Origin of the sequence: Pseudomonas sp. PDM30, assembly GCF_019218985.1 — a bacterium.
Classification (GTDB): Bacteria; Pseudomonadota; Gammaproteobacteria; order Pseudomonadales; family Pseudomonadaceae; genus Aquipseudomonas; species Aquipseudomonas jessenii.
In genome coordinates this window covers 1-84,230 of sequence record NZ_JAHUWM010000016.1, presented here as the reverse complement: position 1 = coordinate 84,230, position 84,230 = coordinate 1, and the positions used below count along the sequence as shown (strand labels likewise).

General features: G+C 60.9%; 90 protein-coding genes and 2 pseudogenes. 57 read left to right on the top strand and 35 right to left on the bottom strand.

Translation table 11 applies throughout. From position 1 onward, the window contains the following. Positions 1–141: 141 nt before the first annotated feature. The 5 genes from KW840_RS27170 to KW840_RS27150 form a co-directional block, all read right to left on the bottom strand. A complete protein-coding gene (locus tag KW840_RS27170) occupies positions 142–894 on the bottom strand; it encodes a hypothetical protein (protein WP_371318498.1) in 753 nt (250 codons plus the stop codon). Between the two features lie 48 nt (positions 895–942). Continuing rightward, positions 943–1,371: a hypothetical protein gene (locus KW840_RS27165; RefSeq protein WP_218498358.1), complete on the bottom strand. Its 429-nt coding sequence runs from the start codon at positions 1,369–1,371 to the stop codon at positions 943–945. Positions 1,372–1,509: 138 nt separating this feature from the next. After that, positions 1,510–1,923, bottom strand: coding sequence for a VOC family protein (locus tag KW840_RS27160; RefSeq protein WP_218498357.1), 414 nt, complete (start codon positions 1,921–1,923; stop codon positions 1,510–1,512). 89 nt (positions 1,924–2,012) lie between these two features. After that, positions 2,013–2,672 (bottom strand): TetR/AcrR family transcriptional regulator, encoded by a 660-nt coding sequence (locus KW840_RS27155; RefSeq protein WP_218498356.1) that lies wholly within the window; start codon positions 2,670–2,672, stop codon positions 2,013–2,015. After that, a complete protein-coding gene (locus KW840_RS27150) occupies positions 2,659–3,510 on the bottom strand; it encodes a 3-hydroxybutyryl-CoA dehydrogenase (RefSeq protein WP_057715519.1) in 852 nt (283 codons plus the stop codon). Before KW840_RS27150 ends, KW840_RS27155 begins: the two co-directional genes overlap by 14 nt. Positions 3,511–3,673: 163 nt before the next feature. Here KW840_RS27150 and KW840_RS27145 point away from each other — a divergent pair, with 163 nt between their 5' ends. Further along, entirely contained in the window at positions 3,674–4,735 is a 1,062-nt protein-coding gene (locus tag KW840_RS27145; protein WP_218498355.1) for an AraC family transcriptional regulator, read from the top strand. A gap of 117 nt (positions 4,736–4,852) precedes the next feature. On the opposite strand, the gene KW840_RS27140 is transcribed toward KW840_RS27145, so the two are convergent. Beyond that, a complete protein-coding gene (locus KW840_RS27140; protein ID WP_218498354.1) occupies positions 4,853–5,575 on the bottom strand; it encodes a pirin family protein in 723 nt (240 codons plus the stop codon). A gap of 329 nt (positions 5,576–5,904) precedes the next feature. Between KW840_RS27140 and KW840_RS27135 the strand changes: the two genes are divergently transcribed. Continuing rightward, positions 5,905–6,855 carry a GlxA family transcriptional regulator gene (locus KW840_RS27135; protein WP_218498353.1) on the top strand — a complete coding sequence of 317 codons (951 nt, stop codon included), beginning with the start codon at positions 5,905–5,907 and terminating at the stop codon, positions 6,853–6,855. A 151-nt stretch (positions 6,856–7,006) separates the two neighbouring features. After that, positions 7,007–8,491, top strand: coding sequence for a winged helix-turn-helix domain-containing protein (locus KW840_RS27130; protein ID WP_218498352.1), 1,485 nt, complete (start codon positions 7,007–7,009; stop codon positions 8,489–8,491). On the opposite strand, the gene KW840_RS27125 is transcribed toward KW840_RS27130, so the two are convergent. Next, positions 8,456–11,260 carry a winged helix-turn-helix domain-containing protein gene (locus KW840_RS27125; protein ID WP_218498351.1) on the bottom strand — a complete coding sequence of 935 codons (2,805 nt, stop codon included), beginning with the start codon at positions 11,258–11,260 and terminating at the stop codon, positions 8,456–8,458. The genes KW840_RS27130 and KW840_RS27125 overlap by 36 nt on opposite strands. A gap of 366 nt (positions 11,261–11,626) precedes the next feature. On the opposite strand from KW840_RS27125, the gene KW840_RS27120 reads away from it, so the two are divergent. Further along, positions 11,627–12,193: a flavodoxin family protein gene (locus KW840_RS27120; protein WP_218498350.1), complete on the top strand. Its 567-nt coding sequence runs from the start codon at positions 11,627–11,629 to the stop codon at positions 12,191–12,193. Positions 12,194–12,236: 43 nt separating this feature from the next. Next, positions 12,237–13,061: an alpha/beta fold hydrolase gene (locus tag KW840_RS27115; RefSeq protein WP_218498349.1), complete on the top strand. Its 825-nt coding sequence runs from the start codon at positions 12,237–12,239 to the stop codon at positions 13,059–13,061. A 36-nt stretch (positions 13,062–13,097) separates the two neighbouring features. Here KW840_RS27115 and KW840_RS27110 read toward each other — a convergent pair whose 3' ends face one another. Continuing rightward, the gene (locus KW840_RS27110) at positions 13,098–13,547 is read right to left on the bottom strand and encodes a helix-turn-helix domain-containing protein (protein ID WP_218498348.1); all 450 of its coding nucleotides are present in this window, start codon (positions 13,545–13,547) and stop codon (positions 13,098–13,100) included. A 160-nt stretch (positions 13,548–13,707) separates the two neighbouring features. On the opposite strand from KW840_RS27110, the gene KW840_RS27105 reads away from it, so the two are divergent. From KW840_RS27105 to ycaC, 6 genes are all read left to right on the top strand, one after another. Further along, entirely contained in the window at positions 13,708–14,625 is a 918-nt protein-coding gene (locus KW840_RS27105; protein ID WP_057715510.1) for a LysR family transcriptional regulator, read from the top strand. Positions 14,626–16,055: 1,430 nt separating this feature from the next. After that, a complete protein-coding gene (locus KW840_RS27100; RefSeq protein WP_218498347.1) occupies positions 16,056–16,322 on the top strand; it encodes a DUF6124 family protein in 267 nt (88 codons plus the stop codon). Positions 16,323–16,590: 268 nt separating this feature from the next. Continuing rightward, positions 16,591–17,007, top strand: coding sequence for a DoxX family protein (locus tag KW840_RS27095; RefSeq protein WP_218498346.1), 417 nt, complete (start codon positions 16,591–16,593; stop codon positions 17,005–17,007). Further along, positions 17,000–17,608: an antibiotic biosynthesis monooxygenase gene (locus KW840_RS27090; RefSeq protein ID WP_154947830.1), complete on the top strand. Its 609-nt coding sequence runs from the start codon at positions 17,000–17,002 to the stop codon at positions 17,606–17,608. The genes KW840_RS27095 and KW840_RS27090 overlap by 8 nt, the downstream gene beginning before the upstream one ends. Next, on the top strand, positions 17,608–19,446 hold the full coding sequence (locus KW840_RS27085; RefSeq protein ID WP_218498345.1) for an amidohydrolase: 1,839 nt from the start codon (positions 17,608–17,610) through the stop codon (positions 19,444–19,446). Before KW840_RS27090 ends, KW840_RS27085 begins: the two co-directional genes overlap by 1 nt. Before the next feature lie 69 nt (positions 19,447–19,515). Beyond that, positions 19,516–20,142 carry an isochorismate family cysteine hydrolase YcaC gene (ycaC, locus tag KW840_RS27080; protein WP_008004800.1) on the top strand — a complete coding sequence of 209 codons (627 nt, stop codon included), beginning with the start codon at positions 19,516–19,518 and terminating at the stop codon, positions 20,140–20,142. Between the two features lie 122 nt (positions 20,143–20,264). Here the strand turns inward: ycaC and KW840_RS27075 are convergent, their stop codons facing one another. Continuing rightward, entirely contained in the window at positions 20,265–21,692 is a 1,428-nt protein-coding gene (locus KW840_RS27075) for a mechanosensitive ion channel family protein (protein WP_218498344.1), read from the bottom strand. A 145-nt stretch (positions 21,693–21,837) separates the two neighbouring features. On the opposite strand from KW840_RS27075, the gene KW840_RS27070 reads away from it, so the two are divergent. Continuing rightward, on the top strand, positions 21,838–22,734 hold the full coding sequence (locus KW840_RS27070) for a LysR family transcriptional regulator (RefSeq protein WP_218498343.1): 897 nt from the start codon (positions 21,838–21,840) through the stop codon (positions 22,732–22,734). A gap of 152 nt (positions 22,735–22,886) precedes the next feature. Here the strand turns inward: KW840_RS27070 and KW840_RS28840 are convergent, their stop codons facing one another. From KW840_RS28840 to gspG, 3 genes are all read right to left on the bottom strand, one after another. Beyond that, positions 22,887–23,423 (bottom strand): hypothetical protein, encoded by a 537-nt coding sequence (locus KW840_RS28840; RefSeq protein ID WP_218498342.1) that lies wholly within the window; start codon positions 23,421–23,423, stop codon positions 22,887–22,889. A 172-nt stretch (positions 23,424–23,595) separates the two neighbouring features. After that, positions 23,596–24,783 carry a type II secretion system F family protein gene (locus tag KW840_RS27060; RefSeq protein ID WP_218498341.1) on the bottom strand — a complete coding sequence of 396 codons (1,188 nt, stop codon included), beginning with the start codon at positions 24,781–24,783 and terminating at the stop codon, positions 23,596–23,598. 14 nt (positions 24,784–24,797) lie between these two features. Then, entirely contained in the window at positions 24,798–25,232 is a 435-nt protein-coding gene (gene gspG, locus KW840_RS27055; protein WP_057715501.1) for a type II secretion system major pseudopilin GspG, read from the bottom strand. A gap of 196 nt (positions 25,233–25,428) precedes the next feature. Between gspG and KW840_RS27050 the strand changes: the two genes are divergently transcribed. Continuing rightward, complete coding sequence (locus KW840_RS27050) at positions 25,429–26,037, top strand: transglycosylase SLT domain-containing protein (protein WP_159389663.1); 609 nt, start codon at positions 25,429–25,431, stop codon at positions 26,035–26,037. A 101-nt stretch (positions 26,038–26,138) separates the two neighbouring features. Here the strand turns inward: KW840_RS27050 and KW840_RS27045 are convergent, their stop codons facing one another. After that, entirely contained in the window at positions 26,139–26,510 is a 372-nt protein-coding gene (locus KW840_RS27045; RefSeq protein ID WP_218498340.1) for a hypothetical protein, read from the bottom strand. Between KW840_RS27045 and KW840_RS27040 the strand changes: the two genes are divergently transcribed. From KW840_RS27040 to KW840_RS26975, 14 genes and pseudogenes are all read left to right on the top strand, one after another. After that, on the top strand, positions 26,509–27,165 hold the full coding sequence (locus KW840_RS27040; RefSeq protein ID WP_218498339.1) for an SCO family protein: 657 nt from the start codon (positions 26,509–26,511) through the stop codon (positions 27,163–27,165). The genes KW840_RS27045 and KW840_RS27040 overlap by 2 nt on opposite strands. Then, positions 27,156–27,509 (top strand): annotated as a pseudogene (locus KW840_RS27035) (hypothetical protein); the annotation flags it as partial. The gene KW840_RS27040 and the pseudogene KW840_RS27035, both read left to right, overlap by 10 nt. Positions 27,510–27,518: 9 nt before the next feature. Next, the gene (locus KW840_RS27030) at positions 27,519–29,069 is read left to right on the top strand and encodes an ABC transporter substrate-binding protein (RefSeq protein ID WP_218498337.1); all 1,551 of its coding nucleotides are present in this window, start codon (positions 27,519–27,521) and stop codon (positions 29,067–29,069) included. Between the two features lie 364 nt (positions 29,070–29,433). Continuing rightward, a complete protein-coding gene (locus tag KW840_RS27025) occupies positions 29,434–29,967 on the top strand; it encodes a response regulator (protein ID WP_057715495.1) in 534 nt (177 codons plus the stop codon). 83 nt (positions 29,968–30,050) lie between these two features. Further along, positions 30,051–31,757, top strand: a complete 1,707-nt coding sequence (locus tag KW840_RS27020) for a GspE/PulE family protein (protein WP_150814697.1) — start codon at positions 30,051–30,053, stop codon at positions 31,755–31,757. After that, positions 31,738–32,541, top strand: coding sequence for a hypothetical protein (locus tag KW840_RS27015; protein WP_218498336.1), 804 nt, complete (start codon positions 31,738–31,740; stop codon positions 32,539–32,541). The genes KW840_RS27020 and KW840_RS27015 overlap by 20 nt, the downstream gene beginning before the upstream one ends. A 1-nt stretch (position 32,542) precedes the next feature. Next, entirely contained in the window at positions 32,543–33,088 is a 546-nt protein-coding gene (locus tag KW840_RS27010) for a PilN domain-containing protein (RefSeq protein ID WP_057715492.1), read from the top strand. Then, entirely contained in the window at positions 33,075–33,623 is a 549-nt protein-coding gene (locus KW840_RS27005) for a GspMb/PilO family protein (RefSeq protein WP_057715491.1), read from the top strand. Before KW840_RS27010 ends, KW840_RS27005 begins: the two co-directional genes overlap by 14 nt. Then, positions 33,623–34,141 carry a hypothetical protein gene (locus tag KW840_RS27000; RefSeq protein WP_218498335.1) on the top strand — a complete coding sequence of 173 codons (519 nt, stop codon included), beginning with the start codon at positions 33,623–33,625 and terminating at the stop codon, positions 34,139–34,141. Before KW840_RS27005 ends, KW840_RS27000 begins: the two co-directional genes overlap by 1 nt. Next, the gene (locus tag KW840_RS26995; protein ID WP_090454713.1) at positions 34,138–35,964 is read left to right on the top strand and encodes a secretin N-terminal domain-containing protein; all 1,827 of its coding nucleotides are present in this window, start codon (positions 34,138–34,140) and stop codon (positions 35,962–35,964) included. Before KW840_RS27000 ends, KW840_RS26995 begins: the two co-directional genes overlap by 4 nt. Positions 35,965–35,966: 2 nt before the next feature. Then, positions 35,967–36,440 carry a type II secretion system protein gene (locus tag KW840_RS26990; RefSeq protein ID WP_090454714.1) on the top strand — a complete coding sequence of 158 codons (474 nt, stop codon included), beginning with the start codon at positions 35,967–35,969 and terminating at the stop codon, positions 36,438–36,440. 4 nt (positions 36,441–36,444) lie between these two features. Beyond that, positions 36,445–36,819, top strand: a complete 375-nt coding sequence (locus KW840_RS26985; RefSeq protein ID WP_057715487.1) for a type II secretion system protein — start codon at positions 36,445–36,447, stop codon at positions 36,817–36,819. Next, positions 36,794–37,333 carry a type II secretion system protein gene (locus KW840_RS26980; protein WP_218498334.1) on the top strand — a complete coding sequence of 180 codons (540 nt, stop codon included), beginning with the start codon at positions 36,794–36,796 and terminating at the stop codon, positions 37,331–37,333. The genes KW840_RS26985 and KW840_RS26980 overlap by 26 nt, the downstream gene beginning before the upstream one ends. Before the next feature lie 906 nt (positions 37,334–38,239). Beyond that, positions 38,240–38,563, top strand: coding sequence for a DUF6124 family protein (locus tag KW840_RS26975; protein ID WP_057715485.1), 324 nt, complete (start codon positions 38,240–38,242; stop codon positions 38,561–38,563). A 168-nt stretch (positions 38,564–38,731) separates the two neighbouring features. Here KW840_RS26975 and KW840_RS26970 read toward each other — a convergent pair whose 3' ends face one another. After that, positions 38,732–39,172, bottom strand: coding sequence for an NUDIX hydrolase (locus tag KW840_RS26970; protein ID WP_154862400.1), 441 nt, complete (start codon positions 39,170–39,172; stop codon positions 38,732–38,734). Between the two features lie 89 nt (positions 39,173–39,261). Further along, a complete protein-coding gene (gene ppnN, locus KW840_RS26965; RefSeq protein ID WP_057715483.1) occupies positions 39,262–40,635 on the bottom strand; it encodes a nucleotide 5'-monophosphate nucleosidase PpnN in 1,374 nt (457 codons plus the stop codon). A gap of 233 nt (positions 40,636–40,868) precedes the next feature. On the opposite strand from ppnN, the gene KW840_RS26960 reads away from it, so the two are divergent. Together KW840_RS26960 and KW840_RS26955 are read left to right on the top strand one after the other, a co-directional pair. After that, positions 40,869–41,396, top strand: a complete 528-nt coding sequence (locus KW840_RS26960) for a DUF3087 family protein (RefSeq protein ID WP_218498333.1) — start codon at positions 40,869–40,871, stop codon at positions 41,394–41,396. An 84-nt stretch (positions 41,397–41,480) separates the two neighbouring features. Continuing rightward, positions 41,481–43,025 (top strand): sensor domain-containing diguanylate cyclase, encoded by a 1,545-nt coding sequence (locus KW840_RS26955; RefSeq protein ID WP_218498332.1) that lies wholly within the window; start codon positions 41,481–41,483, stop codon positions 43,023–43,025. A 19-nt stretch (positions 43,026–43,044) separates the two neighbouring features. On the opposite strand, the gene KW840_RS26950 is transcribed toward KW840_RS26955, so the two are convergent. The 3 genes from KW840_RS26950 to KW840_RS26940 form a co-directional block, all read right to left on the bottom strand. After that, on the bottom strand, positions 43,045–43,407 hold the full coding sequence (locus KW840_RS26950) for a DUF2784 domain-containing protein (protein ID WP_090454727.1): 363 nt from the start codon (positions 43,405–43,407) through the stop codon (positions 43,045–43,047). Between the two features lie 60 nt (positions 43,408–43,467). After that, positions 43,468–44,343 (bottom strand): 4-hydroxy-tetrahydrodipicolinate synthase, encoded by an 876-nt coding sequence (gene dapA, locus KW840_RS26945; protein ID WP_218498331.1) that lies wholly within the window; start codon positions 44,341–44,343, stop codon positions 43,468–43,470. 285 nt (positions 44,344–44,628) lie between these two features. Beyond that, complete coding sequence (locus tag KW840_RS26940) at positions 44,629–45,564, bottom strand: sensor domain-containing diguanylate cyclase (protein WP_090457832.1); 936 nt, start codon at positions 45,562–45,564, stop codon at positions 44,629–44,631. Between the two features lie 167 nt (positions 45,565–45,731). On the opposite strand from KW840_RS26940, the gene KW840_RS26935 reads away from it, so the two are divergent. From KW840_RS26935 to KW840_RS26925, 3 genes are all read left to right on the top strand, one after another. Next, entirely contained in the window at positions 45,732–46,430 is a 699-nt protein-coding gene (locus tag KW840_RS26935; protein WP_007978998.1) for an AzlC family ABC transporter permease, read from the top strand. Further along, positions 46,430–46,741, top strand: a complete 312-nt coding sequence (locus tag KW840_RS26930; RefSeq protein WP_167362889.1) for an AzlD domain-containing protein — start codon at positions 46,430–46,432, stop codon at positions 46,739–46,741. The genes KW840_RS26935 and KW840_RS26930 overlap by 1 nt, the downstream gene beginning before the upstream one ends. A gap of 64 nt (positions 46,742–46,805) precedes the next feature. Next, on the top strand, positions 46,806–46,952 hold the full coding sequence (locus KW840_RS26925; RefSeq protein ID WP_167362858.1) for a hypothetical protein: 147 nt from the start codon (positions 46,806–46,808) through the stop codon (positions 46,950–46,952). A 159-nt stretch (positions 46,953–47,111) separates the two neighbouring features. Here the strand turns inward: KW840_RS26925 and KW840_RS26920 are convergent, their stop codons facing one another. Continuing rightward, complete coding sequence (locus KW840_RS26920) at positions 47,112–47,792, bottom strand: SOS response-associated peptidase family protein (RefSeq protein ID WP_218498330.1); 681 nt, start codon at positions 47,790–47,792, stop codon at positions 47,112–47,114. Between the two features lie 207 nt (positions 47,793–47,999). On the opposite strand from KW840_RS26920, the gene KW840_RS26915 reads away from it, so the two are divergent. Beyond that, entirely contained in the window at positions 48,000–48,899 is a 900-nt protein-coding gene (locus KW840_RS26915) for a polysaccharide deacetylase family protein (RefSeq protein ID WP_218498329.1), read from the top strand. A 232-nt stretch (positions 48,900–49,131) separates the two neighbouring features. On the opposite strand, the gene KW840_RS26910 is transcribed toward KW840_RS26915, so the two are convergent. Then, positions 49,132–50,019 (bottom strand): LysR family transcriptional regulator, encoded by an 888-nt coding sequence (locus tag KW840_RS26910; protein WP_057715474.1) that lies wholly within the window; start codon positions 50,017–50,019, stop codon positions 49,132–49,134. A 124-nt stretch (positions 50,020–50,143) separates the two neighbouring features. On the opposite strand from KW840_RS26910, the gene KW840_RS26905 reads away from it, so the two are divergent. The 9 genes from KW840_RS26905 (at position 50,144) to KW840_RS26865 (ending at position 58,561) form a co-directional block, all read left to right on the top strand. Further along, on the top strand, positions 50,144–51,292 hold the full coding sequence (locus KW840_RS26905; RefSeq protein WP_167362859.1) for a muconate cycloisomerase family protein: 1,149 nt from the start codon (positions 50,144–50,146) through the stop codon (positions 51,290–51,292). Positions 51,293–51,302: 10 nt separating this feature from the next. Next, positions 51,303–51,593, top strand: a complete 291-nt coding sequence (catC, locus tag KW840_RS26900; RefSeq protein WP_218498328.1) for a muconolactone Delta-isomerase — start codon at positions 51,303–51,305, stop codon at positions 51,591–51,593. Positions 51,594–51,646: 53 nt separating this feature from the next. Continuing rightward, complete coding sequence (gene catA, locus KW840_RS26895; RefSeq protein WP_057715471.1) at positions 51,647–52,576, top strand: catechol 1,2-dioxygenase; 930 nt, start codon at positions 51,647–51,649, stop codon at positions 52,574–52,576. 211 nt (positions 52,577–52,787) lie between these two features. Next, positions 52,788–53,747 carry an AraC family transcriptional regulator gene (locus KW840_RS26890; RefSeq protein WP_057715470.1) on the top strand — a complete coding sequence of 320 codons (960 nt, stop codon included), beginning with the start codon at positions 52,788–52,790 and terminating at the stop codon, positions 53,745–53,747. A 268-nt stretch (positions 53,748–54,015) separates the two neighbouring features. Beyond that, positions 54,016–55,380, top strand: a complete 1,365-nt coding sequence (gene benA / locus KW840_RS26885) for a benzoate 1,2-dioxygenase large subunit (protein ID WP_218498327.1) — start codon at positions 54,016–54,018, stop codon at positions 55,378–55,380. Next, positions 55,377–55,865 (top strand): benzoate 1,2-dioxygenase small subunit, encoded by a 489-nt coding sequence (gene benB, locus KW840_RS26880; protein ID WP_090454737.1) that lies wholly within the window; start codon positions 55,377–55,379, stop codon positions 55,863–55,865. The genes benA and benB overlap by 4 nt, the downstream gene beginning before the upstream one ends. Positions 55,866–55,875: 10 nt before the next feature. Continuing rightward, on the top strand, positions 55,876–56,889 hold the full coding sequence (benC, locus tag KW840_RS26875; RefSeq protein ID WP_057715467.1) for a benzoate 1,2-dioxygenase electron transfer component BenC: 1,014 nt from the start codon (positions 55,876–55,878) through the stop codon (positions 56,887–56,889). A 157-nt stretch (positions 56,890–57,046) separates the two neighbouring features. Further along, positions 57,047–57,820: a 1,6-dihydroxycyclohexa-2,4-diene-1-carboxylate dehydrogenase gene (locus KW840_RS26870; RefSeq protein WP_090454739.1), complete on the top strand. Its 774-nt coding sequence runs from the start codon at positions 57,047–57,049 to the stop codon at positions 57,818–57,820. Between the two features lie 42 nt (positions 57,821–57,862). Next, on the top strand, positions 57,863–58,561 hold the full coding sequence (locus tag KW840_RS26865; RefSeq protein WP_218498326.1) for an alpha/beta hydrolase: 699 nt from the start codon (positions 57,863–57,865) through the stop codon (positions 58,559–58,561). A 3-nt stretch (positions 58,562–58,564) separates the two neighbouring features. On the opposite strand, the gene KW840_RS26860 is transcribed toward KW840_RS26865, so the two are convergent. Continuing rightward, complete coding sequence (locus KW840_RS26860) at positions 58,565–58,927, bottom strand: NUDIX hydrolase (RefSeq protein WP_057715464.1); 363 nt, start codon at positions 58,925–58,927, stop codon at positions 58,565–58,567. A gap of 217 nt (positions 58,928–59,144) precedes the next feature. Here KW840_RS26860 and KW840_RS26855 point away from each other — a divergent pair, with 217 nt between their 5' ends. Beyond that, entirely contained in the window at positions 59,145–59,333 is a 189-nt protein-coding gene (locus KW840_RS26855; RefSeq protein ID WP_057715463.1) for an SPOR domain-containing protein, read from the top strand. Between the two features lie 130 nt (positions 59,334–59,463). Here KW840_RS26855 and osmE read toward each other — a convergent pair whose 3' ends face one another. Next, complete coding sequence (osmE, locus tag KW840_RS26850; RefSeq protein ID WP_057715462.1) at positions 59,464–59,814, bottom strand: osmotically-inducible lipoprotein OsmE; 351 nt, start codon at positions 59,812–59,814, stop codon at positions 59,464–59,466. 13 nt (positions 59,815–59,827) lie between these two features. Further along, positions 59,828–60,067 (bottom strand): hypothetical protein, encoded by a 240-nt coding sequence (locus KW840_RS26845; RefSeq protein WP_057715461.1) that lies wholly within the window; start codon positions 60,065–60,067, stop codon positions 59,828–59,830. A gap of 165 nt (positions 60,068–60,232) precedes the next feature. Here KW840_RS26845 and KW840_RS26840 point away from each other — a divergent pair, with 165 nt between their 5' ends. Together KW840_RS26840 and KW840_RS26835 are read left to right on the top strand one after the other, a co-directional pair. Further along, a complete protein-coding gene (locus KW840_RS26840; RefSeq protein WP_057715460.1) occupies positions 60,233–60,418 on the top strand; it encodes a hypothetical protein in 186 nt (61 codons plus the stop codon). 99 nt (positions 60,419–60,517) lie between these two features. Continuing rightward, a complete protein-coding gene (locus KW840_RS26835; protein WP_057715459.1) occupies positions 60,518–60,853 on the top strand; it encodes a hypothetical protein in 336 nt (111 codons plus the stop codon). Positions 60,854–60,948: 95 nt separating this feature from the next. On the opposite strand, the gene KW840_RS26830 is transcribed toward KW840_RS26835, so the two are convergent. Continuing rightward, positions 60,949–61,509: an Rrf2 family transcriptional regulator gene (locus KW840_RS26830; protein ID WP_057715458.1), complete on the bottom strand. Its 561-nt coding sequence runs from the start codon at positions 61,507–61,509 to the stop codon at positions 60,949–60,951. Positions 61,510–61,823: 314 nt separating this feature from the next. On the opposite strand from KW840_RS26830, the gene KW840_RS26825 reads away from it, so the two are divergent. From KW840_RS26825 to KW840_RS26810, 4 genes are all read left to right on the top strand, one after another. Continuing rightward, positions 61,824–63,026, top strand: a complete 1,203-nt coding sequence (locus tag KW840_RS26825) for an NAD(P)/FAD-dependent oxidoreductase (RefSeq protein WP_218498325.1) — start codon at positions 61,824–61,826, stop codon at positions 63,024–63,026. 138 nt (positions 63,027–63,164) lie between these two features. Further along, positions 63,165–64,454, top strand: coding sequence for an FAD-binding oxidoreductase (locus KW840_RS26820; RefSeq protein WP_218498324.1), 1,290 nt, complete (start codon positions 63,165–63,167; stop codon positions 64,452–64,454). Positions 64,455–64,479: 25 nt separating this feature from the next. Then, complete coding sequence (locus KW840_RS26815) at positions 64,480–65,034, top strand: helix-turn-helix domain-containing protein (protein WP_008000492.1); 555 nt, start codon at positions 64,480–64,482, stop codon at positions 65,032–65,034. 20 nt (positions 65,035–65,054) lie between these two features. Beyond that, the gene (locus tag KW840_RS26810; protein ID WP_218498323.1) at positions 65,055–66,401 is read left to right on the top strand and encodes a glutamine synthetase family protein; all 1,347 of its coding nucleotides are present in this window, start codon (positions 65,055–65,057) and stop codon (positions 66,399–66,401) included. Positions 66,402–66,584: 183 nt separating this feature from the next. Here KW840_RS26810 and KW840_RS26805 read toward each other — a convergent pair whose 3' ends face one another. The 5 genes from KW840_RS26805 to KW840_RS26785 form a co-directional block, all read right to left on the bottom strand. After that, on the bottom strand, positions 66,585–67,949 hold the full coding sequence (locus tag KW840_RS26805; RefSeq protein WP_218498322.1) for a cytosine permease: 1,365 nt from the start codon (positions 67,947–67,949) through the stop codon (positions 66,585–66,587). Positions 67,950–67,954: 5 nt separating this feature from the next. Then, positions 67,955–68,632, bottom strand: coding sequence for an isochorismatase family cysteine hydrolase (locus KW840_RS26800; RefSeq protein WP_218498321.1), 678 nt, complete (start codon positions 68,630–68,632; stop codon positions 67,955–67,957). Positions 68,633–68,722: 90 nt separating this feature from the next. Next, positions 68,723–68,872, bottom strand: coding sequence for a hypothetical protein (locus KW840_RS26795; protein WP_218498360.1), 150 nt, complete (start codon positions 68,870–68,872; stop codon positions 68,723–68,725). A gap of 167 nt (positions 68,873–69,039) precedes the next feature. Then, on the bottom strand, positions 69,040–70,083 hold the full coding sequence (locus KW840_RS26790; protein ID WP_046043514.1) for an LLM class flavin-dependent oxidoreductase: 1,044 nt from the start codon (positions 70,081–70,083) through the stop codon (positions 69,040–69,042). Positions 70,084–70,293: 210 nt separating this feature from the next. Then, the gene (locus tag KW840_RS26785; protein ID WP_008000480.1) at positions 70,294–70,779 is read right to left on the bottom strand and encodes a flavin reductase family protein; all 486 of its coding nucleotides are present in this window, start codon (positions 70,777–70,779) and stop codon (positions 70,294–70,296) included. 323 nt (positions 70,780–71,102) lie between these two features. Here KW840_RS26785 and KW840_RS26780 point away from each other — a divergent pair, with 323 nt between their 5' ends. Beyond that, the gene (locus KW840_RS26780; RefSeq protein WP_218498320.1) at positions 71,103–72,509 is read left to right on the top strand and encodes a cytosine permease; all 1,407 of its coding nucleotides are present in this window, start codon (positions 71,103–71,105) and stop codon (positions 72,507–72,509) included. 69 nt (positions 72,510–72,578) lie between these two features. On the opposite strand, the gene KW840_RS26775 is transcribed toward KW840_RS26780, so the two are convergent. Further along, a complete protein-coding gene (locus KW840_RS26775) occupies positions 72,579–73,199 on the bottom strand; it encodes a glutathione S-transferase family protein (protein ID WP_218498319.1) in 621 nt (206 codons plus the stop codon). A 329-nt stretch (positions 73,200–73,528) separates the two neighbouring features. On the opposite strand from KW840_RS26775, the pseudogene KW840_RS26770 reads away from it, so the two are divergent. Then, positions 73,529–74,813 (top strand): annotated as a pseudogene (locus KW840_RS26770) (OprD family outer membrane porin). Positions 74,814–74,894: 81 nt separating this feature from the next. Here KW840_RS26770 and KW840_RS26765 read toward each other — a convergent pair. Together KW840_RS26765 and KW840_RS26760 are read right to left on the bottom strand one after the other, a co-directional pair. Further along, positions 74,895–76,226 carry an ATP-binding protein gene (locus tag KW840_RS26765; protein WP_150814953.1) on the bottom strand — a complete coding sequence of 444 codons (1,332 nt, stop codon included), beginning with the start codon at positions 76,224–76,226 and terminating at the stop codon, positions 74,895–74,897. After that, positions 76,223–76,963: a response regulator gene (locus tag KW840_RS26760; protein WP_008050458.1), complete on the bottom strand. Its 741-nt coding sequence runs from the start codon at positions 76,961–76,963 to the stop codon at positions 76,223–76,225. Before KW840_RS26760 ends, KW840_RS26765 begins: the two co-directional genes overlap by 4 nt. A gap of 306 nt (positions 76,964–77,269) precedes the next feature. Here KW840_RS26760 and KW840_RS26755 point away from each other — a divergent pair, with 306 nt between their 5' ends. From KW840_RS26755 to KW840_RS26745, 3 genes are all read left to right on the top strand, one after another. Continuing rightward, entirely contained in the window at positions 77,270–77,533 is a 264-nt protein-coding gene (locus tag KW840_RS26755) for a DUF2790 domain-containing protein (protein ID WP_057715446.1), read from the top strand. A 48-nt stretch (positions 77,534–77,581) separates the two neighbouring features. Further along, on the top strand, positions 77,582–77,794 hold the full coding sequence (locus tag KW840_RS26750; protein ID WP_150814952.1) for a hypothetical protein: 213 nt from the start codon (positions 77,582–77,584) through the stop codon (positions 77,792–77,794). Between the two features lie 145 nt (positions 77,795–77,939). Next, entirely contained in the window at positions 77,940–79,157 is a 1,218-nt protein-coding gene (locus tag KW840_RS26745) for a cytochrome c biogenesis protein DipZ (protein ID WP_218498318.1), read from the top strand. 9 nt (positions 79,158–79,166) lie between these two features. Here KW840_RS26745 and KW840_RS26740 read toward each other — a convergent pair whose 3' ends face one another. Beyond that, positions 79,167–80,159, bottom strand: coding sequence for an AraC family transcriptional regulator (locus KW840_RS26740; protein WP_218498317.1), 993 nt, complete (start codon positions 80,157–80,159; stop codon positions 79,167–79,169). A gap of 177 nt (positions 80,160–80,336) precedes the next feature. Between KW840_RS26740 and KW840_RS26735 the strand changes: the two genes are divergently transcribed. Further along, positions 80,337–80,606 (top strand): DUF4242 domain-containing protein, encoded by a 270-nt coding sequence (locus KW840_RS26735; protein WP_057715442.1) that lies wholly within the window; start codon positions 80,337–80,339, stop codon positions 80,604–80,606. 45 nt (positions 80,607–80,651) lie between these two features. Continuing rightward, positions 80,652–81,464, top strand: coding sequence for a class I SAM-dependent methyltransferase (locus KW840_RS26730; protein ID WP_057715441.1), 813 nt, complete (start codon positions 80,652–80,654; stop codon positions 81,462–81,464). 133 nt (positions 81,465–81,597) lie between these two features. Here the strand turns inward: KW840_RS26730 and KW840_RS26725 are convergent, their stop codons facing one another. Next, positions 81,598–81,984, bottom strand: coding sequence for a DUF488 domain-containing protein (locus KW840_RS26725; RefSeq protein WP_218498316.1), 387 nt, complete (start codon positions 81,982–81,984; stop codon positions 81,598–81,600). A 2-nt stretch (positions 81,985–81,986) separates the two neighbouring features. Next, positions 81,987–82,709, bottom strand: coding sequence for a phosphatidylcholine synthase (gene pcsA / locus KW840_RS26720; protein WP_057715439.1), 723 nt, complete (start codon positions 82,707–82,709; stop codon positions 81,987–81,989). Between the two features lie 256 nt (positions 82,710–82,965). Here pcsA and KW840_RS26715 point away from each other — a divergent pair, with 256 nt between their 5' ends. Continuing rightward, entirely contained in the window at positions 82,966–83,694 is a 729-nt protein-coding gene (locus tag KW840_RS26715) for a tellurite resistance TerB family protein (RefSeq protein ID WP_218498315.1), read from the top strand. Positions 83,695–84,230: the final 536 nt, after the last annotated feature.

The following is an 84,230-nucleotide window of genomic DNA, read 5'->3' as shown; positions in this document are numbered from 1 at the left end:
GAACTCAGCAGTGAAACGATGCATCGCCGATGGTAGTGTGGGGTTTCCCCATGTGAGAGTAGGTCATCGTCAAGATTAAATTCCGAAACCCCTATCTGCGTATGCAGGTAGGGGTTTTGTTTTTGTCCGCGGGAAATGAAATTACTGCCCCAACCGCTCCAGCGTGTGCTCCAGGGGATCCAGCGACACACAGATAAAACCATCAAGCGGTCGATTGAGTTCCTCTACCAGCAGGATGGTTGCCCCCGTCGACAGGGCACACATCAGCAATACGGCGACAATGGTGCCGTTGCAGGGTGCAAACAGGCCGAACGAACCGAAGATAATCCCCAGCCACGTCACCAGGATCACCAGCATCACCGGTGGAATCGATTGATTGGCCTGCAGCAGGGTCAGCCAGCGGGCGGCAAACACGGTGTCCATGTCTTGCAATGCCTTGGCTTTGAGCGCGCGCTGATCATCGTTGCCGGGCGTCAGTGACTCGACCTGGCGTTGCAGGCCTTCGGAGCGACGGATCACTTCTGGGCTATCGAGTTTTTCAATCTGACGGTGATCGCGGGTCGCGAGCACCTGGATGACTTCGGCGTAGTTGTGCTTGAGCTCGGTGCGGATGCCCTGGGTGTCGGGGCCGTAGCGGGCCAGCAAGCGGTCGAATTGAACCACTTTCGCCGCCGCGCCCTCCAGTTCGGCATTGGCCGTATCGAAGGTGCCTTTGGCAGAGGAAACGAGCAGGCCGAGGACCAGCGCCGACATCGTTGCGATGAGGCCGGTGGCCAGCTTCACTACTGCCACGGAGTCATCGCTCAGATGATGGCTCGGTAATCGCTCCCTCACGTACGTGCCCATCAGTGCGCTGGCGGACAGGCAGGCGAAAACGATGAGGGCGATCACCACGTCATTCAAATTCAACCTCCGTTGACGCTGTCCCCCAAGGGGAGATATCTACTGGTACTTGATCACGATACCTTTGAGCTTGCGTCCCTCGATGGTCCTCACATCGCGTGCCCACAGCGGCCCGCTGGCATAGGCACCCACCGCTTGAATGTGGTCATAGACGACCACCACGGCGTCGCCACCGAGTTTGGCGGACTCTTCCCGCAGCTTCTGTTCGACTTCGGTAATCGGCGGGGCAGGGTCGATGCTGGCGTCGATCAACACTTCACCCAGGCGCACATGTGGGCGCAGAGGCTCCGAGCGCAGCACGACAACCTGGTCCGGCGATGTCGGTGCCGGATGTTCTACACCGACATAGGCGGTGGTCTGTGCATCGACAGTGGTGCAACCATTGAGGGTCAGCAGGCTGGCGATCATTCCACCGGCCAGTAGCAAGAGCTTGCAACGAGTGGGCCAGGACGCGTCGTGGGTCGGCATAGTGGGTATCCTCCTCAGGTTTGCTGCTATCCGTATGGCTAGTTGACGGTAGCAGACAGGCGGGGAGTTGCCAGAAAGCCCAACCTTTTCAGGTCGGGCTTTTTTGTGCCTTCAATACTCTCGATCGACCAAGGCCTTTCACTGATCCTTTTCGCAATTGACCATCCACGACACACCAAAACGGTCGACCAGCATGCCGAAGCGCGCCGCCCAGAACGTGGTCTCCAGTGGCATTTGCACAGCGCCACCGTCCGCCAGCGCATTGAAGACCCGCTCGGCCTCGGCAATGCTGTCGACGTTGAGTGAAATCGAACAGGCGCTCATTTTATCCACGGGACGATCCGGAGTGGTGTCCGACCCCATGATCGCCTGGTCGCCCACGATCAGGCGGGTATGGATGATCAGGTTGTGTAGATCCGTGGGGACATGCTCACCGGCAGGCGTTTCGCCGAAGGTCATCATGGCTTCGATCTGGCCTTGCAGGCACTGCGCGTAGAACGTGAAGGCCGCTTTGCAGTCGCCGTTGAAGATAAGGTAGGGATTGATTTTCATGGTCGGCTCCAGGTGCTCGAGTACATACATCGGTTTGGACGCCGGTTTTTTCGGCGAATTCCGATTGTGTCGAGCCGACAAGCAAAGCGCTAAATCTTCGTCGAAGCTTGTGTTTCGTTAGATGTTTTTTCAATAGGACGCGCCAGGCTTATTGCCTCCGGCACACGCCGTGGCGCAAGCACGCGTTCGATGGCGCCGCTGACCATGCTCTCGAGCAGCTCATCACGTTCCTGCTCGTCCAGCACATGGGGTGTCAGCCAGCTGGGAGCGCTGTTGAGCAGGGCGCCAATGGCATGCCCGGCGGCCAGCAGGCCTTGCTCGCTGAAACGGGACTTGGCGCCCAGCATTCTCAGCAACGTGCGTTCGTATTGCTCGCGCAATTGCCGGACCCGATCCTGTTGCTCTTCGTTCAGGCAACCGCTGTCGCGCTCCACCAGGCGGAAATGCCAGGGCATCTCCCGATGCAGATTCAGATGGGCGCGGATCAGGCTGTTGAGTTTGTCGCGCTTGCCCGGGGCCTTTTGCTGGATACGTCCCAGGGTGGCCAGCAGCTCCTCGTAGAACTCCTCGATCAGGTCGAGCAGCAGATGCTGTTTGCTGGGGTAGTGGTGATACAGCGAGCCTGGGGAGAGCCCCAGGCACGTCGCGAGCTCACGCATGCCGACCTGGCCGAACCCCTTGCAGGCAAACAGCTCCAGGACCTTGTCCCGGTACTCGGCAAAGCGCGAGCAACGCTCAGGCATAGGCATGGAAGCCGCGCCCCGTTTTACGTCCCAGGTAACCGGCGGCGACCATTTCCTTGAGTAACGGCGCCGGGCGATATTTGCTGTCGTTGAAACCGTCATAGAAGGCTTCGAGGATCGACAACAGGGTGTCCAGGCCAATCAGGTCCGCCAGGGCCAACGGGCCGATAGGCTGGTTGCAGCCCAGGCGCATGCCGGCATCGATGTCTTCGGCGCTGGCCAGGCCTTCCTGGAACACCAGGATCGCTTCGTTGATCATCGGCACCAGGATCCGGTTGACCACGAATCCCGGGCGATTACCGGCAGTGATCGCGGTTTTGCCGAGGGTGGTCGCCATGTCCAGCGCCAGTTGGTGGGTCGCGTCACTGGTTTGCAGGCCACGGATGACTTCGATCAGACCCATCACCGGCACCGGGTTGAAGAAATGCAGGCCGATGAAGCGCTCAGGCTGGCTGACACTGGCGGCGAGTTGGGTGATCGACAGCGACGAGGTATTGGAGGCAATGACGCATTCGCTGCTGACTTGCGCGGCAATCTGTTGCAGCACACGCAGTTTCAGGTCGAGATTTTCCGTCGCAGCTTCAATGACCAGCTGCGCATTTTGCAGGCTGCTGTAGTCGGTGCTGGTGCGGATTTTGTCGAGAGCGGCCTGTTTCTGTTCCGGCGTCAGGGTTTCCTTGGCGATCTGCCGGTCCAGGTTTTTGCCGACCGTTGCGACGGCTTTTTGCAAAGCGCTTTCGGAAATGTCGAGCAAGGTCACGTTGAAACCGGCCATGGCGCAGACTTGTGCGATGCCGTTGCCCATGGTGCCCGCACCGATCACCCCGATGTTTTGCAGATTCATCTTCCCATCCTTCGATCAAACCCTGCGATACCTTGGCCGCGATTGCGGCCGAAGGCGTACTATTGCCGCGAGTCTAGAGCCGGCAGGGCGGTTGTCCTATGCCAAAACTGTTCAACGGCACTGATGTTTTTTGCCATTCGGGTGATGAGAGAGAAGCGAACCAATGCGGGAAAAGGACTCGGTTGCCGCCTATTTCGTGCAGGCAATGATCCATGGGCTGCGCGATGATCCGCAGCGCGTGACGGCCGTGCTCGAACAGGCGGGCATTGATCCGGCGGTCATGCACCAACCCACGGCGCGGGTGCCGGCCAATGCGTTTGCGGCGTTGTGGCTGATCCAGATCCGCGAGCTCGACGATGAGTTTTTCGGGCTCGATTCCCATGGCATGCCACCGGGCAGTTTCGCCCTGATTTGCCGTGCCTTGATTCAGGAGCCCGATCTGCACAAGGCCATGCGTCAATGCCTGGCCAACTTCGGCTTGTTCCTGCGCGACTTTCGCGGCTCTCTGGCCGTGCGTGGCAAGCGTGCGGTCATCAGTCTCGACACCCGTTCGACGGACAACGATGCCAGCCGGTTTGGTGAAGAAACTTTCCTGGTGTTGATGATCAGTCTGCTGTGCTGGCTGGGCGGGCGGCGCATTCCCATTGACCGTGCGGACTTCCGCCATTCGCGCCTGTCGCTGGGTGATGACCGCCTGCTGTGGGGCCCCAACCTGACCTTCGGTGCCGAGCGCACCGAAATCGAATTTGCCAGCCACTACTTGCGCCTGCCCGTGGTTCAGGACCTGGCGTCGCTGAAAGTGTTTCTGCGTACCGCGCCGCAATGGCTGGTGATCCGCTTCCGCAACCAGCATGGCCTGGCATCCCAGGTTCATCAGCGCTTGCGCGGCAGTCATTACAGTCAGTGGCCGACGTTGCAGGCCTTTGCCTTGGAACAGCACCTGAGCCCCAGCACCTTCCGCCGCAAACTGGAGCGTGAAGGCTGTTCCTACCAAGAGATCAAGGACGAAGTCCGCCGTGGCGTGGCCTTTGAGCAATTGCGTCAGAGCGACGCGAGCATCAGCGATATCGCTGAACAACTGGGTTTCCAGGAACCCAGCGCCTTCCATCGGGCGTTCAAGAAGTGGACCGGGGAAAGCCCCGGGCGCTATCGGGCCCGTTATCAGGGGGAGCAGGGCGCAGAGATCGCTACCCTTGTCGCAGGGGGCGCCAGGACCTGCGAATAAATCCGGGGGCCACACAACCTGTGGGAGCGGGCTTGCTCGCGAAGGCGGAGTGCCAGTCGACATCTCTGTTGAATGACACAGCGCTTTCGCGAGCAAGCCCGCTCCCACAGGGATCTGTCATGGCATTTCCGGCAGTTCCTGTGGCCGCAGGTCAAAGACCAATACTTCAGCATCCACGCCATTGCTCAAGGTCAGCACCTGTTCTTCGCGAACCCGCACACCGTCGCCTTCCCGCAACGACACACCGTTGAGCTCAACGCTGCCCCGGGCCACATGCACATAGGCGTAGCGGTTGGCGGCGAGCTCCAGGGTGGCGCTTTCCTTGCCGTCGATCAGGCCGGCATACACCCGTGCATCCTGACGCACCTTCAGCGAACCCTTGGCGCCGTCCGGCGAGATGATCAGTTGCAGGCGCCCGCGTTTCTTCTGGGGGCTGAAATGCTCTTGCTGATAGCGCGGTTTGGCGCCGCTGACGTCGGGCACGATCCAGATTTGCAGAAAGTGCACCGGCCGGGTTCCGGAGTGGTTGAATTCACTGTGGGCCACACCGCTGCCTGCGCTCATCAGTTGCACGTCGCCGGGGCGGATCACGGAACCTGTGCCCAGGGTGTCCTTGTGTTCCAGGGCACCTTCAAGCACATAGGAGAAAATCTCCATGTCGCGGTGCGGGTGCTGGCCGAAGCCTTTGCCGGCGGCGACGCGGTCGTCGTTGATCACCAACAGGTCGGAAAAACCCTGCTCTTTCGGGTTGCGATAGCTGGCGAAGGAAAAGGTATGGAACGACTTCAACCAGCCGTGATTGGCCAGGCCACGATCCGAGGCTTTGCGAAGAGTCAGCATGATGAAATCTCCTTTGGGGACGTGAATTCGTCCGAGTGAGGAGAAGGTTAATGGTTACCTGATGGTTCAATAAGTAGATGAAAATTGAAATACTGTCTCGATCAGGTTGACAGTTTGCGGGCGACAATCAGCTATTCTTTTCCGATGCCTGGCCTGTGTTTGTCCATAATGCACAGTACCGAAACCTGTGGGAGCGAGCTTGCTCGCGATAGCCATTTTCCAGTCACCTCATCTGTCGAATGTGATACTGCCATCGCGAGCAAGCTCGCTCCCACAAAGGGCTAGCGCTCGACAAACCGACCTTATTTGATCCCAGTGAATTCCAATCCATGAAAACCGTGGCAATGGTGCTGTTTCCCGACTTTCTCCTGCTCGACATGGCCGGGCCCATGGAAGTGTTTTCCATCGCCAATCGTTATCTGAAACCCGAAGATCACTATGTGCTGACGACCATCGGCACCGAGCCCGGCGCACTGCGGGCGTCCAACGGGGTGAGCGTGCACGCCGACCGGCATATCGATCAGGCCTGCGAGGGGTTTGATTTGCTGCTGGTGCCCGGTGGTCCCGGTGCCTACAACGAAAAGCATCCGCCATTGCTCGACTGGCTCAGGCACAACGTCAGCCGGTCCGCCGGTTATGGCTCGATCTGCACCGGGGCGTTCGTGTTGGGGCATGCGGGTTTGCTCGACGGCTATCGCGTCACCACCCACTGGCACTACACCGAGCGGCTGATCAAGGGCTTTCCGAAGGCGACCGTCGAGACCGATCAGATCTTCGTTCAGGACCGCAACCTGATCACTTCCGGTGGCGTCACAGCTGGGATCGACCTGGCCTTGTCGGTGGTCGCCCAGGATCATGGCAAAAAAGTCGCCCAGGACGTGGCCAAGGTGTTGCTGGTGGTGATGAAGCGCCAGGGCGGGCAGGCGCAGTTCAGCCCGTTGATGGCGGCGGTGGCCCCTCACGAAACGGCGATTACCCGGGTGCAGAACCATGTGCTTGAACATCTCGATGAAACCTACAGCATCGAGCGAATGGCCGGGCTGGCCAACATGAGCCCGCGTCATTTCGCCAGGGTGTTTGCCCGGGATGTGAACATGACGCCAATGGAGTTTCTGCAAAGCGCGCGTATCGATTGCGCCAGGAACCTGCTGGAAACCACCGAGTTGCCACAAAAGACCGTGGCCTTCAAAAGCGGCTTCGGCAGCGTGCGGCACATGCGTTTTCTGTTCAGTGAAAAGCTCGGCCTGACTCCAACCCAATACCGCGAGCAGTTCAGCTAGCTCGTATGTCCGTCGTGCGCACCGCAATGGCCGTGACGCTCCCCCCGCGGCAGTTGTACCGTCACCGAGGCCTGCCAAGATACCGCTGAACTCATTGCAAGGACGGTGCAGAGCCTGGGCTGGAAGCCAGGCTTGCAGCGAGTGACAGCCCATGAACAGCCTCAGAGATATAAACAGCGAAGCGGTGCTGCAATTCGGGCCTTACGCTTTCCACCTCAGTCAGCGACTGGTGCTGGAAGGCGATCGACCGCTGCGCCTGGGCGGCCGCGCCCTTGACGTGTTGCAGGTGCTGGTCGAGCACGCAGGCTCGGTGGTCAGCAAGGAAGAGTTGATTGCGCAGGTCTGGCCGCGCTCCGTGGTCGAAGAGATCAACCTGCGGGTACACATTGCCGCCTTGCGCCGAGCCCTGGGCGACGGCCAGAACGGCCAGTGCTACATCGTCAACATTCCCCAGCGCGGTTACAGTTTTGTCGCCCCGGTACAGCATTCGCCGCAGCCCGTCTCGTTCCCGAGCGAGACCGTAAAAAAGCCCCTGCACAACTTGCCGGCGCGGCTCACGCCGATCACCGGGCGCGATGCGGTTGTCGGCAGCCTGGTGCGGCAGTTGCCGGTGCGCCGATTCATGACCCTGGTCGGGCCTTGCGGGATCGGCAAGACCACCGTGGCGCTGCGCGTGGCCGAACTGTTGTTGCAGCACTATCGGCACGGCGTGTGGCTGGTGGACCTGGCGGCGATCGATGACCCGGCGCAAGTGACCGACCACCTCACACGAACCCTTGGGCTGGAGGTCGGCACCACGCTGGAGGCGCTGGCGCAGCGGCATGCCTTGTTGGTTCTGGACAACTGCGAACACCTGCTCGAACGCTGCCAGACGTTGATCGAAACACTGCTGGCTTCGCTGCCTCGTCTGTCGATCCTCGCCACCAGCCGCGAGCCGCTCCAGGCAGCGGGCGAAACCGTATTGCGTCTGCCACCGTTGGCGGTGCCGCCGGTGTCAGCGCTGCGCAGTGTTGACGAGGTCATGGGCTATTCGGCGGTGCAGTTATTCGTCAGCCGTGGCCGGGCTCGTCAGCAAGGGTTCACCCTGCGCGAACAAGATCTCAAGACCGTACGGGAAATCTGCCGGCGCCTCGACGGCCTGCCGCTGGCGATTGAATTGGCGGCGGCGCAAATCGATGCGCTGGCGCTGGTGGGGTTGCAAGCGCAACTCGATAACTGTTTTCAGTTGCTGTCCCAGGGCCGCCGCACGGCCGTGCCCCGGCACCAGACGCTCAAGGCGGCGCTGGACTGGAGCTACGAACGTTTGACTGCCGTGGAGCAAACCGTGTTGCAGCGCCTGGCGGTGTTCAAAATGGCCTTCACCCGGGACGCAGCGATTGGCGTGATCTGCTGCGACAGGCTGCCCGCCGCCGACCTGGTCAAGGTGATGGAAAGCCTGGCCCTCAAGTCGCTACTGACCTTGGAACAGGGGAGGGAAGTGGCCCGTTACCGCTTCCTCAACACCACCCGCACCTATGCGCTGGAAAAACTCGAACTCAGTGGTGATTTGCGCGCCCTTGAAATGCGTTATGCCGGTTACGTCAGTCAAACACGCTGGCCCTCAGGCGGGCAGGTGGCATTGCAGCTCGTCGAGTAGCTGGCGAACGGTCATCAAGTCTGGCGTGGCGAAACCTTCGGTGTAGCGCTGATAGATCGGGGCCAGCAATTGATGCGCCCGCTGGGGATCGCCCTGACGCTGCCACAACTGCGCCAGTGAGGTGGCGCTACGCAGCTCCCAGGCCAGGGCACCCTGGGCCTTTGCCACGTCGAGTGCCTTGAGCAGCATGGTTTCGGCCGTCGCGGTCTGGAGCGGGCAATCGGTTGCCAGCAACGTCCTGGCCCTGGCCCGCAGTATCTCTGCCGTGCTCCAGTCCGAAACACCGCTTTGCGCACGTTCGAGCAAATCATCGTCGACACAGGTTGAATCCAGCGTGACCATGATGTCCTTGATCAAACCGACGCTTTGTCGGCCGATTGGCTGAACATCGGTACCGCCGATCACCCGCGCATAGTGTTGCGCCCAGTCATGGAACAGCAGGACCGAGTGCTTCCGCGCTTGTTGCAGCAGCAGGCGCAGGAGTTCGCGGGCGCTGCGGGTATCGCCGTTGTAGTGGGCGATCAGGCAGCCGGCGAGCGCCAGGGTGTAGCAGATCGACGTGCCGTGGTTGATCTGCAATGCGATGTCCAGCGCCTGGCGGGCAGTGCGCCAGGCCTGTTCCGGCTGGCCTTGCAGCCAGAGGATGCGCGCGTGGAGGGTCAGCGCCGCCACACTCTGGTCGTATTGCACGCCAAAGCCATGGGTGAAACGGTTGAGATGACCGCTGTGGGCCATGCGTTGCAGCACTTGTTCGGCATGCTCCCCTGCCTGATGCTGGTTGCCGGAGAAGTGCAGGGCGAGCACCCGCAATCGATGCATGCTCAGGGACATCAGGGCGTCGTCATGCAGCCCCAGGTGATCGAATTGCCGACTCTGTTCCAGGGCCATCTGGTATTGGCCGCAGCTGAGATTGACCGCCAGGTGCCCGGAAATCGCCCGCAACTGACCGGCCACATCGTTGAGTTGGCTGGCCAGGGCTCTGGCGCTGACGAAGGCGCCAACAGTTTCGCTGCTACCTCCTTGAGCGTGATAACAGGCACTGCCCAAAGCCAGCTTGAGGGCCATCTGCAAGCGCGGGCAAGGCTCGGCAGACTGCTCGAGCAAGGCCAGCGCCTTGCGCACATAACCGCCGTGTTCCTTGAGCAGTGACAACTCCTGCCACAGCGGCGTGGACGTCGCGGCCAGGCGTATCGCCAGTGCCTGCGGCCCTTGCCCGTGCAAACCCCAATCGAGGGCTGCACGGATGTCCTCCAGGGCCCGGCCATAGCGTTCGAGCCACAAGCCGGTGGACGTTTTCTCCCAGTCGTCCTGCGCCTGTTGCATCGTTGCCAGGCAACGCTCGGCATGCCGCTCCCGCGTCCCGGGCAGGTCGGTGGTTTGCGCAAGTTTTTCCAGGGCATAGCTGCGGGTGGTATCGAGCAGGCGGTAGTAAACATCCTCGTCGCCCACCTCCACGTTCAACAGGGATTTGGCGACCAATTGGGTGATCGAGCCGAACACCTCGCGGGGTTCGATGTGTTCGCCGACAATCACCGCCGCTGCCGACTCCAGGGTGAAACCGCCGCGAAACACACTCAGTCGGCGCAAGCAGGTCTTTTCGCAGGCGCTGAGTAGCTCGAAGCTCCAGTCCAGTGTCGCGCGCAGGGTCTGATGGCGTGCCAGGGGCGTCTGGCAGGGCTGGGTCAACACCCGGAAGTTGCTTTGCAACTGCGTCAACAAGCCGGGCAATCCGAAGTTGCCCACTTGCGCCGCCGCCAGTTCGATGGCCAGTGGAATGCCGTCCAGTCGGTGGCAGATGTCGATCAACAGCGGCAGTTCATTGTCCGTCAGTTCAAAGCTGTCATGGCTGGCCATGGCCCGCTCGACAAACAGTTGCAGGGCGGAAAAGGTCATGGCCTGGGCGCGGTCGAGGACGGCGATGGGCGGCGGGCAATCGAGTGACTCCAGGCGCTGGACGAATTCGCCTTCGGCCCGCAGGCTTTCGCGGCTGGTGGCGAGAATATGTACGTGCGGTGCACTGCGCAGAATGGTTTCGCAGAGATGGGCGATGGCGTCGACCAGGTGCTCGCAGTTGTCGATGACCAACAGCATTTGCCTGTCGCGCAGAGAGTCGGCAAGACCGCTCAGGGGGGCGTCGTTGTGCAGGGCCAGTTCGAGCAACGTCGCCAGATGACCGTCGATCATCAGCGGGCAGTTGATCGGGGCCAGGTCCAGCAGGCGAATGCCGTCCCGGTAGCGACCGATCATTTGTTCGGCGACCCGCAAGGCCACGGTGGTCTTGCCGATGCCGCCGGGACCGACGAGGGTGATGAAGCGCTGGCGTGGCAGTTGCACCACCAGATTGTCGACCAGGGTCTGCCGGCCGATCATTCGCGTGCGGCGCACCGGCAGGTTATGCCGGCTCGGTGCGCAAGCCTCGGGCGCTGGCGATTGCTCGGCCTGTTCCAGTGAGTGCGGTGCGACGAAGCTGTACCCGCGCTGGGCCACGGTGACGATGTAGCGCTGGCCGGCCTGACCGTCGCCGAGCGCCTTGCGCAACGCGGCCATGTGCACCCGCAGGTTGATGTCTTCGACCACGCTGTTGGGCCAGACCCGGGCGATCAGTTGCTGCTTGCTGACAACGTTGCCTGCGTGCTCAAGCAGGATCAACAGGATGTCCATGGCGCGCCGCCCCAGGCGCAAAGGCTGGTCGGCCTCCATCACCAGGCGTTGTCCGGGGTAGACCCGGTAGGGGCCGAAATGCACAGCCTGTTCGGGGGAAAGGGTCAACGAGTCGCTCCTGCTGCATCCGTCTGGTACGCGGTTTTCGAGCATATTCCTCAGGTTTTTTACGGAGCGCAATGCGTCGCTTGGGTGACTGAAGGGGCAGGCATTGACTCTAGCGTATCGGCCAGCGGCTGTCGGCCCCGTGATCGTTGGGCGCGACAGATGGACAGCGTCTGCCGGGGCTTTTTGCGCGCCTGGGAAAATTAACAACGTTTAACTCGTCCTGCGTCCGGTCTGCACCCAAAACTATCTTCCTGTAGGAGCGAGCTTGCTCGCGATGGAGTATCAGTCGACACCAATGTGGCTGACACACCATCGCGAGCAAGCTCGCTCCTACAAGGGATTTCAACCCATCTCAAGGACAAACCAATGAGCAACGTGGTGGTGGTCTATCACAGTGGCTACGGGCACACCCGGGTCATGGCCGAAGCCGTGGCCGGTGGCGTGGAACGGCACCTTGGCAGCACCTGCCAGTTGATCCCGGTCGAAGAGGTAGACGAGCACTGGGAGCGGCTGCACAACGCCGACGCTATCATTTTCGGCGCGCCGACCTACATGGGCAGCGCCTCGGCGGCCTTCAAGGCGTTCATGGAGGCCACGGCGGCGTTCTACCTGACCCAGCCCTGGCGCGACAAACTCGCGGCGGGTTTCACCAATTCCGGCTGCCTGTGCGGCGACAAACTCAACACCTTGCTGCAAATGGCGGTGTTCGCCGCCCAGCACTCGATGATCTGGGTCGGCCTCGACCTGCTGCCGGCACGCTCCAGCACCGGCGCGTTCAACGGCCAACTCAATCGCCTGGGCAGCTCACTGGGCGCCATGGCCCAGTCGAATGTCGAGCAATCCCCCGACGATGCCCCTCCGCCCGAGGATCGCTGCACCGCCGCGCACCTGGGCGAGCGAGTGGCGCGCCTGGCCGATCGCCTGCGCCACTGACCCTTTTGATTCACCCCCAACCCTCGTTAAGGAGGCATCACCCATGAGCACTTTCATTACCCGCGATGGCGTCGAGATTTACTACAAGGACTGGGGCACCGGTCAGCCGATTGTCTTCAGTCACGGCTGGCCACTGAACGCCGACAGCTGGGAATCGCAGATGATCTTCCTGGCCTCCAAGGGCTATCGGGTCATCGCCCACGACCGTCGCGGTCATGGGCGTTCCAGCCAGCCGTGGTCGGGCAATGACATGGACCATTACGCCGACGATCTGGCGCAGTTGATCGAGCTGCTCGACCTGCAAAACGCCGTGCTGTTCGGCTTCTCCACCGGCGGTGGCGAGGTGGCGCGTTACATCGGTCGCCACGGCACCGGCCGCGTGGCCAAGGCCGGGCTGATTTCCGCGGTGCCACCGCTGATGCTCAAGACCGAAGCCAACCCCGGCGGCCTGCCGCTGGAAGTGTTCGACGGCATCCGCCAGGCCTCGCTGGCCGACCGTTCGCAGCTGTACATCGACCTCGCCAGCGGCCCGTTCTTCGGCTTCAACAAGCCTGACGCGAAACCGTCCCAGGGCATGATCGACTGGTTCTGGATGCAGGGCATGATGGCCGGCCACAAGAACGCCTATGACTGCATCAAGGCGTTCTCGGAAACCGACTTCACCGAAGACCTGCAGAAGTTCGACGTGCCGACGCTGGTGGTGCATGGCGACGCGGATCAGGTCGTGCCGTATGAAGCGGCGGGCGTCTCCTGCGCCAAACTGGTAAAGGGCTCGACCCTGAAGATTTACCCGGGCGCCCCTCACGGTTTGACGGACACCCATAAGGACCAGCTCAACGCTGACCTGTTGGCGTTCTTGAAAGGTTAAAAAGCCGGATCAAGGGATCGCAGGTTTCGCCAGCGCCTACACGTGCATACCCGTAGGCGCTGGCGAAGGCTGCGATCTTTTGCTTTTAAGGCCATGCACCGCCTGACAGCGCCAGGCAAACGGATTGATGCCTTCGCTGCGGGTGAAGATGTGGCAGAAGTGCGCCTGATCGCAGAAGCCGCATTCGAGGCTGATCTGCGTGAGGCTGAGGTTGGTGTACTGGATCAATTGCTTGGCCAGGGCAATGCGCTGCTGGCGAATCCAGTCCTGTGGCGAGAGGCCGGTGCTGCACTTGAACGCGCGGGAGAAGTGACTGCGCGACAGGGCGCAGGCCTGCGCCAGTTCAGTAACTTCCAGGCTGTCGCCCAGACGTTCGAGGATCAGTTGTTTAACCAGCTTTTCGCGCTGCGGGCTGAGGCAGCCGGTGCTTTTCTTTGGCACCGGCGTGAATGACGCGGGGGCGGCATTTTGCTGAACGTGAGCCATGGCGAATGTCCGTGTCGGTAGGCTTCATTCTTGGACCCGAAGGCTCTGGCTTACGAGTTAATCGTTGTTAATTTCTCGCTCATCGCGGGAAGTCTTGGGTAAAGTCAGACACAATTCTCATCCTCGCGCCCGGCCGAACACACACAAGGAACCTGTGCCTATGAACCGTAACGATCTGCGTCGCGTCGACATGAACCTGCTGGTGATTTTCGAGGCCCTGATGTTCGAAAAGAACCTGACCCGAGTCGCGGAAAAACTGTTCATGGGCCAACCGGCGGTGAGCGCCGCACTGGGGCGTTTGCGCGATCTGTTCGACGACCCGTTGCTGCTGCGCAATGGACGCGGCATGGAACCGACGGCGCGCGCATTGGCGATTCTCAAGGAATTGCAGCCGGCGATGGACACCATCTCCGGTGCGGTCAGCCGGGCCAAGGAATTCGATCCTGCGACCAGTTGCGATGTGTTTCGCATCGGGTTGTCGGACGATGCCGAGTTCGGTTTGTTTCCACCGTTGCTGCGTCAGTTGCAAGAGGAAGCACCGGGCATCGTCGTGGTCGTGCGGCGGGCCAATTACTTGTTGATGCCAGCGCTGTTGGCGTCGGGGGAAATTTCGGTGGGTGTGAGCTACACCACGGATCTGCCGGCCAATGCCAAGCGCAAGAAGCTGCGCGATATCCCCTGCAAAGTGCTGCGCGGCGACACCCGGCCGGGGACGCTGACCCTGGATGAGTACTGCGAGCGGCCCCATGCGATGGTGTCTTTTTCCGGCGACCTGAGTGGCAACATCGACCTGGATCTGGCGAAGGTCGGGCGTAGTCGTCGTGTGGTGCTGGGGGTGCCGCAGTTCAGTGGGTTGCGGGCGTTGCTCGCCGGGACCGAGATGATTGCCACTGTGCCGGATTATGCGGCGTGTGCGTTGGTCGAGGGCTGTGGCTTGCGCGCTGAGGATCCGCCGTTCGAGATTGAGGCGGCGCAGTTGTCGATGGCCTGGAGCGGGGTGCATGACAATGATCCGGCGGAACGGTGGTTGCGGTCGCGGATCGGTCAGTTCATGTCTGTGGCTTTGGATGTTTCTTAGGTGTTGACCTTGGCGGCCTCTGGGCCGACCAGGGTCTTGGTTGATTGAGTACATATCCGTTTCTTCGGTAACGGCGGCTGGCGGTTTCGCCCTTACGGCGAGTCCCTTTTGTCAAACGACACAAAAGGAACCAAAAAGTCTCGCCCCTTACGTACGGCCCCTCGCTGAGGCTCGGCGTTCCTTCGCTGCGGTATTCATCCGGGGGCATTGCCCTCCGGTCGGCTTCGCTTCGACCTACATGCAATGAGTTCGACTGTGTCGAACGGCGCTGCGCGCCAATCCCCGGATAAACACCTCCGCTCAGCCTGCCGAGGGGGCGGGTGGATCAAGATCAAAAGCTGCAGGCGAGCTAACGCTCGGCCTGATGAGTGGTGAGAAGCGACGCGGTGGTGCGGGATGCTCTGCTTTGCTCTTCTGTGGGAGCGAGCTTGCTCGCGATGGCGGCCTGACAGCCGACCACTTTCTTACGAGTGTACCCAGCCCAACTGTAGGGGCGAGCCTGCTCGCGAAGGCGGCCTGCCAGCCAATCAATTTCTTGCTGATGTACACCGATCAAATTGTGGGAGCGAGCTTGCTCGCGAAGGCGACCTGCCAGCCGCCCAATCACTTGCAGATGTACTCAGCACCTGTGGGAGCGGGCTTGCCCGCGAAGGCGGCCTGCCAGCCAATCAATTTCTTGCTGATGTACACCGATCAAATTGTGGGAGCGAGCTTGCTCGCGAAGACGGCCTGACAGCCGCCCAATTACTTGCAGATGTACTCAGCACCTGTGGGAGCAGGCTTGCCCGCGAAGGCGGCCTGCCAGCCAATCAATTTCTTGCTGATGTACACCGATAAAATTGTGGGAGCGAGCTTGCTCGCGAAGGCGACCTGACAGCCGCCCAATTACTTGCAGATGTACTCAGCACCTGAGGGAGCGGGCTTGCCCGCGAAGGCGGCCTGACAGCCGACCAATCTCTCACAGACATACGCTGATCCACTGTAGGAGCGAGCCTGCTCGCGATAGCGGTGTATCAGTCAACACCAATGCCGGATGTAATGCCGCCATCGCGAGCAAGCTCGCTCCCACAGGGAATGTGCAGTGTTCTGAAAGCCCTGTTTAAAAGCGGTCAGCCTCAATTCCTGAAAGCCACACCGCCTTGCGTCGTTGCCTACAACTACGCCAGAATCCGCCGGCTTGTGAGTCTTGGCCCTGATCTCTATCGTTCTCCACGTCGCTGCCCATTCAGCGATCGGGTTTAGCAGCTCGGTAAATTTCAAGGCTCGCCAGTGTCACCTTCAGATCAGTCCGATCTGCAATTTGGTGGCTGTGCGTGGGGCACTTCGGTGCGCCGGGTTCCTTGATCCCTGGTCTGCTAACCCGCGTACAGCCGCCACCCAATTCGTTTAGCAGCGACTTGTGGCGGCTCCATTGATCAAGGAGCTTGACCATGTTCAAACCCACCCCCAATCCCCCGAATGCCCCGGCACCACCACACAATCCCAGCACGATGTTTCTCATCGCCCCCGACATCAACACCGAAACCCTCTTGGCCCACGCCTGCGAATCCCTGGCCTCGGCCAGCATCATGGCCAGCGATCTTGCTGGATTTCTGCAAAGCCCTCATCGCAATGCGCTGCTGGGGATTGCGCAGATCATCATGTTGGGTGAGCTGGCGGTGAACCGGGCGCTGGATAATCTCGACCCGCAAGACTAGTCCAGTAGCAGCAAGCAACGAGCAACCCTGTAGGAGCGAGCTTGCTCGCGATGGACGTCAACGATAACGCGTGCTGCCTGATTGATCGTGTTGTCCAGACGTTTTTCGCGAGCGAGCTCGCTCCCACAGGGTTCTATGTCGTTTGGTCGATCTCGGTCTTCACGCAAACAGAGCACGTACATTCAATTTTTCCTTCCTCCGCCCCGGCACTATCGAATCCTGTCCCGGCGCATTGACGCCGGTGGTTTTTCATTTGTGCGGGTAGGCCATGGACACTTCGCGAAGTGATGATCGGGCGCAAGACTGGGGGCTGCTGTTCCTGCGGGTCAGCGGCGGGTTGTTCCTGTTGTGGGTGCATGGCTTGCCCAAGCTGCTTCACTACAGTGCCGAGCTGCAAAGCATCGAAGACCCTTTCCACCTGGGCACGAATCTGACGCTGATGCTGGCGATTTTCGCCGAGGTCGTGTGCCCGCTGCTGATCGTCGCCGGGTTGCTGGCGCGTCTGGCGTGTTTGCCTATTCTGTTTTTGCTGTGGGTGTCGATGGTGATCGTGCACCCGCAGTGGACGCTCTTCGAAGGCCAGTTCGGCTGGCTGTTGCTGATCGTGTTCACCAGCATTTTCATCGCCGGGCCGGGACGCCTGGCACTCAATGTCCGTTTCGCCGGAGCCTTGCGTTATGTCTGAATCCAATCGCCGTGAGCCGGCAAGTCCGGGGCCTGATGAGGTGGTGACCCTGATCGTCAAGCACCGGGTCAAGGCCGGTTTCGAAGTGCCTTATGCAGCCTGGCTGCGCAACATCGTCAAGGTGGCCGCGCAGAACGTCGGGCACTTGGGCGTGGATGTGGTGCGTGGCAAGAATGCCGGCCTGGACACCTACACCTGCGTGCTGCGCTTTTGTTCGACCGAGGCGATGCAGCGCTGGCTCGATTCACCGCAACGCCAGGAACTGGTCGATGAAGCCGCGCCGATGCTGGCCGATGGTGACCAGACCGAAGTCAATCCGGTCAACGAGTTCTGGTTCTCGCCCCAGGCCGAGGCCAGTACGCCACCGCCGCGCTGGAAGCAGGCCGTGGTGACGCTGCTGGTGATCCTGCCGCACACCTTGCTGGTGCCGCTGCTTTGGGGGCCGTTGTTGCGGCTCAACGCCTTGCTCTCCAATTACGTGGTGGCCACGTTCCTGATCACCCTGACCATCGTGCTGTCGGTGGTTTACATCTTCATGCCCATGGCGACGCGTCTGTTCGCGCCCTGGCTGTCTCCCGCCACATTGCACGAGGAACCGTGATGAACGCCGATCTGATTCTGTTCAATGGTCAATTCCATACCGTTGACCGCGAAAAACCGCTCGCCAGCGCCGTGGCGATCAGCGACGGGCGTTTTGTCGTGGTCGGCAACGATGCCGAAGCCATGGCCCTGCGGGGCTCGAACACCCAGTTGATTGACCTCAAGGGGCGTTGCGTGATCCCCGGGCTCAACGACTCACACTTGCACCTGATCCGTGGCGGCTTGAACTACAACCTGGAACTGCGTTGGGAAGGTGTACCGTCACTGGCCGATGCCTTACGCATGCTCAAGGAGCAGGCCGACCGCACGCCGACCCCGCAGTGGGTGCGGGTGGTCGGTGGCTGGAACGAATTCCAGTTCGCTGAAAAGCGCATGCCGACCCTGGCGGAGCTCAATCAGGCGGCGCCAGACACGCCGGTTTTCGTGCTGCACCTGTACGACCGCGCCTTGCTCAACCGCGCCGCGTTGCGTGTCGCCGGCTACACCCGTGACACACCGAACCCGCCAGGCGGCGAGATCGTGCGTGACGCGAATGGCGAGCCGACCGGCATGTTGGTGGCGCGGCCCAACGCGATGATTCTGTACTCGACCCTGGCCAAGGGGCCGAAGCTGCCGCTGGAGTATCAGGTCAACTCGACCCGTCAGTTCATGCGCGAACTCAATCGCCTGGGCCTGACCAGTGCCATCGATGCCGGCGGCGGTTTCCAGAATTACCCGGACGATTACCAGGTGATCGAGCAGTTGGCGAAGGACGAGCAACTGACCGTGCGCATCGCCTACAACCTGTTCACCCAGAAGCCCAAGGAAGAGTTGACCGACTTCAAGAACTGGACCGGCAGCGTGAAACTGCACCAGGGCGACGATTTCCTGCGACACAACGGCGCCGGGGAAATGCTGGTGTTCTCGGCGGCGGACTTCGAAGACTTCCTCGAACCGCGCCCGGACCTGCCGCAAACCATGGAAGCCGAACTGGAGCCGGTGGTGCGCCATCTGGTCGAGCAACGCTGGCCGTTCCGTTTGCACGCCACCTACAACGAATCCATCAGCCGCATGCTCGATGTGTTCGAGAAGGTTAATCGCGACATTCCGTTCAACGGCTTGCCGTGGTTTTTCGACCACGCCGAAACCATCACCCCGCAGAACATCGAGCGGGTGAGGGCGCTGGGCGGCGGCATCGCGATTCAGGATCGCATGGCGTTCCAGGGTGAATATTTCGTCGAGCGTTACGGCGCGAAAGCGGCCGAAGCCACGCCACCGATCAAACGCATGCTGGCCGAAGGCGTACCGGTGGGTGCCGGTACCGACGCCACGCGGGTATCGAGCTACAACCCGTGGACCTCGCTGTACTGGATGGTCAGCGGTCGCACCGTCGGAGGTATGGAATTGCACGCCGAAGGCCTTTCACGCCTGACGGCGCTGGAACTGTTCACCCACGGCAGCGCCTGGTTCTCGTCGGAGCAAGGCAAGAAGGGCCAGATCAAGGTCGGGCAACTGGCTGACGTCGCGGCCCTCAGTGCAGATTTTTTCAGCGTCGATGAAGAGGCGATCAAGTGGATCGAGTCGGTATTGACCGTGGTCGGCGGCAAGGTGGTGTACGGCGCCGGTGACTTCGAGAAGCTCGGGCCGGCCAGCGTGCCGGTGCTGCCGGACTGGTCGCCGGTGGTGAAGGTGCCGGGCCACTGGCGCCCGACTTCGCCGATGCAGGCCCAGGTTCACCATTGCAGCGGCCCGTGCGCGGTGCATTCCCACAGTCATGAACGGGCGCGCCTGTCGAACGCGCCGGTCAGCGATTTCGCCGGTTTCTGGGGCGCCTTTGGCTGCTCGTGTTTTGCCTTCTGACTCTTTTAAAAAAGCGCCGGCCCAACAGGTCGGCGCTGACTGCAACAACCATCCACCAAGGAGTTTCCAATGAGCAACGTTCCCTACAAACGCCTGAACAAAGACGATGCTGTGGTATTGCTGGTCGACCACCAGACCGGTCTGATCTCGCTGGTACAGGATTTCTCGCCCAATGAGTTCAAGAACAACGTGCTGGCGCTGGGCGACATCGCCAAGTTCTTCAAACTGCCGACCATCCTCACCACCAGTTTCGACAGCGGTCCGAACGGTCCGATCGTGCCGGAGCTCAAGGCGCAGTTCCCGGACGCGCCGTTCATTGCACGCCCGGGCCAGATCAACGCCTGGGACAACGAAGACTTCGTCAAGGCGATCAAGGCCACCGGTCGCAAGCAACTGATCATTGCCGGTGTGGTGACCGACGTGTGCGTGGCGTTCCCGACACTGTCAGCCATTGCCGAAGGCTTTGAGGTGTTTGTGGTGACCGACGCTTCCGGCACCTTCAACACCACCGTGCAACAAGCGGCCTGGGCGCGCATGTCGGCCGCCGGTGCACAACTGCTGAACTGGTTCTCCGTGGCCTGCGAGCTGCAAGGCGACTGGCGCAACGACATGGAAGGCCTGGCCAACCTGCTGTCCGAACGCCTGCCGAACTATCGCAACCTGATCAACAGCTACACCAAATTTACTGCCAAGTAAGAAGTACACCTGTGGGAGCGAGCTTGCTCGCGATGGCGGCGTATCAGTCGACACACATGTTGACTGACAGAAAGCTATCGCGAGCAAGCTCGCTCCCACAGATTTTTTGTGTGATCACTTGATCAGCGACTCTGCAACCAACTCAAAAACCCACCTTTCCTGACCGCTACCGGTTTGGCCATCAACGCCATCCGGCTGTTCTGCTGGCGCACCGCCTGCAGCTTGTTCAACGCCCGGTCGACTTCCCGTCGTTGCGCCATGCAGTTGCGGGTCAGTGATTTGTCGAGGCGGTAGATGATGCTTGAGGTCATGGCCGTGAACCGTGCCTGGGACGGCGTGTCGGCGAGGATGCTTTGTTCGCCCATGACTTCACTCGGCCCCATGCGCCCGGCTTCGATCTGCGTGCTGCCGTTGGGGACGGTGGCGCTGACCACGCCGGTGGCGATGACGAACAGGCTGTCCGGTACTTCATCCAGATCCAGCACCACCTCACCGGCCGCGTATTGCTGCGCCACCATGTTCTGGGCCAGGTGATCCCGTTCCTCGGCGCTCAGGGAACGGAATATTTTCACTTCATCGAGCAAGGCCCGTGCGCGGGTCGACGGCTCGATCACGCCATCGGGTTGCCGGGAAATGCCTGCCGCTTCGAGGTGCCGATGGGCCAGGTCGAACAGTTGATTGCGCACTTCACCCTTTTTGCCCAATTCGGCGATGAAGCCGCTGGCCACGTATTCGGACATGGTTTCGCCGGCCTCCTTGAGCACGGCTTTCGGCGCCGGATCGAGCAGCAGACTGCTACTGCCCTGAAGGGTGCGGTCCAGGGCATCGAGTACCCGACGCGGGCGGATGTGGTTGGGCACCTGAATGCTGATCGACACGCCGTGCATATTGAACGGGCGGCTGAGATTGACGATCTTTGCCTTGGCCGCCACCGAGTTCGGCACCACAGCGGTGCTGCCGGCGCTGGTCAGCAGGTGGGTGGCACGCCAGTCGATGTCCAGCACCTTGCCTTCAATACCGTCGATGGAAACCCGGTCATCGACCTGATACGGCTTGGTGGTATTGAGCACGATGCCGGAGAACACGTCGCTCAAGGTGCTCTGCAATGCCAGACCCACCACGATGGCGACGACGCCGGAGGTCGCCAGCAAACCTTTCACCGGCAGCTCCAGCACGTAGCCGGCGGCGGCCACCACGGCAATCAGGAACACCAGTGCACCGATGACATCCTGCAACAGCCGACCGCTATGGCCGATGCGCCGCATCAGGGCCAGGCCGATCACTTCGGTCAGCACCCGCGCGGCGTACAGCCACCAGAGAATCCCCAGTGCCGTGGCCCCCAGTTGTGCCACGCGATCATCAGCAAACAACGGCGCCTGCAACGGGCTGACGCCGGCGTTGATGAGCACCGCGCTGAACAGCACAAACAGCGCCAGGCGCACACCGACCCGGCTGACGCGATGCTTGAGTGGCGCGAGGTGCCAGAGCAGGGCGTCGATGGCCAGCAGCAGGGTGCTCAGTGAGAGCAGGTGACCGAGGAGAAAGGACATGGGGAAACTCCATTTAAATGCTTGCGGCAAACAGATCGCAGATCCTTCGGGGAAGGTGATTTCAGTGCGGTGAACGAAGATTAATGGTGTGTCAGGAAGGGAAAAAGCGGCTATAACGTGTTTGACTGTCAACCGGGAAGTGACAATGAACCCCTTCGAAGATATGCGTATTTTTTGCCAGGTCATGGACTCCGGCAGCTTCACGGCGGCCGCCGATCAACTGGGGCTGTCCAAGCAGTTTGTCAGCCGCCGCTTGATGCAACTCGAAGAGCGCCTGGGCGTGCGCTTGCTCAATCGTTCGACCCGGCGCCTGGATGTCACGCCGCTGGGGCAGAGCTATTACGAGTCAGCCTTGCGCCTGCTCAGCGAAGTCGAACAAGTGGAGCAGGGCATCGCCGGCCAGACCACCGAGCCACGGGGGACCATTCGTGTGAGTGCGCCGCTGTCGTTCGCGCTGGCGCATCTGGGCTGCCTGTTGCCGGTGTTTTTACAGCGCTATCGCGACGTGACGGTGGAGATGGATTTGAGCGATCGTCCCGTGGATTTGCTCGGTGAGGGCTACGACCTGGCGCTGCGCATCGGCACACTGGAAGACTCGACACTGATCGCCCGACGCATTGCCTCCATTGAGCGGGTGTACTGCGCAAGCCCGGCGTACCTGACCGAACGCGGCACACCGCTCAAGCCTGAAGATTTGCACGGTCACGACTGCCTGCCGTACGGCCATGGTCGACAGGTGCAATGGCGGTTTGCAGGGCAGGGCAAGCCATTGAGCGTCAATGTCAGCGGGCGGATGCGGGTCAACAACGGTGAATTGCTCAAGGACGCGGCGATTGCCGGGCTGGGGATCACGTATTTGCCGACGTTCATTGTCGGCTCGGCGTTGAAGGATGGACGGCTGGTGGAAGTGCTGGAGGATTTTCGGCCGGAGCCGCTGACGTTGTCGGCGGTCTATCCGCAACACCGGCAGAGTTCGCGGCCGGTGCAGGCGCTGGTTGAGTTCTTGCGTGAGGAACTGGATCAGTCTGAGGGTGGGTTGTAGAGCGGCGGATTGCCTGACTCACATCGGCCACTGTGGGAGCGAGCTTGCTCGCGATGGCGTCCTGTCATCCAACATTGAAGTCGTCTGACACTCCGCCATCGCGAGCAAGCTCGCTCCCACAGGGTTTTGTGTTGCATGGGAATCAGTGGGAATCAGCTCCTTTTGTCATCACCGGGCTCGGCATGGACACCACGGTCATCACCGGGCTCGCCATTGGCATGGACACCACGGTCATCGCCGGGCTCGCCATTGGCATGAACGCCATGATCGTCGCCGACTTCACCGGACCGATGAACGCCATGGTCGTCCCCGGGTTCATCATGGGTGCCGCTGCGTCCTGAGGACGAGACCGATCCGGAGTGGCTCGAACCGCTGTTGGCACTGCCATGGCCACTGTTGCTGCCATGGTCGCCACTGTGGCCGCTGCCGCTGTTACCACCACTGCCGCTTCCACCATGACTGCCGCCGCCGCTTCCACTGCCGCCGCCACCACCGCTACCACCACTGCCGCCACCGTGACTGCCGCCACCACCACTTCCGCCACCACCACCACCGCCACCACCGCCACCACTACCCCCATCCTTGGCCTGAGCGCTGGAAACTCCAGACAGACTGTCCGGAATCAATACGGTAGACGCCGACAGAACCGCGCCAATAGCTACTGCCAGTAAAAGCTTATTGATGAGCATGTCGTTCTCCGTCCTGTAATTCAGATTGGAACCTTCATGAACAGTGCAATGTGCTGATTTTTCCCCGTGGGAACTTGATGAACAGTTCAGCGCGCCGATTTATTCGGCGGGAACATTGAAAAAGAGTGCAGCGTTCAGCCGGAGCAGCGTCTGAAGGGGCAGCGTCAAAGAGTCAGTGAATGCTCGAGGCCAGCTCGAAAATCGGGATGTACATCAGGATCACGATCACCCCGATCAACAGACCGATGAAGGTCATGAGCAAGGGTTCGAACAGCCGCACGAACCATTCGATCCAGCGGCTGATTTCTTCGTCGTAGAAGTCGGCGCTGCGCTCCATCATCTGCCCGAGGTTGCCGGACTGTTCGCCGGCTCGCAGCAGGCGCAGGGACACGGGGGTCACCAGGTGATTGAGTTCCAGCGCGGCAGAGAGTGATTGCCCCTCGCGCACCCGGTCGCAGGCCTGGTCCAGGCGCGTGCGGGAGGCGACGGTGAGCAGGCCACGGACCATGCCCATGGCGGTGACCAGGGGAATGCCGCCTTGCAGCAGAATCCCCAGTGAACGGTAGAAGCGTGCCAGTTCATACATGAAGATGCGCCGGTGCACCGCGGGGAGTTTTTCGATCAGGCGGTCCAGCCCCCGACGAAAGGCCGGCTGACGCTGGAGCAGGGTGAGGGCGACGATGATGGCCAGCAATCCCCCGAAGAATTCGCCCTGGTGGGTGTGCAGGAACATGCCGCTGCTCATCAGGATCTGCGACATCCAGGGCAGGTTCGACCCCAGTCCTTCAAACACCAGGCTGAAGCGCGGCACGACATACCCCATCAAAAACAAAACCACGCCACCGCCCACCACCAGCAACAGCAAGGGGTAGATCGAAGCGCTGATGATCTTTTGGCGAACCTCGTCCATGCGTTGGCGATAGCTGACATAGCGGCCCAGGGCATCGCCCACGGCGCCGGTCTTCTCGCTGGACTGCACCAGCGCCACGTACAGCGGGGGGAAAACCGCCGACAGCTGGCTCAAGGCCTGGGAAAACGATTTGCCCTCGTAAAGCAGGCGGACCAACTCGTTCAAGGTCTTGCGGGCCTGTGGCGCGTTTTCCTTTTCCGCCAGGCTTTCCAGGGCATCGATCAACGGCAGGCCGGCGTTGAGCAGGGTGGTCAGTTCCTGGCTGAACAACACCAGGTTGAACGTCTCGCGCTTGTGCAGGCGCAATGCGCGCCAATGGCGCTCGGCGTGCAGGCTGACCACCCGCAGGCCCTGGTCTTCGGCGATGCGCCTGGCTTCGCTGTGCCCCGGTGCCTCGACGGTCATCGAGACCACACCGGCCTTGCCGACGGCCTTGAGATGAAAGCGCATGGTCGCCATTCCCGTCAGTTCCAGTTGGTGACTTCGGCGTTCTCGCCTTCGCCACCGGGCTGCCCGTCCTTGCCCATGGACAACAGGTCGTACTCGCTGTTCTCACCGGGATAGCGATAGGCGTAGTTGCGGCCCCAGGGGTCTTGCGGGAGTTTTTTCTGCAGGTACGGGCCGGTCCAGCGCGGTTCGTCGGCGGGGGCGGTGACCAGCGCCTGCAAACCCTGTTCGGTGGACGGGTAATGGCCAACTTCCAGACGGTAAAGGTCCAGTGCCTTGCTCAAGCCTTCTATCTGCGCCTTGGCCACTTTCACTTCGGAGCGGCCCAGTTGGGCGAAATACTTCGGCGCCACGATGCCGGCCAACAGCCCCAATACCACCAGCACCACCAACAGTTCGAGCAAGGTGAACCCGCTTTGGGTTCGCCGGGCATAACACAGTCGCTGATTCATGATGACCTCGTAACAGTCGGCAGCAGAGTTGCCATGTAGTTGCATGCAATTGCCATGCTCACGGTTGCTGACCCTTGCGCGCCCCCCCTGCTACGGGCCTTCTCGCTTACGGCACAGTGCTTGCGTATGGCTGGTGCACGACTGGCCATTGGGGCAATACCCCCAATTTTCGGGGCCGGAAAGGGGAGGTATAACAATGAAGACACTCACCGCCGGATTGCTGGGTTTCCTTGTGTTGGCCAGCGCCGCACAGGCCGATGTGTTTGTTTCCGTGGACGCCAATGGCGGCTACGTCCTGTCCAATGTCCACCGCCCCGGACGCCAATATGTACGGGTGATTCGTGAGCCCGATGCGCCGGTGGTCAGCCTCGATCAGCAACCGCAGATGATCGCCGCGCAACCCTATGCCGAGCTGGTGGCGGCGGCGGCCAGGGCCAACGAACTGCCGGCGGCGCTGCTGCACGCAGTGATCAAGACCGAATCGAGCTACAACGCCCGCGCCACCTCACCCAAGGGCGCTCGCGGGCTGATGCAATTGATGCCCGCCACCGCCCGCGAAATGGGGGTGACCAATGTCTACGACCCCAAGGCCAACATCCAGGGTGGCGCCCGCTATCTCAAGCGCCTGATGACGATGTTCGACAACGATATCCGGCTCGCCGTGGCGGCCTATAACGCCGGCCCGCAAGCGGTGCTCAGCCGGGGCAACGTGGTCCCGCCGTTCGCCGAAACCCAGCGTTATGTGCCCAGTGTGCTGAACCAATATCGACGTTTGCAGGGGTTGCCCGCGGATGCGCCGCTGTGATCGAACACCCGGGGAAATTTCCCCAATAGTGGGGAATAGTGGCCCCGGCGAAAAAGGGGGGGGATTGGGTGGGGAATATCCCCCGGCCTATCAAGTCGTGATCATAACAAGCTGATTAATAACGTATTTTTTTGTGGCATGCGGATTGCTCCGGTCGATTTGTCGAGAAGTGTTCCCCGATAACCCGCAGCGAGGCCCGAGTCCATGATCGGCATATCCCACGCTTGGTCCTTGATTGATTTGCTTACCCCCCCTGTGGGAGCGAGCTTGCTCGCGATGACTGCTTTCCAGTCGCCAACGATGTCGACTGTCAGTCCGCTATCGCGAGCAAGCTCGCTCCCACAACGGGGCGGGTAAGACAGGTACAGATCGGTAAAGAGGAATGTTGCTGAAAACAGGACCAACCCTTGTCCGGCGTCGTGCCGGGATTTCGGGTCAGTCCCGGTGATACCCACTAACGAGGAAACCGACATGGACCGATTCGCGCATTGCGGCCTGCTGACGTTTTGCCTGTTGGCCTTCGGTATCGACCAGGCGCTGGCTCACTCGGCGGACGAGCACACCGGGCACGACACGGCGGCCAGCACCGCCAGCCCGGAGAACGCCCGGATCAGATTTGCCGACGTGGCCTTACTGGACCAGAACGGCAAGGTCGTCAACCTGGAAAAAGACCTGGTCAGCAACAAAATCGTGGTCATGGGTTTCATTTACACCCGTTGCACCACGGTCTGCCCGGTGATGTCCTCGATCATGGGCAGGGTACAGAAACATTTGGGCGCGCGGGTCGGCACCGAGGTGCAATTGGTGTCCATCAGCATCGACCCGCAGCGTGATGATCCCCAACGACTGAACGACTACGCCCGCACCTTCCAGAACGGGCCGGGCTGGAGCTGGCTGACCGGTTCGCCGCAGGCGGTCGATGCCACCCTCAAGGGCCTGGGTGTCTACCGCGGTAACTTCGAGAACCACTCGCCACTGATTCTGGTGGGGGACGGCAACAACCGCTACTGGACCCGCTACTACGGTCTCACCGAACCGGCGGAGCTGGCCCGGGCCGTCGAGAGGCTCAGAGGCGAACGCAACGCCCACGCCAAGCACACCGCCATCGCCATGGAGCACCAGCCATGAGCGCCTTCGACAGGAAAACCTGCTTCCCCGACATACCCGTGCAGGACCAGAACGGCAGCACCTTTATCTCCCTTACCAGTGATCCGCTGCACAACACGCCAGCGGTACTCAAGGCTTGCACCTTGAAACAGGGCATCGATGGGCCCCACTGGTTTTTTCTTACCGAAGACAAGGTGCAAATGGACCTTGTATGGGGGCGCATCGACCAGATCGTGCCGACCCCCTTGCAGCACTCCATACGGTTGATCGTCGGTGACGCGGCGAACAAGCGCTGGAACAAAATCCGTCCCGCCGACATTGCCCAGCGCTTACAGTTGCTGACAATGCCCGTGGCCCGTCGCTGAGCCACGGCCATGAATACTGCCCTCGTCCTTGGCCTGCTGCTCTTCGGCAGCATCGCGCTCACCGCCCAGGCGCTGCCGCTGAGCCTTAGCGAAAGTGCCGGTAAACGGTTGTACCACGAAGGCGTGTCGGCCAGCGGCGAACCGATCATGGTCCGGGTCGGCGCAGCGGGCGTGCTGCTGCCGGCCACCCGCCTGCCGTGCGCCAATTGTCATGGCGAGGATGGCCTCGGGCGCCCGGAAGGCGAGGTGCGACCGCCGGACCTGCGCTGGTCTCGACTGGCCAGCAGTCAAGGCCAGCAGCACATCAACGGCCGCAGTTATCCGGCCTACAGCGAAATCACCCTGGCGCGGGCGGTGCAGGAGGGGCGCGACCCGGGCAACAATCGGCTCGATCCGACGATGCCACGGTTCGTGTTGTCGATGATCGATCAACGCAACCTCACGGCGTACCTCAAACACCTGGCCGAAGACCGCGTTCCGGGACTGGCCCCCGACAGTCTGCACCTGGGTACGTTGTTGCCGGGTTCCGGCCCCTTGGGCGAAGAGGGCATCACGGTGGCGGCGGTACTCAATGGCTGCGTGGCGCGCATCAACGAGGCGGGCGGAATTCATGGCCGGCAGTTGCGCCTGACCATCCTCGACCCCGGCGCCGACCGCGCCAGTGCCGAAAAGGCGCTGGACCGGTTGATCAATGAAGAGCAGGTGTTTGCCCTGATCGCACCGATGGCGCCGGCATTGGACCTGAACTTCGCCATGCGTCTGGAACAGGCCGGCATTCCCCTGATCGGGCCGCTGTCCTTGCAGGGCACGCTCCACACCAGCCCGCAGATATTCGAGCCACTGCCGGGCCTTCGCGACCAATTGATCGCCCTGGCCAACTACGCCAGTGCGAGCCTGCGGGTGCTTCAGGGGCCGACGCTGATCGCCTACCCGGACGAACCCGGCCAACGCCTGGCGGCGCAGGAACTCAGCAAGTACTTGCAGGGGCACGCCTGGCAAAAGGTGCGCCTGCAAGCCTATGACCCGGCCGGGGATGATTTTCCCTTGGGGTCGCGCTCGGTGTTTTACCTGGGCAGCAGCAGCGGCTTCAGTCGTCTGGCCGAGCGTTTGCAAACGGCGGGGCAGGTGCCTTACCTGTTCGCCGCCTCGAACCAGGTGGCGGGCAATCTGATGCAGGTGCCCAGCGGATTTTCCCGACGGGTGTTCCTGGCCTATCCGTTCGTGCCAAGCGACTGGACCCAGGCCGGGCGCCTGGCCTTGACCCAGTTGCGCGAACACCAGGGCCTCGGTGGCCAGCATGCGGTGCTGCAAGTGGGCGCGTTCAGTTCGATGATGCTGCTCAGCGAAGGCATGAAGCAGGCCGGGCGCAATGCCAGTCGCGAGAAGCTGGTCAGGGCCCTGGAAGGCTTGCGTGACTTCGATACCGGGCTGACACCGCTGATCAGCTTTGGTCCGGGCCGGCGCCTGGGCTTGAGCGGTGCCCATATCGTCACGGTGGATCTGCCGGACCAGCGTTTCTATCTGGTCGCGCCCTATAAACCCATTGCTGCCAAGCCCTGACCGGAGGCCGATCATGAAACTCGATACCGCCCGGTGCAGACGCTTCCACTGGCGAAACCGCAGGGCTACGCTTAACCGGGATGAGGGCGTCGGCGCCATTGCGCTCGCGCAATCGAATCGAACGGATTGCCGATCAATAGGGGGTTTCCCCAACAGTGGGGGGAAAAGTCCAGTGCCAATCACGTCGCTTTCCCCGTTTTTGGGGGATGGAACTGCGCTACGAAAAGGCATTGTTTTTTAAATTCAAGGACATGAAGTCCTCAAATTACCGGTGCCCAGCCTGGCACGAAGTGTGCGTTAGTCCTATCAGGACGCGCACTCCGTCAGGTTCAAAATCCGGACCTGCGGTTTCAAGGAGTCCACCTTGTTGAATAAAGTACTGGTTGTTGATGACGAACAGTTGCTGGCGGAGAACCTCCAGGGTTACCTGCAGGCGCAAGCACTGGAAGTCCGGATTGCCCACGACGGTGCGAAAGGAATCGCTGAAGCCGATGATTTCGCGCCCGATGTGATGGTGTTCGATTACCGCTTGCCCGATATGGAAGGCTTTCAGGTGCTCGATGCCGTCCGCCAGAACAGGAAGTGTCATTTCGTGCTGATCACAGGGCATCCAACCGCAGAGGTTTGCGAGCGGGCCCGGCAACTGGGCGTCAGCCATATCCTGTTCAAACCGTTTCCATTGGCGGAATTGGCCCGTGCCGTGCTTGATCTTCTGGGCAGGCAACGCGAACCCAAAGTGGGGGTGAGCACTTCCGAAGGCTTTGTCGAACGACGCCAGAGCAGGACCGAGAGTTTCCCGCTGCAGTTGTACGACGGTAGCTGGGTGCTGGCAGATCGCCGAAAAAATACATCGGCCTCCAAGGCGCCAGACGACGAACAGTTGCTCACCGGGGAGTAGTGGCGCGACAAGACGTTCCGGCCTCCGCCGAATGGCTCGCCGCGCCGACAGGGCCCAAAGCCCCGGGCGTAGGAGAGCAAGCCATGGACCGTCTATCCTTTGCCGTAGAACCGGCGCAACCGGAATGTTCACCGACTCGTTTCACCAGTGAGCAACTGGCCCAGGCCCGAGCCCTGGCCACCAGTTCCGGCGAGCGGATGCTGGACGCCCTGGGGCGGCTGTGCGCACTGGCTCCCATGCCTTTCATTCAATGCCTCGGCGTAACCCTGCACTACCCGGTGCTCGACACCGACAGCCTGTTCAATTCCACGCCGGTGTTCGACCGGGTGACCCTGGCCCAATGCCTCAAGCGCGAATTCACCCTGTTGCGTCACAACGATGCGGTCATCGGTGTTTTCGCCGACCCCTTCGACAGTGCGCGCCTGGCCTGGATCGATGAGTGCCTGCAAGGTGCGCCGCTGTACCTGGTGCATGCCGATGACCTGAAGGCCTATCTGGCGCGTCACGAAGAAAGCTTCCATGCGGTGGAGTCGCTCAACGCCCAGAGCGACGCCGGCGCCGAAACCGATAACCTGCAAAGCCTGTCCCTGACCAGCATCAGCGAAGATTCCAGCGTCGTGGTCAAACTGGTCAACTCGACCCTGTACGACGCGCTGAAAATGCACGCCAGCGACATCCACCTCGGCACCACCGGCAGCGGCCTGGTGATCAAGTACCGGATCGACGGCGTGCTCAACAACATCAGCAAAATCCAGGGCAGCGAGTTCGCCGAGCAAGTGATTTCCCGGGTCAAGGTCATGGCCGAACTGGACATTGGCGAAAAACGCGTGCCCCAGGATGGTCGCTTCAAGATCGGCATCAGCGGCCGTCAGATCGACTTCCGGGTGTCGATCATGCCGAGCATTTTCGGCGAAGACGCGGTGCTGCGGGTACTCGACAAACAGGACCTGGCGGACAAGGTCTGTGGCGTGCAGTTGCAGGCCCTGGGCTTTGAAGAAGAAACCCTGCGCCAGCTGCGCCGGCTGGCCGCCGAACCCTACGGCATGGTGCTGGTGACCGGGCCGACCGGTAGCGGCAAGACCACTACCCTGTACGCGATGATCACCGAGATCAACCACGGCGTGGACAAGATCATCACCATTGAAGACCCGGTGGAATATCAACTGCCGGGCGTGCTGCAGATCCCCGTCAACGAGAAGAAAGGCCTGACCTTCGCCCGGGGCCTGCGCTCGATCCTGCGCCATGACCCGGACAAGATCATGGTCGGTGAAATCCGCGACCCGGACACCGCACAGATCGCCGTGCAATCGGCGCTCACCGGTCACCTTGTGTTCACCACCATTCACGCCAACAACGTGTTCGACGTCATCGGCCGTTTCACCCAGATGGAAATCGATCCCTACAGCCTGGTCTCGGCACTCAATGCCGTACTGGCCCAGCGTTTGATCCGCCTGGTCTGCACCAGTTGCAGCAGCCCCTACAGCCCGACGCAAGAAGAGCTGGAGGTCTCGGGGCTTGATCCGCAAAAGGTCGCTCACTACCGGTTCGTCCACGGCAAGGGCTGCGGGCATTGTCGGGGCACCGGTTATCGCGGGCGTAGCGCAATTGCCGAGTTGCTGCACCTGGACGACGAATTGCGGCAAATGATCGTCGAGCGCCAACCCATTTCGAAAATCAAGGCGCACGCCTGCAAACGTGGCTTGCGCCTGTTGCGCGAGTCGGCGCTGGAGATGGTGGAACAAGGCCGGACGACTCTCGAGGAGATCAATCGTGTCACTTTTATCTCGTGAGCAATTTGTCGCCGTGCTCGGCGCAAGCGGTGTTGGCCTGGGGCAGCGGCAAGGCGCTGCAACCCACTGGCTGGGCAGCGTCGGCTACATTGACGAAGGCTTCCAGGCCTGGACGGTGGCCCTCGATACCCTCGACCGTTTGTTGGCCGAACACACCGTTGCCAGGGCGGAACTGACGGTGGTGATCTCCGGGCACTTCAGCCGCTATTGCCTGGTGCCCTGGAGTGAGCAGATCAGTAGCCCGGCCGAATTGCTCGGCTTCGCCCAACTGTGTTTCGAAGACCTCTACGGTGCCCCGACACAACCCTGGAGCCTGGTACTCTCGGCCGAACCCGCCGGTTACGACCGCATCGCCACCGCGCTGCCACAGGACCTGCTCGAACGCCTGCGCGCCCTGGTCAGGGCTCGCGGTTTGCGCTTGCGTTCGGTGCAGCCGTACCTGATGACGGCGTTCAACCATTTCGACAAAAGCTTTGAGGCCGGGGATTTCCTGTTCGTGGTCGCCGAACCGGTGCGCAGCGTGTTGCTGCTGGCCAGGGAAGGGCGCTGGACCTCGGTGCGATCGGTGGGCAGCAGCGACAGCGATGCGGCGCTGACCGCGTTGATCGGTCGTGAACACCAGTTGCAGGCTTCCAGCAGCGAACGGCCGTTGAATGTCTACCTGCATGCACCGGCGCGCATCGATTCGCCTCCTGACGTGCCTGGTGTGCATCTGCGCACCCTCGAAGAAGACCGGACAACCGTACGCGATTGCCTGTACCTCATGTCTTGGGCGGTGGCCTGACATGCGCCCCCTGATGCTCGACTTTCAGCCGCGCCGCCGTGCAGGCCCCTTGGGCTGGAGCCTGCTGGCCGGTGGCGTGGTGCTGACACTGACCTGCCTGCTGGTGCAACAGCACCTGAGCCACGAAGCCGAACAACAGCAAGGTCATCTGCAAATCACACAGCGAGTGCTCACCGGCGATACCGGCAGCAAGCTCAGCCTGACCCCGGCGCAAATTCGCGAGCAGGCGCATAACCTGGCGGAAATGCGCAAGGTCTCCCAGCAGTTGCGCCGCCCTTGGGAACGCCTGTTCGCCACCCTCGAAGCCATGCCGCGGGACAACATTGCCCTGCTGACCCTGACCCCGGACGCCCGCAAGGGCCAGGTGCGGATCAGCGCCGAGGCGCTGGACCTGGACGCCATGCTCGATTTCCACCGCCGTCTCGAAGCCAGCGACGAGCTGTCCGACGTATCGCTGCTGAGCCACGAAATTGTCGCCAACGTGCCGGAACACCCGGTGCAGTTCAACCTGTCGGCTACCTGGGAGATCGGCGATGCAAATCCATAAATTGATCGTCCACGAATACCTGCAAGGCCTGGGCGTTCCGGGGCTGGCAGGGATGGTCATGCTGGTGCTGGCGCTGAGCTATGGCCTGGTGGGGTTGCTGCCGAACTGGGAGTCGCTGCAAAGCCTCAGCCAGCAAACTCGCGAAGCCACCGAGTACCTGGCCAAGGTCGAAGACGGCAGCGTGGCCGCGCCGGTGGTGCCGCAGCGCCAGCTCGACGATTTTCGCAGCAAGTTGCCGTCCCAGCCCCAGGCCACCGTGGCCATCGACAAGATCTACGCCCTGGCCGCCCAGGAACGCATCACCTTGTCCCGGGGTGAATACTCCCTGGGCGTGGACCCCAAGACCCAGCTGGCCCGTTATCAGATTCTGCTGCCGGTACGTGGCAGCTACCCGCAACTGCGGCGTTTCCTGCACGCCTTGCTCGGCCAGTTGCCGGCGGTGGTGCTCGAGGATGTGGAGCTACAGCGCAAGAATATCGCCGATACCGACCTGACCGGGCGGATCCGCATGACCCTTTACCTGTCGAGGTCATGATGAATACCAAACGAGTGTCGGGTTGGGTGGCGTTCTTCGGTGTAGCGGCTGCGCTCGCCTGGCTCCCCGAATACTTCAATCAGGCCGACGACAGCGACCTTGCGGTGGCCACCGTGGCTACGCCAGCCAAGGGCAAGACCCCTGGCGCATCGACGGCTGCATCGAGCGCCGCTGCGCTGGCGCCGATCAAGGACCTGAGCCCGGCAGGCGACCTGTTCGCCGCCCGCAGCTGGATAGCGGCGCCGGCCCTTGGCACCGTCACTGAACAACCGGTAGTCGTTACTCCTGTGGTGCAAGTCCCCACTGCACCACCGTTGCCCTTCCAGTTTGTCGGCAGGCTGGATGACCGTTCCGATCTGCAGGTGTTTTTGCAGAGCGGCGAAAAAATATACGTCGTGCGCAAAGGGGATGTCATCGACGAAACCTGGCGGATCGAGCGGATTTCCGATAAGGAACTGAGCCTGGTCTACCTGCCTCTGCATTTGGCGCAGACCTTGTCTGTGGGGAGTACGGAATGAACAAATCCCGTTTGCTGATGAGCCTTTGTCTCTGCGCGGGGCTGGCCGCATGCAGTTCGGCGCAGGTTGCCAGGGATGAAGCTTCGGCCCTGATCGAATCGGGCCAATATGAAGCCGGTCTGGCGCGCATCGAAGAGGGATTGCGGGAAAACCCTCGCGATACCGAACTGCACATGGCTCTCAACAGCGGACGGGCCCGCGCCGTGACGGCGCTGCTGACCCAGGCCGACATGGACCGCACCCAGCGTAATTTCGCCGGGGCCCGCATGACTTATAGCCGGGTCTTGAACATCGAACCGAACAACCGTCGTGCCCAGGATTCCCTGCGCCAGCTCGACTACCTGCGCAGCATGGATGAGAAACTCGAACTGGCCCGTGGCGACCTGCGTCGCGGTGACATCTACGGTGCCGACCGCCAGGTCAGACAGATTCTCGAACTGGACCCGAAGAACGAAGGCGCCCTGGAACTGCAAGGCAGCATCCGCCTGGTGCAGAGCCGCAACGTGGTGCAGTACCCACAACTGCGCACGCGCCTTGACCGGCCGGTGACCCTGGAATTTCGCGATGCCAACCTCAAGACCATTTTCGAAGTGCTGTCCCAGGTTGCCGGCCTGAACTTCATCTTCGACAAGGACCTGCGCCCGGACATGAAAGCCACGATCTTCGTACGTGACGTGCGTATCGAAGACGCCGTGGATCTGTTGCTGCAACAGAACCAGCTGCATCAGAAAGTGGTCAATGAAAACACCGTGCTGATCTACCCGGACTCGCCGCAGAAACTCAAGGATTACCAGGAGCTGGTGATGCGCACCTTCTACCTGACCAGCATCGATGCCAACACGGCGTTGAACATGATCAAGACCATGCTCAAGACCCGCGACGTGTTCGTCGATGAGCGCCTCAACACCCTGACCATGCGCGATACCGGTGACGCTGTGCGCATGGCGGAAAAACTCCTGCAATCGCAGGACCAGTCCAACCCGGAAGTGGTGCTGGAAGTGGAAGTGATGGAAGTCGCCCGCCAACGTATTCTCGACCTTGGCCTGCAATGGCCCAACACCTTCGGCGTGGTCAACAGCGATGGGTCGGCGGTGACCCTTCTCGATCAGCTCAAGGGCATCAACTCCGGCCGCATCACGATCTCGCCATCGCCCCAGGCCAAGATCAATGCCCAGGACAAGGACATCAATACCCTGGCCAGCCCCGTGATTCGGGTCAGCAACCGCGAACAGGCGCGCATCCACATCGGTCAGCGCGTGCCGATCATCAGCGCCACCTCGGTGCCTTCGACCCAGGGCCCGGTGATCACCGAAAGCGTGACCTACCTCGACGTCGGTCTGAAGCTCGAAGTGCAGCCCATCGTGCACCTGAACAACGAAGTGGCGATCAAGATCGCGCTGGAAGTCAGTAACGCCACGCCGCTGACACCGACCGCTCAGGGCACCATTCCGGTCCAGGTCGATACCCGCAACGCCCAGACCACCTTGCGTCTGCATGACGGCGAAACCCAGATCCTCGCCGGTCTGGTGCGCGACGACCACGGCGCCACCGGCAACAAGATTCCCGGCCTTGGCGACATTCCCGGCCTGGGTCGCCTGTTCGGCAGCAACAGGGACGACGTCATCAAATCCGAACTGGTGCTGTCGATCACCCCGCGGATCGTGCGCAATCTGCCGTACCAGAGTCCGTCGGACATGGAATTCCCGACCGGTACCGAAACCAGCATGCACATCCAGGCACCGGACCGTTCGATGAGCACCACGGTTCAGGTCAACCCCATGACCGCCCCGATCGCCACCACCGTTACCGTCGGGAAGCCTTGATCATGAACGCCTCGCAACGCGGTTTTACCCTGGTCGAAGTCGTGGTGACGCTCGCCCTGGTCGGCCTGCTGGCCGGCATGGCCGCACCGCTGACCGAGACCGTGGTGCGTCGGGGCAAAGAGCAGGACCTGCGAACCGCGCTGTACCAGATCCGCGATGCCATCGACGCTTACAAACAAGCCTTCGACGCGGGCTACATCGAGAAGTCGCTCGACAGCAGCGGCTACCCGCCGAACCTGCAAGTACTGGTCGAGGGTGTGCGTGACACGCGCAGCGCAAAGGGCGCCAAGTTCTACTTCCTGCGGCGCATCCCCCGTGACCCGCTGGCAGCCGTCAAGCGTGACGACGAGGGCGGCTGGGGCCTGCGTTCCTATGACAGTTCGGCTGAGAACCCGCGCGAGGGCCAGGACGTCTTTGACGTTTACTCCAAGGCCCGCGGCAAGGGCCTCAATGGCATCGCCTACCGAGAGTGGTGAGCATATGCGTCGGCAAAAGGGCTTTACCCTGATTGAACTGATGGTGGTCATGGCAATCATCGCGACCCTGATGACGATCGCCTTGCCACGCTACTTCAGCAGCCTGGAAGCTTCCAAAGAGACCACCTTGCATCAGAGCCTGTCGTCCATGCGCGAGGCGCTGGATCATTACTATGGAGACACCGGGCGTTATCCCGATTCCATCGAACAGCTGGTCGAACTGCGCTACCTGCGCAACCAGCCTCTGGACCCGATTGCCGAGCGCAAGGACACCTGGGTCATAGTCGCGCCACCGGATGGCGTGGCGGGCGGGGTGGCCGATATCAAGAGTGGGGCCAGCGGGAGGGCGCGTGATGGCAGCCTGTATTCCGAGTGGTAAACCTTCGAACCAGGACGGCTTCACCTACTTGGGTGTGCTGTTTCTGGTCGTCGTGCTGGGCATGGGTCTGGCCAGTGCCGGCGAGTTGTGGGCCACCGCTGCGCGCCGAGATCGCGAAAACCAGTTGCTCTGGGTCGGTACGCAATATGCCCAGGCGCTGCGCAGCTATTACCGCAGTTCGCCCGGTATGGCCCAGTATCCGAAAGAACTCAAGGACCTGTTGCAGGACGAGCGTTTCCCGTCGGCCAGGCATCATCTGCGGCAGTTGTACCCGGAGCCGATGACAGGGGGCGAATGGGAGCTGATGCGTGATTTTGACGGGCGGATCAGCGGCGTGTACTGCCCGTCCGAGCAGAAGCCGCTCAAGCAGGAGAATTTTCCCAGCCAGTGGGCGGACTTCAAAGGCATGGCCAGCTACAAGGACTGGCAGTTCGTGGCCGAGAAAGTCTCCTTCGAAGGTACCGACGGGCCGCCGAAAGAACATTCCACCGGGCCCCAGGCATTGCAGCCTTGAACCTTGAACAGCCAACACATTTCCGCCAAATGTACCCGGTCCAATTGTGGGAGCGGGCTTGCTCGCGAAGGCGGCCTGACAGCCGACCTGTCTTTTGTTGACCGTGTACATATCCATTGTTGCGGTAACGGCGGCTGGCGGTTTCGCCCTTACGGCGAGTCCCTTTTGTCAAACGACACAAAAGGAACCAAAAAGTCTCGCCCCTTACGTACGGCCCCTCGCTGAGGCTCGGCGTTCCTTCGCTGCGGTATTCATCCGGGGGCATTGCCCTCCGGTCGGCTTCGCTTCGACCTACATGCAATGAGTTCGACTGCGTCGAACGGCGCTGCGCGCCAATCCCCCGGATAAACACCTCCACTCAGCCTTCCGAGGGGGCGGGTGGATCAAGATCAAAAGCTGCAGGCGAGCTAACGCTCGGCCTGATGAGTGGTGAGAAGCGACGCGGTGGTGCGGGATGCTCTGCTTTTTGCTCTTCTGTGGGAGCGAGCTTGCTCGCGATGGCGGTCTTACAACCAACGATAATCCTTTGGCTCACACCACAGGAATTTGTGGATGTCAGAGGCGGCTGTAGGACCAGGAGTGAGGCTACACCGCCTTGCGTCGTTGCCTACATCTACGCCAGAATCCGCCGGCTTGTGGGCCTTGGACCCTGATTCTATCGTTGCCGGGTCGCTGCAAATTCAGCGATCGGGTTTCGCAGCCCAGGTTAATCAAGGCGCTCAGCGCCACCGTTTCCTTGCAGTTGGCGCTTTTGTTCGCCCACTGTTTTGCGTTATGGCGGCTGTGCGCGGGAGACTTTCGGGTCTGCCGGGTTCCTTGATTCCCGGTCTGCGAACCCGCGTATGGCCGCCACCTTCTTCGTTTCGCAGCGAATTGTGGCGGCTCCATCAATCAAGGAGCTTCGTCATGGTCAAACCCACGCCAAATCCCCCCGAATCAAAAGCCGATACCAGTCAGCGTGCATCAACTCTCCACCTGAAACCTGCCATCCTCAAAAGCATCGCCCCCCACAATCCCAGCACGATGTTCGTCATCGCCCCGAACATCGACACCGAAACCCTGTTGGCCCACGCCTGTGAATCGCTGGCTTCAGCAAGCGTGATGGCGACTGATTTCGCCACGTTTCTGGACGGCCCCCAGCGCAGCATGCTGCTGGGTATCCAGCAGGTAATCATGCTGGCCGACCTGGCAGTCAACCGCGCTCTGGATAACGTTGCCCCATTGGACTAAACACAGAACCTTTGTGGCGAGGGGGCTTGCCCCCGTTGGGCTGCGCACCGGCCCCAAAATCAGGCAATGCGGTTTTTCAGGCTGACCGCGCTGAGTGGATTTGCGACTGCTGCGCAGCCGAACGGGGGCAAGCCCCCTCACCACAGGGGTTGTGTTCGCTTGCACGCTTCAGGCGTTTTCCAGCATCGTGATCAACTGCTCCGGCCACACCGTTTCTCGGGTCTCTTGCAGCTCTGCCACCGACCACCATTTATGGTCAGCCATTACCCGGACTTCGTTAGCCGTCCATCCCTCCCGGGACAGGTGTTCACTGTCGGTACGAACCACGAAATAGCGCTCAACGGACAACACCGTTTCGCCGCTTGGCAGCATCATCGGAAAACTGCGTTCTGCAACGCTCGGCCCCACCGTGTCGATGAGTAAACCCGTCTCTTCAAACAGTTCACGAACCGCCGCAGCCTCGAAGGATTCACCTTGCTCAAGACCTCCACCGGGTGTCGCCCAGTGGCTTTGGCCAGCGAGGGCATCGTTTTTGTGTTGGAAGTGAAACAGCAGAACCTGTTGCGAGGGATTGATCACCAGCAGTCTGGCGGAATTACGTTGGCGCATTTTTTTCTTTCCATAGAGTGCCGCGAACCGCAGCTTTCACTGCGGCTCGCGACGGTAAAGCTCATGCCGGCGTTATTACACCGAAAGGGTTATGCCACCACCCGATAACACGGCACATACGCCGCGCCGCCCGGCAGTTTCATCCGGTGCTGGGCGACGAAGGCTTTGAGCAGCAGGTCCAGCGGTTGCATGATCGCCGCGTCGCCACGGATCTGGTACGGCCCGTGTTCTTCGATCAGGCGGATGCCCTTGTCCTTGACGTTGCCGGCGACGATGCCGGAGAACGCGCGGCGCAGGTTCGCTGCCAGTTCGTGGGACGGCAGGTCGAGGCTCAGTTTCAGGTTGGCCATGTTTTCGTGGGTCGGGTCGAACGGGCGCTGGAAGCCTTCGTCGATTTTCAGCAGCCAGTTGAAGTGAAACGCGTCGTTGCGCTCGCGGCGGAACTGCTTGACCGCCTTGAGACCCTGGGTCATCTGCCGCGCCACTTCGGCCGGGTCATCGATGATGATCTGGTAGTGCTGCTTGGCGGTTTCGCCCAGGGTCGCACCGACGAATGCGTCCAGTTGTTCCAGGTACGGCGCGGCGTGTTTCGGCCCGGTGAGGATGACCGGGAAGGGCAGGCCTTCATTGCCCGGGTGCATCAGGATGCCCAGCAGGTACAGGAACTCTTCGGCCGTACCGGCGCCGCCCGGGAAGATGATGATGCCGTGGCCTACGCGGACGAAGGCTTCCAGGCGTTTTTCGATGTCCGGCAGGATCACCAGTTCGTTGACGATCGGGTTCGGCGCCTCGGCGGCGATGATTCCGGGTTCGGTCAGGCCCAGGTAGCGGCCGCCGTGGATGCGTTGCTTGGCGTGGGCGATGGTGGCGCCTTTCATCGGGCCTTTCATCACGCCGGGGCCGCAACCGGTGCAGATGTCCAGGCTGCGCAGGCCCAGTTCGTGGCCGACTTTCTTGGTGTATTTGTATTCTTCGGTGTTGATCGAGTGCCCGCCCCAGCACACCACGATCTTCGGCTCGACGCCAGGGCGCAGGGTGCGGGCGTTGCGCAGCAGGTGGAAGACGTAATCGCTGATGCCCTGGGAGCTGCTCAGGTCGATGCGTTGGCTGTCGAGTTCGTTTTCGGTGTAGACGATGTCACGCAGGGCGCTGAACAGCATTTCCCGGGTGCTGGCGATCATTTCACCGTCGACGAAGGCGTCGGCCGGGGCGTTCAGCAGTTCCAGGCGCACGCCACGGTCCTGCTGGTGAATGCGGATCTCAAAATCCTTGTAGGCTTCAAGGATGGTCTTGGCGTTGTCGACATGGGCGCCGGTGTTGAGGATGGCCAGGGCGCACTGGCGGAAGAGGGTGTAGGTGCTGCCGGAACCGGCTTCGCTCAGTTGCTGGACTTCCCGTTGCGAGAGTGTTTCCAGGCTGCCTTTGGGACTGACGGAGGCGTTGATAACTTGGCGTTGGGTCATTCAATGATCCTTAAAACGATGTCATTCACACAACAACAACGAATGGCATCCGAATAATGTGTACTCATGAAAGAAGATGGCACGAACTGCGCAGTCTCGCCATGTCCCCGCTTGACGATGAAAAGATGAAAAGGAGCCCCAGCATAGCTAAATCCCGCGCAGAGGCGATAATGGCCCGCAGTCTTTTTGCCTCAGACCCCTTTTTACCATTGAAGCTCAGGAAACCCGACGCAATGTTCGAAATCCAGCCGATGAACGCCGATACCTACCGGCAACAGACCCGGCGCAGCACGGTCATCATTGCCCTGATCTTTCTGGCGCTGGCGATGGTGCTGTCCACGGCGGCGGTGGCTCTGTTCGGCACGCCGGGAGGCGACAATCTGCGCTTCAATGCCGGTGGCGTGTTCGTTGCGGTGCTGGCGATGGCAGCGTTGATGCGCAAGGTGTTCTGGCGCCAGGAATGGATGGCGCCGGCGGTCTACAGTTGGCAACTCAAGCGCAGCCTGATGAGCGTTACCAATGTCATGCATCATGTAACGACGGCCGTGGAAAAGGGCGATCCGGTTGCGATGAAGCTGTTGCGTTTCTACCATTTGGGGTTGAACCAGATGCATCAACTCGATGGCAACTCCAGCGACCACGGCCAGTTACTCCGCGAAATGGATCAGCACAAGGAACGAATGCAAGCGCTGGGCATCGACACCGAACAGACGCGGCTGGATCCGGCGTGGCTGGAGGCGGTAAAGCAGGCGTCGCGCTAACATCATTGCGAGCCTGTATCAGGCATAGTCAGCAAAAGAGGCGATCAGGAAGAATCGCCCTGTCACAGACAATCAGGGAGCAGCATGGTACATCCATCGATCAACGATCATATTGAAATGCTCCGGCCAGCGGTGCCCCGGCTCAAGGTTCGCTCGGCGGTGATCCTGCTGCTCGCAGTGTGCCTGTCGATGGTGGCTATCGTGATCTGGGAAGCCTGGAGCTCGCGCCAGTACTACCTGCATGACAAGGAAGTGACGATGTCCAACCTTGCGCAGACCCTGGCATCGCAAGCGCAGGCAACGATCAAGCAGGCCGACACACTGTTGTTCACCCTGGTCGATCGGCTGGAGCACGAGGGTGTGGATCAATCCCGGCTGCCGGCATTGCTCAATGCCCAGCGCAGTGAGTTGAGTCAGCTCCATGGCGTGTTCGTTTTCGACGAAAAAGGGCAATGGATCGCCAATTCCAACGGCGCCGGCCAAACCGGCGTCAACAATTCCGACCGCGAATACTTCACCTTCCATCGCGATAACCCCAGCCGTGGGCCGCACATCGGGCCGTCGATCAAGAGCCGTTCGAGCGGTGAATGGATCATGACGGTTTCGCGCCGGTTCAATCATCCCGACGGCAGCTTTGCCGGGGTGGCGGTGGCGACGATTTACCTCAGCCATTTCCTGCAGCTCTACGACAGCATCGACATGGGCAGTAACGGCGTGATCAACCTGATTGCCGACAATGCCCGCATTGTCATTCGCAGGCCCTTCAAGGAAGCGGATATCGGTTCCAGCCTCGCCAAGAGCCCGTTGTTCAACGAGTTGTTGCCCAAGGGCGACGCGGGTACGGCCACGCTCAGGTCGATCGTTGACGGTGTCGAGCGGGTGACGGGCTATCGCCGGGTCGAAGGTTATCCGCTGATCGTTTTTACCGCGGTGAACAAGGATGAAGTGCTCGGCAGCTGGCGCAAGGAGACGCTGCTCAGCGCCGGCATCGTCGCGCTGTTGCTGAGTTTTCTCGGGGTACTGGGGTTTCGGCTTATCAAGCTGATGAGGCAGCAGAATATGGTGCAGGTCGAGTTGCTGGACACCCAGGACAAGCTCCTGGAGGTCAATCGCAACCTCGAAGGCCTGGCCCTCAAGGACGCGCTGACGGGGCTGGCCAACCGCCGTCAGCTCGACGCTTTCATCGATGCCGAAATGGGCCGTGCCCGACGCAGCCAGTCCGAATTGGCGCTGTTGATGATTGATGTCGACCATTTCAAACCGTTCAACGACTGCTACGGCCACCTGGCCGGTGACGAGTGTTTGCGCAAGGTCAGTGCGATCATCACGAACAGCATCAAGCGTCCCGGTGACCTGGCCGCCCGCTATGGTGGCGAAGAGTTTGCCGTGGTGCTGCCCGGCAGCGACTACGTGGGGGCATTTCTGGTGGCGGAGAAAATCCGCCGTGCGGTACTGCAGGCCGACATTGCCCACAGTGACAGCCCGGAAGGCATCGTGACCGTCAGTGTCGGCGTCTGTGCCAGCAATGCCGCGTCCCAGGTCCGCCCCGAAGACCTGATTGGTGCGGCAGACAAGGCGCTGTACGTGGCCAAGGCCAGTGGGCGGAACATGAGCGTGATTGCCAACTGAACGTCGGGCTGGTTGAAGATCAGGCAGCCCATCGCTTGATCAACCGAAGATAGATCAGCACGTTGATCAGCAACACCACGGCGCCCAATCCCAACTGAATGCCGGGCGTCAGCCCCGCCGGGTAAATCACCGGCCAAATGTAATGCTCGATGAATCCTCCGCCATAGCCGGTTTGCCCGGCTTCATGGCGCATGCGGTTTTCCCAGTCGGTCAGCGGGCAGGGCAGGTGGAAGAACTCCACCGCCATACCCCACAGCGCGGCCGGCGGGTGCCACCAGATCAGGTGGCGCCATTTGAGCACCAGCAACCCGCCGAACAACACAAACACGATGAACAGCAAGTGAAACAGCATCAGCCCGTCGGCGGCGATTCGGTACAGCATGTCGGTGCCCCTGAAGGCTGAACGAATCGCTCCATGTTACTCGGGCCGCAGGCCGTTGCTCTATCGATTGTCGCGGCCCAATGCGCTGAGCACACCCTTCAAACGCTCGGTCATCGGTTCACTGCTGCGTTGCATGGGCGCGCGCAGTTCGTCACCGATCAAGCCTTGCAGGGCCAGCGCGGTTTTCACCGGGGCCGGGTTGGGCTCCAGGAACAGGCTGTTGATCAGTGGCAGCAAACGGAAAAACGTGGCACGGCCCTCGGCCAATTGGTTGTCGCGGATCTGTCGGTGTAATTGTACGAACAGTTCGGGATGGACATGCGCCGACGCGGCAATCGCACCTTTGGCGCCCAGGCACAGGGCATTGAAGATCTGGTTGTCTTCGCCGCACAGCACGTCGACAAGGCCGCTGTTGAGCAAGGCGAGGGTGTTGGAAAAATTACCGCCGCAATCCTTGATGGCGACGATCCGCTCGTGGGCGACGATGTTGAGCAGGGTCGCCTGTTCGAAGGCCACGCCGGTACGGTATGGGATGTCGTAGAGAATCAGCGGTACGCTGGAGGCATCGGCGACCGTGCGGAAAAACGCTTCGAGGCCGGCCTGGGAAGGGCGGATGTAATACGGTGCCGGCACCAGCAGGCCAGCCACCGGGCGCTTGAGGATCTCGCTCTGGAACTGCAACAACTCGGTCAGGTTGTTACCGGCCAGGCCCATGACCACCTGTTGCGCCGGCACCAGTTCCAGCACCGCATCGAGCACCGCCAGTTGCTCATGCTTGCCCATCGCCGCCGGTTCGCCGGTGGTGCCGCAAACGATGAGTCCGTCGACACCTTTTTCCAGCAGATGGCTGACCAGCCGGCGCAAGCCGACAAAATCGATGGCACCGTTGTGGAACGGTGTGACCAGTGGAACCCAGATACCTTGAAACGCTGACATGCACTTTCTCCTGATGGTTGACCGATTTCGTCACCGTCAGGGGCATGGAAGGAGAGTAAGCAAGGGGAGGGTGGTCCGTCGCGCTCAATGTCCTGTCAGCTCATCTGACGGGACAGCGCGCCCCGGTCACATGAGCGACTGTTTCTTCGATTTGAGGGCGTGCGCAACGCAACCTTGCGCCTTGGCAATCAAGCCAATGACGGAAGAGTCGAGATTGAAGGTTGCGGACATACTTGCTTACACCCTGAGTGAGGCGCTCAGTTTTAAAAGCCGGCGCGCCGTTTGTCAATCACGAAAATCAGCGTACTCGGCGCGCATTCGGCCATTGTGCTTGGCCTTGTACAGCAAATGATCGACCTGTTCGACGAATTCCAGGGCCGTCGCGTGCATCGACGCCAGGGTGGTGCCGACGCCGAGGCTGATACTCAGCAGCTTCGACACGTTCGAGAATTCATGGGGGATCTGCTGCTGGCGAATCAGGTGCAGGCACTTGTGCGCCACCAGCCGCGCTGACTCGGCATCGGTTTCCGGCAGCAGCCAGACAAACTCTTCACCGCCGATCCGCGCAATGAAATCCCGTGGCCGGTTCGCCGCCAGGGACAAGGTTTGCGCAACGCGGCGCAGGCATTCGTCGCCCTTGATGTGGCCGTAATGGTCGTTGTACTGCTTGAAGTAGTCGATATCCAGCACGATCACCGACAATGGCAAGCCGGTGCGCTGGGCATTGTTCCACTCGCGCTCCAGCACGGTGTCGAACATGCGCCGGTTGGCGATGCCGGTCAGGCCGTCCTGGAAGGAATACTCTTCAAGCTGCTTTTGCAGGCGGATCAGGTGCTCTTCGGTTTTCTTGCGCTCGCTGATATCGAACATGAAACCTACCAGCGCCTCGACTTCGCCGTCCTTGCGCACCACATGCACCACATCGCGGATCCAGACGTACTCGCCGCTTTCGGTGAGTGCGCGATAGTCGGCCTCGTGATCGATACCGGCGCGCGATTGCGAGACGCAGAAGTCCATCACGTAGTCGCGGTCATCCGGATGCATGCGCTCGACCCAGTCATTGACCGACGCCCAGCTGTGCTGTTTCCAGCCCAGCAGTTCTTCGATCTGTGGCCCGATGTAGCTGAACGTCATGGTTTTCCAGTCGATGCGCCAGGGAATCGCCCGGGTCGATTCAAGCAGGGTTTTATAAACGTCGCTGTCGGTTTCCACTGAACTCATGAAGGGCCTGCCTCGATGAAAATGCAGGGCCATCATGTTGCTAGCACTTTGGCGAATCAAGCGGGCAGCCGATGAATGGCACTTCACGTATCAGTGAGCAAGATTGTTCAAGCCTTCGGCCGCGACTGCTGGCACAGTCTGGGGTCTATCCCTGTCTGTAGAACGTTATGTCCAACTCAATCATGCCGCGCAGTGCCTTTTTGCGCGGCGCAGCGGCGATCATGCCGTTGTCCCTGGCCACCGCGCCCTGGGGCTTGCTGGCCGGTTCCATGGCCATCGAAGCCAACCTCACGCCCCTGCAAGGCCAGGGCCTTTCGAGCATTGTGTTTGCCGGTGCCGCGCAACTGGTGGCCATCGGCATGCTCAAGGGCGGTGCCGGGATTTTTTCGATCTTGCTGACCACACTGCTGCTGACCTCCCAGCATTTGCTCTACGGGATGAGCATGCGCTCGGTGATTTCGCCATTGCCGGGGCGCTGGCGCGCGGGCCTGGGGTTTTTGCTCACCGATGAGTTGTTCGCCCTGACCAGCCAGCACGACAAACAGCAGTTCAACCGCTGGTACGCCTTGGGCGTGGGCCTGACGTTCTACATCGCCTGGAACCTGTTCACCCTGGCGGGCATTGTGCTCGGCAGCAGCATTCCCGGCCTTGAACACCTGGGCCTGGATTTCTCCATCGCGGCGACCTTCATCGCCCTGATCACCCCGGTGGTGCGCAATGTGCCGACCGTGGTGTGCGTGGCGGTGTCGCTGTTCTGCTCGGTGCTGTTCAGCTACTGGCAATGGGGCTCGGCGCTGGTGCTGTCGGGGCTGGCGGGCATGACCGCCGGGTTTGTCTGCAATAAATTCTACGGTGGACGCACATGATGGTCTGGGCAGTGATTATCGGAATGGGCGTGTTGGTGTTCCTCAACCGCTATGTTTTTCTGGAACCGCGACTGCCGCTACGCTTGAGCAGCAATGCCCGGCAGTTCCTCGGGTTTGCCGTACCGGGCATGTTGACCGCCATCTGCGGGCCGATTGTGTTCATGCCGGAAAAACAGCTGAATCTGCACTGGGACAATCCCTATCTGATCAGCTCGCTGGTGGCGGTCGGGCTGGTGCTCTACACGCGCAATACGTTGCTCAGCATGCTGTTGAGCATGGGCTTCTTCTTTTTGCTGCGCTGGTGGCTCTGAGCGGGGCAGGGGAACTGATCTAAGCTTAAGTTGATGACCGATCCCTTCAGGAAGAGAGGTGAACATGGCCAATGAACCCAAGCAACCGGACCCGGAAGAAGATGAGGACGAACCCACGGAAGAAGAGATTGAGCAGCAGAAACGTTCGGTACCGGACTGGAAGCATCCTGACGACGGTAAGGAACTGTCAGAGCCTGACCGCAAGTTCTGAGCGGCACGGGAATACAACGAAGCCCCTCCATTGAGCGTAATGCTGCTGTAGGAGCGAGCTTGCTCGCGATGGTCGTCAACGATAACGCGTGTTTACTGGTTAAACGCAGCGCTCTTGGCTCCATCGCGAGCAAGCTCGCTCCTACAGCTGTTGATCAGTTCATGGAACTTCCTTGATCAGCGTGGCGCCCTGGTTCCTGACATTACCAACGGCCCTGTCGACCTTGTACCACTCGAATACATCGCTGGCCTCGCCCTGGGATAACGCCATTTCCTCGGCTCGCTCCTTGGGCGTGGCCGGGTCCAGCCATTCCCGCGCCAGTTCGGGCGAGAACACCACTGGGCGGCGGTCATGCACGTCAAGCATGCCGCCCGCGCTGTCGGCCGTCAGAATGACGAAACCGTCGTGCTCCCTGTGGGGCGCTCCACCGATGGGGTACTGGCCGATGGCCGCGCAGAAAACCGGGGCGCGGTCCCGTCGCCGGATCAGCCACGGTTGTTTGTTGGCCTCGCCGGTGTCGACCCATTCGAACCAGTTATCAATCGGGCAGATCGCGCGATGGGGCCAGATCGCCCGAAAGTACGGGCCGTGGGCGACTTTCTCGACCCGGGCATTGACCGGCTCCGTGCGATCCGTCGCCCAGTGCGGTCGCCAACCCCAACGCACGGCATCGGCGTGCAGCCGCTCATTCTCCAGGTGCAGCAGGGCGAGTTGCGTGGTGGGGGCGGCGTTATAGTGCCCCAGGGGTTCGTTGCCGACGCGATTGATCAGCGCGTCGGGGATGCTCAGCACCGCTACGAAGTCGTGGATTCCACGGTATTGCGACAGTCGTCCGCACATGGCCTGACACTCCGGTTAAGACGCTCCGACCGAAGCTTTGAGTTTAGTTGCTCGTGGCGAAACGGGCCTGGCAAGCACCGGAACCAAACCCTGTGTACCCTATCCAACCTCGGCCCGTCGTCTCGATGCGGGCCGACGACGGATGAGCGGGCGAAGGATCCTTGCCCATTGAAGTATCGACCGTGATGGTCTGGCCCAAGGCAAAAGATGAAACGATTGTTCAAGTGTTTAACGGTGTGCGCCCTGGCAGTGGGTTTGTTCGGCTGTATCGCCGCACCCATCGAAATGACTCCGCGGACCGAGCAGCGTTTGCAGGCGCAACCCCCCATCCGGTTTCTGCTGACCTTCGATGACGGCCCCAGTGCATCGAGTTGGTGGAATCCGACCGTCACTGTATTGGAGAGCCTGGCGCAAAACCCGCTGCAAACGGACATCAAGGCCGTGTTCTTCGTGCAAACCCGCGCTCCGCGAGCCGGTGGCAGCGAGTTGGGCCGGGACATCATGCGTCGTGAACATGCCGAAGGTCATATCCTGGGCTTCCACACGGCAACACCCCGGCACACCAATCATCGTTCCCTTGACCCACCCGTGTTGGAGCAGGCCCTCACCGATGGCAGCGCCGACATCGCTGCGATTACCGGCGCTGCGCCAACCCTGTTGCGCCCGCCATTCTGGAACTACGACAAACGCACCTTCGCCGCTTATCAGCGGCATGGCCTGCATGTACTGCTCACCGACTTGAGCGCCAATGACGGCAAGATCTGGGGCTTCAACGCCAGCCCCCGGCGCCGGTCGCACATGCTGCGCTCGATGTCCGAAGTTCGCGAACGCATTGCCCGCGGCGAGTTGCCGGTGGTCGATGGCGTGATTCCGGTGGTGGTGACCTTCCACGACCTCAACCGCTATACCGCCCGGCATACCCGCGAATACCTGCAGATTCTGCTCGACAGCGCCCGGGAGACCGGGGTGAAAACCGCCGACAAGCCGTTTTACGACGATCAGGCTGCGTTACAGCGGGCGGCCATGGCGCGCACCGTGCGTGACGGTTCGCAGCCGGTCGAATTGCCGGGGTTCTGGAACTGGATCTGGGGCGGGAACACCCGTTAGACGCTTGCAGAAATGAGAACTGGATCGCACTCATTGCGAATTTCACGGGGCGGGTTGCGGGCTGACCCAGGTTCCCAGTGAACACTGACCTGTGGCGAGGGGGCTTGCCCCCGTTGGGGCGCGCAGCGGCCCTAAAACCATCTGAGCTTGCGACGGCTGCGCCGCCGAACGGGGCGGTGCGGCGATCCGACAAGCCCCCTCGCCACAGGTGATTATCGCCTGTTCTATTGCCTTACGCTGCTGGTGGCAGCAGCTCATCAATCATCCGCAAACAATGGTTCAACCCCGGCGATACATCGCCCACCCGTCGGCTGAGAATGATCGGCGAGGTGGCGTTGTCTTCCAGCAGCGGGGTGAAGCCGATGTCGTCGCGGTGCAGCAACTGCACCGAGGCCGGTACCAGCGTGACGCCGATTCCCGCCCCCACCAACCCGATCGCCGTTTGCAGCTCGTTGGTCCATTGCGCGACGTGGATGCTCACGCCGTAGGACTCGAACAGGGCAATCACATGGTCGGCGTAACTCGGCCTTGGATTGCCGGGGTACAGCACAAAGGGTTCCTTGGCCAGTTCCCGCAAACTGATGGGCCCTGCGAGCAACGGATGCCCGGCGGGCAGGGCGGCGACCAGGCGGTCTTCGGTGAGCACGGTCTGGACGATGGCCGGGTCGTCGATACGGATTCGACCGAAACCGATATCGATGCGCCCGGCCTTCAACGCCTGCACCTGTTGCAGGGTGGTCATTTCAGAAAGCCCCAGCTCCAGCTCCAGCGGCTCGCCACTGCGTAACCGGCGGATCAGTTCCGGCAGCACGCCATACAGTGTCGACGGCGCAAAGCCGATACCCAGCCAGGTTTTCTCACCCAACCCGATGCGCCGGGTGTTGTCGCAGACCTTGTTCAGTTGTTCGAGCAGGGCGGTGGAGTGCTCGTGGAAAAACCGCCCGGCGTCGGTCAACTTCAGCGGTCGGCCGCGCTCGAGCAGCATTACCCCCAGTTCGTCCTCCAGTTGCTGGATCTGCCGACTCAAGGGCGGCTGGGCGATGTGCAGCAACTCGGCCGCGCGGGTGAAGTTGAGGGTTTGAGCCAATACCTGGAAGTAACGCAGGTGCCGCAGTTCCATGGGGCCTCCAGTCAATCAGTTGCATACCTTTAAGGTATCAAGTCAGACCAATTCTATATTGGCTTCAGGAAAAAAGCCGTACGAGAATCGATTCCAGAACTTCAAGAACCTGACGGGTATCGAAATGCTTGCAACAGCCATTGAGTCGATCGAGACGATCATCGTCGATCTGCCGACCATCCGCCCGCACAAGCTGGCGATGCACACCATGCAGAACCAGACCCTGGTGATCATCCGCGTGCGTTGCGCCGACGGCATCGAAGGCATCGGCGAATCCACCACCATCGGTGGTCTGGCTTACGGTAATGAAAGCCCGGACAGCATCAAGACCAACATCGACGCGCACTTCGCGCCACTGTTGATCGGCCAGGACAGCAACAATGTCAACGCGGCCATGTTGCGCCTGGAGCGCAGCATTCGTGGCAACACCTTCGCCAAATCCGGTATTGAAACCGCACTGCTCGATGCCTTGGGCAAACGCCTCGGCCTGCCGGTCAGCGAATTGCTTGGCGGTCGTGTTCGCGATGCGCTGCCCGTGGCCTGGACCCTGGCCAGCGGCGACACCGAGAAGGACATCGCCGAAGCGGAAAAAATGCTCGACCTGCGTCGCCACCGTATCTTCAAACTGAAGATTGGCGCCGGGGAGGTCAACCGCGACCTGGCCCACGTCATCGCCATCAAGAAGGCCCTGGGTGACCGCGCCAGCGTGCGGGTCGACGTGAATCAGGCCTGGGACGAAGCGGTGGCGCTGCGGGCCTGCAGGATCCTCGGCACCAATGGCATCGACCTGATCGAACAGCCGATCTCGCGCAACAACCGCGCCGGCATGGCTCGCCTCAACGCCATGAGCCCGGCGCCGATCATGGCCGACGAATCCATCGAATGCGTGGAAGATGCGTTCAACCTGGCCCGCGAAGGCGCAGCTTCGGTGTTCGCCCTGAAGATCGCCAAAAACGGTGGCCCACGTGCCGTATTGCGCACCGCCTCGATCGCTGAAGCGGCCGGTATTGCCCTGTACGGCGGCACCATGCTTGAAGGTGGCCTGGGCACCATGGCCTCGGCCCATGCCTTCGTCACCCTGAACAAGCTGGCGTGGGACACCGAACTGTTCGGCCCGTTGCTGCTGACCGAAGACATTCTCAGCGAACCGCTGGTGTATCGCGATTTTGAACTGCACGTGCCGAAAACGCCGGGCCTGGGCCTGAGCCTGGATGAAGAGCGCCTGGCGTTCTTCCGCCGCGACAAGACATCCACCGCCATTCATCAAGCCTGAGGAGAGCATTATGCTGTTCCACGTAAAAATGACCGTGAATCTGCCGGTCGACATGAATCCCGAAGCGGCAGCCAAACTCAAGGCTGACGAGAAAGCCCTGGCCCAGCGCCTGCAAGAGCAGGGCAAGTGGCGCCACCTGTGGCGCATCGCCGGGCACTACGCCAACCACAGCATGTTCGATGTCGACAGCGTTCAGGAACTGCATGACCTGCTGATGCAATTACCGCTGTTCCCGTACATGGCCATCGAAATCGACGCGATGTGCCGGCATCCTTCTTCCATCCGTGACGATGACCGCTGAGCCCAGCCTGTTCAGCGCTACGCTAATAATTACAAGATGAGGAACCCTTCAAAATGAACGTCAAGATTTCCCACACTGCCGAAGTCCAGAAATTTCTCGAAGAGGCCAGCGGCCTGCTCAACGATGCCGGCAACCCACGGACCAAGGCATTGGTCTATCGCATCCTGCGTGATTCGGTGAACATCATCGAAGACCTGGCCGTGACCCCGGAAGAGTTCTGGAAAGCCGTCAACTACCTCAACGTGCTGGGCGCTCGCCAGGAAGCCGGGCTGGTGGTGGCCGGTCTCGGTCTGGAGCACTATCTCGACCTGCTGATGGACGCCGAAGACGAGCAGGCCGGCAAGTCCGGTGGCACCCCGCGCACCATCGAAGGCCCGCTGTACGTGGCGGGTGCGCCGCTGTCGCAAGGCGAAGCGCGTCTGGACGACGGCGTCGATCCGGGTGTGACCCTGTTCATGCAAGGCCGGGTGTTCAACACCGCTGGCGAACCCCTGGCCGGTGCCGTGGTAGACGTCTGGCACGCCAATACCGGTGGCACCTACTCGTACTTCGACACCACGCAATCGGAATTCAACCTGCGTCGCCGTATCGTGACCGACGCCGAAGGCCGCTATCGTTTCCGCAGCATCGTGCCGTCGGGCTATGGCTGCCCACCGGACGGTCCGACCCAGCAACTGCTCGATCAACTGGGTCGTCATGGCCAACGCCCGGCGCACGTGCACTTCTTCATTTCCGCGCCGGATCATCGCCACCTGACCACCCAGATCAACCTCGACGGCGATCAATACCTGCACGACGATTTCGCCTACGCCACCCGTGACGAACTGATCGCCAAAATCACCTTCAGCGACGATCAGCAGCGCGCGGCGGCCCATGGTGTCAGCGGTCGCTTTGCCGAAATTGACTTCGATTTCACCCTGCAGTCGTCGGCCCAGCCTGAAGAACAGCAGCGCCACGAGCGGGTTCGCGCACTGGAAGACTGATAGCACGACCCTGTGGGATCACCACTCTGTGGGAGCGAGCTTGCTCGCGATAGCGGTTTTACATTCAACATCCATGTTGACTGGCACTCCGTCATCGCGAGCAAGCTCGCTCCCACAAGGGTTTCGGCTAACTGTCTGGAAAATCTCAAGGGACTGATGCAGTGTTCTAGAATGCCCCGACGCAACCTATAACAACAACGAGAGTGACCCGATGATGCAAGCTCAACTGTTGAGTCAGCGCAGCAGAGTATTCGACCATGCCGACCCCTATGCGGTGTCGGGCTACGTCAATCAGCACGTCGGTAACCACTGCATTCTCATGCCCCGTGCCGGCAGCCCGCTGGCCAGTCTCGACCATCGCAAGTTCGCCAGCCTCGACCTGTGCCGCATCAGCTACGGTGCCAGTGTGCGGGTGACGTCCGGTGCGCTGGACAGCATCTATCACCTGCAAGTGCTGCTGCGCGGCAATTGCCTGTGGCGTGGCCACGGCCAGGAACATTACTTCGCTCCCGGCGAATTGCTGCTGATCAATCCTGACGATCCGGTGGACCTGACGTACTCCGCCGATTGCGAAAAATTCATCCTCAAAGTCCCGACCCGCTTGTTTGAATCGGTCTGCGATGAGCAGCGCTGGCGCTATCCGGGGCAGGGCGTGCGGTTTCTGGAAAACCGTTATCAGCTCGATGAACTGGAAGGCTTCGTCAACCTGTTGGCGATGATCTGCCAGGAGGCCGAATCCACCGAGCAGATCCCCAGGGTCCAGGAGCATTACACGCAGATCATCGTCAGCAAGATGCTCAGCTTGATGAAAACCAACGTCAGCCGCCTCGAACTGGGCTCGCAGACGGCCACGTTCGAGGCGATTGCCGACTACATCGCCAATAACCTCAAACAGGACATCGACAGCGAAGAGCTGGCGCGCCAGGCCCACATGAGCCTGCGCTCGTTGTACGGATTGTTCGAGCGAAATGCCGGCCTCACGCCGAAAAACTATCTACGCCAGAAACGCCTGGAACGCATCAACGCCTGCCTCAGCGATCCGACCTGCAACGTGCGCAACGTCACCGAAGTGGCAATGGATTACGGCTTCCTGCACCTGGGCCGGTTCTCCGACAGCTACCGCAAGCAGTTCGGCGAATTGCCGTCCGATACCCTCAAGCGCCGGCATTGAGGCGCCAGCAATGGCGGCCTTGTAGTCGACCAGTCGCTCGCGGATGTACCCGATCTACTGTAGGAGCGAGCCTGCTCGCGATGGAGGTCAACGATGACGCGGGGAACCTGACACCCCGCAGTGCTCTCAGGTTTTTCGCGAGCAAGCTCGCTCCTACAAAAAACACACTGCACAAAACGGATAAAGGTCTGCACTGCGCGGATATTCCAGCCTGACCCCCCGTCCTAGCATGACCCCTGCCTGAACAATAACAATGGAGGCGGCGGCCATGACCCTGCGACCCGAATATTTGCATTCCCTGCTTGAAGACGATCCCGAGCAAGGCCTCTATCGCTGCAAGCGCGAGATGTTCACCGACCCCCGGTTGTTCGATCTGGAGATGGAACACATCTTCGAAGGCAACTGGCTGTATCTGGCCCACGAAAGCCAGATCCCCAACATCAACGATTTCTACACCACTACCATGGGGCGCCAGTCGATCTTCATCGCGCGCAACAAGGACGGTGTGCTCAACGCCTTTATCAACGCCTGCAGCCATCGCGGCGCGACCCTGTGCCGACACAAGTCCGGCAACAAGAGCTCCTACACCTGCCCGTTCCACGGCTGGACTTTCAACAACTCCGGCAAGCTGCTCAAGGTCAAGGACCCGGCCAACGCCGGATACCCGTCGAGTTTCAACTGCGAAGGCTCCCACGACCTGACCAAGGTTGCGCGGTTCGAGTCCTATCGCGGCTTCCTGTTCGGCAGCCTGAAAGCCGATGTGCTGCCACTGGTCGAACACCTGGGCGAGTCGGCGAAGATCATCGACATGATCGTCGACCAGTCCGCCGATGGCCTGGAGGTGCTGCGTGGCTCCTCCAGCTACATCTACGAAGGCAACTGGAAACTCACCGCCGAGAACGGCGCCGATGGCTACCATGTCAGCTCCGTGCACTGGAACTACGCGGCCACCCAGAACCAGCGCAAGCAGCGCGAAGCCGGCGACACCAACCCGACCATGAGCGCCGGCAACTGGGCCAAGCAGGGCGGCGGTTTCTATTCCTTCGACAAGGGCCACATGCTGCTCTGGACCCGTTGGGCCAACCCCGAGGACCGTCCACTGTACGAGCGCCGCGATGAGCTGGCGCAAGACTTCGGCAAGGCTCGCGCCGACTGGATGATCGAGAACTCGCGCAACCTGTGCCTGTACCCGAACGTGTACCTGATGGACCAGTTCAGCTCGCAGATCCGCATTGCCCGGCCGATCTCAGTCAACCGCACGGAAATCACCATCTACTGCATCGCCCCCAAAGGCGAGAGCGACCACGCCCGTTCGAGCCGGATTCGCCAGTACGAGGATTTCTTCAACGTCAGCGGCATGGCCACGCCCGACGATCTGGAAGAGTTCCGCTCCTGCCAGACCAGCTACCAGGGCAGCGTCACCACCTGGAACGACATGTCCCGTGGCGCCGAGCACTGGATTGAAGGTGCTGACGAGGCTGCAAAAGAAATCGACCTGCATCCGCTGCTCAGCGGCGTGCGCACCGAAGACGAAGGCCTGTTCGTGCTGCAACACAAGTACTGGCAGCAGACCATGCTCAAGGCATTGGCTGCCGAACAGTCGAAGCTGATCGCCGTGGAGGACGTGCAATGACCATTTCTTACGATGCCGTGCGCGATTTCCTCTACCGCGAGGCGCGCTACCTCGACGACCGCCAGTGGGACGAGTGGCTGGAACTGTACGCCCCCGACGCGACATTCTGGATGCCGTCCTGGGACGACAACGACGAATTGACCGAAGACCCGCAGCGGGAAATCTCGCTGATCTGGTACGGCAACCGCACGGGCCTTGAAGACCGCGTCTTCCGCATCAAGACCGAGCGCTCCAGCGCCAGCGTGCCGGACACCCGCACCTCCCACAACATCAGCAACATCGAGCTGCTCGAACAGGCCGACGGACTGTGCAAGGTGCGCTTCAACTGGCACACCCTGAGTTTTCGCTACAAGACCGTCGACAGCTATTTCGGCAGCAGTTTCTACACCCTCGACGTGCGCGGTGAAAACCTGCTGATCCTGGCCAAGAAAGTGATTCTGAAGAACGATTACGTTCGCCAGGTCATCGATGTCTACCACTTGTGAGACTGCCGTCATGACCCATTCCATTGCGTTCAATTTTGAAGACGGCGTCACCCGGTTCATCGACGCCAACGTCGGCGAAACCGTGGCCGATGCCGCGTACCGCCAGGGCATCAACATCCCGCTGGACTGCCGCGACGGTGCTTGCGGTACCTGCAAGTGTTTTGCCGAAGCCGGCACCTACGATCTGGGCGAGGAGTACATCGAAGACGCCCTCAGCCCTGAAGAGGCCGAGCAGGGTTTTGTCCTGACCTGCCAGATGCGCGCCCAGAGCGATTGCGTGGTGCGGGTGCCGACGTCCTCCGAGGTTTGTCGCACCCGTCAGGCCAGCTACGACGCGACCATCAGTGCCGTGCGCCAACTGTCCGACAGCACTATCGCGCTGTCGATCAAGGGCGAATCCCTGAGCAAACTGGCGTTCCTGCCGGGGCAATACGTGAACCTGGGGATTCCCGGCAGCGAGCAGACCCGTGCCTATTCGTTCAGCTCGTTGCAGCGCGACGGTGAGGTCAGTTTCCTGATCCGCAACGTGCCGGGTGGCCTGATGAGCAGCTTCCTCACCGGCATGGCCAAGGCCGGCGACTGCATGAGCCTGGCCGGTCCCTTGGGCAGCTTCTACCTGCGCGACATCCGTCGGCCGTTGTTGCTGCTGGCCGGTGGCACCGGGCTGGCGCCGTTCACCGCGATGCTGGAGAAGATCGCCGAGCAGGGCAGCGATCACCCGCTGCATCTGATCTACGGCGTGACCCACGATTTCGACCTGGTGGAACTCGACCGCCTCGAAGCCTTTGCCGCGCGCATCCCCAACTTCACCTTCAGCGCCTGCGTCGCCAGCCCCGAGAGCCAACACCCGCTCAAGGGCTATGTGACCCAGCACATCGAGCCCAGGCATTTGAACGATGGCGACGTCGACGTCTACCTGTGCGGCCCGCCGCCGATGGTCGAAGCCGTCAGCCGGTACATTGGCGAGCAAGGCATCAAACCGGCGAATTTCTACTACGAAAAATTTGCTGCCAGCGCGGCGTGAGTCGCAGGCGATTTCCCTTGCTTGGTAAATACCCCCTGTGGGAGCGAGCTTGCTCGCGATAGCGGTCTGGCAGTCACCAGATATGTTGACTGGAAGGACCTCTTCGCGAGCAAGCTCGCTCCCACAGTTGAACGGCAACCTTCTTCATGAGGTACACATGAACAGATTTCACGAAAAAGTCGCCCTGATCACCGGTGCCGCCCAAGGTATCGGGCGGCGGGTGGCCGAGCGTATGGCCGCCGAAGGGGCGAAGCTGATCCTGGTGGATCGCTCCGACCTGGTGTTCGAAGTCCAGCAACAGTTGGCGCCAACCACCCAGGTACTGGCCCTGACCGCCGACCTTGAGCAATACGAGGAATGCAGTCGGGTGATGCAAACCGCCGTCGAGCGCTTCAGTCGCCTCGATGTGCTGGTCAATAACGTCGGCGGGACGATCTGGGCCAAGCCGTTCGAGCACTATGAAGCGTCACAGATCGAGGCCGAGGTTCGCCGTTCGCTGTTCCCGACCTTGTGGTGTTGCCATGCCGCGCTGCCGTTCATGTTGCAGCAGGGCAGCGGTGCAATCGTCAACGTTTCCTCCATCGCCACCCGCAGCCTCAACCGCGTGCCCTACGGTGCGGCAAAGGGTGGGGTCAATGCCTTGACCGCTTGTCTGGCGTTCGAAACCGCCGGTCGCGGCGTGCGAGTCAACGCCACGGCGCCTGGCGGCACCGAAGCACCGCCGCGACGCATACCCCGCAATGGTGCCGAGCAGAGTGAGCAGGAAAAACTCTGGTACCAGCAGATCGTCGACCAGACCCTCGACAGCAGTTTGATGAAACGCTACGGCACCCTGGATGAGCAGGCGGGGGCTATTCTGTTTCTGGCCAGCGACGACGCGTCCTATATCACCGGCATGGTCATGCCCGTGGGCGGAGGCGATCAGGGCTGAGGCGAACGACAGACAACCCCATCGGCAAACGGAGTCATGGTGATGAGTGATAAACCCACGATCGTGCTGGTCCATGGTTTTTGGGGCGGCGCTGCCCACTGGAACAAGGTCATCGTTAAATTGGTCAGCCGGGGTGACACGCGCATTCGTGCCGTCGAGTTGCCACTGACTTCGCTGGCCGATGATGCCGAGCGTACGCGCAAGATGGTCGCCCAGGTGCCCGGTCCGGTGCTGCTGGTGGGGCATTCCTATGGCGGCGCGGTGATCACCGAAGCGGGTGATTTGCCGAATGTGGTGGGCCTGGTGTACATCGCCGCGTTCGCACCGGACGCCGGTGAAAGCCCCGGTGGCATCACGCAAAGGCATCTGCCAGCGGCGGCGGCCAACCTGGCTCCCGACAGCGACGGATACCTGTGGGTCAAGCCTGAGCTCTACCACGAAAGCTTCTGTCAGGACCTGCCGGCGACCGAAGGGTTGGTCATGGGTATCACCCAGAAAGCGCCGCTGGCGAGTACCTTCGGTGACACGATTGGAACGGTGGCCTGGAAGAAAAAGCCATCGTGGTATCAGATTTCGACCGCAGACCGGATGATCGCGCCACAGAACCAGCAATGGATGGCGGAGCGGCTCAACGCCAGGGAGATCCTGACCTTGAATGCCAGCCACGCGTCATTGGCGTCGATGCCCGCCGAAGTGGCGGCCTTGATCGACAGGGCTGCGACGGCGTTGGCCAAAGGCTAGGGCCTACAAGCGGCGCACAAAGGTGCTGGCAATACTGCGCATGGTGTCGCTGATGTTCAGGTTGTGTAGCGCATCAAGCGGGTGCCAGATGCAATCGGTGATTTCGTTCAGCGGCCGCAATTGCTCCAGATTCAGCACCGACACCTCGAATACGTGGTGTCGGGTGCCGCCCGATTCCAGTTCCAGCACGTATATCAACTCGTCGACCCGCAGGCCGGTTTCCTCCAGCAGCTCGCGAACGGCGGCATCGGCTGCGCTTTCACCCTGTTCAAGCTTGCCGCCGGGCAGCGTCCAGCGTCCTCCTCGCTTGCGTACCAGCAGTACATGCCTTTCCTGCTCGAAGATGATCGTTGCGCGTACTTTCATTGATTACCTAATGGCCGGTTGAGATGGTGCAGGCATTGAAATGCAGCATTCGGGCCAGGGCCGATTGAGCACTTTACGAGTAATTCGAGGGGGCAATGCGAGGAAAAGTGCAATCGATTTCGGGAATTTCCATGGCGACGTCTGGTCGGTATTTTGGACAAGGGTGGGTGTAAGGTAGGCAGGTCAACCTGAGATCACTGCCCGAGAGGAGGTGACTATGAGCGTTCCGATGTTGAACAAGATGCACATGAATGGTTATGACGTACTCAGCGTGAACAACGGCCCCTGGCGGGTATGTACCCAGGGTGACCGACTTGGCTCGTTTGCCAGTCGGGAAGAAGCGCTGGCATTTGCCGCATCGCTGCCCGGCTACAGGGCACGTGCTGCCAGGCCAGCGGGAAAATGAAGCCCCCCTGTAGGAGCGAGCTTGCTCGCGATGGTCGCTAACGATAACGCGTGTTTCCTGGCTAAACCCGCCGCGCTTGAGTCCATCGCGAGCAAGCTCGCTCCTACAGCCTGCAAAATCCTCAAGGGCGCTAGTAGCCGCCGCCTCCGCTGGGGCGGGAGGGTTCCCGGGCCTTTTGCTGCGTGTGGCTCCACTCCGCGCAGGTCATGAAGCTCTTGTGGTCGACCATGCCGCGGCCGTCGAAACTGACGTTGTACGGCTGCTGATGGTCGGCATGAGTCAGTTTGTAGTCAAAGCACGTACCGGGTTCGACGCTACGATCGCTGACCGCCAGTGGCTGGCCGCCGATTTGCCGGACTTGCTCCTGGGTCATGCCGGTGTCGACTTTCGCGACCAGCGGCTGATCCTTGTAGATCGAGTTGGTGCTGCAGCCTGCCAACGCGGTCAGTACGACGACCAGCGTGAATAGAGGTCTGTTCATGGCAGCGCTCCCGCTATTGAGCCTTGTTGCGGCTAATGACCTTGGCCTTCACTTCCTCGGCGTAGCCGGACAGTTTTTCTTCATCGCCCTGAAATAAAGAACACAGTCTTTGAACGGCTTGCGCGTCGACTTCGCTCCCGAGCAGGCGCAATTGCTGCTCGATGCGCAACAGCTCGACGGCCGACCAGCGCAAATCTGACGCAAGCCCTTGCAGATCGCGCCGAAGTTCCTGTTCCGATTTGTTAAGCCACATGATGACCTCCTGAACTTTGCACACCAAAATTTTAGACCTGTTTACCGCGCCGTATGTTGTGTTCGTCTGAGTCAGCGAGGTCTCCTTTGGTCGGGAAAACTACAGTGAACGAAAAAATAAGCTGTCCTACTCAAGTGCTGATTGTTCCTGCGGGGGCGACGTAAAATGACCACAACCGATGATTTCAGGGCCATGGCCCAGAAATTGATCGCTGACCTGGAGGCGGCAACCAACGAGACGATGCAACTGATATCGGCCCATCAACTCAGCGGGCCGCAATGGGAGCAAGTCACACAACGTCAGCATGACGCCTGCGAAAGATGGATGGATTATCTGAATTCAAGGAACTAACCGGGGCAAGCGATATCAATGACAGTCGCTGAATCGTTGGGGATGGCTGTAGGGACGACGGCGAGCTACATTTTCTTATTTCAAATTAAAGGAAACAGCATGCGGATGTTGATGGGGGGAGTCGTGTTGGCATTGCTGGGCGGGTGCTCGTTGCCGGCTTCGTTGGTACCGGGTGAGCCGAATGTCAGCAAGCACAGCGAGAAGACGCCAAAAGAGTATGCGGCGTGCGTGTTGCCTGCCTGGCAAAAGGAAGTATCGAATACGACCCAGGTTTCGATATCCAACGGATTCCGCATCACCGCGCCCAGCGTGATCACGGCCGACGAAGTGCTGGATATCGTGAAGTACAAGGAAGGCAGCCGGGTTTCGCTGTATCAGGGGCCACCTTGGGCCAAGTCCGGCGACCTGCGCAAAATCGTGCGCGACTGTTTGTAAGCGCGGGAGGCTGAAAATCGGTCAGCGACCGATGTTCGCCTGAATCCAGAAAAAAACCGGATGCCTGGCGCGCATCCGGTTTTTTTTTGTGTGGATCAGTCTGAAAGGTTGGTCGTCGGAATGATTTGCTCACTGGCCTGGGCGGCACTTTTGCGTTCCCGGCGCTCGTTCATCCAGCTTTCCACTTTGACGCCGAACTCTGGCGGGGCCTTGCGCCCGAATTTCCTGGCGATGTCGAGGATGGTTTGTTGTGCGAGGGCCTCTTCCATGCGTTTTTGCGCAACCATCATCGCGCCATTGATCGCGCACAGACCCTCCAGTGCCCATTCAGGCGGGGCACCGTCAAACACGGCGCAACGACCACGGATCTCCCGACAATCGAAAATCGACTTGCGGCCGTCGATGGCATTGACGATATCCAGCAAGGTGATTTCGTCAGCGGGCCGGGCCAGCTTGAAGCCACCGCGCACGCCTTCGGTGGCGACCACCAGTTTGGACTTGGCCAGCTTGGTGAAGATTTTCGCCAGATAGTCCTGAGGGACGCCTTGCAGATCGGCAAGGTCGCGCACGCTCGCTTCGCGCGAGTCGCCGCCATTACCCACCAGAAAAAGCAGGCAGTGGATGCCGTATTCGACACCCGCGCTGTAAAGAGACATGCAAATCTCCGACTGAATTAGTCGCAAATTCTAACAGCCGAGAGCAAGCAAGGCAACGAATCCCTTCTCGTTGGATCTTTTTTCATGACAGCAAAACACTCCTGTGATGCGCTGAATACAGGGGGCTCAGGTCATGGGTCACGTTTTTCGGTGGCAGCCCTCGATAAAAACCTGTTGCGGGATTTAACTAGGATCAATACAGTCGTAGTTGCTAGGTCGCAGTGGCAGACGCTTATCTGGGTACAAGCCCGCGTCGGTCCTTAAACCGCTCAACGATTTTCAACACTTGGTCATTCCCCCCCAGGAGTCAAAAAATGAAACAGCACATTCTGGTGATCGGCGCAGGTTTCGGTGGCATGTGGACCGCATTGAGTGCCACGCGCCTGTTCGACATTCACGGCCACAACGATGTTGAAGTGACCGTGCTGGCGCCTCAGGCCGAACTCCGTGTGCGTCCGCGCTTCTACGAACCGAATGCCCATCAACTGGCCGCGCCGATTGGCGATCTGTTTGATGCTGTAGGGGTCAGGTTCATCAAGGGCGCGGCGCAGACCATCAACGTCGAGCAAAAGCAGGTCGGCTATGTCGATGCCGCAGGGGCCCGACAAGTCTGCAGCTACGACAAACTCGTTCTGGCTACCGGCAGTCGCCTGGCTTCGTCGAGCACTCCGGGCGTGGCCGAACATGCCTTCGATGTCGATCAGATCGAGCAGGCCGTTCGCCTGGAAAACCACCTCAAGGCGCTGGCCAGCCAGCCCGAAAGCAAGGCGCGCAACACGGTGGTGGTGGCCGGTGGCGGTTTCACCGGGATCGAAACGGCGACTGAAATGCCGACTCGCCTGCGGGCCATCTTCGGCGACCGTGCCGACATCAATGTGATCATCGTGGACCGCGGCGATAAAGTGGGCGGCTCGATGGGTGAGCAAATCGCCGAATCGATCGTTGAGGCCAGCGTGGCGACCGGCGTGAAATGGCACTTGAAAGCTTCGGTTGTGTCGGTCGATGCCGACGGTGTCACCCTGTCCGACGGTGCTCGCATCGATGCAAAAACCGTGGTCTGGACCACCGGCGTTCGCGCCAGCTCCCTGACCGAGCAGATTCCCGCCGAACGTGATCACCTGGGCCGTCTGCATGTCGACGCGCACCTGAAAGTCATTGGCCAGAACGACATCTTCGCTACCGGCGACGTCGCCTATGCGGCCAGTGACGAGATCGGCAACTACGCCTTGATGACCTGTCAGCATGCTATTTCGCTGGGCCGCCATGCCGGCAACAATGTCGCCGCGCAGCTTCTCGGTGTCGACCCGACGCCGTACAGCCAGCCGAAATACGTGACCTGCCTCGATCTGGGCGCTTGGGGCGCGGTGTACACCGAGGGTTGGGATCGTCAGGTCAAGTTGGTCAAGCACGAAGCCAAGGCATTGAAGACTCAGATCAACACCCAGTGGATCTACCCACCGGCGGCTGAGCGCGCCTCGGCGCTGGCTTCGGCGGATCCGATGATTCCCGTGGCCTGATTGATTCGAACGTCACGTCTGAATAAAAACATCCCGCTCGGGTTCGCCTGAGCGGGATTTTTTACGCGTTGATTGCTTGTGTGAAATTTACCGTGTATTTTTTCATGAAAATAAAAATACAAAATTTCACGAGGCCGTATGTTTCAGCAATCCACCCGGCATGTCGCCAGTTACTACGCCCATACCTGCGCCGATCGTCTGGTCAATCGAGCCGTACTGGAAGGTGAACAAGACACCGAAGTGCTGATCATCGGGGCCGGATTCAGTGGATTGCACACGGCTTTGCGTCTGGCGCTGGCCGGCAAGCGCGTGACCTTGCTCGAAGCCAGCCGGGTGGCCTGGGCCGCGTCCGGGCGTAATGGCGGCCAGGCAATTCTCGGCTGGTCGTGCGACATGCCACCGCTGGAAGCGGCGCTGGGTTACGAACGGGCGCGGCGCCTGTGGGACGGCATGCGCTGGGCCGCGCGGGAGCTGCGTGACTTGCCCGGCCGCCATGAGTTCGATTGCGACTATCGCGCCGGCCATCTCTGGACCTCGGTGATGCCCCGTCGGGTAGGCCTGCTGACCGAGTGGCAACACGAGGCCAGTCACAAGTGGGGCCACGACAAACTGCAATTTATCAAGCGCAGCGATTTGCCGCAGTGGGTTGCCAGCGAGCGTTATCAGGCCGGCCTGTTCGATCCCGAGGGCGGGCATTTGAATCCGCTGAAACTGGCCCTGGGCCTTGCGGATGCAATCGAGCGGGCCGGTGGCCGCATCCACGAGCAAAGCAAGGCGCTGAGCTATGGCGAGGAGGGCAACGGGTTTGTGGTGACCACCGAACGCGGTCGTATTCGCGCCGATGTGCTGGTGCTGGCGTGCAACGCTTACCTCGATCGACTCGACCCGCAACTGGCCAGTTGCGTGTTGCCGGTCGGGACGTATCAGGTCGCGACCGCGCCGCTGACGAAGGAGTTAGCCACCGCGCTGTTGCCGAGCAATGTGTGCGTGACCGACAACCAGTTCGTACTCGATTATTTCCGCCGCACCCCGGATAACCGCCTGCTGTTCGGCGGCGGTTGCACTTACCTGGGCGGCATGCCCAAGGACATCGCTGCCGCGACCCGGCCGTTCCTGGAGCGCGTGTTCCCGCAACTCACCGGCGTCGACCTGGAGTTTGCCTGGGGCGGCCACATCGACCTGACCCTCAAGCGCACACCGGATATCGGACGGCGGGGCGATCTGTACTGGATGCAGGGGTATTCCGGGCATGGCGTGCTGCCGACACTGGCCGCGGCGAGGGCGGTGTCCGACGCGGTACTCGGTCAGCCCGACGAGTTGTCCCTGTACCAGGGCCTGAACAACGGCAGTTTTCCCGGCGGCAAATACCTGGCCGCGCCGCTGGAAGCCATCGGCAAGGCCTGGTATCGACTGCGCGACAGCATTTGAAGCGACACTTTCTGGAAGCCTCTAGATGGACATGCAAGAAGAAATCTCGGCGCTGGCGATCCTGATCCAGGACCTGCGCAAACACAAGAAGTACACCCTGAAGGAACTGGCGGACAAAATCGGCCGCTCCGTGGGTTTTCTGTCCCAGGTCGAGCGCGGCCTGTCGCGCCCGACGGTGGCGGACCTGACCGCCATCAGCGAAACCCTGGGGGTGCCGACCACCTATTTCTACAGCCTGCCCAAACCCATGGCCTTGTCCTGGGTCACCCGCCCGGACGAGCGCCGCACGCTGTATTACGCCGACGGCATCACCGACATCCTCGTTTCGCCGAAAATGCGCGCGTCGTTCTCGATGCTCGAAAGCCAGCTCGAACCCGGTGCCAGCAGCGGTGACCGGCACATGAAGGACAGCTCCGAGCAGGGCGGTTATGTCCTGGAAGGGGAACTGACCCTGTGGCTCGACGACAACGAACCGGTGACCCTGCACCCCGGCGACAGCTTTCAACTGGCCAGCCATGCGCACTGCCGCTACGGCAACCTGTCCGACCAACTGACCCGCGTGCTTTGGGTTTACACCTGATAACAACAAGGAACAAAACGATGGATGCTGTGTGCTCTGAACTGCTGGCCGAGGTTCGCAACTTCCGCCACTGCAACCCCGAAGTGCGCTACGTCGACCTGATCTCCCTGGACATTCCGGGGCATTTCTACGGCAAGCGCTACCCGATCGAGATGCTGGAAAAAGTCGCTGCCGGCAGTGCATTGAAGCTGCCGCAGAACTGCGTGCTGCTCGGCACCCAGGGTGGGCTGTTCAAAATCGGCGATTACTGCTTCAACGATGGTGATCCGGACGCGCTGCGCCGTTTGGTGCCCGGCACGCTGAAACTGGTGAGCTGGGAAAAGCAGCCCTTGGGCCAGATGCTGATCACCTCCGACGGCACCGAAAAACCCATCGAATTCGAACCCCGTGAAGTGCTGGCGCGGGTGCTGGATCGTCTGCACCGCAAAGGCATTTTCCCGGTGGTGGCCTTCGAGCTGGAGTTTTACCTGTTCGACAGCCGCTTGAAGGACGGCTTACCGCAATTTCCCCGTGATGAGTTGACAGGCGATGCCGACGATCAGCCGAACATGCACATCGAGCGCTTGTCGCGCTTCGCCCCGGTGCTCGATGAAATGGTCGAGACGGCACGAGCGCAGGGCGTCGATGCCACGGTGATCACTGCCGAGCTCGGCCCGGGCCAGTTCGAAATCAACTTCGGCCATTGCGATGACGGCCTGCGCGCCGCCGACTGGGCGGCCCTGTTCTGCCGCAGCACCCGGGGCGTGGCGCTCAAGCACAACCTGCGCGCCAGCTTCATGGCCAAACCTTACTTGCAACACCCCGGCAGCGGCATGCACGTGCATGTCAGCCTGTATGACCAGGCCGGCAACAACCTGTTGGCGGCGAACGGCCAGCGGGTGCTGCGCCATGCGGTGGCCGGTTGCCTGGATGTGTTGCCGCACTGCATGCCGATTTTTGCCCCGAACCACAATGCCATGCGCCGCCTGAGCGGCACGGTGAACGTCGCGTCCCGTGCCAGTTGGGGCTTCGAGGATCGCGATGCCTGCTTGCGTATTCCGGAGTCGGACATCAAGAACCTGCGCATTGAACATCGTTTGGCCGGTGCCGATGCCAACCCTTATCTGGCGTTGGCGGCGATTCTGGTGGGGTTGGAGCAAGGCCTGGAAGGGGAGCGCGAGCCGATTGCACCGCTCAACGAAGACCGCGGCAGTGGCATCGATTTTCCGCTGGAAATGCTCGAAGCGGTGCAGTCCATGCAAAATCATGCAGTGCTGCGCGAAGGCTTGGGGGCGGAGTTCGTGGACGTCTACTGCGAAAACAAGCGTCAGGATCATCTGGCATTTCTGCATGACATCAGCGCGCGGGAGTATCGCTGGTTCCTGTAGTCGCCCTTAGAAAATATGTGGATATTTAATGGGTTAGAGCGTTTAGTAACTGGATAGTGAATAAAAATATCTTGTTACAGGCCGAAATATTCCGTAATATCCGCGCCGCGTTCACCACCACGGTTTATGCATTTTTAAATCCCAGGCGTCCATCAGCTGCCTGGGATTTTTTTTGCCTGAAATTTAGTCGGCCGCTGACTCCATCATCGGCGCTCGCTTGCCGAGCTTCATCAGCCAGTAATAACTCAGCGCCGGCACCAGCAACCCGACGATCCACGCCAGGTCCACCCCATCCAGCGCCGTGGCCACCGGGCCGACATACAGCGTGGTGTTCATGAACGGAATTTCCAGGGCAATCGCCAGCAGGAAACTGCCGCAGGCAATCCGGTTGACCCGCCCGTAGATCCCGTCCGGGTCGAAGATGTCGTCAATCCGGTACTGGCCTTTGCGCAGGCAGTAGTAGTCCACCAGATTGATCGCCGTCCACGGGATCAGGAAGTAGCTCATGAAGAAGATGAAATTCAGGAAGAAGCTGATGAAGTCATCCTGACTGATGGTGCACAGGGCCGTGGCCACCAGGCTGATCAGCAGCATGAACAAACCGCGTACCCGCGGGGTCACCTTGAGCCGGGCGAAAGGTTCGATCACGGTGATGGTCGACATGAACGCGCCGTACAGGTTGAACACATTGATCGACACCTGGCCGTAGACGATGAAGGCGAACAGCAGCACTGCGCCAGCGCCGAACAGGCCGGCGACATGCCCGCCGACGTTGCTGGAAAAGTCGCCGATGCCGACGCTCAGGATTGCCCCGAGAATCATCATCCACGCGCCGCCGCTGACCGTGCCGGCGTAGCTGTACCAGAACACCTGGGCGGTGGGCGTGCTACTCGGCAGGTAGCGCGAATAGTCGGCGACATAAGGTGCATAGGACAGTTGCCAGGTCACGGCAATGCTCACCGCCACCAGGAACTTCGACAGCGAGAAGCCTGTTGGCAGCCATTGTTCGGCCGGGATCGGCAACTGCAAGGCGAGCACCGTGGCGGCCACGAACACCACCAGCGACAGAATCGACAGCAGCTTCTGCAAGCGGTGAATCAACCGATAGCCATAGAGCGCGACGACGAAGCACAACGCGCCGATCAGGTAGATATTGCCGGACATCGGCAGTGGGCTGACGGACTCCAGCGCCTGGGCCGCGAGCAAGGTGTTGCTGACGAAGAAACCCAGGTAGATCAGCATCACGAACAGCAGCGGCAACACCGCCCCCAACACGCCGAATTGTGCCCGGCTCTGGATCATTTGCGGAATGCCCAGCTTCGGTCCCTGGGCCGAGTGGGAGGCCATGAAAATCGCCCCCAGCAACGAGCCGATGATGATCGCCAGCGCACTCCAGAACAGGTTGAGCCCCATCACCACCGGCAACACGCCGGATGCAATGGTGGTGATGTTCATGTTGGCGCCGAACCAGATGTAGAACAGCGAACCCGGTTTGCCGTGACGTTCGGTTTCGGGGATGAAATCGATGCTTCTTTTTTCGACTTGCATGGCGATCACTCCTGAGTCCGGACGAGGTGGGATTGCAGACGGGCGATGGTGCTTTGCAGCTCATGGGGCTGGTGGGCAAACAGGTCCGGCTGCTCGGGGATCAGGCTGATGTGATCGAGCTGTTGCAGGGCGCGCTGGCACTCGGTCGTGGTGAGGATTTCCAGCGCGTAGACCCAGTTGGCCATGATCAGCAGGGCCGAGTAATGCCCGGCCTCGGTGGTCGTGGTGCAGGCATCGCTGACCAGGCGCACGCGATAACCCAGGGCGAAGGCTTCGAACACGCTGGTCAGCACGCAGACGTCGGTCAACACGCCGCAGACGATCAGCGTGTCGACCTCCATTGCCTTGAGTCGGGCATCGAGGTCGGTGCGGTGGAAGGCACTGTAACGGCCCTTGTCGATGATCAACTCACCGGGCTGAGGCGTCAGTGACTCGATGATTTCCACTTGGCGGGTACCGGCGCGGTAACTGCCGGGGCCACCGTCGGCGGCCAGCGGTTCGCCGTGGGGCAGGTCACTGCCGTCGGCCTGATTGATGTGGCGGGTATAGATGACAGGCATCCGCTGACGGCGGGCGGTATCGAGCAGGGTGGCGGTATTGGTAGCCACTGTGTCGAAGTTTTCCAGGACGAAGCCGTCCTCCTGCTGCATGTCGATGATCAACAGCGCGTTGTTATTGTTCATTGGGCAAACCTGATCAAGACGAAACACGATGCACCGTACGCGCCATGCAATGGCGAGACGCGGGGTGCGTGATTGGCTGTTCGGGTGGGCTCAGTGAACTATTTGCCAGAAACCGTTCTGCTTGGCCGAAACGCTGGTGCGCAGGCGCTTGAAATGCAGGTGCGAAGCGGTCCATTCACCGCGCAGGTAAGCCCGCGCGGCGCCGGAGGGAAGGGCGAGTGATGGGAGGCGACCAGTCATCATTGGAACCGACCCTCGTAGGAGCGAGCCTGCTCGCGAAAAACTCTGGACAACGCGGTGTTTCAGATGGCCCGCGTTATCGTTGGCGTCCATCGCGAGCAAGCTCGCTCCCACAGTTGAGGTGTATTGCCCTCCCGGCTTCGCGTCCGGGATGGAGGGTGGCGCATTCAGCGGAACGCCGGCACCACGTGCTTGATAAACAGCTCCAGGGATTTTTTCTTCTCCGCGTGGGGCAGGCTGTTATCGCACCAGAAGCTGAATTCGTCGACCCCCAGTTCCTGGTAGTACTTGATGCGCGGAATGATTTCTTCCGGGGTACCGATCATGGCGGTCTTGTGCAGGCTTTCCAGTTCGAACTCAGGGCGACCGGCGAATTTCTCTTCCGGGCTCGGCGCGAGGAAGCCGTTGACCGGGGTGGTCTTGTTGCCGAACCAGGCATCGAAGGTGCGATAGAACCTGGAGATTGCCTTGGCCCCGACTTCCCAGCCTTGAGGATCGTCGGCGGTGTGCACGTGGGTGTGACGCAGTACCATCAGTTGCGGTCGCGGCACGCCGGGGTTGTTGTCGAGCGCGGCCTGGAATTTGTTCTTCAGGTCGAGGACTTCCTCGTCGCCTTTCATCAACGGCGTGACCATGACGTTGCAACCGTTGGCCACCGCGAAGTTGTGCGAGTCCGGGTCGCGGGCGGCGATCCACATCGGCGGGTTCGGCTGCTGGATCGGCTTGGGTACGCTGGTGGAGGTCGGGAATTTCCAGATGTCGCCGTCATGGGCGTAGTCGCCGTTCCACAAAGCCCGCACCACCGGAACCATTTCCCGCAACGCCTGGCCGCCAGAGGAGGCCGGCATGCCGCCGGCCATGCGGTCGAACTCGATCTGGTAGGCGCCACGGGCCAGGCCGACTTCCATGCGTCCGTTGCTGATCACATCGAGCAACGCGCATTCACCGGCCACACGCAGCGGATGCCAGAACGGCGCGATGATGGTGCCGGCGCCCAGGTGAATGGTGGTGGTCTTGCCCGCCAGGTAAGCCAGCAGCGGCATCGGGCTTGGCGAGATGGTGTATTCCATGGAGTGGTGTTCACCGATCCACACGGTGCTGAAACCACCGGCCTCGGCCATCAGCGTCAGTTCGGTCAGGTCTTCGAACAACTGGCGGTGGCTGACGCTCTCGTCCCAACGTTCCATGTGTACGAACAGGGAAAACTTCATGACGCTTACCTCGGATCTATTGTTGTCGGCCAGTCGATCGCGGGCCTGTTGATTATTGGTATACCATAATACGAAATCTGTGCAAATGTTTCTCACTGGTCAGTGAGCAACCTGTGGGAGCGAGCTTGCTCGCGAAAGCGGTCTGCCGGGCCATGTGGATGTGACTGACAAACCGTCTTCGCGAGCAGGCTCGCTCCCACAAGGCGGAGATCAGGCCAGAACGGGCAACGCGCCCATCTTGCCGTGGCAATACACCAGTGGCCCGCTGCTCTGGCGGGGCACGATCAGGTTTTTCACCGCGCCGACCATGATGGCGTGGTCACCGCCTTCATATTCGCGCCACAGCTCACATTCGATGACCGCCGTTGCATTGGCCAGAATCGGGTTGCCCAGCTCGCTGAGCGTCCACTCGATCCCCTGGGCCTTGTCCTTGCCTTTGCGCGCGAAGGCATAGGCTTCGTTTTGCTGGCCGCCGGAAAGCACGTGGATGGCAAAACGTTTGTTCTTGATCAGCACCGGGTAGGAGTCGGAGCTGTAGTTGGGGCAGAACAGCACCAGAGCCGGGTCCATCGACAACGAACTGAAGGCGCTGGCGGTCAGGCCGACGATTTGCCCGTCGTCATCCAGGGTGGTGATCACGGTCACTCCGGACGGGAACGAACCCATGACTTGTTTGTAGATGGCGGCATCGATCATTGGACGGTCCTCGGGTGGTGTGACGCGTTTTTATGTGTTTATAGGTCTGATGGTATACCGTAATACATCGATTGCAAGGTCTTTTTAGGTCAACCGATAAACGTAAGGCTTTCGTCTGGAACCCAATGATTGCTGGGCTTTAAGCTAGCAAACGCTGGCGTGGATCGGGCAGGATGCCGGCTCAGATGCTTGTTCAAAGACCGGATCAGTCTTGTTTAAAGTTTGGAATACCATAATATGGTCCGCATCTGAGGGGCGGCCAGAGAGTCCCCCCGGTTTGGCTTCATACAAAGATAAGAACAGACAAACTCGAGTTCATGCACATGTCCCAGATGTCCCGGCAAGACCCGTTGATCGAGAATCACACGGTCGACTACGTTCCACTCGCAGAGCGCCACGGGAAGGCCCGCGATCTTTTCACCCTGTGGTTCAGCACCAATATCGCGCCACTGCCCATCGTCACCGGCGCCATGGTGGTCCAGGTGTTCCACCTCAACCTGTTCTGGGGGTTGCTGGCGATTGCCCTCGGGCACATGGTCGGCGGCGTAGTGATTGCGCTGGCGTCGGCCCAGGGACCGTGCATGGGCATCCCGCAGATGGTGCAGAGCCGTGGTCAGTTCGGCCGCTATGGCGCGCTGCTGATCGTGTTCTTCGCGGCATTGATCTACATCGGTTTCTTCATTTCCAACATCGTGCTGGCAGGTAAATCGATTGTCGGCATTGTGCCCTCGGTTCCGGTGCCGGCCAGCATTCTCATCGGCGCCTTAAGCGCCACGGCCATCGGGGTGATCGGTTATCGCTTCATCCATACCCTGAACCGCATCGGCACCTGGGTGATGGGCGGTGCCTTGCTCGCCGGTTTCCTCTATATCTTCGCCCATGATCTGCCGGCGGACTTCTTCACTCGCGGCGGGTTCAACCTGTCCGGCTGGCTGGCCACGGTGTCGCTGGGCATCATCTGGCAGATCAGCTTCTCGCCGTATGTGTCGGACTACTCGCGTTACCTGCCTGCGGATATTGGGATCGCCAAGCCATTCTGGGCCACGTATCTGGGGGCGACCCTGGGCACGATCCTGTCGTTCACCTTCGGCGCCGTGGCGGTACTGGCGACCCCGGAAGGCACCGAGGCGATGGCGGCGGTCAAGCAGTCCACCGGTTGGCTGGGGCCGATCCTGATGGTGTTGTTCCTGCTCAACATCATCAGCCACAACGCCTTGAATCTGTATGGCGCAGTGCTGTCGATCATCACCTCGATCCAGACCTTCGCCAGCCAATGGACGCCCAGCATCAAGGTGCGCGTGGTGTTGTCGGGCATCGTGCTGGCGGGTTGCTGCGTGGTGGCGCTGGGTGCCTCGGCGAATTTCATTTCGCAATTCATCGGCCTGATTCTGGCGCTGTTGCTGGTGCTGGTGCCGTGGGCCTCGATCAACCTGATCGACTTTTACCTGATCAAGCGTCGTCGCTATGACATCGCCTCGATCTTCCGGGCCGACGGCGGCATCTACGGTCGCTTCAACCTGCATGCGATCATTGCCTACTTCATCGGCATCATCGTGCAACTGCCATTCGCCAATACTTCACTGTACGTCGGACCGTATGCCAATCTGGTGGAGGGCGCGGACCTGTCGTGGCTGGTGGGGCTGGTGGTGACGTGCCCGTTGTATTACTGCCTCGCTACGCGAAGCCAGGCGCAGGAAAGCCGTTCGGCGAAGTTCGGCTACACCGACTGAGGCAAAGTCGTTTCGTGTTCGTCAGAAAATGCCCGGCGACATGGGGGCATTTTTGTTTTCGGCGAACGCTCAGGAATGGTTGAACACATTCATACCGCGTTGAACTGCCGACCTGGCTTCGACTGTGTCGAACCAGCGCGATAGCTGAGGCAGTTGCTTCCAGTCCAGCCGATCACGGAACGCCGTGGCAATGGTGAAGGCCGAAATGTCGGCCATGGAGAACTGCGCTCCGGCCATGAAGTCGTCCGTCAGAAAGCTTTCCGAGTAGGTGAGCTGTTCAATCACCCGCAGATCGATGATCGCCGCCGCCTTGGTCTGCCCCGCCTGGTGCAGAAAAAAGGCGGCGTGGCTGGGGGCGATGACATCGGTCACGAAAAAGAAATAGCGGTCGATCACCCGGGTGCGATCAGGTCCTGGCTGCGCCGGTGCCAGCCTTCCGGGCGCAATGGAATCGGCGTACTGGATGATGGCGTTGGACTGGTTGATGACCAGCACCGGAGTTGTCCCGTGATCGATCAGGGTCGGCACTTTCCCGGCCGGGTTAAGCGCCAGGAAGGCCGGGCCATGGTGTTCCTGTGCATACAGGTCGAGCCTGCGTGCCGTATAGGCGATGCCCGACTCTTCCAGGGCAATCGCGGCCCTCAGGCTGTTGCCGGTGTTCGCGCCGTAAAGTTCGATTTGATCGTTCATGGGGCATTGCTCTTGTAGTGACATACCAGCAGTCACCGATCGCTGCCGATGAAGTCAGTATGATGAAAATCCGCCGCACCGATATTCAAAAACAGTGATCGTCCATACCCCTGTGCGACAAGGCTTATCCCTGTACGAAAACTACTTTCACCGCGTTTGATAATAGCCTCTCGAAGTGTTTTAAGAGTTTCACAAGCCAGTCAGTCAACCCTCACCTCGAACGTCCGATGACTCATGTCACTCATCGAGCGCTGATGCGTGGGCGGTAATCGGGTCCTGTCTGGCGGTGAAACCTTCAAATAACGATAAGAAACACCCAGGAGCCCCCTATGTTCAAACGAGCGATTCCCACCGCAGTCCTGCTGGCCACCAGTTCGGTGTGCGCACAGGCTGCCGATACCGCAGGCCATGGTTTTCTGGAAGACAGCAAGGCCAGCCTGTCGATGCGCACCCTCGAAAACCGAAGAGGCGGCCCAGGGTTTCGTGTTGCGCTATGAGTCCGGGTTTACGCAGGGCGCGGTGGGGTTCGGGCTCGATGCCCAGGCGTTGCTCGGCATCACGCTGGACAGCGGAGCAGGGCGCCACGTCGGTAGCGGCATGATTCCCTCTGATGGCGACGGCGCGGCCGATGCCTGGAGCAGCTTCGGCCCTACGGCGAAAATGCGCCTGGCCAAGACTGAATTTCGCTACGGTACCTTGCTGCCGAAATTGCCGATCCTTCTGGCGAACGATGCCCGTGTGTTGCCGCAATCGTTTACCGGCGCGCAGGTCACCTCGAACGACATCGATGGCCTGACGTTGACCGGCGGTGTGCTGGAGCACGCGGTAGGGCGCGCCTCGACGGACCGCACAGGTCTGTCGGTCGCCGGCAGCACGCGGGACAGCAACAAGTTCTACTACGCCGGTGGTGACTACAACCTCGCCAGGAACCTGAAGACCCAGTATTACTTCGCGCAACTGGAAGACTTCTACAACCAGAACTTCCTCGGCCTGACGCACATCCTGTTCATCGACAGCGCAAGCTCGCTCACCACCGACCTGCGTTACTTCCGTACCACGTCGAGCGGTGCCAACAGCTCTGCCTCCGGCCGCGCGCAAGGCTATCGGGTATCGGGCTACACCGACGACAACGATGGTGAAATCGACAACAGCACCTGGGCCGCGATGGTCACCTACAGCCACGGTGGTCACGCAGTGTCGGTGGGGCATCAACGTGTGGGCGATGGCAGCAACTTCGTCCAGCCCAACCAGGGCAGCCTGGTGGACAAGGGGGCGGGCGGCGGCAGTGTCTACCTGCCCACCGACAAGATGATCCAGAACTTTGCCCGGGCCGGCGAGCAGACGAATTTCGGCCAATATACCTACGACTTCGCGCCCTTGGGCGTGCCGGGCCTGAAAGCCTCGATCGTGTATCTGAAGGGCACGGACATCAAGGCGCAAAACGCCAGTGACCAGTCCGAGTGGGAGCGCGACATGACCCAGGACTACGTGTTGCAATCGGGTACGTTCAAGGGGGTGGGGTTCACACTGCGTAACGCCAGGTCCAATACCGATGCCGGGCGCAACGTGGATCAGAACCGGTTCATCATCAATTACACCTTGTCGTTGTTGTAATCACGGCGCACCCCCTGTGTGCTGGCTTGCCCGCGAAGGCGGCCTGACAGCCGACCATTTTCTACGTTTGGTCCGGCATTCTCACCCCTGAGCCAAACCCTTCTGCCCCGGCAATCGCAACTCCGCACACAACCCGCCCCCTTCGCGATTGCTCAAGGTCAAGGAGCCTCCAATCGCGACCGCCAGTTGCTGGGCGATCGCCAGCCCCAGCCCGGTGCCGCCGGTGCTGCGGTTGCGGGAATTCTCAACGCGGTAGAACGGTTCCATCACTTGCTTGAGTTCTTCCTCGGCGATCCCCGGACCACGGTCGAGGATCTTGATCGAGAGGTTGCCATCGGCCTGCTTTTGCACCCGCAACTCGGCGGCACCGGCAAACTTCAATGCGTTGTCCGTCAGGTTGACCAGCACCCGGCGCAAGGCGTGGGGGCGTGTGTCGATGACGGCGGCACTCTTGCCGCTGAGCTGAACATCCTTGCCCACGTCCTGATAGTCGAACACCAGGCTGTCGAGGAACGAGTCGAGGTCGGTGCGGCGGCTTTCTTCGGTGGCGCCGTGGATGCTGCGGGCGTAGGCCACGCCTTCGCGCACCAGGTGTTCCATTTCGCCCAGGTCGTTCCACAGTTTGTCTTTTTCGCTGGAGTCGTCCATGAACTCGGCGCGCAGTTTCATGCGGGTGATCGGGGTTTGCAGATCGTGGGAGATTGCCGCGAGCAATTGCATGCGTTCCTTCAGGTACGCCGCGATGCGTGCCTGCATCGCGTTGAAGGCCTTGGCGGCGTGGGCGACTTCGGTCGGGCCTTTTTCGTCCAGGAGTACGGGATGGGCGTTGGGGTCCAGGGTTTCGACCGCACCGGCGAGGCGGGTGAGGGGGCGGATGGCGATTCTGACCGCCAGCCAGGAGCAGGCCAGCATCAGCGCCAGTTGACCGAGCAACACGATGGGCAGCCAGGGCGACAACGGCACCATCGCCGGGCGGACGTCGATGGTCAGCGGGCTGCCATCGGCCAGGTTCAAGTGCACCTGGAAATGTTTTTTCGGCCCGGGGATGTCGGTAAAGGTCATCGGGTAATCGTGGCCGATGGCGTCTTTGATCGAGGCAATGGCAATGGGCGCATCGGGCATGTCGGTGCGGATGGGCGTGCCCGGCGACCCCTCATTGAGCATGTAACTGTAATTGCGCCGCTCCAGTTGTTTGAGCCAGGCGGCTCGCTCATCGGCGGGCAAGCGGTCGAGGATGGCAACGGACGTGGAAACGTCGGTTTCCAGGTTTCCGAGCATGGTGTTTTTCGAGGACTCGTAGCGTTCGTAGTACTGCGCGCCGAAGGACAGCGCCTGGGCGAGGATCAGGCCGATCAGAAATATCAGCGACAGCCGCGAGGCCAGGGTCCGCGGCCAATGCAGCGCCAGGGTCATGATTGATCGCCCAGGATTTCCACCGGCAGGGAAAACACATAGCCTTCGCTGCGCACGGTCTTGATGTAGGCCGGTTCGCGAGCGTCGTCGAGCAAGCGCTGGCGCAGACGACTGACCAAAAGATCGATGGAACGGTCGAACAGGTCGGCGTCGCGGCCCTGGGTCAGATTGAGCAATTGATCGCGGTTGAGCACCCGTTGTGGATGGTCGAGAAACACCCGCAGCAATCGATATTCAGCACCGCTCAGGGCCACCATGGTGCCGTCTTCATCGAGCAGGTGACGGGCCGAGGTATCCAAGCGCCAGCGCCCAAAGGCCAACAGGCGGCTGGCTTCGGTCACCACCAGGTTCGGTGGCAGCATGCGGGTGCGTCGCAGCACCGCGTTGATCCGCGCCAGCAGTTCACGGGCAGCGAATGGCTTGACCAGATAGTCGTCGGCACCCATTTCCAGGCCGAGGATGCGATCGGTTTCATCGTTGCGGGCGGTGAGCATCAGCACTGGCGTGGCCTTGTGCTTGCCGGCGCGCAGTTCGCGGCAGAGCAGCAGGCCATCGTCACCCGGCATCATGATGTCCAGCACGATCAGGTCCACCGGGGTGGTTTCCAGAAAGGCGCGCATTTGCCGTCCATCCGCCACGACCGTGGTGCGCAGGCCGTTCTTCTTCAGGTAGTTGCCAACCAGTTCGCGGATTTCGCGGTCATCGTCAACGATGAGAATGTGATCAACGTGATCCATTGGGCCAAACCTCTGGTAAATGGGGAATGCCACACAGTCTATCGAGCCTGGGCGGGCTCGCCTGCCGCCCTTTGTATTGCAGTGTATCCGGCTTGCCTGCGGATACACACGAAGGCAAAAAAGCCGATTTCCAGCGGTTTTGTATTGCTTTGTATCCAGGCACCGTTCTGATACGTACCGATTGATTCTCGCCGATTCCCGACACAGACGAGATACCTCGCAGGCTTTTAATAGGTTCCATCGAGGCAAACCAGAGCGCCTCGGCCCAACGAACAGTTGACCTGTTGAAACCTTGAGGAGTCCGCCATGAACACCAAAGCCATCTACGCAGCCTGCCTGTTTGCCGCACTGAACATCTGCACCTTGTCGGCCCGTGCCGAAGCCGATGTCGCTCCCAGAACCTACACCTATGGCACCCAACTGGATATCAGGAAAGTGGTGTCGCTGACCGAGGACACTACGCCTTCCTGCGGCGTGGTGAATGCGCGGCTGACGTACCTCGACTCCCAGTCAAAAACCCAGGTGCTGGATTACAGCAAATTCGCCGACAACTGCAATTCGGAAAACTGAGTGTCGCGATCAACCCCCGCCAAATCCATTTGTAACTGGAAGGACATCATGAACAACGTTACCCGCTACTTGACCGCCATCGTCTTTTCCGCCGCCGGTGCGGCGGCCCATGCCAACGCCGCTGTCGAGCAAAGCGCCTGCGCCAGCAACACCTGCTTCCAGCTCACGCCGGTGGCAGAGAAGGGCACCCAGGGCTTCCTGGCGCAAGACGGCTCCAGCCGCACGCCGCAGGGGCAGTTGCTGGATGAGCAGACGGCTTGAGAACACCCCGATCCACTGTGGGAGCGAGCTTGCTCGCGATAGCGATGGTTCAGTCAACGATGTGTCGCCTGACCGGACGCCATCGCGAGCAGGCTCGCTCCTACAGTTGTGATGTGTTGCCCTCTAATTTGCATTAGGTGATCCCATGTTACTCATCGCTTTCCTGGGCGGCATATTGACCGTCCTCAGCCCTTGCATCCTGCCGGTCGTTCCATTCCTGTTTGCCGGGGCCGACCGTACACGCTCCTCGATCCTGCTGACCCTCGGCGGCATGGTCCTGACCTTTGCCCTGGTCTCCAGCCTGGCGGTGGTCAGCAGCGAGTGGGTGATACAGGCCAGCAACACCGGCCGCCACGTGGCGCTGGCGGTGATGGTGCTGTTCGCCCTGTCGCTGATCTCCGCCCGGGTCGGTGACTGGCTGGCTCGTCCCTTCGTGCTGCTGGGCAATCGCATCGACCCGGACTCGCGCAAGATGTCCGGGCCGCTGGCTTCGATCATGATCGGTGTCGCCACCGGGCTGCTCTGGGCACCCTGCGCGGGGCCGATCCTCGGGGTGATTCTCACCAGCGCCATGCTGCAAGGTGCGAACGCCGGCACCAGTCTGTTGCTGGTGGCCTATGGCGCGGGCAGTGCGCTGTCCCTGGGCATCTTGATCTTTGCCGGGCGCGGCCTGGTCAATCGCTTGAAACCGTCGATTCCGGTCACCGGCTGGTTGCGCCGTGGCACCGGGGTTGCGGTGCTCGCCGGTGCGGCAGTGATTGCAACGGGGGCCAATGACCTGTTGCTGGCCAACACCTCATCGGAAGGTGTCAACAGTGTGGAGAAAGGCGTGCTGGAAGCCGTGCCGAAAGTCGTCGATTACCTGGTCAGCAAGGTCAAGGCAGACAGCACCATGGGCGATGCCCAAGGCGCCATGCCGTCGCTGTCCGGCGCGGTGGAATGGCTCAACTCGCCGGCCCTGAGCAACGAGGCCCTGAAAGGCAAGGTTGTGCTGGTGGACTTCTGGACCTTCGACTGCATCAACTGCAAGCACACCCTGCCGTACGTGAAGGAATGGGTGAAGAAATACGAAAAGGACGGGCTGGTGGTGATCGGCGTGCACACGCCTGAATACGGCTTTGAGCGCATCATCGACAACGTCAGGGCCAAGGTGAAGGAATACGGCATCACCTACCCGGTGGCGATCGACAACAACTACGCGATCTGGCGCAACTTCGACAACCAGTACTGGCCGGCGCACTACCTGATCGATGCCAAGGGGCAGGTGCGTTACACCCACTTCGGTGAAGGCAGCTACGACACTCAGGAAAAAATGATTCAGCAGTTGCTGGAGGAGGCCAAGGCCGGCGCGCCAGCGGCGTAACTTGCTCGATCAATGGCTCACGGGTCTTGCCCCGTGGGCCATGGTTTTTTTCTCCTGTCCGCGCCGCCACGCCGCCGGTGGCGCACCGAACTCGCGACGGAAGGCCCGGCTGAAGGCGGTATCGGTCTGGTAACCGACTTCTTCGGCGATGCGCGTCAATGAGCTGTTGCTGCTGCGTAACAGATTGGCGGCGAGCAACATGCGCCATTGCGTCAGGTACTGCATCGGCGACACCCCCACCAGTTGCTGGAAGCGTTCGGCCAACACCGATCGTGAGGTGCTGGCAGTGCGCGCCAGTTCGTCCAGTGTCCAGGCGTGGCAGGGTTTTTTGTGCAAGGCGTTGAGGGCGGCGCCGACGATGCGGTCGCGCACACCGGCCAGCCAGCCGGTGCGGCCTTCGCCTTGTTCGTTCATGTACAGGCGCAACACTTCGATGAACAGCACTTCGGCCAGTTTGGCCAATACCCCTTCGCCGCCAGGGCGGGGCGAGCGGGCTTCGGCGAGGGCATAGCGCACGGAGGATTCCAGCCAGATACCGGCATCCGAACCGCGCACATTGACCCGCACCACCGCTGGCAAGCCCTTGAGCAACATGCCCGCCAGGCGCGTGTCGCACGCCAGGTAACCGCACACCAACCGGGTGACCGCGCCACCCCCGCCATAACTCAACTGCCGGGGCCGGCGCGCCAGCACGGCATCCAGTCGCGCACCCGTGGCCGGGGGCAATCCAGGGCGTGAGCACATGCGATGGGCGTCGCCCTGGGGGAAGATCACCACGTCGCCCGCACTCAGATGCAGCGGCGGGTCATCGCCCAGTTCAACGTAGCACTCACCTTCGGTTATCAGGTGAAAGATCACTACCCGTTCCGCATCGGGTTCCAGAAGCGGCGCAGCGGTGTCGGCGCTGGGCGACTGGTAGCACCAGGGCGCGGTGAACCGGGCGTTGATAAAGATCGCGCCGACCAGATGCACGACGCGCAGGGTCTGCGACAGAGCGTCCATTGGGGTTTCCCGTGGAAGGATTCCTGATTGTGAGCGCCTCGGCGCGCAACGTGGAATCTCCGGACGATCGGGCAGGGTTGGGCGACGATCGGACAGGACGCCAGCGCCCGTCAGGGCGATAGTTTGATCACAGGGTGAGTGCCGCCCTGCCATCAAGAACAATAAAGAGAGGTTGCCATGCCTAAGTTCGTCATTGAACGTGAGATCCAGGGCGCCGGAGCATTATCGGATAGGGATTTGAAAGCCGCTTCGCAAAAGTCCTGCCGGGCGTTGCGTGAGTTGCCTGAGGTGCAGTGGCTGCAGAGCTATGTCACCGGTGACAAGCTCTACTGCGTGTACATCTCGCCGAACGAAGAGCAGATCAGGGAGCACGCTCGGGTGAGCGGGTTTCCCGCCAATCGCATTTCCCAGGTCATGAACATCATCGATCCGACAACGGCGGAGTGAATGCCCGCCAGGCCCGACTCGTGTTTCAACCCAGAGACCTTCTCCATGAGTACACCTATTGATCTGACTGCCTTGAAAAACCGCCAGATGGCCTCCTGGGCCAGCGGCGACTACGCCGTGATCGGCACCACCCTGCAGATCGTCGGCGAGCAACTGGCCGAAGCCTGTGACCTGTTGTGCGATGAGCGCGTGCTCGACGTTGCCGCCGGTAACGGCAACGCAACCCTCGCGGCTGCGCGCCGTGGCTGCCAGGTGACGTCCACCGACTATGTCGCCGCCTTGCTCGAACGCGGCGAAGAACGGGCCCGGGCAGAACGGCTGAATGTCTCCTTCCAGGTCGCCGATGCCGAAGCCTTGCCCTTTGCCGACGGCAGCTTTGATGCCGTGCTGTCGACCTTCGGTGTGATGTTCACGCCGGACCAGCCCAAAGCCGCCGCGGAACTGGCACGGGTTTGTCGCCCGGGCGGGCGGATTGGCTTGGCCAACTGGACGCCGGAAGGTTTCGTCGGCCAGATGTTCAAGACCCTTGGCCAGCACCTGCCACCCCCTCCGGGTGCCAATCCACCCTCACGCTGGGGCACCGAAGCCTGGCTGCACGAGCATTTCGACGAACGTGAATTCCTGCTCCAGGTGACGCGTCGCACGTTCAATTTCCGCTATCGCTCGGCGGCGCATTTCATCGACACCTTCCGCCAGTGGTACGGGCCGGTGCACAAGGCCTTCGCCGCGCTGCCCGAGGATGGCGCCAAGGCCCTGGAGACCGACTTGACCGAGCTGATCAACCGGTTGAACCGGGCGGGCAACAAGTCGCTGGTGGTGCCGAGTGAATACCTGGAGGTGGTGATCACGCGGCGTTGAATGACAACCCTGTAAAAAACTGTGGGAGCGAGCTTGCTCGCGATAGCGGTCTTCCAGTCACAGATGCTGTGGCTGACCCACCGCCTTCGCGAGCAAGCCCGCTCCCACAGGGGTTGTGTGGTGGTCATGGCATCTAAATCACTACGGCCCCACGCGCCTCCAGCAACTCGCGCAACACCGACCGATGGCAATGCGCTTCATCCTCGCAATAACAGCCCACGGCCAGGGACGTCTGATGGGACAACGCGGCCAGCAGATCCAGTAACTGACTGGCAGCGGGCTGGCTCATCTCGGCCTTGAACTTGCGCCGGAACACCTCCCAGGCCTTGGTATCTTGCGCGGCCTTGGCCTCGGCCACCAACTGCGCACTGGGCGACAGCAGCGGCTGCCAGACATCATAAAAGTCCCGACGGGCGAATTCGGCTTTCGGTACGCCACGGGGAGGGCGGCGTACCGTGCCCAGGCGCAATCCTTCATCGGGTCGACGGGGTGAGCCGAGTTGAACGATATGGACCGCCATGGCTACTTGAGCCTCGATTCGTCGAACCACTCCAGCGCCGTGCGCCACAAGCAGATGCCCAGGAAGTACGCCGACATCAGCAGCCACAGCCCCATAACCCACGGGTTGATCAGCGGATGGTTGAGCACCAGTGACAGGCTGCACAGCAACCAGATGGCCGTCACCGCAATGTTGATCGGCATGAACCGGCGCACGCGAAACGGGTGCAGGAATTTCATCCGGGTCACGGTCAGCAGGGCCAGGCCAATGACTGTAATGAAGGTGATCCACGGCGACGGGGCGATGATGTAAAGGCACAGGGCAACCACGTTCCAGGCGGCGGGGAAGCCCTGGAAGTAGTTGTCCTTGCTCTTCATGTTGACGTTGCAGAAGCAGAACAGCGACGACACCAGAATCAGCGACACGCTCAGCAGCAAGGTGTAGTCCGGCAACGGGATATAGCGATAGATGAACAGCGCCGGGATAAACACGTACGTCAGGTAGTCGATCACCAGGTCGAGGATCGAGCCATCGAAGCTCGGCAACACCGACTGCACGTTGACCTTGCGTGCCAGCGCACCGTCCAGACCGTCAACGATCAGGGCGACACCCAGCCACAGCAGGCAATGGGTCGGCTGGTTTTCCAGCAGGGACAGGGTGGCGAGGAAAGCGGTGACCACGCCAGTGGCGGTAAAACCATGGGCGCCCCATGCTTTGAGCCTGGCGATGTACAGGGTTGAAATCACAGGGGCGTTCTCCAGTGAATGAAGCAAGCCAGTTGTCACCTCGTGTACGGGGTGGTGGCAAACCGGGTCGGGTGCAGGTATCGACCGGGTATCCGGGAATAAGGTTCACCACTCATGAATCTTAGCTGCGCCGCAAGAAAATACCCCGGACGAATCCGGGATAGCGCGGGCGGGTCAGCCCAACGGTGCTGGCACATTCGCCTGCGGGGGCTATCGTTGCCTGACTGGATAAACGCCCTTCAAGAGGACAAACGTCATGAACACCAGCGATCTGCTCGAACAATTACTGCGCGCCGGCCAGGGCTCGATGGCGCGACAGGGTGGCGGTGGCGCATCGGCCCAGGGTGGGCTCGGCGACCTGGGTGGATTGCTCGGCGGTTTGTTGGGCGGGGGTGCCGGTACCAGTGCTGGCGGCGGTGGCGCAGGGTTGGGTGGTTTGCTCGGTGGTTTGCTTGGCGGCGGTTCGCCGATGGGCGGTGCACCGCAAAGTCGCTCCGCTGGCGGCACCAATTATGCCGCGCTGGCGTCCCTGGGCATGATGGCGTTCCAGGCGTACCAGGCCTGGCAGCGCAGTCAGGCCTCGGCGCCGCAGGAGGCACCACGGACCGTGGACTTGCTGGCCGGCCCGGAGGCCGAGGAACACAGCCATGCGATCCTGCGGGCATTGATTGCCGCGGCCAAGGCCGATGGCCGTATCGATGACGCCGAGAAACAGATGATCAGCACTGAAATCGGCCGTCACACCGACGATCCGCAATTGCAGCAATGGCTGGACGACGAGGTCGCCAAGCCACTGGATGCCTATGACGTCGCGCAGTCGGCCACCGACCCGGGCATGGCCTCGGAGATGTACCTGGCCAGCGTCATGCTGGTGGACGACCAGCAGGACGCCGAGCGCAACTATCTGGATGAACTGGCCGCAGCGTTGCAGATCGACCCGCAGTTGCAAGTCCACCTGGAGCAGCAGGCCAAGGGCACTGCCTGACGGGGTGCTCCCACATTTTGATCGCCGCCGAGCGCCGATTCCGTGTGCGCTGAAAAACACTGTGGGAGCGAGCCTGCTCGCGATGCGGTCGACCCAGTCAACCTCCCTGGAGCCTGACACACCGCCATCGCGAGCAAGCTCGCTCCCACATGTTGATCGCCGCCGAGCGCAGATTCCGTGTGCGCTGAGAAACACTGTGGGAGCGAGCCTGCTCGCGATGCGGTCGACCCAGTCAACCTCCCAGGAGCCTGACACACCGCCATCGCGAGCAAGCTCGCTCCCACATGTTGATCGCCGCCGAGCGCCGATTCCGTGTGCGCTGAGAAACACTGTGGGAGCGAGCCTGCTCGCGATGCGGTCGACCCGGTCAACATCCCTGGAGCCTGACACACCGCCATCGCGAGCAAGCTGAACTGGTCAAGTAATCCCGGACACCGGTTACGGTGTTTATGCCGCTTTTTGCTCCATAGCTATTGGCGACAGATAGTTGTTGTAGCTGTGGAGCCTGGTGCGGTTGTAGTACATGAAGAAGCGCA

Bases quoted from the DNA above. Each gene is read 5' to 3' on its own strand.
- KW840_RS26910 (WP_057715474.1), bottom strand. From the start codon at position 50,019: ATGGAACTGCGGCACCTGCGTTACTTCCAGGTATTGGCTCAAACCCTC.
- benA (WP_218498327.1), top strand. From the start codon at position 54,016: ATGACCCTGCGACCCGAATATTTGCATTCCCTGCTTGAAGACGATCCC.
- KW840_RS26760 (WP_008050458.1), bottom strand. From the start codon at position 76,963: ATGGATCACGTTGATCACATTCTCATCGTTGACGATGACCGCGAAATC.
- KW840_RS26960 (WP_218498333.1), top strand. From the start codon at position 40,869: ATGTTCGAAATCCAGCCGATGAACGCCGATACCTACCGGCAACAGACC.
- KW840_RS26905 (WP_167362859.1), top strand. From the start codon at position 50,144: ATGCTTGCAACAGCCATTGAGTCGATCGAGACGATCATCGTCGATCTG.
- KW840_RS26985 (WP_057715487.1), top strand. From the start codon at position 36,445: ATGCGTCGGCAAAAGGGCTTTACCCTGATTGAACTGATGGTGGTCATG.
- KW840_RS26740 (WP_218498317.1), bottom strand. From the start codon at position 80,159: ATGGACGCTCTGTCGCAGACCCTGCGCGTCGTGCATCTGGTCGGCGCG.
- KW840_RS27155 (WP_218498356.1), bottom strand. From the start codon at position 2,672: ATGCCTATGCCTGAGCGTTGCTCGCGCTTTGCCGAGTACCGGGACAAG.
- benC (WP_057715467.1), top strand. From the start codon at position 55,876: ATGACCCATTCCATTGCGTTCAATTTTGAAGACGGCGTCACCCGGTTC.
- KW840_RS27105 (WP_057715510.1), top strand. From the start codon at position 13,708: ATGAACCGTAACGATCTGCGTCGCGTCGACATGAACCTGCTGGTGATT.
- KW840_RS26920 (WP_218498330.1), bottom strand. From the start codon at position 47,792: ATGTGCGGACGACTGTCGCAATACCGTGGAATCCACGACTTCGTAGCG.
- KW840_RS26765 (WP_150814953.1), bottom strand. From the start codon at position 76,226: ATGACCCTGGCGCTGCATTGGCCGCGGACCCTGGCCTCGCGGCTGTCG.
- KW840_RS27120 (WP_218498350.1), top strand. From the start codon at position 11,627: ATGAGCAACGTGGTGGTGGTCTATCACAGTGGCTACGGGCACACCCGG.
- KW840_RS26815 (WP_008000492.1), top strand. From the start codon at position 64,480: ATGGACATGCAAGAAGAAATCTCGGCGCTGGCGATCCTGATCCAGGAC.
- KW840_RS27070 (WP_218498343.1), top strand. From the start codon at position 21,838: ATGAACCCCTTCGAAGATATGCGTATTTTTTGCCAGGTCATGGACTCC.
- KW840_RS26865 (WP_218498326.1), top strand. From the start codon at position 57,863: ATGAGTGATAAACCCACGATCGTGCTGGTCCATGGTTTTTGGGGCGGC.
- KW840_RS27090 (WP_154947830.1), top strand. From the start codon at position 17,000: ATGTCTGAATCCAATCGCCGTGAGCCGGCAAGTCCGGGGCCTGATGAG.
- KW840_RS27060 (WP_218498341.1), bottom strand. From the start codon at position 24,783: ATGCGCTTTCATCTCAAGGCCGTCGGCAAGGCCGGTGTGGTCTCGATG.
- KW840_RS27075 (WP_218498344.1), bottom strand. From the start codon at position 21,692: ATGTCCTTTCTCCTCGGTCACCTGCTCTCACTGAGCACCCTGCTGCTG.
- KW840_RS26915 (WP_218498329.1), top strand. From the start codon at position 48,000: ATGAAACGATTGTTCAAGTGTTTAACGGTGTGCGCCCTGGCAGTGGGT.
- KW840_RS26845 (WP_057715461.1), bottom strand. From the start codon at position 60,067: ATGTGGCTTAACAAATCGGAACAGGAACTTCGGCGCGATCTGCAAGGG.
- gspG (WP_057715501.1), bottom strand. From the start codon at position 25,232: ATGAATCAGCGACTGTGTTATGCCCGGCGAACCCAAAGCGGGTTCACC.
- KW840_RS26785 (WP_008000480.1), bottom strand. From the start codon at position 70,779: ATGATCGATGCCGCCATCTACAAACAAGTCATGGGTTCGTTCCCGTCC.
- KW840_RS26930 (WP_167362889.1), top strand. From the start codon at position 46,430: ATGGTCTGGGCAGTGATTATCGGAATGGGCGTGTTGGTGTTCCTCAAC.
- KW840_RS27095 (WP_218498346.1), top strand. From the start codon at position 16,591: ATGGACACTTCGCGAAGTGATGATCGGGCGCAAGACTGGGGGCTGCTG.
- KW840_RS27010 (WP_057715492.1), top strand. From the start codon at position 32,543: ATGCGCCCCCTGATGCTCGACTTTCAGCCGCGCCGCCGTGCAGGCCCC.
- KW840_RS27150 (WP_057715519.1), bottom strand. From the start codon at position 3,510: ATGAATCTGCAAAACATCGGGGTGATCGGTGCGGGCACCATGGGCAAC.
- KW840_RS26950 (WP_090454727.1), bottom strand. From the start codon at position 43,407: ATGCTGTACCGAATCGCCGCCGACGGGCTGATGCTGTTTCACTTGCTG.
- KW840_RS26970 (WP_154862400.1), bottom strand. From the start codon at position 39,172: ATGCGCCAACGTAATTCCGCCAGACTGCTGGTGATCAATCCCTCGCAA.
- KW840_RS26735 (WP_057715442.1), top strand. From the start codon at position 80,337: ATGCCTAAGTTCGTCATTGAACGTGAGATCCAGGGCGCCGGAGCATTA.
- KW840_RS27020 (WP_150814697.1), top strand. From the start codon at position 30,051: ATGGACCGTCTATCCTTTGCCGTAGAACCGGCGCAACCGGAATGTTCA.
- KW840_RS27145 (WP_218498355.1), top strand. From the start codon at position 3,674: ATGCGGGAAAAGGACTCGGTTGCCGCCTATTTCGTGCAGGCAATGATC.
- KW840_RS26995 (WP_090454713.1), top strand. From the start codon at position 34,138: ATGAACAAATCCCGTTTGCTGATGAGCCTTTGTCTCTGCGCGGGGCTG.
- KW840_RS26715 (WP_218498315.1), top strand. From the start codon at position 82,966: ATGAACACCAGCGATCTGCTCGAACAATTACTGCGCGCCGGCCAGGGC.
- KW840_RS26755 (WP_057715446.1), top strand. From the start codon at position 77,270: ATGAACACCAAAGCCATCTACGCAGCCTGCCTGTTTGCCGCACTGAAC.
- KW840_RS26730 (WP_057715441.1), top strand. From the start codon at position 80,652: ATGAGTACACCTATTGATCTGACTGCCTTGAAAAACCGCCAGATGGCC.
- KW840_RS28840 (WP_218498342.1), bottom strand. From the start codon at position 23,423: ATGCTCATCAATAAGCTTTTACTGGCAGTAGCTATTGGCGCGGTTCTG.
- KW840_RS26725 (WP_218498316.1), bottom strand. From the start codon at position 81,984: ATGGCGGTCCATATCGTTCAACTCGGCTCACCCCGTCGACCCGATGAA.
- KW840_RS27115 (WP_218498349.1), top strand. From the start codon at position 12,237: ATGAGCACTTTCATTACCCGCGATGGCGTCGAGATTTACTACAAGGAC.
- KW840_RS27050 (WP_159389663.1), top strand. From the start codon at position 25,429: ATGAAGACACTCACCGCCGGATTGCTGGGTTTCCTTGTGTTGGCCAGC.
- ppnN (WP_057715483.1), bottom strand. From the start codon at position 40,635: ATGACCCAACGCCAAGTTATCAACGCCTCCGTCAGTCCCAAAGGCAGC.
- KW840_RS26805 (WP_218498322.1), bottom strand. From the start codon at position 67,949: ATGCAAGTCGAAAAAAGAAGCATCGATTTCATCCCCGAAACCGAACGT.
- KW840_RS26890 (WP_057715470.1), top strand. From the start codon at position 52,788: ATGATGCAAGCTCAACTGTTGAGTCAGCGCAGCAGAGTATTCGACCAT.
- KW840_RS26840 (WP_057715460.1), top strand. From the start codon at position 60,233: ATGACCACAACCGATGATTTCAGGGCCATGGCCCAGAAATTGATCGCT.
- KW840_RS26955 (WP_218498332.1), top strand. From the start codon at position 41,481: ATGGTACATCCATCGATCAACGATCATATTGAAATGCTCCGGCCAGCG.
- dapA (WP_218498331.1), bottom strand. From the start codon at position 44,343: ATGTCAGCGTTTCAAGGTATCTGGGTTCCACTGGTCACACCGTTCCAC.
- KW840_RS26810 (WP_218498323.1), top strand. From the start codon at position 65,055: ATGGATGCTGTGTGCTCTGAACTGCTGGCCGAGGTTCGCAACTTCCGC.
- KW840_RS26790 (WP_046043514.1), bottom strand. From the start codon at position 70,083: ATGAAGTTTTCCCTGTTCGTACACATGGAACGTTGGGACGAGAGCGTC.
- KW840_RS26860 (WP_057715464.1), bottom strand. From the start codon at position 58,927: ATGAAAGTACGCGCAACGATCATCTTCGAGCAGGAAAGGCATGTACTG.
- KW840_RS26795 (WP_218498360.1), bottom strand. From the start codon at position 68,872: ATGACTGGTCGCCTCCCATCACTCGCCCTTCCCTCCGGCGCCGCGCGG.
- KW840_RS27135 (WP_218498353.1), top strand. From the start codon at position 5,905: ATGAAAACCGTGGCAATGGTGCTGTTTCCCGACTTTCTCCTGCTCGAC.
- KW840_RS26935 (WP_007978998.1), top strand. From the start codon at position 45,732: ATGTCCAACTCAATCATGCCGCGCAGTGCCTTTTTGCGCGGCGCAGCG.
- KW840_RS27110 (WP_218498348.1), bottom strand. From the start codon at position 13,547: ATGGCTCACGTTCAGCAAAATGCCGCCCCCGCGTCATTCACGCCGGTG.
- KW840_RS26870 (WP_090454739.1), top strand. From the start codon at position 57,047: ATGAACAGATTTCACGAAAAAGTCGCCCTGATCACCGGTGCCGCCCAA.
- KW840_RS26940 (WP_090457832.1), bottom strand. From the start codon at position 45,564: ATGAGTTCAGTGGAAACCGACAGCGACGTTTATAAAACCCTGCTTGAA.
- KW840_RS27160 (WP_218498357.1), bottom strand. From the start codon at position 1,923: ATGAAAATCAATCCCTACCTTATCTTCAACGGCGACTGCAAAGCGGCC.
- catA (WP_057715471.1), top strand. From the start codon at position 51,647: ATGAACGTCAAGATTTCCCACACTGCCGAAGTCCAGAAATTTCTCGAA.
- KW840_RS26750 (WP_150814952.1), top strand. From the start codon at position 77,582: ATGAACAACGTTACCCGCTACTTGACCGCCATCGTCTTTTCCGCCGCC.
- KW840_RS26745 (WP_218498318.1), top strand. From the start codon at position 77,940: ATGTTACTCATCGCTTTCCTGGGCGGCATATTGACCGTCCTCAGCCCT.
- ycaC (WP_008004800.1), top strand. From the start codon at position 19,516: ATGAGCAACGTTCCCTACAAACGCCTGAACAAAGACGATGCTGTGGTA.
- KW840_RS27030 (WP_218498337.1), top strand. From the start codon at position 27,519: ATGAATACTGCCCTCGTCCTTGGCCTGCTGCTCTTCGGCAGCATCGCG.
- KW840_RS26855 (WP_057715463.1), top strand. From the start codon at position 59,145: ATGAGCGTTCCGATGTTGAACAAGATGCACATGAATGGTTATGACGTA.
- KW840_RS27130 (WP_218498352.1), top strand. From the start codon at position 7,007: ATGAACAGCCTCAGAGATATAAACAGCGAAGCGGTGCTGCAATTCGGG.
- KW840_RS27140 (WP_218498354.1), bottom strand. From the start codon at position 5,575: ATGCTGACTCTTCGCAAAGCCTCGGATCGTGGCCTGGCCAATCACGGC.
- osmE (WP_057715462.1), bottom strand. From the start codon at position 59,814: ATGAACAGACCTCTATTCACGCTGGTCGTCGTACTGACCGCGTTGGCA.
- KW840_RS27000 (WP_218498335.1), top strand. From the start codon at position 33,623: ATGAATACCAAACGAGTGTCGGGTTGGGTGGCGTTCTTCGGTGTAGCG.
- KW840_RS26800 (WP_218498321.1), bottom strand. From the start codon at position 68,632: ATGAACAATAACAACGCGCTGTTGATCATCGACATGCAGCAGGAGGAC.
- KW840_RS26825 (WP_218498325.1), top strand. From the start codon at position 61,824: ATGAAACAGCACATTCTGGTGATCGGCGCAGGTTTCGGTGGCATGTGG.
- KW840_RS26820 (WP_218498324.1), top strand. From the start codon at position 63,165: ATGTTTCAGCAATCCACCCGGCATGTCGCCAGTTACTACGCCCATACC.
- KW840_RS26980 (WP_218498334.1), top strand. From the start codon at position 36,794: ATGGCAGCCTGTATTCCGAGTGGTAAACCTTCGAACCAGGACGGCTTC.
- KW840_RS26780 (WP_218498320.1), top strand. From the start codon at position 71,103: ATGTCCCAGATGTCCCGGCAAGACCCGTTGATCGAGAATCACACGGTC.
- benB (WP_090454737.1), top strand. From the start codon at position 55,377: ATGACCATTTCTTACGATGCCGTGCGCGATTTCCTCTACCGCGAGGCG.
- KW840_RS26975 (WP_057715485.1), top strand. From the start codon at position 38,240: ATGGTCAAACCCACGCCAAATCCCCCCGAATCAAAAGCCGATACCAGT.
- KW840_RS27005 (WP_057715491.1), top strand. From the start codon at position 33,075: ATGCAAATCCATAAATTGATCGTCCACGAATACCTGCAAGGCCTGGGC.
- KW840_RS26835 (WP_057715459.1), top strand. From the start codon at position 60,518: ATGCGGATGTTGATGGGGGGAGTCGTGTTGGCATTGCTGGGCGGGTGC.
- KW840_RS27085 (WP_218498345.1), top strand. From the start codon at position 17,608: ATGAACGCCGATCTGATTCTGTTCAATGGTCAATTCCATACCGTTGAC.
- KW840_RS26925 (WP_167362858.1), top strand. From the start codon at position 46,806: ATGGCCAATGAACCCAAGCAACCGGACCCGGAAGAAGATGAGGACGAA.
- KW840_RS27040 (WP_218498339.1), top strand. From the start codon at position 26,509: ATGGACCGATTCGCGCATTGCGGCCTGCTGACGTTTTGCCTGTTGGCC.
- catC (WP_218498328.1), top strand. From the start codon at position 51,303: ATGCTGTTCCACGTAAAAATGACCGTGAATCTGCCGGTCGACATGAAT.
- KW840_RS27100 (WP_218498347.1), top strand. From the start codon at position 16,056: ATGTTCAAACCCACCCCCAATCCCCCGAATGCCCCGGCACCACCACAC.
- KW840_RS26830 (WP_057715458.1), bottom strand. From the start codon at position 61,509: ATGTCTCTTTACAGCGCGGGTGTCGAATACGGCATCCACTGCCTGCTT.
- KW840_RS27165 (WP_218498358.1), bottom strand. From the start codon at position 1,371: ATGCCGACCCACGACGCGTCCTGGCCCACTCGTTGCAAGCTCTTGCTA.
- KW840_RS26990 (WP_090454714.1), top strand. From the start codon at position 35,967: ATGAACGCCTCGCAACGCGGTTTTACCCTGGTCGAAGTCGTGGTGACG.
- KW840_RS26775 (WP_218498319.1), bottom strand. From the start codon at position 73,199: ATGAACGATCAAATCGAACTTTACGGCGCGAACACCGGCAACAGCCTG.
- KW840_RS27045 (WP_218498340.1), bottom strand. From the start codon at position 26,510: ATGTCGGTTTCCTCGTTAGTGGGTATCACCGGGACTGACCCGAAATCC.